The sequence below is a fragment of the Streptomyces tauricus genome, assembly GCF_014650955.1.
Classification (GTDB): domain Bacteria; phylum Actinomycetota; class Actinomycetes; order Streptomycetales; family Streptomycetaceae; genus Streptomyces; species Streptomyces tauricus.
The window spans coordinates 57,672-171,776 of record NZ_BMVY01000010.1 but is presented as its reverse complement, the minus strand read 5'-3'; the positions used below and the strand labels follow the sequence as shown (position 1 = coordinate 171,776).

Genomic DNA, 114,105 nt, shown 5'->3' with positions numbered 1-114,105 from the left:
TCGCCGGAGACGGAGTTGAGCCGGAGGTCGCCGGTGAGGGCCTGGACCTCCACGTTCCCCGACACCGTGTCCGCACGGACCGGGCCCGAGAGGCCCACGAGTGTGGTGTCTCCGGAGACGCCCTTCACCACCGCGCGGCCGTCGATGCCGGAGACCACGGCGGTGGCGCCGATCACGCCCACCTCGACGCGGGTGCGGGCGGGTACGGCCAGGGAGACCACCGCGCTGCGGCGCCAGCCCTTGCGGTCGAGCCACTTGAGGAAGCCCTTCCAGGGCAGGTCCTCGTACGCGACCGTGAGTGTGCCGTTCTCCTGGGCGACGATCAGGGGCGGGCCCTCTATCGAGGAGACTTCGAGGTGGGCGGGGCCCTCGTCGGTGCCCACGACGTTCACCGTGCCGTTGGCGATGCGCACGTGGAGAGCCGTCACCGGTTCGTCGAATGTGAGCTTCCTTGGCTCTGCGACGGACCACTCGGACATGGTGCTGACCTCCTCGGGCGGGGGTGGGCGTGGCGCTCGACGCGCCATATCGCGTCTTCTGATAGACACGATATATCGCGGGTTGGGGAAGTCAAGGTGCTCTTTCCGGTGAACTGGGGGGTCTCGATGGGGGCGAATGTGGATAAATCGACCCTGGCGTGGGTGGTGGGTGCCGCTGTGGGCGGGGAGGGGCGGGGCGGCTCGGTGTGTCGCGAACGGGGATCTCGCCCCCGCCGCCCCTACCCGTTCCCGTCCCTGTCATGGGGGCTGCGCCCCCTCGCCCCCCGTATCGCGCTTCGCGCTCGTCCTCAAACGCCGGACGGGCTGAAGGGGCGCTTGTCCTCGAACGCCGAACGGGCTGGAGGGGTGCTCGGCCTCGAACGCCGGACGGGCTGGAGGGGTGCTCGGCCTCGAACGCCGGACGGGCTGGGACAGGGCAAAGAGGGTGGGCTAGTCCTCGTCCTCGTCGTCGTCCAGGCGGGCCAGCCAGGTTGCCAGGCGTTCCACCGGGACCTCGAAGTCCGGGTTGAGGTCTACGAACGTGCGCAGTTGCTCGGCCAGCCACTCGAAAGTGACCTCTTCCTGGCCGCGCCGCTTCTCAAGTTCCTCGATACCGCGGTCGGTGAAGTACATGGTGGTTGCTCTCCTGCGTGCGTACCCGGTCGTTCTCCTGCGCACAGCCTACGAAACCGGTCGATGCCCCTTGCCGGGACGATCCCGTCACTAAGGTGTGCATCTGGCGCAGAATGGGTAACTCCCCTTTCCCGAAAGCCTGTTCATCCTTGTTCAGCCGTGCGGTTCTGCTGCCGCCGACCGGCGCGAGACGGAGCCGTGAGATGTCCGAACTGATGACGGCCGCCGGTCAGCTGGCTCCCTTTCTGAGCGCCGCGGCCGCCTCGATGGGGACGGCTGTGCTCGTGACCGCCCGGGACCGGCTCGCCGAGAGCGTCGTACAGGGCGGTCGGACGTTCCTGGACGCGGTCCTGCGGCGGGAGGGTGAACAGGGTGGGGACGGTGATGACCGGGGTGCTTCCGCTGTTCTTGCGCGGTTGTCGGGCGCTGAGCTTGAAGTTTTTGAAGCTGCCGTCGGGCACTGGCTCGCGGGTGATGATCTGAGCGCGTCCGCTCTTGAGGGGTGGGTGGCGAAAGCCGCCGCTCTCCGGCCGGGCGGAGACATTCATGTGACAGCCACCGGGAGCCATGCCGTCGCCGTCGGGCGGGTTCAGGGGGATTTCAATCTCTCCTACCCCCATCCCCGAGAGGCCGACCGGACCGATCAGCAGAGCGGCAGATGAACAAACCCGCCGAAGGCCTTCGGGAGGGCGTCCGTGAGGGGGCCGCGGGGGCGCAGGGTCCCAGCGCGCGCGGCGAGGGCACCTGGGTCACGGCCGTCGGGCAGGTGCTCGGCAACTTCGTCGTCAGCCTGGTCGTCGGCGACGCGCTGCAGAGCACCCTCGACGGCGCCCGCAGCTGGCGCGTGTGGAACTGGCCGCCGTTCTTCGTCGTCCTCGGGCTCGGCGGCGCCGCCCTGCTGAGGACTCCCGAAGGACCGGGCGGCCAGGTCCTCTGGTCGTATCTGATGATCGGCGCCGCCGTGCTGATCGCCCTCGTGCGGGTGGCCGGCATACGGGGGCGCGCCGGGGCCCAGGCCCTCGCCTCCGCCCTGTCCGTCGCCCTCGCCGTCGGTGGGACGGTCTGGGTGGAGCAGGTACGCGGTCACGGAGAGGTCGATGTCGCCGGTCTGACGACGGTGACGCCGTCCCGGCCGCTGGGAGACGGGGAGACGCTCGTCGTGGGGGTGGACGGGGGACCGGTCCGTACGCATCTGCGTCTCGTCCTCAGGGTCGACGATGCCGACCCCGGCACGCAGTCCTGCACTCCGGAGACCCGGCTCGCCCTCCGGCTCGGCGGGGGTCCGAGCACCGTCGACGACGTCCGGTCGGGCCGGCCGGTCGACATGCGGCTGGGCGGGGTGCGGGACGGCATACGCGTCACCGTCACCGTCCGCACCGACGCCGGCTGCCGGATGAACGTGTTCGTCGACGACGCCGTGCTGCACGGCTGAGGGGTACGGGGGTACCGGGTGAGTACGAAGGTGGGCTCGAAAAGCCGTGTGTACGTGGCGGTGGGCGCGTTCTGCGTCATCGTCGCGGTCGGGCTGACGCTCGCTGTCAGTTCGGGCTCGGACGAACCGGACGACACGTTCCTGGGCAAGGAACGGATCAGTGTCGGTATGCACAACGACCTGCCCGGCATCTCCTACGAGGAGAACTACCGCCGGTCGGGCCTCGACCAGCTGGTGTTCGAGCAGATCAAGGAAGGGCTGGGCATCAAGTCCGCCTCGCCGTCCAACCTGTCCTCCGAGGGACGTATCCCGGCGCTGGAGAAGGGCGAGGTCGACATGGTGATCGCGGCCTTCTCCATCACACCCGAGCGCATGAAGGCGATCGACTTCGTGGGGCCGTACGCCACCACCCGGCAGGGGTTCCTGGTCGGGCCCAAGTCGGTGGCCGTCCACGAGCTGAACGACTTCAGGGGCAAGGCCGTCTGTTCGTGGGAGGGCACCACGTCCGTGGCGACGCTCCAGGAGTTCCGGCGCGAGGGCATCGAGATCAAGGAGCTCGTCGACGCCTCCGACTGCATCGACGCGCTCAAGAGGGGTGAGGTGCAGGCCGTCTCGACCGACCAGATGATCCTTTACGGCTTCGCCCGCCACCATGCGAAGGACGGGCTGCGGGTTGTTCCCGACGTCACCATCGGGGCGCCGCAGCATTACGGGATCGGGTTGCCCAAGGGGCATCGGGAGGACTGTGTCGAGCTGCGGGAGTTCGTGAAGCGGTATGTCGAGAGCAGCGACTGGATCAAGGACATGGAGACGTCGTTGCCCGATATTCCGGTTCAGGAGCCGGGGTGGATCAGCGATTACAAGCCCAGTGACGAGTCCATTGACGCGCGCTCTTGTCGGGACAAACCGAGTGCTTGACCGTGTGGGGCCGCTCCTCCTGAGGGCTGCGCCCCCGGACCCCGCCTTGGCCTGAACGGCCTCGTCCGCAAACGCCGGACGGGCTGAAAGGCGAGCGCCGGACGGAGTCGCAAGGCGGGTGCCGGGCGGGCTGGAAGAAGGCGGGGGTTGCCAAAGGGCCCGCCCCCGAGCCGAAGCTCAGGACCGGGCCCTTCGTCCGTACGGTCAGTACATACAGTGACCGGTCAGGCCTCGAACACCTCGCGCACCAGCTGCTCCTGCTCCGCCTGGTGGCGCTTGGCCGAGCCGACCGCCGGGGACGAGCCCGCCGGGCGGGAGATGCGGCGGAGGCGCTCCCCGTGCGGGACGTCCGCGCCGACCGCCAGGTCCAGGTGGTCGATGAGGTTCAGGGCGATGAACGGCCACGCGCCCTGGTTCGCCGGCTCCTCCTGGGCCCACAGGTACTTCTCGGCGTTCGGGTACTTGGCGATCTCCGCCTGGAGCTCCGCGCCCGGGAGGGGGTACAGGCGCTCGATGCGGATGACGGCCGTGTCCGTGATGCCGCGCTTCTTACGCTCGGCGTCGAGGTCGTAGTACACCTTGCCCGCCGTGAAGACGACCTTCTTGACCGCGGCCGGGTCCACCGAGTCGTCCCCGATGACCGGACGGAAGCCGCCCGTCGTGAACTCCTCCGCCTTCGACGCGGCCGCCTTGAGGCGGAGCATCGACTTCGGGGTGAAGACCACCAGCGGCTTGTGGTGCGGGTTGTGCACCTGCCACCGCAGGAGGTGGAAGTAGTTCGACGGGAGCGTCGGCATGGCGACCGTCATGTTGTTCTGCGCGCACATCTGGAGGAAGCGCTCAGGACGCGCGGACGAGTGGTCCGGGCCCTGGCCCTCGTAGCCGTGCGGGAGGAGCAGCGTGACGCCGGACGTCTGGCCCCACTTCTGCTCCGCCGACGAGATGAACTCGTCCACGACCGTCTGGGCGCCGTTGACGAAGTCGCCGAACTGCGCCTCCCACATCACGAGGGACTCGGGACGCGCCAGCGAGTAGCCGTACTCGAAGCCCATCGCCGCGTACTCGGACAGGAGCGAGTCGTAGCAGTTGTAGCGGGCCTGGTCCTCCGAGAGGTACTGGAGCGGAGTGAAGTCCTCCGCCGTCTCCCGGTCGATCAGGACCGCGTGGCGCTGGCCGAACGTGCCGCGGCGGCTGTCCTGGCCCGAGAGGCGCACCGGGGTGCCCTCCAGGAGCAGGGAGCCGATCGCGAGCGTCTCGCCCATGCCCCAGTCGATCGTGCCGTCCTCGACCATCGCCGCGCGGCGCTGCAGCTGGGGCAGCAGACGCGGGTGGACGGTGACGCGCTCGGGGATGTTGACCTGGGACTCGGCGATCCGCTTGACGACCTCCTGGGAGATCGCCGTGGTGACCGCCACCGGGAACTCCGGCTTCACGTCCGGGGCGTGGGACTCGCCGGGCGCGGAAGCGGCCTCGCGGACCTCCGTGAAGACCTTCTCCAGCTGGCCCTGGTAGTCCTGCAGCGCCTGCTCGGCCTCTTCCAGGGTGATGTCGCCCCGGCCGATCAGCGACTCGGTGTAGAGCTTGCGCACCGAGCGCTTCTTGTCGATCAGGTCGTACATCAGCGGCTGCGTGAACGCCGGGTTGTCCGACTCGTTGTGACCGCGGCGGCGGTAGCAGATGAGGTCGATCACGACGTCCTTGTTGAACGCCTGACGGAACTCGAAGGCCAGCCGCGCGACCCGGACGACGGCCTCGGGGTCGTCGCCGTTCACGTGGAAGATCGGCGCCTCGATCATGCGGGCCACGTCCGTGGCGTACATGGACGAACGCGAGGACTCCGGGGCCGCGGTGAAGCCGACCTGGTTGTTGATGACCACGTGGACCGTGCCGCCGGTGCGGTAGCCGCGCAGCTGCGACATGTTCAGGGTCTCGGCCACGACACCCTGGCCCGCGAAGGCCGCGTCACCGTGCAGGGCGACGGGCAGGACGGTGAAGTCCGTGCCGCCCTTGTTGATGATGTCCTGCTTGGCGCGGGCGATGCCCTCCAGGATCGGGTCGACCGCCTCCAGGTGCGAGGGGTTCGCGGCCAGCGAGACCCTGATCTGCTCGCCGTCCAGGCCCGTGAAGACACCCTCGGCGCCCAGGTGGTACTTGACGTCGCCGGAGCCGTGCATCGACTTCGGGTCGAGGTTGCCCTCGAACTCCCGGAAGATCTGCGCGTACGACTTGCCGACGATGTTCGCGAGGACGTTCAGCCGGCCGCGGTGGGCCATGCCGATGACGACCTCGTCGAGACGCGACTCGGCGGCGGAGTCGAGCACCGCGTCGAGCAGCGGGATGACGGACTCGCCGCCCTCCAGGGAGAAGCGCTTCTGGCCGACGTACTTCGTCTGCAGGAAGGTCTCGAACGCTTCCGCCGCGTTCAGCCGGCGCAGGATCCGCAGCTGCTCCTCGCGCTCCGGCTTGGAGTGCGGACGCTCGATACGGTCCTGGATCCAGCGGCGCTGCTTCGGGTCCTGGATGTGCATGAACTCGACGCCGGTGGTGCGGCAGTACGAGTCGCGCAGCACACCGAGGATGTCGCGCAGCTTCATCAGGGACTTGCCCGCGAAACCGCCGACCGCGAACTCGCGCTCCAGGTCCCACAGGGTGAGCCCGTGCTCGGTGATGTCCAGGTCGGGGTGCTTGCGCTGGCGGTACTCCAGCGGGTCGGTGTCGGCCATGACGTGGCCGCGGACCCGGTAGGAGTGGATCAGCTCGAAGACGCGGGCGGCCTTCGTGACGTCGTCGTCGTGCGAGGCGTCGATGTCCTTGAGCCAGCGGACCGGCTCGTAGGGGATGCGCAGGGCCTCGAAGATCTCGTCGTAGAAGCCGTTCTCGCCGAGCAGGTAGTTCGCGACGACGCGCAGGAACTCGCCGGACGCGGCGCCCTGGATGACCCGGTGGTCGTAGGTCGACGTGAGCGTCATGACCTTCGCGATGCCGAGCTTGTTCAGGGTGTCCTGGGAGGTGCCCTGGAACTCCGCCGGGTAGTCCATCGAGCCGACGCCCATGATGACCGACTGTCCGGGCATCAGACGCGGGACCGAGTGGACGGTGCCGAGGCCGCCGGGGTTGGTCAGCGAGACCGTGACACCCGAGAAGTCGTCCATCGTCAGCTTGCCGTCACGGGCGCGGCGGACGATGTCCTCGTAGGCCTGCCAGAACTCGAAGAAGTTCAGCGTCTCGGCCTTCTTGATGCCCGCGACGACCAGCTGGCGGTCGCCGTTGGGCTTCACCAGGTCGATGGCGAGGCCGAAGTTGACGTGCGGCGGCTTGACCAGGGTCGGCTTGCCGTCCTTCTCCGTGAAGGAGTAGTTCATCGAGGGCATGGCCTTGATGGCCTGCACCATCGCGTAGCCGATGAGGTGGGTGAAGGAGATCTTCCCGCCCCGGGCACGCTTCAGGTGGTTGTTGATGACGATGCGGTTGTCGAAGAGCAGCTTCACCGGGACCGCGCGCACGGACGTCGCCGTGGGGACCTCGACGGAGGCGTTCATGTTCTTCGCGACCGCGGCGCTCGGGCCGCGCAGCGTCACGTACTCGGGACCCTCGGGTGCCTCCTGGGCGGGCGCGGCCTTCGCCGCGGCCGGCTTGGCCGCTGCGGGCTTCGCCGGGGTGGCGGCCGGAGCCGCGGCCTTGGCCGGCGCGGCGGCAGCGGCCTTCGCGGCAGCCGGAGCGGCCTGGGCCTGAGCGGCCGGAGCCGGGGCCTGGGCCGGAGCCTTCGCAGGAGCGGCCTGGGCCGGAGCCTGGGCCTGCGGTGCGGCAGCGGCGGCCGGAGCCGCCTTGGGCGCGGTGGTGGTTCCCGCGGCCCCCGCGGCCGCGGTACCCGCCGGAGCCGAGGCGGCCACGCCGCCGGGCTTGTAGTCGGCGAAGAAGTCCCACCAGGCTCGGTCTACCGAATTCGGGTCCTGGAGGTACTGCTGATAGATCTCGTCGACGAGCCACTCGTTCGGTCCGAAGGCCGCGGCGGGGTTCTTCCCGGCTTGGTCCTCGGTCGAGACGCTCGATGAGTTACTGGGGGACTGTGGCGACACGGCGGCAACCGCCCTCTTCCGCTTCACAAGGTGATGGACAGCGGGAATAAAGGCTACGCCCCCCGGACCGGCTAGGTCAGTCCGGGCCTGGTCATCGTCGCGTAAGTCACATCGAAAAGCGTGTTTCGGCGTTCGAAATGGCGGGAAACAAGCGAGGTTCCGATGTGAAATGGACGCGCCTGTTCGGAGCTGCGGCCTCGGAAGACCGAATCTCCGTGCCAGGAACGCACGATGACACGTGTCCTGCTGCCCCATCACGTGGATCTTGGGCTCTCGCTTCGAACCCTACGTCAACCTGTCCGGCGAGGGCACTCCCGGAAGAGTGACCTGGATCCGGCAACCGCGCTGGGATTCGGCCACGCCGATCCGGCCACCGTGCAGATCGACCGCCCAGCGGGCGATCGCCAGCCCCAGCCCCGTACCGCCGTCGCTGCCCGGGCCGTGCGGCGCGACGACCCCGCCGCGGTTGAACCGCTCGAAGACCCGGTGCCACTCCGAGCGCGGGATGCCGGGTCCCTCGTCCAGGACTTCGAGGTCCAGGGACTCGGGGCCGTCGCCGCGCCTGGCCTTCACCGTGACGCGGCCGTGCGGCGGGCTGTGCTTGACCGCGTTGTCGATGAGGTTGGCGACGACCTGGTGGATCCGCTCCGGGTCCGCGTGCGCGGTCAGCTCGGGCGGCGAGACGTCGAGGTGCAGATGGACGTCCGTACGCGTGTGACTGCCGGAGCCGGAAGCGATGCCCGCGCGCGCGGAGGCCACCATGTTGGCCTCCTTCAGCACGCCCGACAGGTACGGCCACACCTCGAAGCGGCGCTTGCGCAGCGGTACGACGCCGTTGTCCAGGCGGGAGAGGTCCAGCAGCGTCTCCACCAGCCGGCCGAGGCGCTCCGTCTGCTTCAGGGCGGTGCGCATCGTCTCGGGGTCGGCGGCGGAGACGCCGTCCACCACGTTCTCCAGGACCGCCCGCAGGCCCGCGATGGGCGTGCGCAGCTCGTGCGAGACATTCGCCACGAGTTCCTTGCGCTGCCGTTCCTGGGCCTCCAGGTCGTCCGCCATGCGGTTGATCGTCTGGGCCAGGTCGCCCAGCTCGTCGCGGCGGTCGGCGCCCCTGACCCGGCGGGTGTAGTCGCCGTGCGAGATGCCCCGCGCGACGGTGTTCATCTCGTCCAGCGGGGCGGTGATCGAGTGCGCCACGAACTGGGTGATCAGCAGGGTCGCGATCATCGAGAAGACCGTGATGAAGCGCAGTTCCGTCTCGGTGCGCACCGCGATCATCAACAGACCGGTGGTGATGAACACCGCGACGACGACCAGGGTGCCGAGCTTGGTCTTGATCGAGAAGGGCCGCACGTCACCCCAGGATCCCGAGCCGGCACCGGAGCCGCTACCCGGGCCGGCACCCGCGCTCGTACCGGACGTGGTGCCGGAGGTCGTGCCGGACGTTCCACCGGCGCCCGGGGCCGGACCCGGCGTCGGGCGCGTCGCCGGGAAGCCGCCCGCACCTGTGCCTACGGCCGGACCGGCACTCAGCGCGGGACTTGCGCCGGAGACGGCGTCGGCGTGGAGATCGGTGCCGGTACTGGTGCCGGACGAGGCACCGGACGGCGCGCCGGAAACAGGCCCCGCACCAAGCCCCGCATCAGACGCCGCGCCGGGACCCGTACCGGAACCGGCGCCGGAACCCGTGCCGGAGACCCGTCCCGCGCCCGCCTTGACGCGCTTGCGCAGTACGCCGAGACCCCTCATCACATACGCCCCCTCGGTCAGGGTGCCCGACTCTAGGGTGTCGGGGTCTCCAGCGCGTAGCCCACGCCGTGCACCGTACGGATCCGCTCCGCGCCGATCTTCCGGCGCAGGGCCTTGATGTGGCTGTCCACGGTCCGGGTGCCGGAGGCGTCGGCCCAGTCCCAGACCTCGGCCAGCAGCTGCTCGCGCGAGAGGACCGCGCGGGGCGTGTTCGCCAGGCAGACCAGCAGGTCGAACTCGGTGGGCGTGAGGTGCACGTCGTCGGCGCGCACCCGGACCCGGCGCTGGGCGTGGTCGATCTCCAGCTCGCCGAGGCGCAGGATGCCGGAACGCGGGGTGGACGCGGCCAGCGCGGCCCGCTCCACGCGGCGCAACAGTACGTGCACGCGCGCGGCCAGCTCGCGCATCGAGAACGGCTTCGTCATGTAGTCGTCGGCGCCCACGCCGAGGCCGACCAGCATGTCGGTCTCGTCGTCGCGGGCGGTGAGCATCATCACCGGCACCGGACGGGCCGCCTGGACGCGGCGGCACACCTCCAGGCCGTCGAAGCCCGGCAGCATGATGTCGAGAATCAGCAGGTCGGGCTGCCATGCCTCGGCCGTGTCGACGGCGGCCGGTCCGTCACCCGCTGTTTGCACGAGGAATCCCTCGGCGCGGAGCCTGGCGGCGATGGCGTCGACGATCGTCGGATCGTCCTCGACCACCAGCACCCGGCGCTGAGCGCCCGGCGTGGCCGCCGTGCCGTTGTGCGAGGTGTGTGTCTGCTCCATCGCCCGCCCCTGAGTGTGCTTTCCGGAACCAGTGGGGTGATTCCATGACTGCGCTTGACGCTTGAATGATCGGCGTCAGAGCAGCAGGGTACGGGCAGTGACCGTCGCTCGGCTATCCAGGTCTTACCGCGAGATGCACCACGTCCGGAACGCCCCGGGCAACGGGGATCTCTTCGGTACGCACGTGTCGGAACCCGGCATTCCGCAAGGTTCTTGCGAAATCAGGCGAAGGCTTGGCCGACCAAACAGCGAGTACCCCGTCTTTCCTCAACACCCGTGCGCACGCGGCGAGTCCGGCCGGTGAGTACAGGCTGTCGTTGCCCTCTGTGACGGTCCACTCGGGTCCGTTGTCGATGTCGAGGCACAGGGCGTCGTACGTGTCGGATGTCTCATGGACGTGCGCGACGAGATCGACCTCGATGATCTCGGTGCGCGGATCCGCGAGCGCGCGGGCGGACAGCTCCGCGAGGGGCCCGGACCGGTGCCAGTCGATGATGGCCCGCTCCCGCTCGGCGACCGCGATACGGCCCCAGCGGGGGTCGGCCGCCGCGTGGGCGAGGGAGAAGCCGACGCCCAGGCCGCCGATCAGGATCTCCGGGCCGGGGCGGCCGTCCAGCGCGCCGAGCGCGGCGTCGACCAGCAGTCGCTCCGAGCGGCCGTCGGAGGTGTCCATGAGGAAACAGCCGTTGGCGATGATCTGCAGCAGCTCGCCGTGGCGGCGCAGCACGACTTCGCCGTACGGGCCCTCGCGACGGTCGATGACTTCGGGGCTGCCGTGCGGGATGTCGTACGCGGTCATGAACCCATCCTGGCAAGCGCGCCCCGACCGGGCAGCCGTTTTTGGCCGACGCTCAGCTCCAGGACGGCGCCGGGGAGCCCGCCGGCGCGTCGTAGGGGACGGGCCTGCCCGTGAGCGCGTCCAGGAGCATGCGGTCGCCGACCGGGCGGTCGAGCTTCACCCGCGCCTTCTTGGACCGCATCTCGGACGTGCACGGACCGTCCGACGGGTCCCGCACCCCGGCGGAGAACACCACGTTGTCCGCGGTCTCCAGGACGGCCACCGCCGGACCCTTGTCGCAGGCGCCGTGCTGGGCCCGCAGCGTGACCGTGCGCTCGTCCCGCGACACCGAGCTGAGCCCGGAGAGCGGCTGCAGGAAGCCCGCGGACTGATCGAGGGGCCCGATCGGCGGCCTGGGGAGCTTCGAAGGCGCGACCGCGACGCGCTTGAGCGGTGTGTCGTACCCCTTGACGGTGAAGAGCCAGGCGGGCACGGTGGCCGGCCCCCGGCTGGTGTCGAGGGACATCGTCCCGAGCCGCGCACCGGTCACGACGAGGGAGGGGCCGGAGTTCCTGCCCCTGGCGAGCTTCTCGTAGGCGGCTCGCGCGGAGGACACGGGCAGGGCGAGCGCGTCGCCGTCGCGCCAGCCGACCTCCCCCTCCTTCGGTGAACGGGACGGGAGCGGGCCGCCCGGTTCGAAGTTCTGGGTGGCGTACGCGCGCTCGTCGGCCTCGCTGCGGAAGGCGCCCTCGGGAAGCTGGACGGCGTCGTCCGTCGGGAAGTACCGCTCGCGCCAGATCCGCGCCGCCTTCGAGTCCGCCCAGGCCTCGGCCACCTCACGGGCGCGTTCCGTGCTCCCTTCCGGGTCGTGCGCCGAGCCGCCCCCGACGCCGATGTCCCCGGCGCTCTCGTCGCCGCACGCGACGGCTCCGGCGAACAGGCTCCCCACGACGAGCAGCCGCAACAGCGTGGCGTTCCGCATGACACCCCCAGGGCAGACGGCCGGACCGACACCGGCGACGTACCTGTGACGCGGGAGCCCGCCCCGACGTTCGGTCTCTCGTGCGATCGGACGTCGTGCCTGGTCACAGCCTTCGGTGAACGGCCCTTCCGGATGATCGCTCACAGCGAACGGCGGCAGGGGAACAATCAGGGGCTCACGTGCATTGAGTCGGCATAGCTCAACTTGAATGCCGAAGGGGAGATCATGGCTTTGACGTCCGAACCGCTCACCCTGCCCGTGCTGCCGCTCGACGACGAGGTCGTGCTGCCCGGCATGGTGGTGCCCCTGGACCTGAACGACGCCGATGTACGCGCCGCGGTCGAGGCCGCGCAGGCAGCAGCCCGTTCCACCGGTGCCAGCAAGCCGCGGGTGCTTCTTGTTCCGCGGATCGACGGCACGTACGCCAACACGGGGGTGCTCGGCACGGTCGAGCAGGTCGGACGCCTCGCCGACGGTGACCCCGGTGCCCTGATCCGCGGTCGCGGCCGGGTGCGTGTCGGCGCCGGTACGACCGGTCCCGGCGCCGCCCTGTGGGTGGAGGGCACGCAGGTCGAGGAGACCGTGCCCGACCCGCTGCCCGGTGCCGTGACCGAGCTGGTCAAGGAGTACAAGGCGCTGGCCACGAACTGGCTGAAGAAGCGCGCCGCCTGGCAGGTCGTGGACCGCGTCCAGCAGATCGACGACGTGTCCGCGCTCGCCGACAACTCCGGCTACTCGCCGTTCCTGACGACCGCCCAGAAGGTCGAGCTGCTTGAGACCACCGACCCGGTGGCCCGGCTGAAGCTCGCCACCGAGCAGCTGCGCGAGCACCTCGCCGAGCAGGATGTCGCCGAGTCCATCGCCAAGGACGTACAGGAAGGTGTGGACAAGCAGCAGCGCGAGTTCCTGCTGCGGCGGCAGCTGGAGGCCGTGCGCAAGGAGCTGCGTGAGCTGAACGGCGAGGCCGAGGGCGAGGAGTCCGACGACTACCGGGCCCGCGTCGAGGCCGCCGACCTCCCCGAGAAGGTCCGTGAGGCCGCGCTCAAGGAGGTCGAGAAGCTGGAGCGCTCCAGCGACCAGTCGCCCGAGGGCTCCTGGATCCGCACCTGGCTCGACACCGTGCTGGAACTCCCGTGGAACGAGCGCACGGAGGACGCGTACGACATCCAGGGCGCCAAGACGGTCCTGGACACCGAGCACGCGGGTCTGGACGACGTGAAGGAGCGGATCACCGAGTACCTGGCGGTCCGCAAGCGGCGCAACGACCGGGGTCTGGGTGTCGTGGGCGGCCGTCGCGGCGGTGCCGTGCTCGCGCTCGTCGGGCCTCCCGGCGTCGGCAAGACCTCGCTCGGTGAGTCCGTCGCGCACGCCATGGGCCGCAAGTTCGTCCGGGTCGCCCTCGGCGGCGTACGGGACGAGGCGGAGATCCGCGGCCACCGGCGTACGTACGTCGGTGCGCTGCCCGGCCGGATCGTACGGGCGATCAAGGAGGCCGGGTCCATGAACCCGGTGGTCCTGCTCGACGAGATCGACAAGGTCGGCTCCGACTTCCGGGGCGACCCGGCGGCGGCCCTCCTCGAAGTCCTCGACCCCGCCCAGAACCACACCTTCCGGGACCACTACCTGGAGGTCGAGCTGGACCTGAGCGATGTCGTCTTCCTGGCCACGGCCAACGTGCTGGAGGCCATCCCGGAGGCCCTGCTCGACCGGATGGAACTGGTGCGGCTCGACGGGTACACCGAGGACGAGAAGGTCGTCATCGCCCGGGACCACCTGCTCCCGCGCCAGCTGGAGCGGGCCGGTCTGGAGAAGGACGAGGTCACTCTCGACGAGAGCGCGCTGCGCAAGCTGGCCGGCGAGTACACCCGTGAGGCGGGCGTCCGCAATCTGGAGCGGTCCGTCGCACGGCTGCTCCGCAAGGTCGCGGCGCAGCACGAACTCGGCGAGCGGGACCTGCCGTTCACGGTGACCGACGAGGAACTGCGCGGGCTGATCGGCCGGCCGCACCACGTGCCCGAGTCCGCCCAGGACCCGGCCGAGCGCCGTACGGCGGTGCCCGGCGTGGCGACCGGTCTCGCGGTCACCGGCGCGGGCGGTGACGTCCTGTTCGTCGAGGCGTCGCTGGCCGACCCGGAGACGGGCGCGGCGGGTCTGACCCTCACCGGTCAGCTGGGTGACGTGATGAAGGAGTCGGCGCAGATCGCGCTCTCCTTCCTCCGCTCCCACGGCGCCGAACTGGAACTGCCCGTCGCCGATCTGAAGGACCGGGGCGTGCACATCCACTTCCCGGCGGGCGCGGTGCCGAAGGACGGCCCGAGCGCGGGCGTCACCATGACGACCGCACTGGCCTCGCTCCTGTCGGGCCGGCTGGTCCGTACGGACGTGGCCATGACCGGTGAGGTCTCGCTCACCGGCCGGGTACTGCCGATCGGCGGCGTCAAGCAGAAGCTGCTCGCCGCGCACCGAGCGGGGGTCACCACGGTGATCATCCCGAAGCGCAACGAGGCCGACCTGGACGACGTCCCGGCCGAGGTCCTGGAGAAGCTCGACGTCCACGCGGTGACGGACGTCCGCCAGGTCCTGGAACTGGCGCTCGCGCCGGCGACCAGCGGCGCGGCGACGGAGGTTCCGGTGGCGGCGTGACGGACGCCATCGGTGCAGGAAGGCCCGGGTCCCTCTTCGTGAGGGGTCCGGGCCTTCCGCGTACGCGAGGGACGTGGTGGGTGTCAGCCGTTGGCGAGGGCCACCACGCGGTCGAGGGCGCCGTTGAACTTGTCGTGGTCGCCGACCGTCGGGCCGGAGGACGTGTACTGCCACATCGTGTAGAAGCTCCAGCCCGCCGGGAGGGTGCCCACCGCCGAGGCGTAGCGGGCGATCCAGAGCGGATTGGCGGAGGCGAAACCGGCGTAGTCGCCGGTGCACTGGGTCCACCAGCTGGTGGCCGTGTAGATGACGGCGTCCCGGCCGGTGCGGGCCTTGTACTGGTTCAGGAAGTCGCGGATCCAGGTGACCATCGCGCTCTGCGTCTTGCCGTAGCAGGCCGCCCCGTACGGGTTCCACTCGATGTCGAGCGCGCCCGGCAGGGTCCTGCCGTCCCGCGACCAGCCGCCGCCGTGGTCCACGAAGTAGTTGGCCTGCGCGGCGCCGCCCGTCGTGTCGGGGGTCGCGAAGTGGTACGCGCCCCGGATCATGCCGACGTTGTACGAGCCGTTGTACTGCTGGGTGAAGTAGGGGTTCGTGTAGTACGTCCCCTCGGTGGCCTTCACATAGGCCCACTTGACCCCGCCGCTCCACAGGGTCGACCAGGCCACGTTGCCCTGGTGGCTGCTGACGTCCACGCCCTCCGTCTGGGTGGCGTCGCCGGGGGTCGGCAGGCCGTCCTGGCCGTCGTGCGGGATGACGCCCATACCCATGTACGCGGAGCCGCGGGCCGGGACGTCGGCCGCGTGGGCGGGATGGGCGAGGAGCAGGGAGAGGGACAGGAGCAGGATGCCCAGCGCGCCGAGGCGCGTTCTGAGGTGGTCGCGTGCGTGCGAGCGGTGGGCCGTTCCGGATCTGTGCACGGACATGTTCGTGCCTCCGAAGGCTCGGTGGTGCCCGGGTGGTGGTGCTCCGTGGAGTGGCGTGGGCATGCCATGCGGGGTACTTGTTGAAGACGCTACGCACGCGGACGACCGGCGGAAAGAGGGTCCGGCGGCTGCCGTTGGTCTAATCCTGCGAAATACTGGCCGAGCTGCGGCAATGGCGGTCTTTGGCGGAAACTTTCAGGATCGGGAAACCGGGTCATGGGTGCTGACGTGCACGAGGGCGGTAAGGGCGAGGGGCACCGGGCGGGATCCGGTGGTTCCGGGAGTGGTGTGGACCAGGAGTTCCTGGCGCTGGAACGCGAGCTGACCGTTCTGTTGCGGCGGGCGCGTGCGTCGTCGGGGGAGATGGTCCGCGAGGTGCATCCCGACCTGGAGTCCTCCGCGTACGGGCTGCTCGTGCGGCTGGAGGAGCGGGGGCGGCAGCGGGCGACCGAGCTGGCCGCCTACATCGGGGTCGGCAAGGCCACGATGTCGCGGCAGCTGCGGGCGCTGGAGGAGCTCGGGCTCGTCGCCCGTGAGCCTGATCCCGCGGACGGGCGGGCGTGGCTCGTGCACCTCACTGACGTGGGTCGGGAGCGGTTCGGGAGGGTTCGGGACGCTCGGCGGGCGCGCTACGTCCGCGAACTGGCCAGCTGGGACCGGGACGAAGTGGCGGAGCTGGCGCGGTTGCTGCACCGCCTGAACCGGGGGGTCGAACGGGGCTGACGGCCGCGCGGGTGCGGGCCGGCGGGGCTGGTCGCGCAGTTCCCCGCGCCCCTGAAAAGCCAAAAGACTGCGCCGTTCCCCGCGCCCCTGGAGGGGCGCAAGATTGCGCCGTTCCCCGCGCCCCTGAAGGGGCAAAAGCCGGGGCGCAGCCCCGCTTTTGAGGGGCGCGGGGAACTGCGCGGCCAGCTACGGCGTACTCGCACCTGACTACGATCCCGAGCCGCCCCGCGACCCCCGGGGGCCCGCGGGGTTACAGCTCCGCGTACACCACCGTCGCGTCGTCGTGCGGCTTGGAGCGGCCCAGGTGGACGCCGGCCGTGTCCGCCCGCTCCAGCGCGCGGACGCGGTCGACCAGGGACCGGCCGCCCTCCTTGCGGACCAGGGTGAACAGGTCCGGCCAGTCCCCCTCGCCGAACTTCTCCACCCAGCGCGTCGCGCCGTCCGTCAGGGCGGTGAGGGCGCGCACCTCGGAGCGGGGAAGAGACCCCGTGACGGCACGCGCCGCCACCGAGGGATCCGCCGCGGCCGTGAAGAAGCCGCCCTCCTTGTTGCGCAGGATCGCGTCCGTCGCCGCCGCCGACCTCAGCGTGGCGTGCGGGACGCGCGAGAGGCGGTCGTCCAGGACGGGGATGACCGCTCCCGCCGGGGACTCGATGAGCAGCGCCGAGTCGGAGAGCACCAAGTACTCGACCGACGCCTCTGACCAGCGCGCCAGCACCACGGTTGCCTGCGGGGTGCGTGGGTGAGAAAGGTCACAGGTTGCCCGATGTGCGTCGGCTGTACGGGCGATGGCGTGTCCCAAGACCTCAGTGAGCGTCAGATCTCGTCGTGAAACGGACAGTTCACTCAACGCGCCGCCCAGCCGGGCGGTGAACCAGGGGACGGAATGCAGACAGCCGTCGTCGGTCGCGGGAGGCGTCACACCGTCCAGTACGACGATCGAACCGCCTTGTCCGGAGGCGGGAAGGCCGACCGATGCGTAGTCCTCGTCGGGGCGGGCGGGGTCACCGGGTACCGAGATCAGTTCCGAGCGCATCCGGCCAGTCTGCACGACCCCTTCACGAGCTTCACCAAAGGCTGGCAACCGCCGTGGGAAAGGTCTGGACGAGCAGGTCAGGCGCCCATTTTGCGACGGATTCACCGACTCCGGCGAAGCGTGGCGGCGCATCCTGCCATCGGTTGCCGTGGACGTCCAACCGGCCTGCCGCGCAGGGGTGTCGCACGCGCCAGGGGAACTTGCCCGGCCGCTCCCCGGCGATGTTCACTCCTTCGTGTGGCGGGTCAGGCGATGCGCGACCACTGCCCACCGGCACTGGGAGGGTCGGGAGCCGAACCGGGACGACACGCGAGTTGACGGATCGTCACCCGGGCCCATGGGGACACGAGTCAAGAATGCGAGCACCGGTGCAGAAAATGCGGCCTCGGCGCAAAGGCAGGCAGCCGGCCTCGGGTGGAGCCTCAGGGCACACCCCGAACTCACCGGCACCGCAGGACACTCCGGACCCCGCGGGACGAGGTCGGCCCGCTCACGTACGCAGTCGGCTGATCGTCGCCGTCGCCGTCGTGGCCGCCGCGATCGCCGGAGCGGGCGCTCCGTCCGTGATCGCCGCCTCCGGAGAGCTGAACGACTCCCAGAACCTGGTGACGTCGGCCGAGCGGACCCAGGACGCCCTGGCCCTCGCCCACTCACTGGCCGACGAACGCGACGAGGTCACCTCGTTCCTCGCGGCCGGCCGGCCCAAGGGCGAAGGCCCCTCGGAGCGCCGCAGTGCCCGCGTGGACCGCCAGGTCGACGAGTTGCGTGTCGCCGCCGTCGAGGCGGACGCCCCCGCGTCCTTCCTGAAGACGCTCGACGCGATCGCCGCCGTCCGCAGGTCGGCGCTGACCGGGGAGAGCAGCGCCCTCGACGCGCACCAGGCGTACTCGACCGCTCTCACCGAACTGCACGCGCTCGCCGAGGAGCTGGCCGAGGACGTTCCGCCCCGCGCGGGCTCCGGAGCGCACGCCCTCGCCGACCTCGACACCGCCGTCCAGCAGGCCGCCTCGACGCGCGGTCTGCTCCTCGCCGCGCTGAGCGTGCCCACCACCGAACAGACCACCACCGACCCGATCACGGGCCTGCCCACCACGACCACCACGTCGTCGGCCGCCGCGTCGAAGCAGCGCGACGCGCTCACCGCCGCGGCCCAGCAGGCCAACGTCCGTGAGCAGGCGGCCCTGGCCGACTTCGCCGGCACGGCACCCAAGGCGGACCGGAGCTCGTACGAGTCCACGGTCAACGGTCCGGATGTCGCGTCCGCCGAGAAGTACCTGGCGAGCCTGGCGGACCAGCCCACCCTCTCCGACGCCGAACTGGCCACCAGCACCAAGAAGCTGGACGCGGCGCTCTCCTCCCGCGTCGAGCTGATGCGCGGGGTCGAGGCCTCCCTCAACACCCAGCGCGCCAAGGACCTCGCCCAGCTGCGCGACGACGACGTCACCGCGCTGGAGATCCGGGTCGCGATCCTCGGCGCGCTGATGCTGCTCGCCGTGGGCGTCTCCACCGGTATGGCCCGGTCGCTCACGCGCCCGCTGTCCGTCCTGCGCCGCGGTTCGGCACGCCTGGCCGCCGAGCCCGGCACCGGCGAACCGGTCAAGTTCACCGGCCGCAACGACGAGTTCGCCCAGGTCGTGCGCTCCGTCAACACACTCCACACGCACGCCGTCGCGCTCCAGGAGCGGCTGGCCACGCTGGAGGGCGACCGCAAGCACCTCATCGGCCAGCGCCAGAAGATGGCCGACGAGCGCGACAAGTTCCGTACCGAACTCAGCGAGGCCACCGACCGTCTGGAGCAGGTCCGGCAGAACATCCACGGCACCTTCGTCAGCCTGGCCCTGCGCACCCTGGGCCTGGTCGAACGGCAGCTCGGTGTCATCGAGGGCCTCGAAGAGCGCGAGCAGGACCCCGAGCGCCTCGCCACCCTCTTCAAGCTCGACCACTTCGCCACCGTCATGCGCCGCCACAGCGAGAACCTGCTGGTCCTCGCGGGCGCCGAGCACGGCCACCAGCACCCCGGGCCCGTCCCGCTGGTCGACGTCGTCCGCGCGGCCGTCAGCGAGGTCGAACGCTACGAGCGCGTCCGTATCTCCGCGCTGCCGCCGCACGCGCACCTCGCCGGGTTCGCCGCGGACGACATCAGCCACCTGGTGGCCGAACTCCTGGAGAACGCCTCCTCCTTCTCGCCGCCCGACATCCCCGTCGAGGTCTCCGGCTGGCTCCTGGAGAGCGGCGAGGTCATGCTCTCCGTCCAGGACGAGGGCATCGGTATGACCGGTGAGCGGCTGGAACGGCTCAACACCCGCCTCGCGGCCTTCGACGCGGAGGACCCGTACGACGAGGAGAGCGGCGAGGGCCTCGGCCTCGGCCTGTACGTGGTGGCCCGGCTCGCCCACCGGCACGGTGTACGCGTGCAGTTGCGCGAGCAGAAGCAGGGCGGCATCACGGCCGTCGTGGTCCTGCCCAAGGCGCTGCTCGCCGCCGCGCCCGCCGTGGCCGTCCCGCAGGCGACCGCGCCCACCCCCGGCGGCGCGTCCGCGATGTCCCTGCCGGGAGCGGACGCCGAGGTCAACTCCAATGTCCTGTACGGCCGTCAGGGCCGCGACCCGCTGATCGCGGCGGCGGAGGACACCCTGCGAGAGACGGACGGGGCGGGCACGGCCCTTGCTCCCGAGCCGGCTGCCGCGACCGAGCCTGCGGCCAGCGCGGAGCCCGCAGCCACCACCCGGTCTGCGGCCCCTGAGGCCACCGCCGAGGAAGCCGCCCCGGAACCGTCCGGGTCCGCCGCGCCGGAGCCGGAGCCGGAGCCGGAGCCGGAGCCGGATCAGCCCACCGGTCCCGAGACCACCATGGTCCTCATGGCCCCGGTGCCTCCGGCATCCCCCGAGTCTCCGGCGGCCGAGCCCGCCGACTCCGCCGAGCCCGCCGACTCCGCCGACTCCGCCGCAGCCGAAGAGCCCCGCGCGGCGGCCCCCGAGGACGCCCCGGCGATCCGGCTCCCGGCCCAGGCCACCACGGACCACCGCCCCGCGACGCACCGCGCCCCCGACCCGTACGCCATCGGCCCCGACGCCCACGAGCGCGTCCCGGACGACGTACAGACGTCACAGGGGACCCAGGAGGCACCGGAGCCGATCACCGACAAGGGGCTGCCCAAGCGGACCCCGAAGATCGCCGCGCCCGCGCCGGCCGCCGGTCCCCGCCAGACGCCCGTCGACGCCGAGGCACTGCGCCGCCGCCTCGGCGGGTTCCACCGGGGTGCCAGTGAAGGCCGCCGCGATGTCGAAGCGGAGATCGCCGAACAGACGTCGGAGCTGCAGACGCCCGCCGCACATGCCGTAGAAACCAAGGGGGACACAGTCGAGGAGGCAAGCAGTTGACCGCGCCCAGTACCTACGGACTCAGCCATGAAGCCCGTAACCTGCACTGGCTGCTGACGAACCTCGTCGAGGAGGTGCCGGGCCTCCTGTCGGTCGCGGTGGTCTCCTCCGACGGCCTGTTGCTCCTCTCCTCGGACCCCGGGAGAAACGCGCAGGCGCGGCAGGACGAAGGGAGACCCTCGGGTCCCCGCGGGTCCGCGGCGGACCTCGCCACCATCGTCTCCGGCATCGGCAGTCTCGCCATCGGCGCCGCCAAGCTGATGGACGGCGGCACCGTCAAGCAGACGATGGTCGCGATGGAGGAGGGCGGGCTCTTCGTCATGTCGATCAGCGACGGTTCGCTGCTCGGCGTGCACGGCGCCCCGGACTGCGACATGAGCGTCGTCGCCTACCACATGGCGCTCTTCGTGGGCCGTGCGGGACACGTCCTGACTCCCGAACTCCGCAGCGAGCTGCGCCAGTCGCTCGCGGCCACGACGATGGAGACGGCCAAGTGAGCGATGCCAGCGGCACGCCCGGCACCTCCGGCACGCCCAAACTGCCGGTCCGCGGCGGCGAACGCAAACCCGCCCGCGTACGCCCCTATTCGCTCACCGGCGGCCGTACGCGCTTCGGGCACGTGCTGCTCGTCGAGACGTTCGTGGCCGCACTGGAGGCCCCGGATGAGCGGCGTGAACTGGAGAATGGTTCACTCTCCACCCGGGTCATGCCGGAGATGAGGGCCATCGTCGAACTCTGCCGCCGGATGCGTACGGTGGCCGAGGTCGCGGCCCTTCTGAAGATGCCGCTCGGTGTGGTCCGGGTGCTCCTCAGCGACCTGGCGGACCAGGGCAAGATCCGTGTGTACGGAACAGGTCACGGCCCGGGACAGCCGGACCGTGCTCTGCTGGAAAGGGTGCTGAGTGGACTCCGTCGTCTCTGACGTCTCCCGCGTCTCGGATGTCTCCCGATCGTCCGGCCTCCCCGAAGTCGTGGAGCCCGACGAGGAGTTGAAAGCCTGGCAGAAGGATCGGACCCGCGCGCCGATCGCCACGAAGATAGTGGTGGCGGGTGGCTTCGGGGTGGGCAAGACCACCCTCGTCACCGCCGTCTCCGAGATCACGCCCCTCCAGACGGAGGCGCTGATGACACAGGCGAGCGAGGGCACCGACGACCTCAGCTCGACCCCGGAGAAGACCACCACGACCGTGGCGATGGACTTCGGCCGCATCACGCTCGACGACGACCTGGTGCTGTATCTGTTCGGTACGCCCGGGCAGCAGCGCTTCTGGTTCATGTGGGACGACCTGGTGCGCGGCGCGATCGGCGCCGTGGTCCTCGCCGACACCCGGCGCCTGAAGGACTGCTGGCCGGCGCTCGACTACTTCGAGAGCTGCGGGCTGCCGTACGTCGTCGCCGTCAACCACTTCGACGGCAGCGAGCGGTTCGACCCGGACGACGTGCGGGAGGCGCTCACGATCCCCCGGCACATACCTGTCATGATCATGGACGCGCGCCGCAGGATCTCGGTCGTCGAGAGCCTGCTCGCGCTGGTGGGGCACGCGCTCGACGTCAGTCCCGAATAGCCCGGTTCGGGGACGCCAGCCCCGAACCAGCCGTAAGCACAGTGAGGACCCGCATGCGGAAGATACTCGTCGTCGGAGCCGGCCAGGCCGGACTCCAGCTCGCCCTCGGACTCCAGTCGAACGGGTACGAGGTCACCCTGATGTCCAACCGGACGGCGGACGAGATCCGTACCGGGCGCGTCATGTCCACCCAGTGCATGTTCCACACGGCACTGCAGAACGAGCGCGATCTCCAGCTGAACTTCTGGGAGTCCCAGGCCCCGAAGATCGAAGGACTCGGCGTCTCGGTCGCGGCCCCCGGCTCCTTCGACCCGGGCCCCTCGCAGCGCGCCATCGACTGGGTGGGCAAGCTCGACGGGTACGCGCAGTCGGTCGACCAGCGCGTGAAGATGGCCGGCTGGATGGAGACGTTCGCGCAGCGCGGCGGTCAGCTCGTCATCCACGGCGCCGCGGTCTCCGACCTCGACTACTTCGCCCGTACGTACGACCTGGTCCTCGTCGCGGCGGGCAAGGGCGAACTGGTGTCGATGTTCGGCCGCGACGCCTCCCGCTCCCCGTACGCGGAGCCGCAGCGCGCGCTGGCCGTCGCGTACGTGCACGGTCTCGGACCGCGCCCCGAGCACCCGGAGTTCGACGCGGTCCGCTGCAACCTCGTCCCGGGCGTCGGCGAGCTCTTCGTCATGCCCACCTTCACCACGTCGGGCCGCGCGGACATCCTCTTCTGGGAGGGCATACCCGGCGGCCCGCTGGACGCCTTCCAGGGCGTGAAGGACCCGGCCGAACACCTCTCCCTGACCCTGGAACTCATGGAGCGGTTCACGCCGTGGGAGTACGCCAGGGCCACCAAGGTCGAACTCACCGACGCGGGCGGCACGCTGGCCGGACGCTACGCGCCCACCGTCCGCAACCCCGTCGGCCGGCTGCCCGGCGGCGGCCTGGTCCTCGGTGTCGCGGACGTGGTCGTGGCGAACGACCCGATCACCGGCCAGGGCTCCAACTCGGCCTCCAAGTGCGCCGCCTCCTACCTCGGCTCGATCCTCGGCCACGGGGACAAGGAGTTCGACGAGGAGTGGATGCGCGCCACGTTCGAGCGCTACTGGGACACGGCCCAGCACGTCACGAAGTGGACGAACGCGATGCTCGGCCCGCCGCCGGAGCACGTCCTGAACCTGATCGGCGCGGCAGGCCAACTCCAGCCGGTCGCCGACCGCTTCGCCAACGGCTTCAACGACCCGTCGGACTTCGAGAACTTCTTCTACGAGCCGGAGAAGACGGGCGCGTACCTGACGTCCGTGACGGGCGGCTGAGGAGCGCCCGTACCCACTACGAGGGCGGCGACCGCGCGGGCGTCCCGTCGTGGCCGGTCGCGCCGTTCCCCGCGCCCCTTCGGGGTCGCTGCCCTCGGGACGCCTACCGGGTGTCGGCGCGGTAGCCCTCGTCCGAGCCGTCCATCGCGTTCTCGGGGAGTTTCGGGGGTGTGTAGCGGCGCAGGGGTTCGGCGGACGGGTCCGGGCGGACCGCGCCCAGGATCGGGTTGGCCGCGATCGGGGAGACCTTGATCCGCGCTCCCGGGCGCGGGGCCTGGACGACCAGGCCGTCGTCCAGGTACATCGCCACATGGGTCGCCTCGGGGAAGTAGACCACCAGGTCGCCGGGGCGCAGGTCGGGCAGGGGGACCCGGGGGAGCGTGGCCCACTGCTCCTGACTGGTGCGGGGGATGGGGCGGCCCGCGTCGGCCCAAGCCTGTGAGGTGAGACCCGAGCAGTCGTACGAGCCCGGGCCCTCGGCGCCCCACTGGTACGGCTTGCCGATCTGGGCCACGGCGTAGCGCAGCGCCTCGCCGCCCTCCGCGGTGGGCCGGCGCGTGCTGCTGAGCGCGCCCGACGCCACCAGCTCGTCCTGGGCCTTCGCCACCCCGGCCCGTTCCAGCTCGGCCACCCGCGAGAGCTGCTCCTCGGTGAGCGAGGCCAGCAGCTCCTCGACGTCCCGCAGCCGCTCGCGGACGAGGTCGCGGTCCTTCTTCTGCTTCTCGGCGAGGGCGAGCCGGCCGTCGAGGGCCGTACGGGCCCGGCGTGCCAGTTCGTCGGTCCTGCGCTCGTTGCCCGCCAGCCGCTCCATCGTCCCGGCCCGCTCCTGCGAGACCTGCCGGATGACGTGGCCCTGGTCGAGCGCGTGCTGCGGGTCTCGGGCGAGCAGCAGCCGTACGTAGGAGGAGATCTCGCTCGTGCCCTGGTACTGCTGACGGGCGAGCCGTCCCGCCGCGCCGCGGCTGCCGTGGAGCGCGAGACGGGCCGCGGTGAGCCGGCCGTTGAGCTTCGCGACCTCGGCCCGCTGGCGTTGCAGCCGCTCCTCGGTCGCGTTGTACGTCTCGGTGGCCTTCTCGGCCTCCCGGTACAGCCGCTGAAGATCCGTCAGCAACTCGGCGACCGGGCGCTCTGCCGCGGGCCGCTCGGCTGCGGGCCGCTCGGCTGCGGGGGAGCGGCTTTCGTCCGGGCCGGGCGCCGCCGAGGCCGATACGGGTACGGGCGCGGGTACGAGGACCGCGCCGGCCGCGATCGCCGCCGTGCAGACCAGTCGCAGAAGCCTTCCTGACACGTCGTCACCTCCGGTGCGGGGCGGTATTTCCGCTCCTCCGCACCGTGAGCATCAGACGCCCGCGCGAGCCGCGCGCGCCGACCGTGGGCGGACCGGCCCAACGAGGTCACCCGTGCGGGTCCTCCGGCTTGCCGTCCGGCGTGGCGTCTGGCGTGGTGTCCGGTGCCGGATCGGGCGCGGGGTCGGGCTTCGACCAGGGCCACTTGAGTTTGCCGGCGCGGCCCGTGGGGTCGTACTCGTACTTCCAGCCCTGGTGCAGGCCGAGCCGACTGCTCGTGGCCGCGTGGACACGGCGGTAGACCAGGAGGGCGGGCGGGCCGCCGTCGCCGGCCGGCACCGGGACGCGGTACACCTTCGGCGGGTGTCCGGTCGGGCCGAGCAGGACCGGCAGCACCCGGCCGTCCAGGGGGCCGCCCTCGAAGGGGGTGTCTTCGCTCTTCACCGGGCCAGTGTCACAGCAGGTGCGCCGCGTCGCTCACCACGGGCAGCACCCGGCGGGCCAGCGAGCCCATCGGCCCGTCCGCGGACTCCAGCGTCAGCGCGGCCCGTACGACCGCGGCGGTCTGCTCGTCGCGGGCGGCCGTCGCCACCAGGCACGCCACGAACTGCTCGACGAGCCAGTCGCGCAACTCGTCCAGCGGCGGTTCCTTCTCCTCGTCCAGCCAGATCAACGAGGCCGCCTCGACGGCCGTGATCCACATCCGGACGGTCATCCGCAGCCGGTTGCCCGGCTCCTCGACGGCCAGGTGGCTGAGGATGTGCTCGGCGGCGGCCCGTCGTACGCCGTCCACGATGGCCGTCGTCCGTGACGTCTCGACCACGCTGCCGCCCTGCAGCAGGGCGCTGAAACCGGCGTCGTGCTGGTCCACGAAGGCGAGGTAGCGGTCCAGCGCGTTGGACAGGCGGCGGGTGAGCGGGCCGTCCGGCGGCTCGGCGAAGCAGTGCTCCAGCTCCTCCGCGGCGGAGCGGAGGGCGGCCTCGTACAACTGCTGCTTGCCGCCGGGGAAGTAGCGGTAGACCAGCGGTCGTGAGACGCCCGCCGCTTCCGCCACGTCGTCCAGGGAGATGTCCTCCGGGGCCCGTACCGCGAACAGCGACAGCGCGGCGTCGAGGAGCTGACTTCGTCGTTCCTCGACGCTGAGGCGTCGGTATGCGCGGGTGGGGGCGGGCGAGGTCATGTCTCGCAGGGTAGCCGGATTCCCGGGGGTGCGGAGTGGGGTGGCGTGGGGGTGGGTGCGGGCCAGCGGGGGTCGGCCGCGCGGTTCCCACGCCCCCCCCCAGGACGGGGCTGCGCCCCTGCCCCTCCACCACCCCCGTCCGGCTCAGGGCAGTAGGCCCGAGGATTTCCACAGGCGGCGGCCCGGGCCCTGGAGTACGCCTATGTCGTCCAGAAAGTCCGTCAGGCGTTTCGCGCCGGTCTGCATGATGTCGCGGCGGTGGCCGCTCGCCCTCACCTGGGCCTGGGCCCTGCGCCTGTCGAGGCCGACGTTCGTGTAGACCTCCGGGTTGACGAAGGCGACCGAGAAGACGCGGGCGAACTCACCGGAGGTGATCCGGGTGAACTCCCGCGACCAGCGCGGCGCGCTCATCATCTGGCGGCGCAGTTCCTCACGGGCGTACCGGACATGGCGCGCCTCCTCCACCACGTGGATCCGTGTCACCCCGCGCACCAGCGGCTGCACCCGCTCGTCCGGGAACGTCAGCCGCTGCATCCAGTCGAGCACCTCCTCGCCGAGCAGCGTGGCCGTGAACGAACCGGGGGTCGTGGACACCGTCTTGAAGAGCCGGCCCAGGTTCTGGTGCGTCCGGCTCACCGGGTAGTGCGGTGTCCCGCCCCGGGCGATCAGCCGCGCGAACATCTTCGAGTGGCGGCACTCGTCCTCGATCTCGGTCAGCGCGTAGCGCACGTGCGCGCTCGTCGCCGCCTTGTCGTAGATGTGCCGCACCAGCAGCTGCATGAGGATGATCTCGAACCAGATCCCCAGCGAGGCCAGCGCCGCCGCCTCGTGCCGGGAGAGCAGGATGCGCTGCTCCTCGCTCATCCGTTTCCACATCGGGGTGCCGTAGAGCGACACCAGCTCCGGCGGCCAGAACCACTTGCCGTCCTCGAACGGCGCGTCCCAGTCCAGTTCCGTGTCCGGGTCGAAGGAGTGCTTCCTGGAGGATTCGAGCAGCCGCTCGGCCACCTGTTCCCTGTCCTTGAGCAGGCCGAGCGCGTCGCGCAGGACCTCGGCCTCCGTCACGGTCGTCATGGCTGTGCCCACCTCGCCGTACGTCGTCGTGCCTCTTGGTGCCTCTTGGTGCCTCGTCGTGCCTGGAAGGGCCCGTAGTGCCTCGGCGTACCGGAAGTCATCCGGTTACCGCCGGTCACGTCTTATGAGACTGCTTGTCAGCAAGCTCGTCAATCCCTTCCGCGCAACTTGTTGACCCGCCGTCTACCACGTGTGAGCCTGCGAGACATGCCGACCTACGACCTGTACGCCAAGGACCCCGGAGCTTCCCTCTGGCAGGTGCCCGCGACCGGCGCGGCACGGTTCAGCTGGGAGTACGACGAAGGGCGCGACCGACTGCTGGCCCTCTACCAGAAGGGCAAGGACAAGCAGTGGGACGGGCAGAGGCGGATCGACTGGGACCTGGAAGTCGACCCGCACGACCCGATCGGCACCCCCGACGAGTCGATCTCCATCTACGGCACGCCGTACTGGGAGAAGATGAACGACCGCGACCGGGGCGAACTCCGCAAGCACGTCGCCTCATGGCAGTTCAGCCAGTTCCTGCACGGCGAACAGGGCGCCATGGTCTGCGCGGCCCGCATCGTCGAGTCCGTGCCCGACCTGGACGCCAAGTTCTACTCGGCGACCCAGACGATGGACGAGGCGCGGCACGCGGAGATCTACGCCCGCTTCCTGCACGAGAAGGTCGGGATGGTCTACCCGATCGACGACAACCTCCAGTCGCTGCTCGGCGACACCCTGCGCGACTCCCGCTGGGACATGCCCTACCTCGGGATGCAGGTCCTCATCGAAGGGCTCGCCCTCGCCGCGTTCGGCCTGATCAGGGACACCACCGAGAAGCCGCTGCCCAAGCAGATACTGGCGTACGTCATGCAGGACGAGGCCCGGCACGTGGCCTTCGGCCGGATGGCGCTGCGCGACTACTACAAGCAGCTCTCCGACGCCGAACTGCGCGAACGCGAGGAGTTCGTCATCGAGGGCTGCTACCTGATGCGGGACCGCCTGCGCGGCACCGAGGTCCTGGAGAACTTCGGCGTACCCAAGGCGGAGGCCGAGCAGTACACCGAGCAGTCGGAGTTCCTGGCCCTCTTCCGCCAGCTGCTGTTCTCCCGCATCGTGCCCTGCGTCCGGGACATCGGCCTGTGGGGCAAACGCCTCCAGCAGGCCTACGTCGACATGGGCGTCTTCGACATGGGCAACTCCAACCTCGACCTCCTCATGTCCCAGGACGAGGAACTGGCCGAGAAGCTCGACGCGGACCGCTTCGCGGCGGAGGAACAGGCGCGGGTGACGGAGGTGAACGACGCGATCAACGCGGGAGCGGAAGCCTCCTAAGGGTCCACGGAGACCCCTTGACCCTGGACCTCCATCCCCCTTGGCCCTGGACCTCCATCCCCTTTGGTCCTGGATCTCAAGCCCCTTGGACCTGGGCCTCAAGTGCTTGGTCCTGGATCCCGAGAACGGGGCCGGACTCCCCGGGCGGGAACGGCGTCCGCAGGGTGAAGGCGTACGCCGTGGCCCCGTGCGCCCGCAGATGCAGCAGGCGCCCCTCCGCCTCGGCCACCGTCGGGCGGTACCCGGCCGGCACCCACCACAGGACCGTCATCGCCTCCCGGATCCGCTCGAACCATTCGTTCCGGCGGCTGAGCAGCTCACGGTGCCGCCCCTGGTACATGAAGGCGGTGAGGGCGTTCGCGTCCCGCCACACCGACATGTTGATGATCAGCCAGTCGTCGCCGAAGACCGACACGTCCGTCGCGTTGCCGTCGTCGCTCTGCAACCGCCAGACGAACCCGTCGGCGGCGTCGGCGACCGCGTTCACGGGGTCGAGGGCGTCGACGAAGTCCTTCAACTGCGGGGAGTCCAGCGGGGCTTGCAGTCGGGAGATGTTCACCTGGGCGAGTTCGTAAGCGGCTGCGGGCTGAGTCATCGACCGAACGTTAGGTCGGGCGACAGCCGTGCCACCACCCCCGTCTCACCGGTCGAGCACCGCCTCCATCACGGCTCGCGCGATCGGTGCCGCGTCCCCGCCACCACTGATGTCACCCCGGTCGGCCGCCGCGTCCTCGACGACGACCGCGACGGCCACCGCCGGTTCCATGGAGTCGTCGGCCTGCGCCCAGGAGATGAACCAGGCGTACGGCGTACCGGAGTTGTGGATGCCGTGCTGGGCCGTGCCGGACTTGCCGCCGACCGTGGCACCGGGGATCGCGGCGTTCTTGCCGGTGCCCTTCTCCACCACGTCCGTCATCAGCTCGCGCAGCCGGACGGCCGTCGCGGGGTTCATGGCCCGGCGCAGGGTGTGCTGCCCGGTGGCGGACACCAGGCCGCCGTCGTCCGTGATCGTCCGCTCCACCAGATGCGGCGTACGCACCGAGCCGTGGTCGGCGACGGCCGCGGCGACCATCGCCATCTGCAGCGGTGTGGCACGGGTGTTGTACTGGCCGATGGAGGACAGTGCGAGCTGCGCCCTGTCCACCCGGGTGTCGAAGGTGCTGGGGGAGACCCGGAAGGGAATTCCGAGCTTGCGGTCGTTGAAGCCGAACCCGGCCGCCGTCCTGCGCATCGCGCCCTGGCCCACCTCCACACCCAGACCGGCGAAGACCGTGTTGCACGACCACTGGAAGGCGTACCGCAGCGACGCGTCCGCGCAGCCCTCGACCTCGTTCGTCAGCCGCGCCGAACTGCCCGGCAGCCGGTAGGGGTCCGGGGAGTCGGTCGGCGCGTCCAGGTCACGCACCACGCCCGAGTCCAGGGCCGCCGCCGCGGTGACCACCTTGAAGGTCGAACCCGGCGGATACGTCTGCCGTACCGCCCGGTTGAGCATCGGCCGGTCCGCCGCCCCGTTCAGCCGCGCCCACGCCCCGGCCACGGCGGAGCCCGTCCCGGAGAGCTCGCCCGGGTCGTAGGACGGGGTGGAGACGAGGGCCAGGATCCGGCCGGTGGACGGTTCCAGCGCGGCCACCGCGCCCCGCCGCGAGCCGAGCCCGGAGTACGCGGCCCGCTGCGCCGCCGCGTCGAGGGTCGTGACCACATGACCGCCGGGGTTACGGGCCCGTGCGAGGTCGTTCCACAGCGGGAGCAGCGAGAGCGCCGGGTCGGTGCCCGCCAGTACGCCGTCCGCGGCGCCCTCCAGCAGGGACGTCCCGTACACCTGGGAGGCGAAGCCGGTGACGGGGGCGTACAACGGGCCGTCCCTGTAGGTCCGTTCGTAGCGGAACTGCTCGCCGGAGTCCCGGGACCCGGTGACCGCCCGGCCGCCGACGAGGATGTCGCCGCGCGGCTGCCCGTAACGGGCGATCGTGTGACGGCGGTTGGCCGGATTCTCGTCGTACGCGCGGGCCTGGACGATCTGCACCCGGGCGGCGTTGACGAGGAGGGCGAGCAGCAGGAGCGCGCAGAACGCGGCGGCGTGCCGGATGTACCGGGTCATGGGCCGCCCGTTGCCCGTCACGACGCCACCTCTCCCGTCGGCTGCTCCTCCTCGGACCGGCCGCGTGCCGAGTCGCTGAGGCGCATCAACAGGGCCACGATGATCCAGTTGGTGACGACCGACGAACCGCCCTGCGCGAGGAACGGCATGGCCATCCCGGTCAGCGGGATCAGCCCCGTCACCCCGCCCGCGATCACGAACACCTGGAGCGCGACGATCGAGGCGAGCCCGACCGCGAGCAGCCGGCCGAAGGGGTCGCGCAGGACGAGGCCCGCCCGGATACCGCGCTCGACGAGCAGCCCGTACAGGATGAAGATCGCGGAGAGGCCCGCCAGGCCCAGTTCCTCGCCCGCCGTGGCCAGGATGAAGTCCGACTTGACGGCGAAGCCGATGAGGACCGAGTGGCCGGCGCCGAGGCCCGTGCCGAGGAACCCGCCGGCGGCGAACGCGAAGAGCGACTGGGCGAGTTGGTTCGGGCCTTGGCCCGCCTCGATCGACGCGAAGGGGTGCAGCCAGTCCTCGACCCTGCTGTGCACATGCGGTTCCAGCCAGCCCACGGCGAAGGCCCCGCACGCCGCGAGCAGCAGCCCCACCGCGATCCAGCCGGTGCGGCCTGTGGCCACGTACAGCAGGATCACGAAGAGGCCGAAGAAGAGCAGCGAGGTGCCGAGGTCGCGTTCGAGGACCAGTACGCCGACGCTCAGCAGCCAGACCGCGAGGATCGGGCCGAGTACGCGTCCGGTGGGCAGTTGGAGCAGCCAGACGCGCCGGCCGGTGTACGCGAGCGCGTTGCGGTTGGCGGCGAGATAGCCGGCGAAGAACAGCGCGAGCATGACCTTCGCGAACTCGCCCGGCTGGATGGAGAACCCGGCGATCCTGATCCAGATCCGGGCGCCGTTCACCGAGGGGAAGAAGATTGGCAGGACGAGCAGGGCCAGAGCGGTGACGACGGACACGTACGTGTAGCGCTGGAGCACCCGGTGGTCGCGCAGCAGCACCACCACCGCGATGAACAGGCCCACGCCCAGCGTCGACCAGACGAGTTGCGTGGGCGCCGCCCGGTCGCCCGGGGTCTCCAGGTCGAGCCGGTAGATCAGGACCAGGCCGAGGCCGTTCAGCAGCACGGCGATCGGCAGCAGCAGCGGGTCGGCGCAGGGGGCGCGCAGGCGCACCGCGAGATGCGCGAGGAGCGCGAGCACGCCCAGCCCGGCGCCGTATCCGGCGGCACCGGGCGGGACGGATCCGGTCCTTGCGAGACCGACGGCGCAGTAGCCGTACACGGAGAGCAGGACGGCCACGACGAGGAGGGTGAACTCGATGCCACGGCGCCGGGGGAGGCGTACAACGGGAGCCGGCGGGTCCGCCTGCACTGTCGTTCCGGGCGAGAGCATGTCCGGAAGTTAGCAAGCTGATCGCCCGATGTCCTGTTATACGGCGACAACTGGACTGTTGCGGTGCGCCTCGGGAGGCACCCGGGAACCGCTCAGCACCAGCGGGGCGAGGCGCCGATGTTGTCGATGTAGCGGGCGGCTCCCCAGGCCCAGGTGCCGTCGGCGAGGAGGTACCACAGGTGGTTGCCCTGGACACTCTGGCCGGGCGTCTTGCAGAAGATGGAGACGACCTCGCCGTACTCCGCGAAGCCGATGACGGCGCTGCCGCGGGTCGGCTTGTCCCGCAGGTTCAGTCCGCCGGGCGCGCTGACGCGGCCCTTGTAGTACCTGGGGTGGCTGCTGTCGTGGTTGCCGTGGTGGTCACCCCAGTCGTCCCCCGCGAACGCGGGACTCGTGCCCCCGACGATGAGAGCGCCACCGGCGGCGGCTATCCCAAGACGAACGAAAACGGTACGCAGAGACATGGCGGGCTCCTCCGTGAAATAGGGTCATAGCTGACTAATCGCCACATTAGAAGCGCCTCTCCCGAGCCGCCCGCCACACTGAGCCATCGGGGCGTCCCCGCTCCCCACAAGGGGCGCGGGGAACGGCGCAGTCCTTTGCCCTTCAGGGGCGCGGGGAACGGCGCAATCTTTTGTCTTTGGGGGCGCGCGGGCAACGGCGGGGTGTCACGCTTCAGGGGCGCGGGGAACGGCGCAGTCTCTCGCTTCCAAGGGGCGCGGGGAACGGCGCAAGCTCCGGCCTCCGGCGGGGGCCGCCTACTCCGCGAGCTCCTCCAGAAGCCGGGCCGTGGCCAGCCCGGCCCCCAGGTACTCCACGAAGAGCTCGTTGTGCAGGGCCCACGGGGAACGGCGGGAGCGGATCAGCCGGATCGCCTCGTCGGACGTACGGCCCGCGAGGACCAGGGCGTGGGCGACGACGAGGCCCGAACGGTTGTAGCCGTGGTAGCAGCGGACCAGGACGCGCCTGCCCTCGTCCAGCGCCTCGGCCGCGGTCCGGGCGAGCCGCATCACACCGGTCAGCTGTGTGCCGTCCAGCGGCCCGTCCGGAATGGGCCACACATGGTGCTCCACACCCGGCGCGGGCCCGTGGCCGGGCAGTCGCAGCAGGGTCAGCACCAGGTCGAACTCGTCGTGTACGACAGCGAATTCCGGTTCTCCCGACCGGCCCGTGTACTCGTGCCCGCCCATCCACAGGCCGGGCACTATCTCACTCCACGGGCTGTCCGGGACCGGCACATCGGGTTGCTTCCTGCGAGCCCGCAACGGCGCCTCCCCCTCCAACTGCTCCCAAAGGTAACCGCCTTCTTGCCCCTGGAGCACCCCGCCTGTTCCCATGGTCGAGGGGTGATGATGCATGAACGCACTGCGCGTCATACCGACTTGGCGGCACGGTCAGGAACGGCTCTACGTCTGCCGCACGGACGGCAGGAACGTCGCCTGGTACGACAGGGAGGCCGCCCGGGTCAATCTGCTCAGCGAGGAGCGGCGCGAGGACGTGCTCGATGTGCTCGGACCGTTCCTGACCGGAGCGGTGACGGTCGGACCGCCCCCGGTGCCGACCCCCGCCGAACTCGTCCGGCTGTCCCTGCACCCGGACGACGACCTCGCGCCGAACCGGCCCGGCGAGGCCCTGCAGACCGTGCTCGACCACGAGCCGGGTCCGCAGCGGCGGATGCGACCGGATCCCAGGCGGCACGCCCTCGCGGCGGAGCTGGCGGTCGGCGAGGCGCTGGACCGGCTGGACGGGGCCGGGTGGCGCACCCTGCACTCGGTGCCGCTGCCCGGCGGGGACCGCGTCCATCACCTGGTGATCGGCCCGGGCGGCCTGTTCGCCGTGCACACGGTGTACGCCCGTAAGCAGCGCGTCCTCGTCGCCGATCCCATGGTCACGGTGGGCCGCCGGGAGGCCCGGCCCCTGCTGCGCGTGGTCCGCGCCGACGCGAACCGCGCCTCGTACGCCCTCACCGCCGAGGTACGCCCCGTCCTCGCCCTCTTCGGCCCCAGGGATGTTTCGGTGACGGCCCCGCTGCGTGAGATGCGCATCCTGCTGGACACCGACGTCACGTCACTGGCCCGCGCGGGAGGCGTCCTCAAACCGGCGGACGTGGAGGCCCTGCACGCGATGGCCCGCGACCGGGGGACATGGGTACGGGTCTGAGACCCGGCCCCGGCGCTCCTTAATGAGCGGTCTGTCAGTGCCTTCGGAGCTGGTGACACCACCCCCGGGCCATGCGCTCGACAAAGGGAGGTAGTCATGCCAACTCCGAAGGCCGGTAGCCCCGTTGCGGGACTGCGAAAACCGTAGTGGGGGGCGCCCGTTGGGGCGTCGCTGTGGACGGATCGACCCCCGCCTCCGTGGAGACTTGATTGCGCGCCGCCGTCGTGGGCTGCCGGGCAGGAGCGCCGGCAGCCCACGATCACGTGCGGGCGGGGTCCGCGGCTTGCGTGTCTCAAGCCGCGGTGGGCACCTCGATCGCTTCCGATGACTCAACGGTGCCTGGGCGGATGAGCAGGGCGGCCATGACCCCGCCGGCCGCCAGGATGGCGGCTGTCCAGGCGAACGCTGACTGGTAGCCGTCCACGGCTGCCGCGGCGCGGCTCGCCGCGTCGACCACCTGGCCGCGCAGGGAGTCCTCGGCGGCCGATGTGACCACAGCGCTGAGCGCTGCCACTCCCATGGAGCCGCCGACCTGCTGGGCGACGTGCACCAATGCGGAGCCCACGCCCGCGTCCCGGTCATCGATGCCGGAGGTGGCTGCGCCCATGGCCGGCGCGATGAACAGACCGACCCCGACGCCCGCGACCAGCATGCCGGGCAGTACGTCCGCGGCGTAGGTGCCGTCGACCGGGAGCTGGGTGAACAGCAGCATGCCGGCTGCCGCGGTCAGCATGCCGACCAGCACGATCACGCGAGTGGGGACCCGGCTCGCCAGGGTTGCCGAGACGCCGGAGGCAAGGATGAGCGCAGCGATGAACGGCAGGAACGCGAAGCCGGTGTCGAGAGGGCCGTAGCCCAGCAGCTCGGTCATGTAGAAGGTCATGAAGAGGAAGGTCACGAAGAGCCCGATGCCGCTGACACCGATCGACAGGAGCGACCCCGCCCGCGTCCTGTCCGCCAGGACGCGCAAGGGCAGGAGCGGTTCACGGACACGTGCCTGCGTGGCGATGAACGCACCGAGAACCACGATTCCGGCGCCGATCCATGCGATCGTGCCGGTGCTGTCCCAGCCGGAGGTCTCCGCCTTCGACATCCCGAACACGACGGAGAACAGGCCACCTGCCACGAGCGTCGCCCCGAGCCAGTCGATCCGGGGGCGGGTCCCGCTCATACGCTTGAAGGTGAGAAGCCACAGCGCGCCGCCCGCGGCCACGACGGCCAGCGGTACGTTCACATAGAGGCTCCAACGCCACGACAGATACTCGGTCATGGAACCGCCCAGCAGCAGCCCCACAGCTCCGCCGCCGGCCGAGATGCCTCCGAAGACACCGAAGGCACGGGCCCGTTCCGTCGGCAGCGCGAAGGTCGTGCTCACGAGGGACAAAGCAGCAGGAGCAAGGATGGCGCCCGAGACGCCTTGAAGCGCCCGAGCCGCGACCAGCATCGGGAACCCCTGCGCTGCGCCTCCGAGCCCCGAGGCCACGGCAAAGCCGGCCAGGCCGGCCAGGAAAACGCGTTCGCGACCGAACAGGTCGCCCAGGCGTCCTCCGAGCGGGAGCAGCGCGCCGAACCCGAGCGCGTACGCAGTGATGATCCACTGTCGGTCGCCGGCCGAGAACCCGAGCTCGGCCTGCGCGCTCGGCAGGGCAACGGTGACGACCGTGGAGTCGAGCGAGATCAGCAGCTGTGCGAGCGCGAGGACAGCCAGCACAGCCCACCTGCGCCGCGCCGCCGACTTCTCGCTTGGCTGAGCCTTCTCGTCGTGGCCCGTTGGGCCGTCCGGCCCCTTGGGGCCGGAGAGCAACTGCGTCGGATCTGTTGTCATCTCGAAGCTTCCCTAAAGTGGACTACCTTCTCCGCTTCTCATACTGGAGAGAACTCTCCACTTTTGCAAGCCGTCGCCTACACTGAGATCCGTGACGGACAGCACTGAACTTCACCAACCGCTGCGACGGGACGCGGCACGTAATCGTGAGCTCATCGTCGCTGCGGCGCGCGACCTCTTCGCAGAGTCCGGCCTCGACGTCCCCTACGACGACATCGGACGTCGGGCAGGCGTCGGAGTGGCGACGGTCTACCGGCGGTTCCCGCAACGCGACGACCTCATCGTCACCCTCTTCGACCAGCGCGTGGCCGACCTTGCCAAGCGCGGCGACGAGGCGCTGGAGATGGAGGACGCCTGGACGGGGCTACGGTCGTTCGTCGAAAAGGTGATGACGGCCCAGGCCGGCGACCGCGGTTTCGCACAGGTCCTCACCCGGTCCGCTCTGTACGGCAGGCGAGTGGAGACCTGCGCCGGCCAGTTGCACCCCCGGCTCGCCGCGCTGGTGGAGCGGGCCCACCAGGCCGGCGTGATCCGCCCGGACATCGGCACGGCCGACTTCGAGATGCTGATGACGATGTTGATCTCGATGGTCCACCCGAACACCGGACTGTGGCGCAGATATGCCGCCGTCTTCTTCGACGGCATCACCACGGACCTGGTTCCACGTGAGCGCCTGCCCGCCGATCAGCCGACAGAGGCGGATCTGCGCCAGCTCGTCCTTCGGTGGGCCCACTGAGCCGCTTCGGGACCGGCCCGCCGCGCCGGCCGCGCGCCGCTGGGGCCGTATTCTTCCGCCCGTCGTCCTGATCGGCATTGGTCTGCTCGACACCCCATCCAGGGCGGCGCCTTCCGCCTGTAACACTCCGATCCAGATACGCGGTACGCACGGCCTCGGCCTGCTCAGCGCCCGGGGAAGGACAGTCAGATCCGCTGCACCGGTGCCTAGTACTGCAACGGTGCTTAGACCGTGTCCTACGTGGTGAGGCGGACGAGTCGTTTGTAGCAGCACAGGGCGGCGGCGAGTCCAAGAAATGCCAGGTAGTTGCGGGGGTTGCGCTCATAGCGAGGGCTGAGGCGGTGGTAGCCGGACAGCCAGGACAGGGTGCGCTCGATCACCCACCGTCGGCGTCCTAATCGTTCGCTGGACTCGATTCCTTTCCGGGCGATGCGCACCCCGATGTGCTTTCCCCATAGCCATCTGCGCAGGTGGGGCACGTCGTACGCCTTGTCCGCATGCAGCCGCTGAGCCTTGAAGTACCGGCCCCGGTAGGGGTCGTGTTGCGTTTGGTGACCCGCGATCATGGGCTTCAGGCCCTCGCTGTCGTGGACGTTGCCGGCCGAGATCCCGACGACGAGAGGCAGTCCGTTCGCGTCCGACAAGATGTGCATCTTGGTACCCGGCTTACGCCGGTCCACGGGGCTCGGACCTGTGTGTTCGCCCCCTTTTTTGCCCGGACGTGGGCAGTGTCCAGGACGACGCGGGTGACGTCGATGAGACCGGCATCGTCGAGCCGGTGCAGCACGGCCTGGTGCAGCCGGCCCCAGACACCGGCTCTGGACCAGATCAAAAACCGGCGGTGCGCGGTGGACTTCGAAATGCCGAAGCATGGCGGCAAGGCCCGCCAGGCACAGCCACTGACCAATACGTAGATGATCGCCGCAAACAGCGTCTCATCAGGTGTGTCCGGCGCCCCGCCGCCCTGCGGGCGCACCCTCGAGGGTGGGATCAGCGGCTCCGCGATCTCCCACAATCCATCCGGAACGATCCAACTCCAAGTTCCCCGCCCCATACCGGATTCTACGTCCGCCTCACCACGTAGGACACGGTCTTAAGGGGCGAGGGGAACGGCGCGGCCGACCCCCACCGGCCCGCACTTCCGGCACCGCGCAGCCCGGTGGAGCGCAAAGCCGAGCGCACGGCGGAACGTCAGGGCAGTGATCCCGCCAGACCGGCGTCCAGCAGCGGCTCCAGCAGATCGCCGTGCCGCTCCAGACGGGGAGCGATGTCCCCGGCCGTGAAGACCAGCTCGGCCGGGTCGGCGCAGGACTCGACCTCGTCCCAGGTGACCGGCGTGGAGACCGTGGGAGCCTCGCGCGCCCTGAGGGTGTACGGGGCGGCCGTGGTCTTGCGGGCGGCGTTCTGGCTGAAGTCGACGAAGACCTTGGTGGGGCGCAGGCTGCGGGTCATCCGGTGGATGACCAGGCCGGGCAGGTCGGCCTGCGCCTCCACCGCGAGGGCCTTCGCGTAGGCGGAGACGTCGGCGGACGGGGTGGGCTCCAGGGCGGCCAGCAGATGCAGTCCCTTGGAGCCGGAGGTCTTCGCGTACGCCGTCAGGCCGTCCGCCGCCAGCCGGTCGCGCAGCCATACGGCCACGAGGCAGCACTCCACGATCGTGGCCGGCGCACCGGGATCCAGGTCGAGGACCAGCCGGTCGGCGAGGTCCGGGGCCTGCGCCCGCCACTGCGGGGTGTGGAACTCGGTGACCTGGTTCGCCGCCCACATCAGGGAGGGCAGGTCCTGGACCATGACCATCCGGGCCGGACCCTCCGAACGGGGGACCTCCGTCGTGGCGACCCAGTCGGGCGTACCGGGCGGAACGTTCTTGGTGAAGAAGACCTGGCCGTCCGGACCGTCGGGATAGCGCAGGAAGGAGACGGGGCGGTCGTGGAGATGGGGGAGCAGCGCCGGGGCCGAGGTCGCGTAGTAGTGCAGCAGCTCGCCCTTGGTGAAGCCCGTCGCCGGATGGAGCACCTTGTCCAGGTTGCTCAGGGTCACCTTTCGCCCGGCCACCTCAGTGATTGGCGTCATAGGATGACAATCCCACGTATTCGTACGAAAACGGGTAGGCGGGGAAGCGGGTGAAAGCTACCTGAAGGGTGTCGAACGTGAGATCCATTTGGAACGGTGCCATCTCCTTCGGCCTGGTCAGCATCCCGATCAAGCTGGTGAACGCCACGGAGAACCACGCGATCTCCTTCCGCCAGATCCACACCGAGGACGGCGGCCGCATCCGCTACCGCAAGGTGTGCGAGATGGAGGAGCGCGAGGTGACGTCGTCGGAGATCGGCAAGGCGTACGAGGACGCGGACGGGACGATGATCCCCATCACGGACGAGGATCTGGCCTCCCTGCCGATCCCGACCGCCCGGACGATCGAGATCGTGGCCTTCGTACCGGCCGATCGGATCGACCCGCTCCAGATGGACACGGCGTACTACCTGTCGGCGAACGGGGTGCCGGCGGCCAAGCCGTACACCCTGCTGCGGGAGGCGCTGAAGCGCAGCCAGAAGGTGGCCATCGCGAAGTTCGCCCTGCGCGGGCGGGAGCGGCTGGGCATGCTGCGGGTCGTCGACGACGTCATCGCCATGCACGGGCTGCTGTGGCCGGACGAGATCCGGACGCCCGAGAGCGTCGCCCCGGACACGAGCGTCACCGTCCGGGACAAGGAACTGGACCTGGCGGACGCGCTGATGGACACGCTGGGGGAGGTCGACCTCGCGGAGCTGCACGACGACTACCGCGAGGCGGTGGAGGAGATGATCGCGGCGAAGGCGTCCGGGGAGGCGGCGCCGTCCGCTCCCGCCGCCGAGAGGTCCGGCGGCAAGGTCATCGACCTGATGTCCGCGCTGGAGAACAGCGTGCGGCAGGCGCGGGTCGCGCGCGGCGAGGACGCCGAAGCCGCGTCCGCGGGTGACGGGGCCGAGGTGAAGCCTCTCCGCAAGAGTCCGGCCCGAAAGACACCGGCAGCGTCCTCCAAGCCGGCTTCGGGCAAGAAGAAGACAGCAGCGAAGAAGACAACCACGAAGGCGACGGCGGGCTCAAAGAAGACAGCAACAAAGAAGACGGCCAACCCCCCGGCCAAGAAGACCCCGGCCAAAAAACGAGCATCAGCCTAACCACCCACCCGCACCCTCCAGAGCACCCCTGGGGGCGCGGGGAACGGCGCACGCAATCCGCAACGGCGGTGCGCCGCCCACCAACCCGACACCAAGTGCCGCTTTTCAGGGGCGCGGGGAACGGCGCACTCAACCCTCACCGACGACGCGCCACCCACCGCTTTCAAGGGGCGCGGGGAACGGCGCAACAACCCCCACCGGCCGAAGCCGGAGCCGGAGCCGGAGGCAACCCCTCACCCACCCGCGGCCAGCCGGACCGGTAGGGCCCGATGCCCGTTCGAGATGAACGACCCCACCGGCTCCAACCCACCCCCACCACCAACCGCAAGCCGCACATCCGGAAACCGCTCGAAAAGCGCCGGCAGCGCGACCCGAGCCTCCATCCGCCCCAGGGGCGCCCCCAGGCAGAAGTGCACCCCATGCCCGAAGGCCAAATGCTCCTTACCGACCCGGGTGACATCGAAAAGCCCCGCATCAGCCCCGTGATCCACAGGATTGCGCCCCGCCGCCGCGTAGGCCGCAAGAATCGCCTCGCCCTTGCGAATCACCACCCCCGAGGGCCCGCCCAGCTCCCCGACCGCCAGGTCCTCCACGGCGTACCGCAACGGCAGACTCGCCACCGGCGCCTCCACCCGTAACGTCTCCTCGATCACGTCGTCCCACCCGGCCCGCCCCGCCCGGACATGCGCGAGCTGTTCCGGATGGGTGAGCAGTGCGTGGATCGCGTTGTCGATGAGGTTGACCGTGGTCTCGTGCCCCGCGCTGATCATCAGCACCAACGTGTCGAGCAACTCCTGCTCGCTCAGCCGCGTACCGCCCTCGTCGTCCCGCGCGGAGATGAGCGCGGACGTGAGGTCGTCCCCGGGCGACTCCCGCTTCGCGGCGACGAGTTCACCGAGTGCCGCGTACAGCCGCGCGTAGATGTCCGTGACCTCCTCCGGCGTCGCGGCGGTGTTGAAGACGCCGTCCACGACGGCCCGCAGCTCCGCGCCCTTCTCCTCGGGCAGCCCGAACAGTTCACTGATCACCTGGATCGGCAGCGGGTAGCAGAACTCCTCGCGCAGGTCGACGACTTCGGACCGCCGCCCGGCCTCCTCGATACGGTCGAGCAGTTGCCCGGTGATCTCCTCGATACGCGGCCGCAGCGCGGCGGTGCGGCGAGCGGTGAACGCCTTCGCCACCAGCGCCCGCAGCCGTTTGTGCTCCCCGCCGTAGGCCGTGAACATGTTCTGTACGGCGACCCAGGTGAACAGGGGCCACTCCGGCGAGATCTCCCCGTTGATCCACAGCGGCCAGTGCTGCCGTGCGTCCTTCGACACCCGCGGGTCCGTGAGCAGCCGTTTCAGCAGGTCCGTACTGCTGACCGCCCAGGCCTGGACGCCACCCGGGAGTTCGACCCGGGTCACCGGCCCGCGCTCGCGTATCCGTGCCGCCTCGCCGTGGATGTCACGACCGGACGGGTCGATGACGATGGATCCCTGCTCGGACATGGGAGCCTCCCAGTACTTGAAACGGGAACCGTGCCAACACCAATACGCCGGGTGACGTCACGGGTCCATGGGGGGACCCAACGAGACCGGGCGGGACCCACTGCGCACTTCGGCAAGTTACCTACGCGTACTGGCAAGTTGAGGCCCACGGTCCGTTCTAATGTCATGATCCCGGGTGAGAGGTGGTGGCAGCCGAACCATGCCGAGCAGTGAGGCGCCGAGGTGGCTGCGGCCCCTGGGCCCGGACGTGCGGACCCTCCCGGCCGGAGAGTGGTGGGACGCGGTGCGGGTGCCGGTGGCCGCGGGCCTGCGCATCCTCGAACATCTGGGTTCGCGCACGGGAGCGGTGATCGAGGACGGCTACGGCGGTGTCCTGTACTGGCTGATCCCGCCCGGTGAGGCCGCCACCTGGGACGTTCCCCCGGCCCAGATCCTCGGCCCGGGCTCCCACGTGGCCGTCCCGCCCCGGCATCGTACGTACGCGCCCGGTCTGCACTGGCGCGTGCCGCCGACCAGGACCCGCCACTGGACGGACCCGGCCCACCTCCACGCCGCCCTGCGCCTCATCACTCTGCCCTGAGCGCAGCGGCCCCCCAAGGCCCGCTTTTCACTCCTCGCACGCTCCCGCAGCGGGGATCTTGACGCGTTGGAGTTACCGGTAACATCATGGTGCCGCAGCGCCAACGCCGACGCCCCGGTCGGCTCGTCGCCCGCGCCGGCGCGGGCCGTCAACCGCCGACTGGAGTCCGCGTGAGTGACTACGGAGTCGCCGCCGGGCCCGCGCTCGGCAAGGCCGTCGAGTGGTCCGGGGTGCGTGCTGTACCGCTCCTGCTGGACGCGGTCTCGGCGCTGTGCCCGGCCGCCACCCTCCGGCTGGTCCGTGCCACGCGCACGCCCGCCGCCCGCTGACACGTCCGCCGACACACCCGCTGACGCGCTGCCAGTACCTCCGACCCCCTGTCCGAGCCGAAGGGAAACAGCATCCCCATGTCCGCTCCGAACACGTCGCCTCCGAGCTCGTCGTCCCTCACTGCGCCGTCACTCACTACCTCGTCCGACGGGTTCCTGCTCCACGGGGAGCCGTTCAGGATCATCTCCGGGGCGATGCACTACTTCCGCGTCCACCCCGACCAGTGGGCCGACCGGCTCCGCAAGGCCCGGCTCATGGGTCTCAACACGGTGGAGACGTACGTCCCGTGGAACCTCCACCAGCCCGAACCCGGCACCCTCGTCCTCGACGGCATCCTCGACCTGCCCCGCTATCTGCGGCTGGCCCGGGCCGAGGGCCTGCACGTCCTGCTGCGCCCGGGCCCGTACATCTGCGCCGAGTGGGACGGCGGCGGTCTGCCCTCCTGGCTCACCGCGGACACCGGCATCCGGCTGCGCACCAGCGACCCCCGCTTCACCGACGCCCTCGACCGCTATCTCGACCTGCTGCTGCCCCCGCTCCTGCCCCAACTCGCCGCGAACGGCGGCCCGGTGATCGCCGTACAGGTGGAGAACGAGTACGGGGCGTACGGCGACGACCGCGCGTACCTGGAACACCTCGCCGAGGCCTTCCGCACCCGGGGCGTCGGGGAACTCCTCTTCACCTGCGACCAGGCCGACCCGGAGCACCTGGCGGCGGGCAGCCTCCCCGGCGTCCTCAGCACCGGCACCTTCGGCAGCCGGATCCCCGAATCCCTGGAGCGGTTGCGTGCCCATCGGCCCGAAGGGCCCCTGATGTGCGCGGAGTTCTGGATCGGCTGGTTCGACCACTGGGGCGAACCGCACCACGTGCGCGACGCGGCCGACGCCGCCGCCGACCTCGACCGGCTGCTCTCCGCGGGCGCCTCGGTCAACATCTACATGTTCCACGGCGGCACCAACTTCGGTTTCACGAACGGCGCCAACCACGACCACGCGTACGAGCCCATCGTGACCTCGTACGACTACGACGCGGCCCTCACCGAGTCCGGCGACCCGGGTCCGAAGTACCACGCCTTCCGCGAGGTCATCGCCCGGCACGCCCCCGTCCCGGAGAAGCCCGCTCCGGCGGCCGGCCCCAAACTGCCGCCGCGGGTGGTGGAGTTGAGTGACCGTGCGCCGTTGCTCCCGCACGTCGGCGTCCTCGCCGAGCCGGTACGCGTCGACGCCGACCCGGTGACGATGGAGGAACTGGGCCGGCACGCCGGGTACGCCCTCTACCGCACCACGCTGCCCGTCTCCGGCGACGGTGTCCTGCGCTTCACGGGCGGGGTCGGCGACCGGGCTCAGGTCTTCGTGGACGGCGCCCCCGTCGGCGTACTCGAACGTGAACGGCACGAAGAAGCCCTGCCCGTGCGCGTTCCGCGTACCGGCGCCACGCTCGACGTGCTCGTCGAGAACATGGGCGGGGTCAACTACGGCCCGCGCATCGGCGCCCCCAAGGGACTGCTCGGCCCCGTCACCTTCGACGGCACCGCCCTGCACGGCTGGGACTGCCACCCGCTGGCCCTGGACACCGTGGACCCGGTGCCCTTCGCGCCGGTGGCGGACTCACCCCCGGAGGCCGGGCCCGCCTTCCACCGCGGCACCTTCGAGGTCGGCACGCCCGCAGACACCTTCCTCTGCCTGCCCGGCTGGACCAAGGGCCAGGCCTGGATCAACGGCTTCCACCTCGGCCGCTACTGGAACCGCGGCCCGCAGCGCACGCTGTACGTGCCCGCGCCCGTCCTGCGCCCCGGCACCAACGAACTCGTCCTGCTGGAGCTGCAGGCCACGACCGAGCCGCGCGCCCACCTCACGGACACGCCCGACCTCGGACCGGTGAAGCCCTGATGACCTCCCTCCGCCCGCCCCCGCGCTCGACGTCCCTCCGTCTGCGGGTGTCCGCGCCCGCCGAGCCTCCCCTCACAGGTCACCTCCCTCTGACGGACGCCCCCGGTGTCCCCGACCCGATCGAGGTCACCAGCCGCTACCTCACCCGCGGCGGCCGGCCCTGGTTCCCGGTGTCCGGCGAGTTCCACTACACCCGCTACCCGGCGGGGGAGTGGGAGGAGGAGCTGCTGAAGATGAAGGCGGGCGGGGTGACGGCCGTCGCGAGTTACGTCATCTGGATCCACCACGAGGAGACCGAGGGCCGGATCCGCTTCGACGGCGACCGTGACCTGCGGCGCTTCGCCCGACTCTGCGCGCGCCACGGCCTGGATCTCATCCCGCGCATCGGCCCCTGGTCCCACGCGGAGGTCCGCAACGGCGGCTTACCCGACTGGCTGCTCATCCGCGCGTGCACTCCGCGCACCGACGATCCGGCCTACCTGGAACCCGTACGCACCTGGTTCGAGGCGATCGCCGGCCAACTGAGCGGACTCGACCGCGCACACGGTGGTCCGGTCGTCGCGATCCAGATCGAGAACGAGCTGTACGACCAGCCGGGCCACCTGCTCACCCTGAAACGCATGGCCCAGGCCGCCGGACTGAGCGCCCCGCTGTGGACGTCGACGGCATGGGGCGGCGTCCAACTCCCGCCCGGTGAACTGCTTCCGCTGTACGGCGGCTACCCCGAGACCTTCTGGACCGAGGCCGACGGCGGCTGGCCCGACACCTGCCGCAAACACTTCTTCTTCACCCACCAGCGCGACGACGAGGGCATCGGCGCCGACCTGCGCCCGACCCCGGTACGCGGCGCCGCCCCCACGGACTCGGCGGACTCGGCGGCCCGAGTTCCCTGGGTCACTTGTGAGTTGGGCGGCGGCATGGCGGTCTCGTACCACCGCCGCCCACGCGTCGAAGCGGCCGACGTCGGCGCGCTCGGCCTCACGAAGATCGGCTGCGGTTCCGTGTGGCAGGGCTACTACATGTTCCACGGAGGTACGAATCCGCTGGGCGAGCGGACGACCCTCCAGGAGTCCCACGCGACGGGTTACCCCAACGACCTCCCCGTCCGCACGTACGACTTCCAGGCCCCGCTCGGCGAGTACGGCCAGTACCGCCCCTCGTACGACGAACTGCGCCTGCAACACCTGCTGTTGGCGGACTTCGGATCTCTCCTCGCGCCCATGGAGTCATTCCTCCCCGTACGGCAGCCGTCGGGGCAGGACGACCGGGACACCCTGCGCTGGGCGGTCCGGGCCTCGGCGGACTCCGGCTTCCTCTTCGTCAACAACCACCAGCCGCACGAGGAGTTACCGGCGCACCCGGACACCTCGTTCACGGTCGAGTTCCCGGCGGGTCCCGCCCTCACCTTCCCGAGCACACCGGTGACGGTCCCGACGGGCGCGTACTTCTGCTGGCCCCTCCGCCTGGACGTGGGAGGCCTGCGCCTGGACTGGGCGACGGCACAGCCCGTATGCACGGTCGTCGACGACGGTGACGACGACGGCGACGGCGACGGCGACGGCGACGGCGACGGCGACGGCGACGGTCGTACGGTTCTGGTGCTGGCGGCGACGGAGGGTGTGCCGGTCGAACTGGCGCTGGACGCGCGGACGTTGACGTCGGTACGGGCGCCCTCCGGAGCGTGCGTCACGCTCGACGACCGGGTCCTGATCACAGGACTGCGTCCCGGCACCGACGCCCTGGTGGAGGTGGACACGGCGGACGGCGAACGGGTCGGCCTCCTGGTCCTGGACGCGAGGACGGCCCGTACCGCCTACAAGGGAGTCGCCTGGGGAGCGGAGCGGCTGGTGCTCTGCGAGGCGGGCGCGGGCGTCGTCTTCGACGAGCACGCGCGGGACGGCCAGGGCGAGTTACGGGTGCACGGCCCGGCCGGCGCGACATCGTTCGCCGTGCTGCCCGCGCCGCCACGGCCTCCGGTGGTGAAGGGCGCGTACGTGCGCGAGTCGGCGGACGGGGTGTTCACGCGGTACCGGGTGACCGGCGACGGCCGGGAGCCGCGTCCGGTGCTGCGTGCGGCGGAGGCCGTGCTCGTCCGTGCCGTCGGCCCGGCGCCCGAACCCGTGACGGGTGTGCGGGGCCGGGCGAGCGCTCCCGCCGACGAGCACTACGACACGACCGCCGCCGAGTACGCCATCACCGTCCCGGACGGACTCCCGCTCACCGGAACCCTCCTGCGCGTCCACTGGTCCGGGGACGTGGCACGCGCGTACGTGGGCGACACGCTCGTGGCGGACCAGTTCCACTCGGGACGGGTCTGGGACATCGCCCTGGACCGGCTCCCGGCGTTCGCCCTCCGGGGGGAGGGACTGCGACTGAGGGTGCTGCCGAGGGCGGCGGACGCACGGGTGTACGTGCCGGAGGGGGCGCAGGGGACGCCGTCGACGGAAGGGGCCTCCGATGCCGGGGGTGCCGTGGTGGCCGTCGGGCGGGTCGAGTGGGTGATGACCCGTACGTGGGTGGTCGGGGAGGGGTGAGCCCGTGGCGGCGCCCTCTCGCCCGGCGGCCTATTCTGTGGGCCAGCCGGGCGAGGGAACGACCGCCGGGACGAACCACGAACCCGAAGGACATCACCCGCCATGACCCGAAGTACCGGTGACGGCGCGCCGCCCCAGGGACCTGGTCCTGGGCCTTCACCTGGACCTGGACCTGGAGATGGGTCTGCTTCTGGCGCCTCCGAAGTTGTTCCCAAGGGCCGCAGTCGCCGGAACTTCGCGGGCGCGCGGCCGGTGATGGACGACGTGGCGCGGCTGGCCGGGGTGTCCAAGCAGACCGTGTCCCGTGTGCTGAACGACAACCCGGCCGTCCGCCCCGAGACCCGCGAGGCGGTCAGGACCGCCATGCGCACGCTCGGCTACCGCCCGAGCCGCAGCGCACGCTCCCTCGCCAGCGGCCGGACCCGCATGCTGGGCGTGATCTCCTTCGACGCGGCCCGTTTCGGCCCGGCCTCCATCCTGACCGCGATCAACAGCGCGGCCCAGGAGGCGGGTTACCTGGTCAGCTCCATCGCCCTCGACACGGCGGACCGGGCCACCGTCGTACGGGCCGTGGACACCCTGTCGGCCGAGGGGGCGGACGGTGTGATCGCCATCGCCCCGCAGCGCTGGGTGGGCAGGGCGCTGGCGGAGGCGCGGCTCGACACCCCGCTGATGGTCCTGGAGAACGACCTCGGCAAGGACGCGTCGTTCGTCACGGCGGACAACCGGGCGGGCGCCCGCAAGGCGACCGAGCACCTGCTGGACCTCGGGCACGCGACGGTCCAGCACATCGCGGGCCCCACGGGCTGGCTGTCGGCGGACCGCAGGGTGGAGGCCTGGCGGGCCACGCTGAAGGCGGCGGGGGCCACGGTCCACGAGCCGCTCGTCGGTGACTGGAGCGCCGACTCGGGTTACGAACTGGGCCGCAGACTGGCCGACGACCCCGCTGTCACCGCGATCTTCGCTTCCAACGACCAGATGGCGCTCGGTGTGCTGCGCGCCCTGCACGAGTCGGGCCGCCGTGTACCGGACGACGTCAGCGTGGTCGGCTACGACGACATCCCCGAGGCCGCGCACCTGCTTCCCCCGCTGACCACGGTCCGTACCGACTTCCCCGAGATCGGTACGCGTTCGCTGCGGCTGCTCCTGTCCCAGCTGGACGGCCCGCCGGAACCGGAACTGGGCCGGGTGGTGCCGGTCGAGCTGATCGTGCGCAGAAGTACGGGCCCGGCGCCGGCCCGTTGAGCGGCGGAGCGGCTGAGCGATCACACGGTCATGGACGAGGAAAATCTGTGTGGATCAGGTGAGTGGGCAGGCACTCAGGCGGGATAGAAAGAACACATGCCGGAGCACGAGACCCCCGTCGGAGCCATGGATGACGTCGATGTCACGAAGGACCTGGACGTCGTGAGGGACGCAACTGAAGTGGTCACGAAGAACGACACGGCGGTCGACGACGTCGCGGTCGCGGCAGCCGAGGAGATGACCGCCGACGGTGCCGCGGCCAGGGGGGCGGCCGTCGACGATGTCGACGCGGTGACCCGGGCGGTGCTGACGGCGTCGCGCGTGCTGGTGGCGGTCTCGGCCCGTTCGCTCGCCGAGGTCGAGGAACGGGTGACGCTGCCGCAGGTCCGGATGCTGGTCGTGCTGTCCACGCGCGGCGCCACCAAGCTGGTCACGCTCGCCGAACTGCTCCAGGTCGCGCCGTCCACGGCCATGCGCATGGTCGACCGGCTCATCAGCGCAGGTCTGGCCGACCGGCAGACCAACCCCGGCAACCGCCGCGAGACCCTGCTCCAGCTCACGGAGGAGGGCCGGCGCACGGTCGAGGACGTCACGGCCCGCCGGCGCGCGGAGATCGCCACGATCGTGGAACGCCTCACTCCTGGCCAACGGACGGCGATAGTCGAGGCGTTGACCGCGTTCAACGAGGCGGGCGGCGAGCCCCCGGTCCCGGACGTGGACGACGCGGAGGACGGGGTGCCGCACCCGCTGGGCTGGGTGGACCCGCCGACGGTCCACGACGCGTAGGGCTCCGCCGTTCACCCGACGGCAGGGGTGGGGGTCGGAGTCGGGGTCGGAGAGGTCGTGTTGACGCCCAACCCCTCGGGCTCGTTGAGGACGAGGACGGGCGCGCCCGGCTGCGGGGCGGGCGGGGTCATCTCGGCCTTGGGGAGCTTGGGCGGGGTGGTCTGCTGGAAGTTGACCTGGTCGTAGTTGACGAGGTCGGTCTTCTCCAGCACGGTGATGTGGTCGAGGACGGTGTCGTTGGCCAGGTCGGCGAGTTCACGGATCATGGTGTTCTTCGTGTTGGCGCGGATCTTGGCGATGACGGGGAAGATCTGTCCGTGCGTGACGCGCATGATGTTGACGGCGGTCGTGTCGAACTGCTGCCCCGTGCTGCCGTCCACGGTGGCCACGAACTGCTGCTGTTGCGGACTGGCCTGGTTGGGCAGGGTGATCCCCAACTCGGGCGCCATCCTCCGGCACATGGCGTCGAGCCCGGAGTGCCCGGCGACGAGATGTTTCCCGGCCTCCTTCATGGCGGGGGTGGTGCCACGCTCCATGGCCATGAGCCCCAGAGGATGCTCCCAGAGCCCGGCGGCCCGCACCTTGACGACGAAGTCGCGATCGGCCTCGGTCAGGGACCCGTACCGGGTGTTGGCGATGATCCGGTCCTGGCTGGTCGTGGTGGTCTCCACCCCGACAAGAGCCGGATATGCGAGCGCGGCCAGCGTCACCGCCAGCCCACCGATCACGAATACGGTCCCTGCGGTGCGTTGCGTGACACGCATGCTGCCTCCTGAGAAGAACGGCCCGATCCACAGGAGGTACGTAAGAGAAGCACAAGGCAATCATTGCGCTAGGTAAATTTTGCACTCGATGCGAGTTCCGCCTGTCCACCGGAGAACAACGCACTCCTATGTCCACCAAAGTTCACTTCGCCCCATCGATCCTGCTCAGGTGCGCTTGCGGAGAAACCACTCCGGTGGCCTCGGGGGATAGGGAATGTCGCCAGGAACCCCCAGTTCCGCCCGGATGGCTTTCTCGAATCCGAAGAGATTCGCGGTGAAGTGTTCGTATCGCCGCCGCCAGACTTGCTCATCCCATTCGAGCTCGCCGCGGGCGAAGTCCTGTAGCTGCCATACCGAACGATTGAGAAGGTACGCGGCCTCGACTATCACGGGAGGAGCCAGTAGCCGAACATGCTCCACACTCATATTGCGTTCCATGTGTGCGGATTCGAGTTCGGCGCGCACGCGCCTGCTGTCCTCCTCTGTCAGCAGGTCCAGGACCAACGTCCTGGTGATCGCGACGACGCGCTGGGCATTCATCAGATGCGTGGAGTAGACCTGTAGCTGCAGCTCGCTCCACTGCCTGGACTTGTCGGCCTTGCGGCGACGTTCCTCAAGGGCAAACGTCCCGAGAAACGACATCACCGCGCCGACGACCACAGCGAGTATGGTGACAATTTGCTGCCCGATCATGTCTCGCCTCCAGATCCACCTGTAGGACACATCCCTAAAGGGTGTCGCAGAAGGCCGTGTTTGGGCAGGTCAGGGCCTGTGACCACAGTCTTCTGGTCATGATGTGAGGGCGAGGTTGTGCATGTGGGCGACGGCTTGGACGGCGTGGTGGAGGCCGTCGCCGTGCTGTCGGCAGTCGCGGAGCTTCTTGTAGTTCTTCATGCGGCTGATCACATGCTCCACCCGGGCGCGCACCGTGCGGTGGGCGGCATTGTCGGCTTCCTCGCCGGCCAGCAGGGGCCGGCGAGGGCGTTTGCGGTGCGGCGCGACCATCAGGCAGTTGAGGTAGGCGCCGTCGCCCAGGACGGTCACGTCCTGACAGTGTTCGGTGAGTCCGGAGGCATGCCAGGCGTGGGCGTCGGCTGTGGTGCCCGGTGCCGGTCGGGCCGCTGCGATCACGAGGCGGGTGTCGGCATCGACGATGACCTGCACGTTCGCGGAGAAGCGGTAGTTTTCACCCAGCGCCTGACAGCCACGACAACGAGCCGCTACTACCTGAGAGCTAACGATGGTTTGGATCACGTATGTGCTTCTTGTGGATAGAGGCTGCGGTAGGTAGTGCTACTGCGTGATTGGTGGGAAAGGTTGCCTGACCTGGCGATTGCCTGTGCAAGGTCATCACGTGATCACTGGCAAACGCCCGCTCTCGGCGGCACCTGCCTGCACACGCCCGCAGACACGCGAAGACCCCGTCCTCAGCGAAACCGCTGACGGCGGGGTCTTGGGCACACTTACACAGTGTGCCCCCGGCAGGATTCGAACCTGCGCACACGGCTCCGGAGCCCAGATGAGAGCGAGGGGTGACAGGGCGTCTGACCAGCGGCGGAAGCTCCTCCAGCGCGGATGCTGAGCAACATCATCACGCCCCTATTACGCGGGCGACCTGTCAGGCGGTCGGTCGGGCCCGTATCGTCGGAGCATGATCTCGGGCAGCGGCGGGGGACCGGACGGCGGCGGCACGGAGTTCACGGCGGAGGGCCTGGTGCCCGTCCTACGGGAGGCGTGCACGACGGCCGGACTCGACTCCGCCGGCGCCGAGTTGCTGCGGCTCGGATCGAACGCGGTCTACCGCCTGGCGTCGTTACCGATCATCGTCCGCATCGCGCGTGACCCGTCGGTCCTGGCGGAGATGGACCGAGCGGTGAAGGTGGCCCGCTGGCTGGAGTCAGAGGACTTCCCGGCCACACGAGTGCCGGCACAGATCGCTCAGCCGCTCGTTGTCGGCGGCCTGGTCGTGACCTTCTGGGAGAGCGTCCAGGAGAACGTGGAGTACGCCACCATCGGCGAATTGGCCGACCTGCTGCGCCGCCTTCACTGGCTCGAAGAGCCACAGTCGCTGGGCCTGCCGTACTTCGACCCGCTGGCCAAGCTGACGGCGTCCCTCGAAGGGTTGGATGGCGTCGAGGGGGAGGACCGGCAGTTCTTGGAGGAACGAGCGGCCAAGCTCGCCAAGGACTACGACCGCCTGGACTTCGTGCTCCCCTTCGGCATGATCCACGGGGACGCCAACATCGGAAACGTCCTCCGCCACAGCGACGGTCACGCGGTCTTCATCGACCTGGACGGCTTCACGCTCGCCCCGCGCGAATGGGACCTGATCCTGACGGCGATCTACTACGACCGTTACGGCTGGCACTCAAAGGCGGAGTACGCGGAGTTCGTCCATCGCTACGGCTTCGACCTGATGAACTGGCCGGGGTACGAGACGCTGGCTGATCTGCGTGAGTTGATGATGGTTGTCTGGCTCGGTCACCAGGTCACGGCTAACGAGCGGTCCGCCGCGGAGTTCGCCCGACGGGTCCGGTCTCTCCGCACGGGGGAGGGACGAGACGAGTGGAACGCATTCTGAGCGGCGGGTCTGCGCGCTCGTAGCGTCCTCAGACAGTGGCGTGATCGCCGGAAGCGACCCACAGTCTGTGGTCTCTGACTTGCTCGGTGAAGATGTGTACCTCGGTGCTCTGGCCAGCCATTACGAGGTTCCGCCGGAACTCGCCGAGATAACTCACGCACCGCGCGGACTTCAGCTGCTCTCCCAAATCGAGCGCGTCCAGAGCCACACGGCAGGCCTCCTCGACGTCTCCGGCCCGTAGATGTGCGTCGGCCAGGACCATGGTCGCGAAAAAGTCGCTCCGAACGTGGCTGCCGCTCATGGCGTTCTCTGCGTGGGCGACGGCCTGGCGGGCGCTGTCGACGTCACGGAAGCAGTGCGCGGCCTCGGCGGCAAGCTCGGCTTCGTCGAAGTAGCTGATCCACTCCGGCTCGTCATCGCTGTTGCGGCTCTCCAGTGCCTTCGTGGCCGCGTTCAGCGCTGCCTCACAGGCGCGCACGTCGCCGGTTCGAGCGAGGGCACGAGCCTCCATGGCATGGAACTGCGCGCGCAGCGTCGGGGTTGCCACAGGGGAGATCCCCATGAGTGCAGCCCGAGCGAGCGTGGCGGCCTCCGTGTAGCGACCGAGGAACGTTGCCTGATGACTCATGGCCGACAGGATGCTTCCGGCGAGCCGGCGGTCGTTGGCGTCCTGGGCCAGCCGGAGGGCCTGGAGAAAGTACCGCTGCGCCAAGCCATGACGGCAGGCGTCGTACGACATCCAACCGGCGAGGAGCGTCGCTTCTGCCACGGTGGAGAACAAGGCCCGACCGACCTGCTCGGTGTACTGCCCGCGCAGAAGCGGCACCACTTCGGTGCTGAGGTACTGGATGGCCGCGTGCCGAGCGTGGTCGCCGCCGAACCGGTCGTCCAGTTCGGCGAACATGTCCGCGGTGGTCTTGATCGCTGCCACGTCTCCGAGACCGACCCGGATTCCGTCCTTGCGCTGCCTGGGAATCGCCGGGTCCGGCGCAACCAGCCACCGGAGGGACGCTTCGCTCCACGCGGGCCCGGACGGCTCAGCCTGCAAGAGCGGTTCGTATCGATTGAGATCAGCACGCCACAGCTGGCCGACTGCTTCGATCGCGTCGTCGGGGCTGGCCGGATAGGTGACGTCCATGAGCGACGTGTCCCGTCCGCTCCCTTGGGTAAGTCCGAGTTCGGCGGCGCTGAGTCCGAACACCTCGCACAGCAACGGACCATAGAAGTCGTCCGGGACGCTGTGGCCGTTCTCCCAGCTTGCGATACGGCGTTTCACGCTGGTGTCCGCCGGAAGCTGGTGCCCGCGTCGAGCAGCGACCTGCCGCAACTCACGTACCAACCGCGGCTGACTCCAACCTCTGTCCGTACGGACCTGCCGTAAGCGGATGCTGGTCGGCTGCATGGAAGACGTGACCATTCCCTCCCTGCGCGTGCACTGGTGGGACTGCTGAGGTCAGTGACTCTGTGGACCCACGTCTGAATGTACGCGCGGTTCGCTACCGAGCGCCCCAAGTAAGCCCAGATAGACAGTGGTTGCGCCCTGACGGGGGATGACGCGTCCTCGCGTGACGCGTCATCCCCCGTCACCTCTCGTCATCTGCCCTGGCCGGGGGCCCAGCCCCGAGTCTGGACACAGGACGGCATCGCGGCCGTGACCGAGTCAGACCGAGGTGAGATGACGTGCAGAGGATGACCACGAGAGGCGTCGAATGGCTCTCCGCGGCGGCAGATGATCCGGTCGAATGCAGGATGGCTTGGGCGAGCAATCCTCGCGCACCGTACGTGTTGGCAGCCGGCCGTCTCTTCGACACGGTGACGGTCGAGCAGCGGGTCGGTATGGAAACCTTCGACCAACTCCTGCGCAGAGGTCTGCCGTTCGGGCCTGCCGTGCTCGACCGCAAGGCGCAGCGAGTCGGCTTCTTCCTCGGCTCGCACAGCGAGGAGATGTTCACCCAACACCTGGTACAGGAGGAGGGCGCCCCACCGGCATACCGCTATCTGGGAGACGGCTCTGTGGTCGTTGTCCCGGGACCCATGCCTATGAGTGGTGATCGCTACCAGTGGCTCCGTGCTCCAACTCGGCGGCCCATCGCCAACCCGCTGCGTCCGGTTGCCCTGGCCACCATGCTGGTTGCCTCTGCCGAACTGCTCTCTCGTGTGGACAGGTACGGCGCGCGCTACCCGTCCGCGGCTGCCCTCGCGCTTTCCGCCTTCGAGGGGGACCGGCCCGATGGGAAATGACGCCACTCACCGGCACGACGCTGCCACCTGGTCGCCTCTGGACAGCGACGACTGGTACACCACACGCAACGCCACGACGGCCCTCCGGGATGCTCTGCTGGCTGCCGGCCTGGAAAGGGACTTCCCTTACCTGCGCGCCGAAATGAATGCGTTCGGTCAGGGCCTGGTCGAGCTTGGCCGTGTCTCACCGGCCACCGCGGAGCGCCTGGCGGAACTGCTGCGCCTGGCGCTCGCTGCGGGACTGCGACGACTGGAAGAGAGCGGGGCCGAACCTCCGGAACACCGATCAGGAAGGGACTGACGTGATGACCGACCGACGGGGCGTCGTCGCCAAACGAGCCGAGAACCTGCTGCCCGGCGTGCCCTACGTGCGGGGCTGGGCACAGGCTCGACGCAGCGCTGGCGTTTTGGCCGCGCAACTCACCGCTCTGGGCCTGGAGCCAGACTTCCCCGGCCTCACGGCCGACGTGAACGTCTCGGGTGATGGCCTGGTACGCCTCGGCAACGTTCGCCCTGAAGCAGCTGCGATGCTGGCGGAACTGATCATGTCGGGCCTTGCGGCGCAGGCGCCGACGCAAGTGGAGACGATGATGCGCGAGGCGGGGAACGCCCGACGCGACTCGTCGGCTGCCTGACCCATTTCGACCCGAGAAGCTTCGGCCGGCTGCGGTACGAGCCTGCTCCCGCAAGCGGCTATCCAAGCCCCGTACGTCTCCGTTCCCCCGGCGGATGATGTGCGGGGCGCTTCGCTGTCCTCGGTCTCCGCACTGCTGCGGTCTGCCGCTCGGCCGGGACCGGCGCCCCAGCGCCGCAGCCCGGACGAACGGCAGACCGATGAGCTAGGGGAACGAAGGCGGGACGGATGTTGGGATTCGCGCAGCAGAACATCAGATTGGGAAGCTCGGATGTTCTAGAAGCGCGGGCCGTACTAACCTGCGACTGAGCGGCTTCGTGCCTTGCTGGTCGTCACCCGATTCCCCGGTGTCGCCCACGACTCCCCGCTGCATCTGGCTCGCCTATGGCACGGATCTCCTCGTCCCGAACTCTCGACCGAACGGCCATTGCGCTCCAAGGTCGCTGAGCGGACGTCCGTGCACCCCCGTATGAGTTCTGCCCGAGGAGACGACGGCAAGGTCGTCATGGGCCGCATCTCAAGGGGCACTTGCGTCAAAGAACTTCCGATACGGGCCTCTTGTGACAAGGTAACGCGAAAGTGACATGGAGATTCTGCAAGGGTGGATGGCATGTCGGAGCTCCGTAAGGGCGAGAACACGGCAGTGGGCTCGACGCGCATGACCGCCGAGCTGCATAATTTGGGCGATCAGGTCGATCTCAGCGCGCTGCTGGTTGCTGTGGACGGCAAGGTCAGGTCCGACGACGACTTGGTCTTTTACAACCAGCCTTCTGCCGAGTCTGGTGCCGTCCGGCACCTCGCCGCAGATGCCGGAGGCCCCGAGCGCATTGAGATGGACCCGGCCGCGCTCCCTGTGGACGTGGATCGGGTTGTTCTGGTCGGCAGTTGCGACCCCGACGATGCGACTCGCACTTTTGGTGACGTCAAAGAGGTGCTGATGCGCGTCGTTCAGCATGGTGCCGATCCGGTCTGTTTCCGCCCGCCTGTCCTCAGTGACGGTGAGCGCGCTGTGCTCCTGGTGGAGCTCTACCGTCGGGGCCTGGCATGGAAGCTTCGCGCCATCGGCCAGGGCTACGCCAACGGTCTGGCCGGCCTCGCCACCGACTTCGGGATTGAAGTGGAGGAGTCGCAGGAGCCCTCCCTGTTGGACCGACCCGACAAGGGAGAAAGTGGATCCTTGCTCGACACCGTGACTACCGCGGAGACCCCCAAGCCGGTCACGCAGGACGCCACCACTGCGAGCCCGATGAGCCTGCGCAAGCCCCCGCTCGGCAAGATCAGCCTCGACAAAGGCGACCGGGTTTCCATGGGCTTGGACAAGAGTGACCGCGATTTGGTGGTCACAGCCTCCCTGGAGTGGGATGGCGGGAGCGAGCGGCGCCGCAGGCTTGGCGCCGACCTCGACCTGTACGCCTTGTTCGTGCCCGCTTCGAAGGCCCTGCGTGGGAAGAAGGCACCCGGCACCCTCGTCAGGTCCCGGTACGTGGCACAAGGTGAGCCGTTGCGATCGGGAGCAGTTGTTCCGGGGAGAGCGAAGAAGGGCAAGGGCGCCGATGTCGTTTACTACAAGCGCCTTGGTTCGGTGAAGAGCCGACCGTACATTCGCCTCGATGGCGATTCACGTATTCCGGGGCGTGAGTCACTTCATATCGTTCGTCCCGACGAGCAGGGTTACGTCCTCCTCTGCGCCTACTCTGCGCTCAGCAACGGCTTTGGCTCTTTTCGTAGCTTCGGCGCGAAGGTTGTCATCACGGACGGGCGTGGCTCCACCGTTACAGTCCCGCTGTTCGAGAACACCAAGACCCGATATTGGGTGGCCATCGCCCTCGTCGACTTCACTGCGGCGGACGGAGCGGCTATCCACCACATCGAGGCTTATAGCGCCCGCATGACCGAACGCCGCCCGGTCCTCCATCCGGACGGGACCATCGAGATGAACGCGGGACCAGTCGAATTTAAGAGGCGCTGACCGGCCCGTAGGCATCGGATTGCCTCCTAGGCGGACCGTCGGCCAGCTGACCTCAGGCTCGCGGTTGACGTCTGGCACTGCCTGAACGTTGGAGAACGGCAGCTTCCTCGGCAACGACCCGAACTGGACCAGCACTATCAAGTAGCTGCTCAAACTCCTCCCGTCTGTCCGGGCGTTGTCAGACCCATGTGTCATGCTGCGCCCCAGCTCTGAAGGGAGGTGTGTTATGTCCAAGAAACAACAGGCATTCGTCTGGATGGGCGCTGCCATTATTGGCCAGGTACTGCTGGGCAAGGTCGCAAAGCAGCAAGCTGCCGCGCTCGGCATCCCGGCGATCGTCGTCGGCCTGGCTGGCATCGCCATCGGCACGGCACTCGGCTAGGCCGACACTGGGCTTGCCCTCCAGTAGGGACCGGGGAGGGCAAGCCCAGCGCCGCCGATGCCGAGCAGTACTCGTGTGTGGGAGCGTCCAGCCGTCATATCTGGATGCATTGGCGACCGGGCCCCGTCACAATCAGGTGTCCGACTAATGCGTGGAGTTGAGATGCTGCCATCTCTTGACCAGCTCACCGTCCAACGGCTGGCGTACGTCCGGTACCTGTACCACGAGGGCATCGAGCAGAGCCGACAGCCAGCCCCCCTTCGGTCCCGCGCCATCACCGCCTTCCATGATGCCGTCGAGAACTTCGTCGGCCTGGTCGCGCAGCATCTGGGCATCGACCTGAACAAAGGAGTCGACTTCATCGCCTACTGGGCGCTGATCAAGCCGAAGTTCGACCTGCCCAAGAAGGACTCGATGAAGCGTCTCAACGACGCGCGCGTGGCGCTCAAGCACAACGGGACGTTCCCATCGGAGCACCAGATCGAGCAGGCGCGAACGACCCTCGACGGCTTCTTCACCGTGGTCACGCCACAGGTCTTCGGTGTCGAATTCGACTCGATCGACATGGTCGACCTGCTCACCCAGCCAGGGGTAGCCAGGTTTCTCCGCGAAGCGCAGACCCATGCTGACATCGGAGATTATCCGCATGCCCTGGCTGGTCTCTCACTTGCCTTCGACGAGCTGCTCGACCACTACTCGGGCCGGTTCACCCGGCCCCGACAGGCCGTATTCACCTTCGGACCGAACCTCGATCCCTTTGACGAGCCGCAAATCACCGGAGCGGACGGCCGTCGTCTCAAACGGTTGAAGAAGCTGAGCAAGATCGCTGACTCCACGCAAGAAGCGCTGCGCGCGATGGCGCTGGGCATTGACTACGCCGGGCTGGCGCGATTCAAAATCGTGACACCTCACGTGTTCGGCTACGCAGACGGAAGCAGGCGGTACGCCGTCAGCAGTTGGTGCGAGTCCCGGACCGTCGATGACTACGAGTGGGCACGGCACTTCGTCATCGAGTCCGGGCTCAGGGCGGCATGTGCAGACGAGATCCAGGGCCTGCTTGAAGCGCAATACAAGGCCGACTGGAACCCCGCGCAGCCGTTCCCGCAGCGCTCATGGACCGGACCCGTTGAGCCGTGCGAGGCAGAGGACGCCTCGGCGCTAGATGATGAGTGACATCGTAAGAGCGACCACCCCCTGTCCCGGCACACTGCATACGTGAGCACCACGCGCATCGGACGGGACAGCCGGTGCCTATACCACCCAGGCCACCTACTAGCTGTAGATGAAGCCCGTACCAGCCCAACCTCAACGGCGGCCAGGCAATAGCGCTGCTGGGACATCGCCGTCATCGGTGATGTCCGCTACGGCCAGACTAGTCGGCACCCACTACAGCAAGGTTCCACGGCGGAGGCGCATGGATCGCATCTTGCGCGATGACCTTTTCGTCCCGAAGCAACTTCGGTGGGCGCTCGACCTTGAGTCGCTGCGCCTCTTGCCTGCCGCGACGGTCCACAGACGTCCGCGGTTGTCCGCTGGTGTTCGTCGGCGTTGTCACGCAGTTAGACACTCACCGGGTATCCCCAGAAGGCGTCTCCGCGGCTGGCGGCAGCTTGCCGCAGTCCTCCATCGCTTGACCGAAGCTCTTACAGAACTCGGTGAAGCACCACAGGGCGCCGGGGGCTGCGGTGACGAGGCGAAGGATCCAATCAGCTCACCACTCACAGCTATGTCCAACGTGCCGTGCTCGCCGATGCACGCACTCGGCCACTCTCGAAGATCTTGCGCGAACATAGGCCTCGTCTGCCGGCCCAGTCCTAGCCAAGCACGGTGCTGCTCTGGAGCCGCTATCGCAAGATCGTCTTCAGGACCTCTCCACAGCGACCCGACAAGCGCGCTCTGGGGTAATAGCGTCTCCAGAGTTGAGTCCACATCGAGCTGATCACCCAACTCCCTCGGATCACACGGCTGAAGGCGCGTCTATTCCTCTTCGACTTCGAAGGAGATATTCGACGTGGTCACCAGCTCCTCTCCCAAGATCTCAGGTCGCTCGCGGGAACCTAGTGCCACTTGGATGGAGTGCCCCCTAATTACCGTAAGGTCCAACGGGGAACCCTGATCCTCGACTTCCATGTAGATACTTTGGACGTTTGGAAATGCCTGCCGCAGCAAGTCCGTCCGCTCATAGTCGGTGACACTGTAAAGAAGAACTTTCCTCAGCCTCGGATTAGGGGAAAAGTCGGCCAGTGAGGCCAGAGAGCGGACAGGAACTCCCAAAATCTCAATCGAACTGGTTTGGCATGCAATGGTGGAAACATCTGCACCCGTTACATTGCTGCCCACGTCGTTGACGTAAAGCCCCTTAATGTGGGTGAGTTTGACCGGAGACAGGTCGTTCAGTTGACCGCAATCAAACAGCGACAATCCTCTCAAGTCGCGCGCATTGGAGAGGAAAGAGATATCGCGAAGGCGGTCACCGGAAAGAACGAGCCAACCAGCATTCAAGTTTCCTAGACGTTCATCAACGTCGTCCTGAGAGGGATTTCCCACACAGTGAAGAAATTTCAGCCTGCCAAGCGATGGAATTTCCTGAAGTCTGGCCCGAGTGTCAGCCGTGACTCTGCATTGCGAAAGATCAGCCCCGGCCATTACTCTCGAAGCAAACAAATGGACATCATAGGCTGACCATTCCTGCAGGGTGGCATGCACTCTGTCTGGGTGCCCAGAGTGTACCAGTTCACGCAGATAGGGGATCGCCTCATTGCCTGCAGCAAGTACCGCTATGTGAGGGTGGAAGTGTTGAAAGTTGCCATCTTGCGCACATTCAGCCAGGAGGGGCAGGACGGGCTCACCCACCATTGCCCACTGATCCGCCTCGTTTTCCTGAGGGGGCATAATGCTCTTGACCGCTTCTAGAACTTGAGCGCGTACATGATTATCGAGACGCGATGCGTAAGTTAGGCAACTGCCGAGCAGGAGGTAGATTCGGCGACGACCTTCCGCATTCGCCTTACCTGCCTTCGTGATGATCTCTTTGATTAATGCCCCGCGATCAATTGGGTCACAATGTCCCACGGCCATCCGGATCACGTCAGTCCATTGATCACTCTCAGCTTTACTGGCCAAGAGTCCGAAACTTTTTTCCTCTTTGAATTCTTTGGCTGCCAAATAGTCTTGAAATGTGCGATGTATAAAGTCGAAGGTCTCGACGCTTGTCTCTCGAATTAACCCGGATCGATTGACAAGATGTGAGAATACGCGGTCAGCGCTTCCGCTGCGTTGGACGTCAGGCAGACTAGGGAGAAGTTTGTTTACCTGATCGACTGCGCGGCTGTGTTCACCTTCTACCTTCTGATTAATGACAAGCCACGCAGCGATCTTCTGCAAAATTGCCAGCTGCTCTTCTTCTCCGATATTGGTGCCTTCCGATGGCTTCACTCTGCGCTGCTGATCTCGACGGACCAAGAGCATGCTCAGAGCAGCACGGTAGACATCCATACGCCGTTTAGGGAGCGTCCCGTCCCATTCTCTGTGCAATGCACAGATCATGGCGCACAGCAGCGGACTGTCCGTCAGGGCTGACAGGTCAGGCGAGCTTCCGAGGGAACGAAGAAGGCTTTCCTGTAAGGCGGTCAACTCTTGACTCTCGCGTTTCCCTTCAAACCCCTCGCCATCGGAATTAGCAAAAGATAGGGCTGCGCTGTGCCATCGCTGAATAAAAACTTCGCGGTCCTCTGGACTCATGGGGCACAGCGACAATTCTTCGAAATTTAGGTGTTTAAGCCATCCGGGAGGTACGGCAGCTGGTCTGACCGTGACGACCGTTCTCGTTTCAGGATAGAGAGCTAGGAGACGCTCCAGCCAATCACGCGCTTCGTCACGCTCGATGCTGCTGACTTCGTCCATGCCATCAATGAGCAGCAGCGCTCGTCCGCTACGCAAGACTCGATCGGCCCAACCATCTGGTTGGCTTTCTGCGCGAAGATTGTCGTCTACTTCGAGAAACTGTGCTGGCCTCGGCTGCAAGACTCCTTGGCGGGACATTTTACGCATCCTCAGGACAAACGGAATGCGATAATTCAACGAGGCGAGCTCCTCGCTGAATGAACCGAAGGCAGAGCTTACGGCCAGCCACTGAATAAGCGTTGATTTACCGGCCCCTGCTTGCCCACGAAGCAGAACTCGGGGCCTTTCGCGCAGAACTTCGTCCACCCGCTGAGGCGCACTCGAGGCACTCCAAGCCTCTGTATCGAGTTCGCCGTGTGTTTCGACGTTCTGATCGGTTTCCGGGCGTGCTGCCTCCAAATTCAGATATGCTGTGTCCAGATCCCATCCGCGCCCACGGGAACGGTCTAGATCAAGGCCAAATATGCGAACCTTGCCATGCTCGGCCTTCACCGCTTCCGCATAGCTCTCCTCAAACGCTATGTCTGCACTATTTTGACTTGGTATGCGACTCGTTAGTGCAGCAAGTTGGCGGGATTGACGCGCGATCCGACGAGAGTTCTCGACTTGAGTTCTTTGGATAAATGTCGATCGACTCGTGAAAAAATTCAGAATGTACAGACAGCAAACCTCAAGGAGATTGTCATACAGAGACTCGGCATCACCGGATAAGTCGGAGGCGGCATGCGGGTCGACACGCCTCAATTCAGTCGCAAAGTCTTGATAGCCAAGTTCCACGGCCTGCAGGTCACTCATAGTAATCTGCCCCAAGGAGAGCAGTGTTCGATAAAGGGCACCAGCGATAGCTTCCTGCTCATCGCCAATTTCGCGATATTCATGAGGGGAGCTCGTAGTGGCATTCTCGACCAGTCGAGTTACTAGATTCTGAATCTCTGCCTCAGTGAGTACGGATTTTTCACCCTTGAAGGAAACGTATGATGAAATTCTCACAGGGTTGCCTACTAGCCCGGCACCCCCGGATTCTTTCTGGAAAATCTTTGCAACCAGTTTTGACGTTAGAGGAGCCACTACCTTAGCAACGCTTGGTGTAATGGCTAGATCCATTGGGGCGCCCCCTCCATGAAACGGTCTACATGAGGTAGTACAGCACGCACGCACGCCTAGTTGTGGCGTAAACGGGAACTTCGCTGCCCGCGATCGTTGATTCTCTTGCTTTCTGAGTGCCCACCGACCCGTTGGGCGGTCCATCACCCCGCACGCACGTCGATGGGCCGGACGGAGCCACAGATCGCGGGCCGTTTGCGCGCCTGCGAACCGCTGGTGGGTGCATCTCGCGTGATCCAGGGCGCGACTCCGCCTCAACGCACCACTCACCCCAGCTCCCATCCCGTCTGCCGTCGACCCACACACCGTGGAGCGGGCGTGGTTCAGGGCGTCAAGGTGGAGCGCCCCGCCGGACGAACGACCTTGACGCCCTGGGCCGCGACTGCTCGGCTCTGCCTGGGTCGACGGCAGACGGGATGGGAGCACCCCACGTACACCACACTCGGCCGGCACCCGCGAACAGAGCCCTCGCCATCTCGGAGCCCGAGAGCCCCCGCCGGAGGCACGTTCTGACCGGAGCACTCCGTGTCCAGGTCTTTACTCGTGGGCCGTAGCCTGTTGCGGCCCCAGGGTCCCGGCCCCGGCGCCGAAGGCGCAGAGGGGTCGGGACCCAGGGGCCAGCCCGCGCTTGCGCGGGCACTTGATGACGTAGAGAAAGTCTGAGCCAACCATGGTTCGCTACAGCCTGAATGAGAGCTCCAACTCGTCTCCCGGCAAGTGAAACTCTTCCAGCGCCAAGGGTCGGTCTGTCTCTGTGAGCGTCACGCGGAGGACGTGTAGGAGTGGGACTCCGTCCGATAGCCGCAAAGCTTGGGCCTGGTCCGGCAGCGGCATGCGGGTGCGGATGTACTCCGTGAAGTGGAGTTCGTGGCCCAGCTCGGCGAGCGCGTTGTAGAGACCCGGTGCTGGCGGCGGGGCCTCCTCCTCGTACTTGGTGTCGAGGAGTACCGAGAATGGCACGTGCGTCCGGTGGAGCTGGCGCAAGTGGCCCTGGTCCGCCGTCTGTAGGGCGTCGTACGTGAACATCGGCTCGCCCGGCGGGATGCGAAGCAGATCCGCCAGGGCCAACGGGGCGTCGGTACGGGTGGCTACGGGTGGCTCGGCATCCGTCCAGCGGAGCCCGTCGGCCTCGGAGTATCGACCGTCCGTGGTCCGGCGTACGCCGCGCGGGCGCGTGTGACTGGGACGGCCGTGAGGGGAGCGGGCGAACGTACCGCGGCCCATGATGGCCTCGACCAGACCCGACGCCCGAAGCTCTGTGAGCCCTTGGCGCACAGTCGGGCGCGTCACTCCGAACTGTTTCGCCAACGATTCCTCCGACGGGAGCGGTTGGCCGGCCGGGTAGGTGCCGTTCAGGATGCCTTCGCGCAGGTAGTCGGCGATCTGCCGGTACTTCGGCTGCGTGTTCTTCGGCGGCATGTGGGGCCCTCCGTGGCCGTGACCTCTGCGGTTGTGCGTTTCCGTAGACAGCTTGTCCACGGTCGTGAACAGCTTCGCTCATCACTAGACGGTTGACAACCCGTACTACGGGTGGTCACTCTTGTTCTCGTCACCCGTAGTACGGGTGGTAAAGCAACTCGAAGGGTCAGCCTTCGGGTGCCAGAGATGAGGAGATCCGAACAGTGGCAAGCCTTCCGATCGACACCGCGAAGTTCACGGGGATCATCTGTGCCGTTCCCCCTGCTCCGCGGGTTGCCAACCGTGAGACCGGTCAGCTTCGTGTTGACCGTGAGACCGGAAAGACCGTGTACCAAGTCGGCCTCTGCCTGATGGCGGGAGGTTCCGCGGACGTCGTGAACGTGAGCGTCGCCGGGGAGCCGGTCGGCATCCAGCTCGGTATGCCGGTGGCCGTGCGGGACCTGGTCGCCACTCCGTGGGAGAACGACGGGCGGCACGGCGTCGCCTTCCGTGCCGCGGAGATACGGCCCCTGAGCGCTCCCACTTCGGCGGGCAAGGGGGCTGCGCAGTGATGATCCTGGCCTCCGCGTCCTCGGGCCGGGAGACCTGGCCGAGTTGGGTTCTGCTGGTGGCCACCGTGCTGGTGTCGGGCCTGGTCATCACAGGCCCGGTCCTGCGCCGCCGCTATCCGTTGGCCTGGTGGCTGTTACTCGGCTACCCGGCCACCGCCCTCCGAGTGATGTACACCTGGCGAGCCCTGATGGCCGGGTGCGGACTGGCTGTCAGCCGTCGGCCGGCACTGACCGTGGTGTCCGGGCTCGTCGGCAACGGGGCACCTCCGCCTCAACCGCGTGTGCCCCGGCGCGGTCTCGTACGGCCGACCACCGGCGGGTTCTGGCTGCTGGTACGGCTGTTACCGGGGCAGGTGCCCGAGGACTTCGTCAAGGCGGCTCCCGCCATGGCTGAGGACTGGCAGGTTCACGCGGTGCGCGTGACCTCCTGGAAGCCGGGGACCGTGCGCGTCGCCGCCTCGGTGTCCGATTCGTTGGCGGCTCCTCGGGTGCCGAAGCAGCGCGGGCCCGGTCATCTGCTCCGTGTGGCGGTAGGCGTGTTGGAGACCGGTACCGCGTGGGTGCTCGATCTACGGCGCATACCGCACTGGCTGATCGTTGGAGCCACCCGCTCCGGCAAGTCGACGCTCATCAACGCACTCGTGGCAGGCCTCGCCCCGCAACCCGTCGCGCTGGTCGGCATCGACTGCAAGGGCGGCATGGAACTGTCCCTCTACGAAACGCGGTTGTCCGCCCTCGCGACCAACAGGGAGCAGGCGGTCCAACTGCTCACCGCACTCGTAGACCTCACCCTCGACCGCATGACCGTCTGCCGGGCGGCTCGCGTCCGCAACATCTGGGGCTTATCCGACAAGGAACGTCCGGTCCCGGTTGTCGTGATCGTTGACGAGATCGCGGAACTCTTCCTCGTCGCCAGCCGGAACGAGAAGGACGAAGCGCAGGCGGCCGGTACGGCACTGATCCGTCTCGCTCAGCTTGGCGCGGCCCTCGGAGTCTTCCTCGTCGTCGCCGGTCAACGTGTCGGTTCCGACCTGGGACCCGGTGTCACCGCACTTCGGGCCCAGCTCGGCGGCCGTGTGTGTCACCGCGTGGCCGACCCCGGTACGGCAGAGATGGCGCTCGGTGACCTCAACCCTGACGCGCTCAAGGCGGCGCAGGCCATCACCCCGGAACAGGCCGGCACAGCTGTCCTGGCTTCCGGCGACGGCTGGGAACGCGCCCGGTCGCACCTGATCACGGAGGTGGAGGCGGAGGCAGTGGCCGCCGAGTACGCGCACCTGACCCCGGTCCTCTCCGAACTGCGCGTCGAAGCGCAGTGAAAGGGGCCTGCCGTGCTGGTGTCCATGTCCGCCGTGTTGCTGCTCGGCCTGCTGATCTGGTTCCTCCTGCGCATCCGCTACCTGAGGTGGGCCGATGCGCTGATCTGCGGAACCTTCGGCTTCCTGCTCTCCCGGACCGTGGCCGCGCCGTTCGTCCAAACGCTCCTCGACGGCGTGAACGGCTTCCTTGGCCAACTCCGCTTCTGAACACACCCGCTGATCCGAGAAGGGGATCTCCCGTGTCCGACTACGTCATCCGCTCCGGTGACCGCGCCGCCTTCCTGGCCGGTTTGAGGGAGCTGGTCGACTTCCCGACCGCCAATCCTGCGGTCCTCTTACCGCGGCACGTGTCCGTGGCCGTCCTGGTCGACGCCGTTGGGGTGCCGCCCGAGGAGTGGCAGTGACCGCCCGTACGACGGGCTCCCGACGGGGCGCGAAGTCGCCAAACCCGACCCCGTCAGGAACCCACTCCATCCGCCACATGAGCAGTGAAAGGAGCACTCACACTTTGTCCACCGCGCATCGTTCGCGCAAATCCCCTCATCCGGACTGCGAGTTGAGGGAGAAAGAACGGCCGACCTGCGTAGGACGGGAACAGATCGTCCTCGTCGGGCTCGACGGTTTCGAGCAACACCTGTGCCCGGCGCATGCCGCCGCACTCTGGCTGACCGATCCGACACTCAGGTTCAGCGCCAAGACCCGACCGCAGGGGATCACCGCCGTGATGTGGCAGGCGTTCGGGGGCGGTGATCGGCGATGACCGTGCTTCTCCCAGAGAACGTCGCGGCCTTGGTCGCCAAAGCAGCGGAGCCCGAATTCGCGGCCTGGCGGCGCAACATCGTCCGCCTCGGCGGCTGCACCAACCCGATTCACCTGGTCGGCGGGGCAACCGTCTTCGACACGACTACCGGCGAGGCACTGTTCTCGTACGAGTCGGACGTCTACGGCGGTCGGCTGCTGACCGCGTGCGGCAACCGTCGGGCGACCGTCTGCCCGACCTGCTCCCGGCTCTACCGGGCAGACACGTATCAGCTGATCAGGGCCGGACTCGTCGGCGGCAAGAACGTCACGGAGGAGGTGAGCGGGCATCCTCGGGTGTTCGCCACCCTGACCGCTCCCAGCTTCGGCCCGGTCCACACTCGCCGTGAACGAGACGGACGGGTACGCGCCTGCCGTCCCCGGAAGGCGGGGGAGCGCTGCCGACACGGATCGCCGGGCGGCTGCCACGAGCGGCACGCTGTGAAGGACCCCCGGCTCGGCGAACCGCTCTGCCCGCGCTGCTACGACTACGCCGGGGCTGTGCTCTGGCAGGCGCACGCCGGGCAACTCTGGCACCGCTTCGGGCTGGAGTTGCGCCGCGAGATCGCCCGGAGGGTCGGGCTGTCCCGTACGGAGATCAGCGAGGCTGTGAGGCTGTCGTATGCGAAGGTTGCCGAGTATCAGCGGCGCGGCTTGGTCCACTTCCATGCCGTGATCCGCCTTGATGGCCCGGACGGACCGGCCTCGGTCCCGCCTGGCTGGGCGACGACGAGCCTCCTGGCGGAGGCCGTGCGGGCGGTCGTCGTGCGGGTTCGGCTCGTTGCTCCGGGCGCGGAGGTCATCGGTCCTCGGGTGCTGAGGTTCGGCGAACAGGTCGACGTGCGCCCCATCGCGGCGTTCGGCGCGGGGGAACGGCTGACCTCGGCTGCTGTCGCGGGCTACATCGCCAAGTACGCGGCCAAGGGAGCGGAGTCCGCCGGCGCGGTGGACGGCCGGGTTCACCACGCACGTGACCTGGTCATGCTGCCCGTACGGGCCCACGTACTCCGCCTGATCAGCACCTGCTGGTGGCTCGGCGGCCTGCCCCCGTTCGAACCTCTCGGGTTACGGCGCTGGGCGCACATGCTCGGCTACGGCGGCCACTTCTCCACCAAGTCACGCCGCTACTCCACCACTCTGACCGCACTCCGTCGAGCCCGTGCAGACCACCGCGCGGAGGAACAGAGGACGGCTCTCGGTATCGGCGAACGACCAACCGTCACGGTCGGCCAGTGGCGCTACGCCGGGCGCGGCTACTCGCCGGAGGCCGCGCTCCTGGCCGCGTCGATGCGGGAGAGCGGTGATCCTCATGGCGCGTGAGAGGTCGGCCGAACTGCTCACCGTGTGGCAGGTGCTCGACGAACTGGGCGGGATCTCCCGGCGCACCTTCTATCGCTGGCGGGAACTGCGCATAGCCCCGCGCTGTATCCGGTTACCCAACGGCGAGTTACGGGTCCGGCGAGACGCGCTCAACGACTGGTTGGAGCAGCGTGCAGAGGGGGCTGCGTCGTGAAGTCGTACAAGGTCGTGATCTGGAAGCTGAGTATCAACCGCTCCGCCAAGAAACCGACCTACCTCGTTCGCTGGTCCGTGGACGGCGAGCCGTTCCACGAGTCGCACAAGACGAAGGCGCTTGCGGACCGCTTCCGGGCCAAGCTCCTCCGTGCTGCTGACAAGGGCGAACCGTTCGACACAGTCACCGGTCTGCCCGACTCGCTTCGCGGAGGGAAAGCGGCCTTGTCGTTCCTCGACCTGGCGCGGAGGTACGTGGAAGCGCGCTGGGCGGAAGCGTCAGCGAAGCAACGGGACAGCATGACTGATGCCTTGGCGACGGTCGTTCCCCTCCTCGTGAAGCCGGGGAGGGGGCGACCCACTCCCGAGGTGCTGCGGCGGGCGCTGCGCTCGTATGTTCTGCCGGTTCCTCGTAGGGAGCGGGAGCGGCCAGAGGAGATCGCGGCGGCCGTTCGGTGGATCGAAAGAGCCTCGCTTCCCGTCGGGGAGTTGCAGGAGATCGCCCGAGTGCATGAACTGATCGACGGGTTGAGCCGGAGGCTGGACGGCAAGCCCGCGGCAACCCAGACGTATCGTCGGCGCAGGGCGGTCGCCTTCAACGCGCTGGAATACGCTGTGGAGTTGGAACACCTGCCCTCCAACCCGCTGAGTCGGGTGCGGCGTAAGCGGGGCAAGAGTGCGGTGCAGGAAGTTGACCGTCGGGTGGTGGTCAACCCTCGGCAGGCTCGGAAACTGCTGACCGCCCTCACCTACGTCGGCGGCTACGACCGTGCGAGCGGGCGGCGGCTGAAGGCGTTCTTCGGGTGCCTGTACTACGCGGCCATGCGGCCGGGCGAGGCGCTGGGACTCCGCCGTTCCGACTGCACGCTTCCGGCATCCGGCTGGGGTCGGATCGAGCTGACGGAGACCCGTCCCACGGCTGGGAAGGCGTGGACAGACTCCGGCGAGGCTCATGACCGGCGCGGCCTGAAGCAGCGAGCGCGCGGCGAAGTGCGCATCGTGCCGATACCGCCTCCGCTGGTGGCACTGCTGCGTGAGCACCTGAAGGAGTTCGGTACAGCCACCGATGGCCGGCTGTTCTCCAGCGAACGAGGAAACGTGATCGCGGCCTCGTCGTACTCCCGGGCGTGGAAGCAGGCTCGGGAGCTGGCGCTCGTACCGCACCAGGTGTCGTCGGTTCTGGCCTTCCGTCCGTACGACCTGCGTCACGCGGGCGTCTCCCAGTGGCTCAACTCCGGCGTACCCGCCCCGGAAGTCGCGGCCCGTGCCGGTCACTCGGTCGACGTCCTGCTGAAGATCTACGCCAAGTGCATCGACGGCCAGGAGCAGGAGATGAACGACCGGATCCTGAAGGGTCTGGGGGAGGGGGTCGACACCGAACACTGACCGACAGGCCCCTCACGCGAGCCCCGGAGTGATCCGGGGCTTTTCGTCGTGTCGGAGGTGTGTCGGAAAGCTACGCTCAAGGGGGCGGCAAAGGGCCGTTGACCTGCCAGAAGGGTCGCCAAGGTCATTACGTCGTCATTACGTGATCACTGGCAAACGCCTGCTTTCGGCGGCCTCTGCCTGCACACGCCCCCAGACACGCGAAGACCCCGTCCTCAGCGAAACCGCTGACGGCGGGGTCTTGGGCACACTTACACAGTGTGCCCCCGGCAGGATTCGAACCTGCGCACACGGCTCCGGAGGCCGTTGCTCTATCCCCTGAGCTACGGGGGCGTGTCGGCCGCTGTGGTTGCGGCGACGGGTTGAACACTACCAGCTCTCTCCGGGTGTTCATGAACGGATTTCGGGGGTGGGGGAGAGGGTGTCGGGCGTTGCCCGGAGGGCGGTTGGATCTTGGGCCGGTGGACAGGTCGGGATCCCCCTCACGGGGTGGAAGTAGGGAAAAGCCGGACGCGAACCCGCGCGCCGACCTACTCTCGAGTTGTGCCAGGCGCGTCGGGTCGGGTGCTTGTTGTGGACGACAACAAGGTCATCCGGCAACTGATCAGGGTCAACCTCGAACTGGAGGGTTTCGAGGTCGTGACCGCGGCTGACGGTGTCGAGTGCCTGGACGTCATCCACCAGGTGCGGCCCGATGTGGTCACTCTCGACGTGGTCATGCCCCGGCTCGACGGGCTGCGTACCGCCGCCCGGCTCCGGGCCGATCCGCGCACCCGCAACCTCCCCCTCGCCATCATCAGCGCCTGTACCCAGTACGAGGTCGAGAGCGGCCTCGACGTCGGCGTCGACGCCTTCCTCTCCAAGCCCTTCGAGCCCTCGGATCTGGTCCGGCTCGTCCACCAGCTGCTGGAACGGCGCGAGACTGCCGACACCGGTGTAGGCAGTGCCTCCGGCAGTGGGCCCGGTGCGTCGTTCGACAGTGCCGAGAGTCTTTACGGGCCCGGCGGGCCCGAGCGCGCCGGCCGTGCCGGTAACTGAGTCGGACGCGCGCACAGCAAGAAGCAGACGGCAGAACCGGAAGCAGAAGGCACGTGGGCGTCCATATGTCGGACCCTCGTCCAAACCCATTCGCCTACCCACCCCCCTCCTCCCCTACGCTTGTCCCGTGACCCCCGTCGAGCTCTCCAGCACCGTTCTGCGCGCCGTGCGCCGTGCGGTCGACGACGGTGAGCTCGCCGTCTCCGTGCCCGAGCGGGCGCAGGTCGTGCCGCCGGGGCCCGGCGGTCGCGGGGACTACGCCACCAACGTCGCCCTGCAACTGGCCCGCCCCGCCGGTCGGCCGCCTCGGGAAGTCGCCGAGATCCTGCGTCCCCACCTCGGCGGAGTGGCGGGCGTGGCACGGGTCGACATCACCGGGCCCGGGTTCCTCAACATCACCCTCAGCGGCCGGGAGCACGCCCTCATCGCGGAGATCCTGCGTCGGCGGCAGCGGTACGGGTACGCCGACGGGCCGACCGGTCAGGTCGTGCAACTGCATCACCCCCGCGAAGTCCGCGCCGCCGTCACCGCACAGGTGCTCGCCCGGATTCTGCGGTCCCAGGGCGCCGTCGTCCGTGTCTCATGCGAGATCCCCGGCGAGATCTCCCCCGGGATCCCCGGCGAGATCTCCTGCGAGGCCGAGCCCGACCTCGCCGAGCCCGACCTCGCCGAGCCCGACCTCGCCGGGTCCGGCCCCTCCGCCCCCGCCGGGCCCGAACCAGTTTGGGCCGGCCCCCTCGGCGTCACCGTCGACGCCCCCGGCGCCCCCAATATCCCCACCCCGCCCGACGCGCCCGCACCCCCGTCCCCGCCCCTGAACATCACCCTCCGCCCCGTGCCCGCCGCCCAGGACCCCATCCCCCTCGGCCGTGACGCCGCCCGCTGGGCACTGCTTCACCCCGCGCCCCACGACCGGCCGCGCATCACCGACGAACATCTCGTCCAGGCCGAGCGGAACCCCCTCTTCCGTGTCCGGTACGCGTACGCCCGCTGCCAGGCCCTCGGCCGTAACGCCGCCGCGCTCGGTTTCTCCGCCGCACCCGGGGACTCCGGAGCTTTTGGACACGCCGGAGGCTCCGGAGCCTCCGGGGACCGCGCAAGCGCGTCCAGCACGCTCCTCGACATCCTCGACGCTCTCGACGCCTACCCCCACGCCCTTGCCGCCGCCGCGCGCCACCACGCGCCCGACCGGCTCGCGCGGCATCTCGTCACCGTCGCCGACGCGCTGCTCGCCTTCCAGCACACCGTGCTTCCGCTCGGCGACGAGAAACCCTCGGCCGCCCACCGCTCCCGGCTCGCGCTCGCCGAAGCCGCCGGGACGGTGCTGGCCGGCGGCCTGTCCCTGCTCGGCATCGACGCCCCGACACATCTCTGATCAGGTCTGAATTGATCTGAAGTCATCCGCACTGAACTGATCTGAACTGATCTGCAACGGTCCGAACCGATCTGATCCGGGATCTCCGAGAAAGCCATACAGACATGAGCCGTTCCGCACACCCCGCCGGGCCCCGCCACGCCGATGTCCTGCCCGAGGGGCACTACACCGCCCCGGCGGCCGACCTCAACGTCCTCGACCCGAAGGTCTGGGCGCAGACCGTGACGCGTACCGAGAGTGGTTCGGTCAGTGTCGGCGGGATCGACGTGGCGGACCTCGCCGAGGAGTTCGGCACGCCCGCCTACTTCGTCGACGAGGCCGACTTCAGGGCGCGGGCGCGCGCCTGGCGCACCGCCTTCGGGCACGACGCCGACGTGTTCTACGCCGGGAAGGCCTTCCTCTCCCGTGCCGTCGTGCGCTGGCTGCACGAGGAGGGGCTCAATCTGGACGTGTGTTCCGGGGGAGAGCTGACCACCGCCCTGTCCGCCGGCATGCCCGCCGACCGCATCGCCTTCCACGGCAACAACAAGTCCGTGGAAGAGATCACCAAGGCCATCGAGGTCGGCGTCGGGCGGATCGTCCTCGACTCCTTCCAGGAGATCGTGCGGGTCGCGCACATCGCGCAGAGCCTCGGCAAGCGGCAGCGCGTGCAGATCCGAGTGACCGTCGGCGTAGAGGCCCACACGCACGAGTTCATCGCCACCGCGCACGAGGACCAGAAGTTCGGGATCGCGCTCGCGGACGGACAGGCCGCCGAGGCCGTACGGCGTGCGCTCACCCTCGACGGGCTCGAACTGATCGGCATCCACTCCCACATCGGGTCGCAGATCTTCGACATGGCCGGGTTCGAGGTCGCCGCGCGGCGTGTCGTGTCGCTGCTCGCCCAGGTCCGTGACGAGCACGGGGTCGAGCTGCCCGAGATCGACCTCGGTGGCGGCCTCGGTATCGCCTACACCAGCGACGACGACCCCCGCGAGCCCCACGAGATCGCCAAGGCCCTCGGTGAGATCGTCACGCGGGAGTGCGAGGCCGCCCGGCTGCGGACGCCCCGTATCTCGGTCGAGCCGGGGCGCGCCATCGTCGGCCCCACCGCCTTCACGCTCTACGAGGTCGGCACCGTCAAGCCCCTCGAAGGACTGCGTACGTACGTCTCCGTCGACGGCGGCATGTCCGACAACATCCGTACCGCGCTGTACGACGCCGAGTACAGCGTCGCCCTGGTCTCCCGTACGAGTGATGCCGAGCCCATGCTCGTACGCGTGGTCGGCAAGCACTGCGAGAGCGGTGACATCGTCGTGAAGGACGCCTTCCTGCCCTCCGACCTGGCGCCCGGTGACCTCATCGCGGTGCCGGCCACCGGCGCGTACTGCCGCTCGATGGCGAGCAACTACAACCACGCCCTGCGTCCGCCCGTCGTCGCGGTCCGCGACGGCGAGGCCAGGGTCATCGTCCGCCGCGAGACCGAGGAGGATCTTCTCAGGCTCGACGTCGGCTGACATGCACGAATGAGCCGGGGCGGAAGATCTCCTGTTTTCCGGCCCCGCGTAAATGAAATCGACATCTCACGATCCGGACGAAGGGTAGAAACCCCCGTCCGGTGAGTGAGACTGGTCCCACCGTGACGGTATGAGGAAACGAGGTCGGATGATGCGTACGCGTCCGCTGAAGGTGGCGCTGCTGGGCTGTGGGGTCGTCGGCTCAGAGGTGGCGCGCATCATGACGACGCACGCCGACGACCTCGCCGCGCGGATCGGAGCTCCCGTCGAGCTGGCGGGCGTCGCCGTGCGACGCCCCTCCAAGGTGCGTGCGGGCATCGACCCCGCCCTGGTCACCACCGACGCGACCGCCCTGGTCAAACGGGGTGACATCGACGTGGTCGTCGAGGTCATCGGCGGCATCGAGCCGGCCCGTACGCTCATCACCACCGCGTTCGAGCACGGCGCGTCCGTGGTCTCCGCCAACAAGGCGCTCCTCGCACAGGACGGCGCCGCGCTGCACGCGGCGGCCGACGAGCACGACGCGGACCTCTACTACGAGGCCGCCGTCGCCGGTGCCATCCCGCTGATCCGGCCGCTGCGCGAGTCCCTCGCCGGCGACAAGGTCAACCGCGTGCTGGGCATCGTGAACGGCACCACCAACTTCATCCTCGACAAGATGGACTCGACGGGCGCCGGCTACCAGGAGGCCCTCGACGAGGCCACGGCCCTCGGGTACGCGGAAGCCGACCCCACCGCCGACGTCGAGGGCTTCGACGCCGCCGCCAAGGCCGCCATCCTCGCCGGGATCGCCTTCCACACGCGCGTACGCCTCGACGACGTGTACCGCGAGGGCATGATCGAGGTCACCGCCGCCGACTTCGCCTCCGCGAAGGCGATGGGCTGCACCATCAAGCTGCTCGCCATCTGTGAGCGGGCCGCCGACGGGGGGTCCGTGACCGCGCGTGTGCACCCGGCCATGATTCCGCTGACCCATCCGCTGGCCTCCGTGCGCGGCGCCTACAACGCCGTGTTCGTCGAGTCCGACGCCGCCGGGCAGCTCATGTTCTACGGGCCGGGTGCCGGTGGCGCGCCGACCGCGTCCGCCGTCCTCGGGGACCTGGTCGCCGTCTGCCGCAACAAGCTCAGCGGCGCGACCGGGCCGGGTGACTCGGCGTACACCCAGCTGCCGGTCTCGCCCATGGGCGAGGTCGTGACCCGCTACCACATCAGCCTCGACGTGGCGGACAAACCGGGCGTTCTCGCCCAGGTGGCGACCGTCTTCGCCGAACACGGAGTGTCGATCGATACGGTTCGCCAGCAGGGGCGGCTCGACGGAGGCGGCGATGCCTCCCTCGTGGTCGTCACCCATCGCGCGTCCGACGCGTCCCTGACGGGGACCGTCGAGGCGCTGCGCAACCTCGACACCGTCCGGGGTGTCGCCAGCATCATGCGGGTTGAAGGAGAGTAACGAGCAATGACCCACCAGTGGCGCGGAATCATCGAGGAGTACCGGGACCGGCTGCCGGTATCCGACACCACGCAGGTCGTCTCGCTGCGTGAGGGCGGTACGCCGCTCGTGCCCGCGCAGGTGCTCTCCGAGCGCACGGGCTGCGAGGTCCACCTCAAGGTCGAGGGTGCCAACCCCACCGGGTCCTTCAAGGACCGCGGTATGACCATGGCCATCACACGGGCCAAGGAGGAAGGCGCGAAGGCCGTCATCTGTGCCTCCACGGGCAACACGTCTGCCTCGGCGGCCGCCTACGCCGTACGTGCCGGGATGGTCTGTGCCGTCCTCGTGCCGCAGGGCAAGATCGCGCTCGGCAAGATGGGCCAGGCCCTCGTGCACGGCGCGAAGATCCTCCAGGTCGACGGCAACTTCGACGACTGCCTCACCCTGGCGCGCAATCTGTCCGACAACTACCCGGTGGCACTGGTCAATTCGGTGAACCCTGTGCGTATCGAGGGACAGAAGACCGCCGCGTTCGAGATCGTGGACATGCTCGGCGACGCCCCCGACATCCATGTCCTTCCGGTGGGCAACGCGGGCAACATCACCGCGTACTGGAAGGGGTACACCGAGTACGCCGCCGACAAGATCGCCGCACGGACTCCGCGCATGTGGGGCTTCCAGGCGTCCGGGTCCGCGCCCATCGTGCGCGGCGAGGTCGTCAAGGACCCCTCGACGATCGCCACCGCGATCCGCATCGGCAACCCGGCCTCGTGGCAGTTCGCGCTCGCCGCGCGGGACGAGTCGGGCGGCTTCATCGACGAGGTGACGGACCGTGAGATCCTGCGCGCCTACCGGCTGTTGGCCGCGCAGGAGGGCGTCTTCGTCGAGCCGGCCTCCGCCGCCTCGGTCGCCGGTCTCCTCAAGGCCGCCGAGCAGGGCAAGGTGGATCCGGGCCAGCGCATCGTCTGCACGGTGACCGGAAACGGCCTCAAGGACCCCGACTGGGCTGTCGCGGGCGCCCCGCAGCCGGTCACGGTCCCGGTCGACGCCGCGACGGCCGCCGAGCGCCTGGGCCTCGCGTAACAAGAGGCCTGGTCACTCCTTACCGGCCGCACAAGGGTGCCTGACCCCCACTGGCGGCAGCGAGTGAGCCGAAGGAGCGCGCCTGTGTCGAGGCGGCGATCGCGCGGAGCGCCCGACGAAGGAGGGTCGAGCACGGTCGGCCTCTCGACACAGGCTCCAGCGCCCCGGAGGCGAACCGAGCTCCAAAAAAAGGGGGTGCACATGCGGGCTTGCGACACGCATCGTGCGCCTCCTGTGCGCCCTATGTCGCCACAGAACCTTCCTTCGATAAGCTGTACCGAACCCGCCCGCCGCATATGCCGCGGTGCCGCGCCGCCCCTGCGGCCTCCGGGTCTTCCGCATTCTCCGTACGTCTCGCAGGATTTCGAAAATCTCGCAGCTCAAGCTCAAGGAGAGTCATCGAGCGATGGCCGGTCCAGCGTTCCGCGCCGCCGCCGTCCGGGTGCGCGTCCCCGCCACCAGTGCCAACCTCGGCCCGGGCTTCGACGCCCTCGGCCTGTCACTGGGGCTGTACGACGACGTGGTCGTCCGCGTGGCCGATTCCGGCCTGCACATCGACATCGCGGGCGAGGGAAGCGAGACGCTGCCGCGCGACGAGCGCCACCTCCTCGTACGGTCCCTGCGCACCGCCTTCGACCTGCTGGGCGGACAGCCCCGCGGCCTTGAGATCGTGTGCGCCAACCGCATCCCGCACGGCCGCGGGCTCGGCTCCTCGTCCGCCGCGATCTGCGCCGGCATCGTCGCCGCACGCGCCGTGACCATAGGCGGCGACAGCAAGCTCGACGACACCGCGCTCCTCGAACTCGCCACCGAGATCGAGGGCCACCCCGACAACGTCGCGGCCTGTCTGCTCGGCGGATTCACGTTGTCCTGGCTGGAGAACGGGGCGGCGCGCGCCATCAGGATGGAACCCGCCGATTGCATCGTTCCGGTGGTTTTCGTACCCGGTAAGGCCGTACTGACGGAGACCGCCCGCGGACTCCTTCCCCGTACCGTCCCGCACGTCGACGCCGCCACCAACGCGGGCCGTGCCGCACTGCTCGTCGAGGCCCTCACCAGGCGCCCCGAGCTGCTGCTGCCCGCCACCGAGGACCGACTGCACCAGGAGTACCGCGCCCCGGCCATGCCGGAGAGCGCGGCGCTGGTGGAGCGGCTGCGGGCGGACGGCATCCCCGCGGTCATCTCCGGCGCCGGGCCCACCGTGCTCGCGCTCGCCGACGAGGCCGCGGCCGACAAGGTCGCACAACTGGCGGGAGAGGGCTGGGCGGCCAACCGGCTGGCCCTCGACGCCACCGGAGCGAGCGTGCTGCCGCTTGCTCCGTGACACTCGGTTGCCGGATTTCGAGAGGGGGAATGTTTGTTGGATCCGGTAGTGTTAACCTCAAGTCTGCACCCGACCCCACCATGGCGAGGTGCTTCACGTCCCCGTCCGGGACAATCATTCTTCCGGGAGCCCCCCAAATCGCTTTGTGCCATGCATTGGGTGCTAGGCGCTGAGCGGTGCTGAGTACGCTCCGGAACCGGCGTGAACGAGCCGATGGACACAGAACCTCAAGTCCGCGGCCCCGGGAAACGTCATCCCAGAAATTCCCTCCGCCTTTGGCGGACCACCGCCCCGGCACGGTCCACACAAGACGGACCACTGTCGGACAGCACAACCGGTCGCCGAGCCAGACAGGCCGACGTCCGCTCCAGGGAAGGACCCTTCGTGAGCGACACCACCGATCTGATGGGCGCACGTGTCGAGGAGACCGCTGCCGCGCCCTCCACGGACGCCTCCGCGCCTGCCACCGGTGCCGGCTCCCGTCGGCGCCGCGGCACCGGCCTTGAGGGCATGGTGCTGGCCGAGCTGCAGCAGGTCGCATCCGGCCTCGGCATCAGGGGCACCGCGCGGATGCGCAAGAGCCAGCTGATCGAGGTCATCAAGGAGGCGCAGGGCGGCGGGGGCGGTGCTTCGGCCAAGGCTGCGTCCGCCACCGGGGACGCCACCGAGACGAAGCCCAAGCGCCGGGCCACCTCGAAGGCTCGTACGGGGGACGAGGCCGTCTCTCCCGCCGAGAAGAAGGCGGAGGCCAAGGCCGAGAAGGCCGTGGCACAGCAGCAGATCGAGATTCCCGGCCAGCCGGCCGGCGGCCCCGTCCGGGCGAGCGAGGGCGGCGAGCGCGGTGGGGACGACGCTCCGGCCGAGCGCCGCCGGCGTCGCGCCACCGCCGAGGCGGGCAGCCCCGAGACGATCACCGCCGAGGCGAAGACCGAGGTCAGGACCGAGGAGCCCGCGCAGTCGCAGGGCGAGGCCAAGGGCGACGGCTCGGACGGCGGGGCCGAGGGCCGTCAGGGCCGCCGCGACCGTCGTGACCGCGCCGACCGTGGTGACCGCGCCGATCGTGGCGACCGCGGTGAGCGCGGCGACCGTGACCGCGGGGGCCGCGACCGCGACCGCCGTGGTGGCAAGGGCGACGAGCAGCAGGGCGGCCAGAGCAGTCAGGGCGGCCAGGGTCAGGGCGGCGGCAACCAGCAGCGCCAGGACCGGCAGGACCGCCAGCAGGGCGGCGGCCGTCAGGACCGCCAGGACCGTCAGCGTGACAACGGCCCGCAGGACGACGACGACTTCGAGGGTGGCCGCCGCGGCCGCCGCGGTCGTTACCGCGACCGCCGGGGCCGTCGTGGCCGCGACGAGTTCGGCCCGAACGAGCCGCAGGTCGCCGACGACGACGTCCTGATCCCCGTCGCGGGCATCCTGGACATCCTCGACAACTACGCGTTCATCCGTACGTCGGGCTACCTTCCCGGCCCGAACGACGTGTACGTCTCCCTGGCCCAGGTCCGCAAGAACGGTCTGCGCAAGGGTGACCACGTCACCGGCGCCGTCCGTCAGCCCAAGGACGGCGAGCGCCGCGAGAAGTTCAACGCGCTCGTCCGCCTGGACTCGCAGAACGGCATGGCGCCCGAATCGGGGCGCGGACGGCCGGAGTTCAACAAGCTGACGCCGCTCTACCCGCAGGACCGGCTGCGTCTGGAGACCGACCCGGGTGTGCTGACGACCCGGATCATCGACCTCGTCGCGCCCATCGGAAAGGGCCAGCGCGGTCTGATCGTGGCCCCGCCGAAGACCGGCAAGACCATGATCCTCCAGGCGATCGCCAACGCGATCACCGTCAACAACCCCGAGTGCCACCTGATGGTCGTCCTGGTCGACGAGCGTCCGGAGGAGGTCACCGACATGCAGCGGTCGGTGAAGGGCGAGGTCATCTCCTCGACCTTCGACCGTCCCGCCGAGGACCACACCACGGTCGCCGAGCTCGCCATCGAGCGCGCCAAGCGGCTGGTGGAGCTGGGCCACGACGTCGTCGTGCTGCTCGACTCGATCACGCGTCTGGGCCGTGCGTACAACCTCGCCGCCCCGGCCTCCGGCCGCATCCTGTCCGGTGGTGTCGACTCGACCGCGCTGTACCCGCCGAAGCGCTTCTTCGGTGCCGCGCGCAACATCGAGGACGGCGGCTCGCTGACGATCCTGGCCACCGCGCTGGTCGACACCGGCTCGCGCATGGACGAGGTCATCTTCGAGGAGTTCAAGGGCACGGGCAACGCGGAGCTCAAGCTCGACCGCAAGCTCGCCGACAAGCGCATCTTCCCGGCGGTGGACGTCGACGCGTCCGGTACGCGTAAGGAAGAGATCCTGCTCGGCAGCGACGAGCTCGCCATCACCTGGAAGCTGCGTCGTGTGCTGCACGCGCTCGACCAGCAGCAGGCGATCGAGCTGCTGCTCGACAAGATGAAGCAGACGAAGTCGAACGCCGAGTTCCTGCTGCAGATCCAGAAGACGACGCCGATGCCGGGCAACGGCAACGACTGAGGTCACAGCCGGCGCAGCCGGTACCGCGGAGGGCCGTCCCCGTCACATCGGGGGGCGGCCCTCCGCGTTGTCCGTCACGAGACCTTCACCACAGATGTGACGGCCGCCACGGTCGTGCGGAAGCAGGGCGTCCGCCCGCATAAGCGCAGGTAAGCCGCTCACGGCCCGCCCGCCGGTCACACAACGTGCCCGTGGTCGCACAGTACGGTCACAGTGCGTTGTGCAACCCTTTTTTCGGTTTCAACGTCTGAACAGACGAGTCCTGACAGAGACGTCACGGCACATGACCACGCCTGACCCTGACCGCAGGGGGTACGAGCCGACCGGCGAGAACTGAGGAGCACATGCCTGCCGAGAGCACACCTGAATCCGGCCATCGCCGTAAACCGCGGAGCAAGCGACGCAAGGCGCTCGTCATCGCGGCCTGGTCCGCGGCGGGTGTCTTCGTTCTGGGCGGCACGGGTCTCGGGTACGTGTACTTCAACCTCAACGACAACATCAAGAGCGTCGACATCGACCAGGCACTCGGCACCGACCGGCCCCTGGACGTCGACAACGGCTCGCAGGACATCCTCGTGCTCGGCTCCGACACCCGCTCCGGCAGCAACAAGGAGCTGGGCGGCGGCACCGACGACGGCAGCGCCCGCTCGGACACCGCGATGGTCGTGCACGTCTACGAGGGCCACAAGAAGGCCAGCGTGGTCTCCATACCGCGCGACACGCTCGTGCCCCGGCCCGCCTGCACCGACAGCGAGGGCGCCGAGCACGACGCCGCGTCCCTGGCGATGTTCAACTCGGCGTACTCGACCGGCGGGGCCGCCTGCGCCGTCAAGACCGTCGAGTCGATGACCGGCATCCGCATGGACCACTACGTCGAGGTCGACTTCAGCGGCTTCCAGAAGCTCATCGACGAACTCGGCGGCGTCGAGGTCACCACGACCAAGGACATCAGCGACAAGGAGAGCCACCTCGACCTGGAGGCCGGCACACACCGGCTGACCGGCAAGCAGGCGCTCGGTCTCGTCCGTACGCGGCACGGGGTCGGTGACGGCTCCGACCTCGGCCGGATCCAGCTCCAGCAGGCGTTCATCAAGGCGCTCGTCGAGCAGGTCAAGGACGTCGGCGTACTGACCAGCCCGAAGAAGCTGTACGACCTCGCCGACACCGCGACCAAGACGGTCACCACCGACTCCGACCTGGCCTCGGTCAAGGACCTGGCGTCCTTCGCCAACGGGCTCAAGGGCATCGGCTCGTCGCAGATGAACATGGTCACGCTGCCGGTCCAGTACGACCCCGCCGACGGCAACCGCGTCCTGGTCGAGAAGGACAAGGCCGCGCAGGTCTGGGAGGCGTTGAGGAACGACCGCCCTATCCCGAAGTCGGCGACGAAGGGCACGGCCAGCGGCGACGCGAAGGGCGTAGTCACTTCGTGACGAGCGCCCCTGGGGCGGGGCCGCGGCCGCGTGCGTCCGTCGGGGGTGGGCGAGCGGGGCGCCGGTGGGTGGGCGCGGGTGCGTCGTGGCTGGTCGCGCAGCTCCCCGCGCCCCTTACGGGGCTCGTTTCGCGGGGCGGGGAATAGCCTGCGCCATCCCCCGGTTTGGGGAGATGGCACCAGTCCTGGCAGACTGGACAGTCGGCCCCGGTTCACGCCCCCGCAATCCGCGGCAGCGACCCGGCGCCCTCCCGAAACTAGGAGACACCTTGAAGCGCGACATCCACCCCGAGTACGTCGAGACGCAGGTCAGCTGCACCTGTGGCGCGTCGTTCACCACCCGCAGCACGATCTCCAGCGGCACCGTCCGCGCCGAGGTCTGCTCCGAGTGCCACCCGTTCTACACGGGCAAGCAGAAGATCCTCGACACCGGTGGCCGTGTGGCCCGCTTCGAGGCCCGCTTCGGCAAGGCCAAGGCCGCGGCCGACACCAAGTAGCGAGCTCACAGCGCCGGTCTTCGGTGCCTCCGTCCGGGGGCGCTGGGACCGGCGCTTTGCGGTGCGGCCCCGCGCCGCAGCCCCACCCCCCCCGCTCTCGGACGCGCGTGAGCAGTTCGATCGAGCAGGGGAACCCCCACGCGAACCCCCAAGCCGTACCTACGTCCCCGAGCCCGTGACGGCATCGGGGGCAGTCCATTGGAGCCGGAGATGTTCGAGGCGGTCGAGGAACTCATCGGCGAGCACGCCGATCTTGAGAAGAAGCTCGCTGACCCGTCGGTCCACGCCGATCAGGCCAACGCGCGCAAGCTCAACAAGCGCTACGCCGAGCTGACCCCGATCATCGCGACGTACCGCTCCTGGAAGCAGACCGGGGACGACATCGAGACGGCGAAGGAGTTCGCCGTCGACGACCCGGACTTCGCCGCCGAGGTCAAGGACCTGGAGAAGCGGCGCGACGAGCTGACCGAGAAGCTCCGGCTGCTGCTGGTCCCGCGCGACCCCAGCGACGACAAGGACGTCATCCTCGAGATCAAGGCGGGCGCGGGCGGCGACGAGTCGGCCCTGTTCGCCGGTGACCTGCTGCGCATGTACCTGCGGTACGCGGAGCGCGTCGGCTGGAAGACCGAGATCATCGACTCCACCGAGTCCGAGCTGGGCGGCTACAAGGACGTCCAGGTCGCCGTGAAGACCAAGGGCGGCAACGGCGCCACCGAGCCCGGCCAGGGCGTCTGGGCCCGGATGAAGTACGAGGGCGGGGTGCACCGCGTGCAGCGGGTGCCCTCGACCGAGTCGCAGGGCCGTATCCACACCTCCGCCGCCGGTGTGCTCGTCACGCCCGAGGCCGAGGAGGTCGATGTCGAGATCCACGCGAACGACCTGCGGATCGACGTCTACCGCTCCTCGGGACCCGGCGGCCAGTCCGTCAACACCACCGACTCCGCGGTGCGCATCACGCACATTCCCACCGGAGTCGTCGCCTCCTGCCAGAACGAGAAGAGCCAGCTGCAGAACAAGGAGCAGGCGATGCGTATCCTGCGCTCCAGGCTGCTGGCCGCGGCACAGGAGGAGGCGGAGCGCAACGCCGCCGACGCCCGCCGCAGCCAGGTGCGCACCGTGGACCGCTCCGAGAAGATCCGTACGTACAACTTCCCGGAGAACCGCATCTCGGACCACCGCGTCGGCTTCAAGGCGTACAACTTGGACCAGGTCCTCGACGGCGACCTCGACGCGATGATCCAGGCCTGCGTGGACGCCGACTCGGCGGCCAAGCTCGCCGCGGCCTAGGACGCGTACCAGCACGGCCGCAGTGGACAGTCGCAGTACACATCCGCACGACGGACAACAGCTCAGCCCGGAGGACGCGTGAACCTGCTGCTCGCGGAAGTGGCCCAGGCCACCCAGCGGCTGGCCGACGCCGGCGTGCCCTCGCCGCGCAACGACGCCGAGGAGCTCGCCGCGTTCGTGCACGGTGTGAAGCGGGGCGAGCTGCACACCGTCAAGGACACGGACTTCGACGCCCGGTACTGGGAGGTGATCGCGCGCCGCGAGGCACGCGAACCGCTCCAGCACATCACCGGGCGGGCCTACTTCCGCTATCTGGAACTCCAGGTCGGACCGGGTGTGTTCGTGCCCAGGCCCGAGACCGAGTCCGTGGTCGGCTGGGCCATAGACGCCGTCCGCGCGATGGACGTCGTCGAGCCGCTGATCGTCGACCTGTGCACCGGTTCGGGCGCCATCGCGCTCGCCCTCGCACAGGAGGTGCCGCGCTCGCGCGTGCACGCCGTGGAGCTGTCCGAGGACGCCCTGCAGTGGACCCGTAAGAACGTCGAGGGGTCCAGGGTCGACCTGCGCCAGGGCAACGCCCTGGACGCCTTCCCCGACCTCGACGGCCAGGTCGACCTCGTCATCACCAACCCGCCGTACATCCCGCTCACGGAATGGGAGTACGTCGCTCCGGAGGCCCGGGACTACGATCCCGAACTCTCCCTGTTCTCCGGGGAGGACGGCCTCGACCTGATCCGCGGTCTGGAGCGCACCGCGCACCGGCTGCTGCGGCCGGGCGGTGTCGTCGTCGTCGAGCACGCCGACACCCAGGGCGGTCAGGTGCCGTGGATCTTCACCGAGGAGCGGGGCTGGGCCGACGCGGCCGACCACCCGGACCTCAACAACCGGCCGCGGTTCGCGACCGCCCGCAGGGCGACGCCATGACCACGGCGATGTCCCGCGTGGACGACGTGGAAACCGTTAGATGCGCGGCCACCGGGGTCCGCGTGTGCGAGGAGGCTTGCTGATGGCACGGCGATACGACACCAACGACGCCACCGACCGCTCGACGGGTCTGCGCGAGGCCGCGTCCGCCGTGCGCCGGGGCGAGCTCGTCGTGCTGCCGACCGACACCGTGTACGGGGTCGGCGCCGACGCGTTCAGCTCGGAGGCCGTGGCCGACCTGCTGGAGGCCAAGGGCCGCGGCCGGAACATGCCCACGCCCGTCCTCATCGGCTCCCCGAACACGCTGCACGGCCTGGTCACGGACTTCTCCGAGATGGCCTGGGAGCTCGTCGACGCCTTCTGGCCGGGCGCGCTGACCCTGGTCGCCAAGCACCAGCCGTCCCTGCAGTGGGACCTCGGGGACACCCGTGGCACCGTCGCCGTGCGCATGCCGCTGCACCCGGTCGCCATCGAGCTGCTGACCGAGACCGGCCCGATGGCCGTCTCGTCCGCCAACCTCACCGGACACGCGTCCCCCGAGGACTGTGACGCCGCGCAGGAGATGCTCGGCGACTCCGTCTCCGTGTACCTGGACGGCGGCCCCACCCCCGGCATCGTCCCGTCGTCGATCGTCGACGTGACGGGCAAGGTGCCGGTGCTGCTGCGGGCCGGCGCGCTGTCGGCCGAGGAGCTGCGGAAGGTCGTACCCGACCTCGAGGTGGCGAATTGACAGCCCCTGACGCGGGGCGTGGCATAGGTACGGGGACGGGGTACACGGGGGCTTACGGCGACGGGGCCTCGGGCGACTCCTCTTTTCGCATCCTCCACGTCAGCACCGGCAATGTGTGCCGCTCGCCGATCACCGAGCGGCTGACCCGCCATGCCCTGGCGGACCGGCTCGGCGACCCCCTGTGGGGCGGCCTGATCGTGGAGAGCGCCGGTACCTGGGGGCACGAGGGCGCGCCCATGGAGGCCAACGCGGAGGCGGTCCTCGCGGACTTCGGCGCGGACGCCTCCGGCTTCGTGGGCCGCGAGCTGCTGGACGAGCACGTCATCCGGGCCGACCTGGTACTGACCGCGACCCGTGACCACCGCGCCCAGGTCATCTCCATGGGCCACTCGGCGGGCCTGCGCACCTTCACGCTGAAGGAGTTCACCCGCCTGGTCCGTGCGATAGACCCCACGACACTGCCGCCGCTGGACGACGGCATGGTCGAACGCGCGCGGGCCCTGGTCCGCGCCGCGGCGGCTCTACGCGGGTGGCTCCTGGCCCCGACGGCGGAGGCGGACGAGGTCTACGACCCGTACGGCGCCCCGCTCCCGTTCTTCCGCTCGGTGGGGGACGAGATCAACCAGGCGCTGGACCCGGTGGTGACGGCATTGACGGGGGCGCCCGCTCGCACCTGAGCCGGACGGCGTCCGTCTCCGGCGGACGGAGTCCGGCGCAGCGGCTCGAAGCCCGGAAGGCCCTCCGGGGCCGTGCGGTGCGAGGGGCGCGTGGGAGATGGGGCTCAACCAGGCGCTGGACCCCGTGGTGACGGCACTGACGGGGGCGCCCGCTCGCACCTGAACGGGCGCCGGCGGGTACCGCCGTGCGGGCCGGGTGGGGGAGGGCTGTTCGGACGTCGTGCGGGGGGCTCGGGCGTAACACCGGGCGCGGCAGGGGTCCCGGTCCTACATTGGACTTAGCGATCCCCCGCCGAGGTCCGGAGTCCGCCATGCCGGTCACACACACGCTTGAAGGCCCCCTGTCCGTCGAGGTGCTCGGCCGGCAGGATCCGGAGCTGGCCGAGATCCTCCTCGCGGAGCTGACGCGGCAGACCACGACCCTGCAGCTGATCGCGGCCGAGAACTTCAGCTCGCCGGCCGTGCTGGCCGCCCTGGGCTCGCCGCTCGCCAACAAGTACGCCGAGGGATACCCCGGCGCCCGGCACCACGGCGGCTGCGAGCTGGTCGACCTCGCCGAGCGGATCGCCGTACAGCGCGCCACGGCCCTCTTCGGCGCCGAACACGCCAACGTCCAGTCCCACTCCGGGAGTTCGGCCGTACTGGCCGCGTACGCCGCCCTGCTGCGCCCCGGGGACACCGTCCTGGCGATGGGCCTGCCGCACGGCGGCCACCTCACCCACGGGTCGCCCGCGAACTTCTCGGGCCGGTGGTTCGACTTCGTCGGCTACGGCGTCGATCCGGAGAGCGGACTCATCGATTACGAGCAGGTCCGGGCGCTGGCCCGCACGCACCGCCCCAAGGCCGTCGTGTGCGGGTCCATCTCCTACCCCCGGCACATCGACTACGCGGCCTTCCGCGAGGTGGCGGACGAGGTCGGCGCGTATCTCATCGCCGACGCCGCCCACCCCATCGGCCTCGTCGCCGGGGGAGCGGCGCCCAGCCCGGTCCCGTACGCCGACGTCGTGTGCGCGACCACGCACAAGGTGCTGCGCGGGCCGCGCGGCGGCATGCTGCTGTGCGGGAACGAGCTGGCCGACCGGGTCGACCGGGCCGTCTTCCCCTTCACCCAGGGCGGCGCGCAGATGCACACGGTCGCCGCGAAGGCCGTCGCGTTCGGCGAGGCGGCAACACCGGCGTTCACGGCGTACGCCCATCAGGTGGTCGCGAACGCGCGGGTGCTGGCCCAGGCCCTGGCCGCCGAAGGGCTCACCGTCGTCACCGGCGGCACCGACACCCACCTGCTGACCGTCGACCCCGCGCCGCTCGGCGTCGAAGGGCGGACCGCCCGCGGCCGTCTCGCCGCCGCCGGAATGGTCCTCGACACCTGCGCGCTGCCCCACCCCGACGTACGGGGCCTGCGCCTGGGCACCGCCGCCGTCACCACGCAGGGCATGGGCGAGGCCGAGATGGCCCGTATCGCGGTGCTGTTCGGCACGGCCCTGCGGGACGAGTCCGCAGGCCGGCGCGTACGTGAAGAAGTGCGGGATCTGACCGGGAGATTTCCCCCCTATCCCGGATAGCGTGGGGTGGGTGGGCGTGGAGGTACAGCCACTCGTGCAACCATCGGCTCTACCCGGAAGTCCTCAACCGTATGCGCACGAAGCTATGGTGTGGGGCTGAGATGGCCAGCGAGACCTGTGGGGAATGCCCGTGCGTGAATACCTCCTGACGCTCTGCATCACGGCCGCGGTGACGTACCTGCTGACCGGGCCGGTGCGGAAATTCGCGATCGTGGCCGGAGCGATGCCGGAGATCCGGGCACGTGACGTGCACCGAGAACCCACCCCGCGCCTCGGCGGGATCGCGATGTTCTTCGGACTGTGCGCGGGCCTGCTGGTCGCGGACCATCTGACGAACCTCAGCGAGGTCTTCGAGAACTCCAATGAGCCCCGCGCGCTGCTGTCCGGGGCCGCGCTGATCTGGCTGATCGGCGTCCTGGACGACAAGTTCGAGATCGACGCCCTCATCAAGCTCGGCGGCCAGATGATCGCCGCCGGCGTCATGGTCATGCAGGGTCTGACGATCCTGTGGCTGCCCATCCCCGGCGTCGGCTCGGTCTCGCTGACCCAGTGGCAGGGCACGCTGCTGACCGTGGCGCTCGTCGTGATCACCATCAACGCCGTGAACTTCGCCGACGGTCTCGACGGCCTCGCCGCGGGCATGGTCTGCATCGCCGCCGCCGCGTTCTTCATGTACGGCTACCGCATCTGGTACGGGTACGGGCTGGAGTCCGCCGCCCCCGCCACTCTCTTCTCCGCGCTCCTCATGGGCATGTGCCTGGGCTTTCTGCCGCACAACATGCACCCCGCGCGCATCTTCATGGGCGACTCGGGCTCGATGCTCATCGGGCTCGTGCTGGCGGCCGGCGCCATCTCCATCACCGGGCAGGTCGACCCGGACGCGATGAACCTGTTCGCGGGGTCCGAGAAGGAGGCCGTGCACCAGACGGTGCCGGTCTACATCCCGCTGCTGCTGCCGCTCACGATCATCGCCGTCCCCGCGGCGGACCTGGTGCTCGCCATCGTGCGGCGCACCTGGCGGGGCCAGTCCCCGTTCGCCGCCGACCGCGGACACCTGCACCACCGGCTCCTGGAGATCGGGCACTCGCACAGCCGGGCCGTCCTCATCATGTACTTCTGGTCGGCGCTGATCGCCTTCGGAGCCCTCGCCTACTCGGTGAACTCGGGCGCCATGTGGATCGTGCTCGGCATCATGGCGCTCAGCGCGGTGGGCCTGCTCCTGCTTCTCCTGCCGCGCTTCACCCCGCGCGCCCCGCGCTGGGCCGAGCACTTCGTGCCGCCGCGCTACCGCCGCCGCAAGGCCGTGGACCTGCCGGCGGACAGGGGCCCGGCGGTCGCGCACGACGAGGCCGGCGAGGACCTCGCGCACGAAGGGGAACGGGACGAGGAGCGCCGTACTCCGGTGGCCGTCGGTGTCTCAGGAGTCAACGGGGCGACCGCTGTCGGTGCCCGTTCGCGTCTCCTGGACGAGCGAGGGGCCGGGACGTCGCGCTGACGCCGGGTAAGAGTTTCGCAAGAGCCGCCCTCGGGGCGGCTCTTCGAAAGCATCCCAATACCAGACAAGAGGGTCGCCTGAGTGCACAGACGTGCATGTTCACTCTCATGTGTGACACCGAGCACACCAACCAGGTAAAGACCTCATCAAATAGTTTGTGATACGGTTCACGAGAACCCAGGACAGAGCCGAAGGACCGCAGTGCGACGGTTCACCGGCGGTGAGGTTCTCTCGCTGTCCGGGACTACGCTCGTCCATGACGACACCTGCCCCCTTGAGCAAAGCGGAGTTGCCGCCATGCCCTCCAATGACGTCCGGATCCTCCTCCAGACCGCTGTGCCCACAGCTGCCGCCGGCGCGATCGCCGCCGTGGTCAGCGGTGTGGTCGCGGGGGGCAAGGGGGCGGTCGGGGCGGGCGTCGGCACACTGCTGGCGATCCTCTTCATGGGGATCGGCCTGTACGTGCTCCAGTGGACGGCGAAAACTCTTCCGCAGCTGTTCCAGGCCATGGGTCTGATGCTCTACGTCGCCCAGCTCCTGCTGCTCCTGATCTTCGTGGCACTGTTCCAGGACACGTCCCTCTTCAACCCGAAGGCATTCGCCGTCGGGCTTGTCGTCGCGACCGTCGTGTGGATGGCGGCACAGGCTCGCGCGCACATGAAGGCCAAGATCTTCTATATCGACCCCGATTCCGAGAAGAGCGAGAAGCCCGAGAAGACGGGGCCGTCCTCGTGAGGAGTAGGGCCGGTATAAAGCCACTTGGGAGACCCTGCTATCGTCCGGTGCCAACTGCGGCATCGCGGGCGCGGGCATTCGAGCTGACGCCTGTCCCATCGCGAGGCTTGATGCCCCCCAGCCGCCCTCACATCCGAAACACCAGTCCAGTGCCGACTCGCGGCTGCGCGCCGCGCCGACACAACGAGGTTGCCGTACCTATGCGTCACGCCGAAGGAGCCCGTGGTGAGTGCTGACCAGACCCAGCTCGCCTTTGAGTGGAACTGTCGGATCATGGCCGACAACGGCTGCGGCTTCCCGGCACCGGGCCTGCACTCGTTCCTCTTCCAGCCCCTCTTCGAGGCCGGCGGGTTCGAGTTCAACAAGGTGATGCTCCTCGCGCTCATCACCACTTTCCTCGTCATCGGCTTCTTCTATGCGGCCTTCGGCAAGGCCAAGGTGGTCCCGGGCAAGCTGCAGATGGTCGGCGAGGCCGGCTACGACTTCGTCCGCCGCGGCATCGTGTACGAGACCCTCGGCAAGCGGGAGGGCGAGAAGTACGTCCCGCTGATGGTCTCGCTCTTCTTCTTCATCTGGATCATGAACATCTGGTCGGTGATCCCGCTGGCCCAGTTCCCGGTGTCGTCGGTCATCGCGTTCCCGATGGTGCTGGCAGCGATCGTCTACATCGTCTGGGTCTCGCTGACCTTCAAGAAGCACGGCTTCGTCGGCTTCTTCAAGAACGTCACCGGCTACGACAAGTCGCTCGGCCCGGTCCTGCCGCTCGTGATGATCATCGAGTTCTTCTCGAACCTGGTGGTCCGGCCGTTCACCCACGCGGTGCGACTGTTCGCCAACATGTTCGCCGGTCACCTGATGCTGGTGATGTTCACCGTCGCCTCCTGGTACCTGCTGAACAGCTGGATGATCCCGGCGGCCGGCATCTCGTTCGTGATGACCATCGTCATGATCCTCTTCGAGCTTTTCGTCCAGGCCGTCCAGGCGTACGTCTTCGTGCTGCTGGCCTGCTCGTACATTCAGGGCGCTCTCGCCGAGCAGCACTGAGTCAACCCACACCCCCTTAGTCGTCCGGTGGCCAACCTCCACCGGTCCGTAAAGAGAAGGAAGAATCAGCATGGCTGCCACTGAGACCCTCGCCGCCGTCTCCGGTTCGCTCGGCTCCATCGGTTACGGCCTCGCCGCCATCGGTCCCGGCGTCGGCGTCGGCATCATCTTCGGTAACGGCACCCAGGCCCTGGCCCGTCAGCCCGAGGCTGCCGGTCTGATCCGCGCCAACCAGATCCTCGGCTTCGCCTTCTGTGAGGCGCTCGCCCTCATCGGCATCGTTATGCCGTTCGTGTTCGGTAAGTAGTCACTCCTTACCGACACTTTCGACGAAAGGCACTGATGTGATCGCCAACCTGGTTCAGCTGGCGGCCGAGGAGGAGCAGAGTCCGCTCATTCCTCCGGGCCCCGAGCTGCTCATCGGCACCATCGCCTTCGCCATCGTGTTCTTCTTCTTCTGGAAGAAGCTCCTCCCGAACATCAACAAGGTTCTGGAAGAGCGCCGCGCGGCGATCGAAGGCGGTATCGAAGAGGCCGACGCCATGAAGGCCGAAGCCCAGAGCGTGCTGGAGCAGTACAAGGCCCAGCTCGCCGAGGCCCGGCACGAGGCCGCGCGTCTGCGCCAGGAGGCGCAGGAGCAGGGTGCCACGCTCATCGCCGAGATGCGCGCGGAAGGCCAGCGGCAGCGTGAGGAGATCGTCGCCGCCGGTCACTCGCAGCTCGCCGCCGACCGCAAGGCCGCCGCGTCCGCGCTGCGTCAGGACGTGGGCCAGCTGGCCACCGAACTGGCCGGCAAGCTCGTCGGCGAGTCCCTCGAGGACCACGCCCGGCAGAGCCGCACGATCGACCGGTTCCTCGACGGTCTCGACGAGACCGCTTCGAAGGCCGAGGCCACGCGATGAACGGAGCGAGCCGCGACGCGCTGGCCGCCGCACGTGAGCGTCTCGACGCGCTGACGGACTCCACGTCCGTCGACGCGGCGCAGCTCGCCGGCGAGCTGGCCTCCGTCACCGCGCTGCTCGACCGTGAGGTGTCCCTGCGCCGGGTCCTCACCGACCCGGCGCAGCCCGGCGAGGCGAAGGCCGAACTGGCCCGGCGGCTCCTCAGCGGCCAGGTCAGCGGCACCGCCGTCGACCTGGTGGCCGGTCTGGTGCGTTCCCGCTGGTCGCGTTCGCGCGACCTGGTCGACTCCATCGAGGAGCTGGCCGACACCGCCGACCTCACGGCGGCGCAGCGGCTGGGCAGGCTCGACGACGTCGAGGACGAACTGTTCCGGTTCGGCCGGATCGTCGCCTCGGACACCGGGCTGCGTGCCGCGCTGACCGACCGCGGCGCCACGGCCGCGGCCAAGAGCGAGCTGCTGCGCAGCCTGCTCGGCGGCCGGGCCGACGCCGTCACCGAGCGGCTGGTCACGCGCCTTGTGACCGCGCCCCGGGGACGTAGCCTGGAGTCGGGACTCGAATCCCTGTCCAAGCTCGCGGCCGACCGTCGAAACCGCATGGTCGCCGTCGTCACCTCGGCGGTTCCGCTGAGCGACGTGCAGAAGCAGCGCCTCGGCGCCGCCCTCGCGAAGCTCTACGGCCACCCGATGCACCTCAACCTCGACGTGGACCCCGCGGTCCTCGGCGGGATCCGGGTGCAGGTCGGCGACGAGATCATCAACGGCTCCGTCGCGGACCGGCTGGAAGCAGTCAGCCGCCGCATGGCGAGCTAGCAGCAATTCAATACGCGTACACAAGCAGTACACCGCAGTGCTTACGGCCCTGGTTGGGCCGTGAAGAGGATTCCTGGGGGCCCGCGGCGCAGCCGCTGAGGGAAAAAGCCCCAGACCCCCCAAGAAAACTTCGGGCCCAACAAGGAGAGCAGGGAACCCAGATGGCGGAGCTCACGATCCGGCCGGAGGAGATCCGGGATGCGCTGGAGAACTTTGTCCAGTCGTACAAGCCGGACGCGGCCTCGCGCGAGGAGGTCGGTACGGTCACCCTTGCCGGCGACGGCATCGCGAAGGTCGAGGGCCTGCCCTCGGCCATGGCCAACGAACTGCTGAGGTTCGAGAACGGCACCCTCGGTCTCGCGCTGAACCTGGAAGAGCGCGAGATCGGTGCGGTCGTCCTCGGTGAGTTCAGCGGTATCGAGGAGGGCCAGCCGGTCACCCGTACCGGCGAGGTCCTGTCCGTGGCCGTCGGCGAGGGCTACCTCGGCCGCGTGGTCGACCCGCTCGGCGCCCCGATCGACGGCCTCGGCGAGATCGAGACGTCCGGACGCCGCGCGCTCGAACTGCAGGCACCGGGCGTCATGGCCCGTAAGTCGGTCCATGAGCCGATGGAGACCGGCTACAAGGCCGTCGACGCGATGACCCCGATCGGCCGTGGCCAGCGTCAGCTGATCATCGGCGACCGTCAGACGGGCAAGACCGCTCTGGCCGTCGACACGATCATCAACCAGCGTGACAACTGGCGCACCGGCGACCCGAAGAAGCAGGTCCGCTGCGTCTACGTCGCCATCGGTCAGAAGGGCTCGACCATCGCTTCCGTGCGTGGCGCCCTCGAAGAGGCCGGCGCGCTGGAGTACACGACCATCGTCGCCGCCCCGGCGTCCGACCCGGCCGGCTTCAAGTACCTGGCGCCGTACACCGGTTCGGCCATCGGCCAGCAGTGGATGTACGAGGGCAAGCACGTCCTCATCATCTTCGACGACCTCTCGAAGCAGGCCGACGCCTACCGCGCCGTGTCCCTGCTGCTCCGCCGTCCGCCGGGGCGCGAGGCCTACCCCGGTGACGTCTTCTACCTGCACTCCCGTCTCCTCGAGCGTTGCGCGAAGCTCTCGGACGAGCTGGGCGCGGGCTCGATGACCGGTCTGCCGATCGTCGAGACGAAGGCCAACGACGTCTCGGCGTTCATCCCGACCAACGTCATCTCCATCACCGACGGCCAGTGCTTCCTGGAGTCGGACCTGTTCAACGCCGGTCAGCGCCCCGCGCTGAACGTCGGTATCTCCGTCTCCCGAGTCGGTGGTTCCGCGCAGCACAAGGCGATGAAGCAGGTCTCCGGCCGACTGCGCGTGGACCTCGCCCAGTTCCGTGAGCTGGAGGCGTTCGCCGCCTTCGGTTCCGACCTGGACGCCGCGTCGAAGTCGCAGCTGGACCGCGGTCAGCGGATGGTCGAGCTGCTCAAGCAGGCTCAGTACCAGCCGATGGCCACCGAGGACCAGGTCGTCTCCGTGTGGGCGGGTACCACCGGCAAGATGGACGAGGTTCCGGTCGCCGACATCCGCCGCTTCGAGAAGGAGCTGCTCGAGTACCTGCACCGCAAGGAGCAGGGCCTCATGACCTCCATCAAGGAGGGCGGCAAGATGTCGGACGACACCCTGCAGGCCATCGCCGACGCGATCGCGGACTTCAAGAAGCAGTTCGAGACGTCGGACGGCAAGCTGCTCGGCGAGGACACCCCTGCCGCTGCGGGCAAGTGACGACGGAAGGGACCTGACTCATGGGAGCCCAGCTCCGGGTCTACAAGCGTCGCATCAAATCCGTCACCGCGACCAAGAAGATCACCAAGGCGATGGAGATGATCGCCGCCTCGCGTGTCGTCAAGGCGCAGCGCAAGGTACGGGCCTCCTCGCCGTACGCGACCGAGCTCACCCGCGCGGTCACGGCGGTCGGGACCGGTTCGAACACCAAGCACCCGCTGACCACGGAGGCCGAGACGGCGACCCGTTCCGCGGTGCTGCTCCTCACGAGCGACCGCGGGCTGGCCGGCGCCTTCAACTCCAACGCCATCAAGGCGGCGGAGAAGCTGACCGCCCGTCTGGTGGCCGAGGGCAAGGAGGTCGACACGTACATCGTCGGCCGCCGTGGTCTGGCCCACTACAACTTCCGTGAGCGCAAGGTCTCGGATTCGTGGTCGGGCTTCACCGACGAGCCCTCGTACGCGGACGCCAAGAAGGTTGCCGTTCCGCTGATCGAGGCCATCGAGAAGGAGACGGCGGAGGGCGGCGTGGACGAGATCCACATCGTCTACACCGAGTTCGTCTCGATGATGACGCAGACGGCGGTCGACAGCCGCCTGCTGCCGCTCAGCCTCGAAGAGGTCGCGGAGGAGTCGTCCAGCAAGGACGAGATCCTCCCGCTCTACGACTTCGAGCCGTCGGCGGAGGACGTCCTGGACGCCCTCCTGCCGCGGTACGTCGAGAGCCGTATCTACAACGCGCTGCTCCAGTCGGCTGCTTCCAAGCACGCCGCCACCCGCCGCGCGATGAAGTCGGCGACCGACAACGCGGGAGACCTGATCACTTCACTCTCCCGACTTGCCAACGCGGCCCGCCAGGCCGAAATCACCCAGGAAATCAGCGAGATCGTCGGTGGCACCGCAGCGCTGGCCGACGCGACCGCGGGGAGTGACAGGTAAATGACGACGACAGTTGAGACGGCCGCTGCCACGGGCCGCGTCGCCCGGGTCATCGGCCCGGTCGTCGACGTGGAATTCCCCGTCGACGCCATGCCGGAGATCTACAACGCCCTTCACGTCGAGGTGGCCGACCCGGCCAACGCCGGCGAGAAGAAGACGCTGACCCTTGAGGTCGCCCAGCACCTGGGTGACGGTCTGGTCCGCACCATCTCCATGCAGCCCACCGACGGTCTGGTCCGCCAGGCCGCGGTGACCGACACGGGCACGGGCATCTCCGTCCCCGTCGGTGACTTCACCAAGGGCAAGGTGTTCAACACCCTCGGCGAGGTCCTGAACTCCGACGAGGCCTACACGGGCGACCGGTGGACCATCCACCGCAAGGCCCCCGCGTTCGACCAGCTCGAGTCGAAGACCGAGATGTTCGAGACGGGCCTGAAGGTCGTCGACCTGCTGACCCCGTACGTCAAGGGCGGCAAGATCGGTCTGTTCGGTGGTGCCGGTGTCGGCAAGACCGTGCTGATCCAGGAAATGATCATGCGTGTCGCCAACCTCCACGAGGGCGTCTCCGTCTTCGCGGGTGTCGGTGAGCGCACGCGTGAGGGCAACGACCTCATCGCGGAGATGGAAGAGAGCGGTGTTCTCGACAAGACCGCTCTCGTCTTCGGCCAGATGGACGAGCCCCCGGGCACCCGTCTGCGCGTGGCCCTGGCCGGTCTGACCATGGCGGAGTACTTCCGCGATGTGCAGAAGCAGGACGTGCTGTTCTTCATCGACAACATCTTCCGCTTCACGCAGGCCGGTTCCGAGGTCTCCACCCTGCTCGGCCGTATGCCGTCCGCGGTTGGTTACCAGCCGAACCTGGCCGACGAGATGGGTCAGCTGCAGGAGCGCATCACCTCGACGCGTGGTCACTCGATCACGTCGATGCAGGCGATCTACGTTCCCGCGGACGACCTGACCGACCCGGCCCCGGCCACCACGTTCGCCCACCTCGACGCGACGACGGTTCTCTCCCGTCCGATCTCCGAGAAGGGCATCTACCCGGCCGTGGACCCGCTGGACTCCACGTCCCGCATCCTGGACCCGCGCTACATCGCGCAGGACCACTACGACGCCGCCATGCGCGTCAAGACGGTCCTGCAGAAGTACAAGGACCTCCAGGACATCATCGCGATCCTCGGTATCGACGAACTGGGCGAGGAGGACAAGCTCGTCGTCCACCGTGCCCGTCGTGTGGAGCGCTTCCTGTCCCAGAACACCCACGCCGCCAAGCAGTTCACCGGTGTGGACGGGTCGGACGTTCCGCTGGAGGAGTCCATCGCGGCGTTCAACTCGATCATCGACGGGGAGTACGACCACTTCCCGGAGCAGGCGTTCTTCATGTGCGGTGGCATCGAGGACCTGAAGGCGAACGCCAAGGACCTCGGCGTTTCCTGAACCTCGTGTTCTGAGTGAGGGGGGCGGGGCCGTGCCTCGCGGGGCGGGTCCCGCCCCCCTCACTACGCCCATTAGACTTTGACCCAACACCCGGCAGCGAACGCCGGGTGGTGACCCGAGGAGCCCACCTTGGCTGCTGAGCTGCATGTCGAGCTCGTCGCCGCGGACCGCAGTGTCTGGTCCGGCGAGGCCACCCTGGTCGTCGCGCGTACCACGTCCGGCGACATCGGCGTCATGCCCGGTCACCAGCCGCTGCTCGGTGTGCTGGAGTCGGGCCCGGTGACCATCCGTACGAGTGATGGTGGAACGGTCGTCGCCGCGGTGCACGGCGGTTTCATCTCTTTCGCGGACAACAAGCTGTCGCTGCTGGCCGAGATCGCCGAGCTGTCGGACGAGATCGACGTCCAGCGTGCGGAGCGGGCGTTCGAGCGCGCGAAGTCGGACGCGGACGCGTCCGCCGAGCGTCGTGCGGACGTCCGACTGCGGGCGGTGTCGGCGCACTGAAACCAGCGCGCCACAGGAAGTGACTCAGCCGCGGCCAGGACCGGAGCTTTTCCGGACCGGGTCGCGGCTGAGGCGATGCGGGTGCTTTTTTCCTTTCCGTTACCTAGGAGACGAGGAGGTCGGTGTCGATGGTCCTCGCTCTGACTGTGGTCGGGTCGGTAGTTCTGCTGGTGGCCCTCGGACTCTTCGTCTTCGGCCTGCGTCGCAGAGTGATCCAGCGTTCGGGCGGCACCTTCGACTGCAGCCTGCGGTGGGACGTCCCGGAGAAGACCGACACCAGTGGCAAGGGCTGGGGCTACGGCATCGCCCGCTACAGCGGTGACCGGATCGAGTGGTTCCGCGTCTTCTCGTACGCGCTTCGGCCGCGTCGCGTGCTTGAGCGCTCGGCGATCGAGGTGGCCGGCCGGCGGGCCCCCGAGGGCGAGGAGGAGCTGGCGCTGCTCTCCGACGCGATCATCCTGACCTGTGTCCATCGCGGTACGCGGCTCGAACTCGCCATGAGCGAGGACGCGCTGACCGGCTTTCTTGCCTGGCTGGAAGCCGCGCCGCCCGGGCAGCGAGTGAATGTGGCGTAACCATTCACTCGCTGCCCGGGCGGTTGTCGTTCAGGGCCGCGGGATTGCTAGTTCAGACCGTTGTTGATGGCCGTCACCAGTTCGCCGTTGGTGGTGTCTCCGCTGAACTCCCAGAAGAACGCGCCGCCCAGGCCCTGGTTCTTGGCCCAGGTCATCTTGGAGCCGATGGTGGCCGGGGTGTCGTAGCTCCACCAGTTGTTGCCGCAGAACGCGTAGGCCGTACCGGCGATCGTGCCGGTGGCGGGGCAGGAGTTCTTGAGGATCTTGTAGTCCTCGATGCCCGCCTCGTACGTGCCGGGTGCCGCGCCGGTCGCCGAACCGCCGGGGGCGGCCTGGGTGACGCCGGTCCAGCCACGCCCGTAGAAGCCGATACCGAGCAGCAGCTTCTTGGCGGGTACGCCCTTGCTCTTGAGCTTGGCGATCGCGTCGGCCGAGTTGAAGCCGGCCGCCGGGATGCCGTTGTACGAGGTCAGCGGCGAGTGCGGGGCGGTCGGACCGTCCGCGTCGAAGGCGCCGAAGTAGTCGTACGTCATCACGTTGTACCAGTCGAGGTACTGCGAGGCGCCGCCGTAGTCGGCCGCGTCGATCTTGCCGCCGGAGGAGCCGTCGGCCGTGATGGCGGCGGTGACCAGGTAGTTGGAGCCGAACTCGTTGCGCAGCGCCTGGCTGAGGGTCTTGAAGGAGCTGAAGCCCGACGTGTCGCAGCTCAGACCGCAGGCGTTCGGGTACTCCCAGTCGATGTCGATGCCGTCGAAGACGTCGGCCCAGCGCGGGTCCTCGACGAGGGCCTTGCAGGAGGCGGCGAAGGCGGCCGGGTTGGCGGCGGCCTCACCGAAGCCGCCCGAGTAGGTCCAGCCGCCGAACGAGTACAGCACCTTGATGTGCGGGTACTTGGCCTTCAGCTGGCGCAGCTGGTTGAAGTTGCCGCGCAGGGGCTGGTCCCAGGTGTCGGCGGTGCCGCTGACGGACTGGTCGGCGGTGTAGGCCTTGTCGGTGGCCGCGTAGGCGTCGTCGAGGACGCACTTGCCGCCCTTGACGTTGCCGAACGCGTAGTTGATGTGGGTGATCTTCGACGCGGAGCCGGAGGTGACCAGGTTCTTCACGTGGTAGTTGCGCCCGTAGACGCCCCACTCGGTGAAGTAGCCGAGCTTGACCTTGTCGCCGGTGGGCGGCGGGTCGGTGGTGCCGCCGGTGGTGTGCACGGCGGTCGCGCCGCTGACCGGTCCGGTCTGGTCGGCGGTGTCACGCGCCTGCACGGTGTACGAGTAGTCGGTGCCGGCGGTCAGGCCCGTGTCGCTGTACGAGGTGCCGGTCACCGTGGCGACCTTGGCGCCGTCGCGCAGGACGTCGTAGTTCTTGACGCCCTTGTCGTCGGTGGCCGCGCTCCAGGCGAGCTTCACCGAGGTGTTGGTGATGTCGGAGGCGGTCGGCTTGCCCGGCGCGGAGGGGGCGCTGTCGCCGGGGACCGTGGGTCCGCCGTCACAACTGCCGCCGTTGAGCTTGCAGTTGGCGGGGGAGCCGGTGCCCGAGCCGTTGAAGCCGAAGGAGAGGGAGGCGCCCGGTGCGAGGGTGCCGTTCCAGGACTTGTTCTTGGCGGTCCAGTGGGTGCCGGAGCTGGTGACGTCGGCGTCCCAGGCGGAGGTGACCGAGGTGCCCGAGGGGAAGTCCCACTCGACGGTCCAGGAGCTGATGGCCGTGGTGCCGGTGTTCTTGACGGTCCACTTGCCTTCGAAGCCGGTGCCCCAGTCCTGGGTCTTGGCGTAGGTGGCGGTCGCCGACGTGGCGGCGGAGGCGGGGCTCGCGAGCCCGACCAGGGCGGCGAACGGCAGCAGCAGGGTGGTGAACCCCGCTATGGCTCTGTGTCCGAGTCTGCGTCTGAGGCGCATCCGCGTCTCCTTGGGGGAGTTTTATGAGGTGCGCAGGACAATAGAAAGGTCTGGACCATAGGTCAATAGGTCCAGACCACTGTGGGGGTTGGTGTGACTACTTGTTACACGCCCAACTCCTGGGCCAGTACCGCCGCCTGTACCCGGCTGCGCAGCCCCAGCTTGCCCAGGAGGCGGCTGACGTGCGTCTTCACCGTCGCCTCCGCCATGTCGAGGCGTACCCCGGTCTCCGCGTTGGACAGGCCCTCGCCCAGGCAGGCCAGGACTTCCCGTTCGCGCCGGGTCAGCGCGTCGAGGACCGAGGGGTCCGCCGACGGCTCGCGGACGGGCCGCGCGGCGAACTCGGCGATCAGCCGGCGGGTGACCGCGGGTGAGATGAGGCCCTCGCCGCCCGCCACCGTGCGGACCGCCTCCAGGAGCTGGCGGGCCTCCGTGTTCTTCAGCAGGAAGCCGGCCGCGCCCGCGCGCAGCGCGCCGAACACGTACTCGTCCAGGTCGAAGGTGGTCAGTACGAGGACGTCGGCGATTCCCTCCCCGACGACCTGGCGGGTGGCGGCGACGCCGTCCAGGCGGGGCATCTGGACGTCCATCAGGACCAGGTCGGGGCGCAGTTCCCTGGCCATGGCCACCGCCTGCTCGCCGTCCGCGGCCTCGCCGACCACCTCGATGTCGGGGGCGCTGCCCAGGATGAGGACGAGACCGGCGCGTACGGCGGACTGGTCCTCGGCCACGAGCACACGGATCATGCGGATTCTCCTTCGGTGATCGGGAGGGTGGCGCGGACCGTCCAGGTTCCGCCGCCCGTGGTGCCGTGCGGGCCGGCCTTCGCCGCCTCGGTCTTCGCTGCCTCGGCCTCGGGTCCGGTCTCGGGTCCGGCCTCGAACGTGCCCTGCAGCAGGGCGACCCGCTCGCGCATGCCGATCAGTCCCGCGCCCGAACCGGGGGCGCGGGGGCCGTCCTTGCGGACGTCACCGAAAGGGCTGGTCACGCGTACGTCGAGGGCGTGGTCGCGCTGCACGAGCGAGACGGTGACCCGGCCGGGGGAGGCGTGCTTGAGGGCGTTGGTCAGGGATTCCTGCACGATGCGGTAGGCGGCCAGTTCGACCGGGGCCGGAAGCGCGGTGTGGGCGCAGTCGAGCGTGACGTCCAGGCCGTTGCCGCGGGCGTGCTCCACCAGGGAGGCGAGTCCGTCCAGGGTGGGCGCGGCGGCCGGCTCGGTGTCCCCGCTGCTGTCGCGCAGGATGCCGATGAGGCGGCGCATCTCCGCGAGCCCTTCGACACTGTTCTCGCGGATCACCCCGAGGGCCTGCTTGGAGGTGTCCGGGTCGTCGAGGGAGAGCGCGGCCGTGGAGTGGATGGCGATCGCCGACAGGTGGTTGGCCACCATGTCGTGCAACTCCCTCGCCATCCGGGCGCGTTCGGCGGTGACGGCCTGGGTGCGGTCGATCTCCGCGAGCAGGGCGGTCTGCTCGGCGCGCAGCCGGGCGGCCTCGGCGGCGTCGCGGTGGTTGCGGACCACCCAGCCGGTCGCGCCGGGCGTGAACGCCACGACGCCGATGACCACGCCGATCAGCAGCGCCTCGGGAACCCGCCAGACGGCGAGCGGCACCACCGTGCCCAGTACCGTCAGCGCCCCGCTGATCCACAGGACGCGGCGGGCGGTGGCGGGCGTGCCGTACAGGACGGCCGCGTACACGAGGTCCGTGAACATCACGAGGGTCACCAGGTTGCCCTGGGTGACGGTGTCGAGGGTCAGCGCGGCGACGCCCACCAGCAGACCGGTGCGCGGGTGGGTCCGGCGCAGCAGTTCGCAGCCCGCGATCACGGCGAGCGGCAGCAGGATCGGCCAGCGGCCCGACCAGAGCACGATCGGGTCGTCGGCCGTGCGGGTGCCGAGGCCGGCGCCCCACAGGAGGAGACCGCCGAGCAGTCCCGCCAGCGCGATGCGCACGTCGTCGCGGTGCGGGCGGGGCTGTCGCATGGCCATGCCTCCATCCAACAGGCAGTGTCCGCTCGCCGCCTGGTCCTGGAGGACGGTCCGTGCGCGCGTCCGAGTACATCGAAGGATGCAGGGGCGGTTCGTCATCGCCGACGACGATCTTCGGCCGTTCTTTCGCGAGCCTTGAAGGGTGACCGAGAGGAGTGCGTCGTGATCGTCACGCTGATCGTTGTGTGCGAGGTCGGCTTCTGGGTGCTGCTGGCCGGAGGGCTCGCCTTCCGCTATCTGCTGAGGATGCCCCGTACGGGGCTGGCCCTGCTGCTGTGCGAGCCCCTGCTGGAGGTCGTGCTGCTGGTGGTCACCGCGCTTGATCTCAAGGCCGGGGCCGAGCCGAACTGGACGCACGGGCTGGCCGCGCTGTACATCGGCTACACCGTCGGGCACGGGCACCGGACCGTGAAGTGGCTCGACGGGCATGCCGCGCATCGGCTCGGCGGTGCGGCCCGGCCGGCCGGGCCGCCGAAGTACGGGATGGCTCGGGCGCGGCACGAGGGGCGGGTGTGGCTCGGCACGGTGGTGGCGGCTGCCGTCGCCACGGGGTTGCTTCAGATCGCGATCTGGTACGTCGGTGACCCGGGGCGGGTGTCCTCGCTGGAGAGCTGGCGGTATGTGGCGTGGCGGGCGGCGGGGATCCACGGGGTGATCGCGTTGACGTATCTGGTGTTCCCGAAGAAGGCGCCGGAGTCCGTGGCGGGGAGCCTGACGAAACGGTGACGGGGCCGTTCGCCGGGCCCCTGAAGGGCGAAAAGACCGCGCCGTTCCCCGCGCCCCTAAAAGATTCCGCCGTTCCCCGCGCCCCTGAAGGCGAAAAGATTGCGCCGTTCCCCGCGCCCCCAAGAAGACGCGCTCAGCGGTCGCCGCCCGGGACCCACAGCACGTCGCCGATCTCCTTGTTGGCCGTCCTGGCCAGGATGAACAGGAGGTCCGAGAGGCGGTTGAGGTAGGTCGCCGTCAGGGGGTTCATGACTTCGGCGTGGGATTCCATGGCCGCCCACGTCGAGCGTTCCGCCCGGCGGACCACCGTGCACGCCTGGTGGAGCAGCGCCGCTCCGGGAGTGCCGCCGGGGAGGATGAAGGAGCGCAGCTTCTCCAGCCGTTCGTTGAAGCGGTCGCAGTCCGCCTCCAGCTTGTCGATGTAGAACTGCTCGACGCGCAGGGGCGGGAACTCGGGGTTCTCGACGACCGGGGTCGAAAGGTCCGCGCCCACGTCGAACAGGTCGTTCTGGACGCGGGAGAGGACCTTCACGATCTCCTCGTCGAGGTTGCCGAGGGCGATCGCCGTGCCGAGGGCCGCGTTCGCCTCGTTGGCGTCGGCGTACGCCGAGATCCGCGGATCCGTCTTGGCGGTGCGGCTCATGTCGCCGAGGGCGGTGGTGCCCTGGTCGCCGGTCCTGGTGTAGATGCGCGTCAGATTGACCATGCGGCCAGCGTAGTTACGCCCCGGCCGTTCGGAAGACGCGTGTGCCCACTGTCACGGCGAGTCCGGCGAGAGCGACGGCCACGAGGACCCCGTACGCCATGGAGGCGGTGGCGTACGAGCCGACGTACGCGTCCCGCATCGCGTCCACCAGATAGCGGAACGGCATGACGTGCGAGAGGGCGTCCAGCCAGCCCGGGGCCAGCGACATGGGCAGCATGAGGCCGGACAGGAGCATGGACGGCATGGTCAGCGCGTTGACGGTGGGGCCGAAGGTGTGGGGCGAGCTGACGCGCATGGCCAGCGCGTACGACAGCGAGGCCAGCGAGATCGTCAGGAGCGCGACGAAGGCGAAGCCGATCAGGATGCCCGCCACGGGTGCGCGCAGGCCCATCACCACGGCGGCCAGGACCAGCAGGACCGCCTGGAGGACGAAGACGGCCGTGTCGCGCAGCACCCGGCCGAGCAGGAGCGCGAGCCGGCTGACCGGGGTGACGCGCATCCGCTCCACGACCCCGTGGTTCTTCTCCACGATGATCATGAATCCGGCGAACGCGGCGCCGAACAGGCCGAGCTGCAGCAGCAGTCCGGGTACGAGGACCTGCCAGGAACTCCCGCCGCCGCCCAGCGGCAGATCGGTGAGCAGGGGGCCGAAGAAGAGCAGGTACAGCAGCGGCATCAGTACGCCGAAGAGCATCGCGAAGCGGGAACGCAGGGTCTGGCGGAGATAGCGCCCGAAGATCAGCGCGGTGTCCTGGAGCAGCATGTCGGTCACGACCTCGGAGGTTGGATGGTCAGACGGTCGCGGGGGCGGGGGCCGCCGGTTGCGGGGTACGGCCGGTGATCGCCAGGAACGTGTCCTGGAGCGTCGCGTCGGTCGAACCCCCGTACCGGAGCTTGAGCGCGCTCGGCGTGCCCTCCGCGACCACGACACCCCCGTCGACGATCACCAGCCGGTCGGCGAGCGCGTCCGCCTCGTCGAGGTAGTGCGTGGTGAGGACGACCGTGGTGCCGTGCTCGTCGCGCAGGCGGCGGACGAGGTCCCAGAGGTCGGCGCGGCTCGCCGGGTCGAGGCCGGTGGTCGGTTCGTCGAGGAACAGCACCTTCGGGCGGTGGGCGAGGCCGAGCGCGATGTCTAGCCGGCGGCGCTGGCCGCCGGAGAGCGCCGACGTCCTGCGGTCGAGGAGGCCGGTCAGGTCGAGGTCACGGGCCAATTCGTCGGCGCGCTCGACCGCCTGCCGCTTCGTCAGGCGGTAGAGGCGGCCCTGCGTGACCAGTTCCTCCCGTACGGAGACCTGGGGGTCGACCCCGCCCGACTGCGCCACGTACCCGCACACGCGGCGGACGCCCGCCGGGTCGGTGGCGAGGTCGTGGCCGGCGACGGTGGCGGCGCCGCCGGTGGGGGCCAGCAGGGTCGTGAGCATCCGGAGCGTGGTCGTCTTGCCGGCGCCGTTCGGGCCGAGGAGGCCGAGGATCTCGCCCGGCGCCACGGTGAGATCGATGCCGCGGACCGCCTCGACGGGGCCGCTCTTGGTCTGGAAGGTCCGGGCCAGGCCGGCCGTGCTGATGATGGGCATGGGTCAAGAAAAACAGAGGCACTTAAATTTTGCAATGCCTCCAAGATTTAAGGGAGTCCAATAAGTCCGGGTCCGGCCTACGATGAGGCCATGGCAGAGGGGCTCAGGGAGCGGAAGAAGCGCGAGACCAGGCAGCGCATCTCGGACATCGCCACGGGGCTGTTCCTGGAGCACGGCTTCGTCACCGTCACGATGGTCGATGTCGCGGAAGCGGCCGATGTGTCCGTGAACACCGTGTACAACTACTTCCCGGCCAAAGAGGACCTCTTCTTCGACCGCAGCAAGGGCGTGATCGACCGGCTCTCGCGCTGGGTGCGCGGCCGGGGCCCCGGCGAGTCGGCCGCCGCCGCCGTCCTGCGCGAACTGCGCGAGGAGGTCGAGGCGGTCTCGCCGCGGGTCGGCCTGATGGAGGGTTACGACCGGTTCATGCGGGTCATCCATGACGCGCCCGCGCTCCGCTCCCGCCTGTGGAGCCTTCAGCAGGAGGTCCACGACCATCTGGCGGACACCCTGCGCGAGGAGACGGGCGCGGCCCCGGGCGATCCGATGCCCGGGCTGATGGCGGGCCAGATCGGCTGGCTCCACCAGACGGTCATGAGCGCCGTCGGCCGTGAGATGGTCGCCGGGCGCGATCCGGCCGAGGTCTCGCGCGAGGTGCTGGTCCTGCTGGACGGCATGGAGGACCTTTTGAGCGAGAAGGTCCTCAACTACGCCGTCCGGGCGGCGGAATGAGCCGCCCGGTGTGATGTCCGTCAGATGAGACGTGACGCGCATTACTTAGCGGTCACACGGCACCTCACGAGCGCTATGGTCCGCCGGAGAGGCAACTCGGAGGTGTGTTGTTCGGGGCTGTCTCGCGATGTCAACGCCAGTCGTCCCGGTCGGCCTTCCGCCGGCCGGAGTCCGGGGTCGCGCGGCGGTGGCCGCCCATCGACGCGGCCCCCGGGAAGAAGCAGCAGGGGAGTCGGACAGTGGCAGGGAAGCTCGCCGTCATCGGGGCCGGACTCATGGGGTCCGGTATCGCCCAGGTCGCCGCACAGGCGGGCTGGGACGTCGTCCTGCGGGATGTCACCGACGCGGCGCTGACCCGTGGCACCGACGGCATCAAGGCCTCGTACGACAAGTTCGTGAGCAAGGGGAAGCTGGACGCCGGCGCGGCCGAAGAGGCGCTGGGCCGCATCACCACGACCACCGACCTGGACGCGGTCGCCGACGTCGACATCGTCGTCGAGGCCGTGTTCGAGAAGCTGGAAGTCAAGCACGAGATCTTCCGTACGCTCGACAAACTGGTGAGGGACGAGACCGTGCTCGCCTCCAACACCTCCGCCATCCCGATCACCAAGATCGCGGCGGCCACCGAGCGCCCGGAGCGGGTCGTCGGCGTCCACTTCTTCTCGCCGGTGCCGATGATGCAGCTCTGCGAGCTGGTCCGCGGCTACAAGACCAGCGACGAAGCGCTCGCGAGTGCGCGGGAGTTCGCCGAGTCGGTCGGCAAGACCTGCATCGTCGTCAACCGCGACGTGGCCGGCTTCGTCACCACCCGGCTCATCTCGGCACTCGTCGTCGAGGCGGCCAAGCTGTACGAGTCGGGCGTGGCCACCGCCGAGGACATCGACCTGGCCTGCAAACTGGGCTTCGGTCACGCCATGGGACCCCTCGCCACCGCCGACCTCACGGGTGTCGACATCCTGCTGCACGCGGCGAGCAACATCTACACCGAGTCCCAGGACGAGAAGTTCGCCCCGCCGGAACTGATGCGCCGGATGGTTGACGCCGGTGACATCGGACGCAAGAGCGGGCAGGGCTTTTACACGTACTGACACACGTACCGACTCTGTGGTGATCCACGGCCCGTCACACCGTCACTCGTCAGGGTGATTTGGGTATCGGTTCGCTCACGGACGGCAACTTCTGCCCCGGTACGGCAGTCAGTCCTGGCAACACCTTGCACACAGGACACGACGAAGACGCCGAGTACGAAAAACGCACTCTCGGGGAGCGCATATGCACATCAGGGGCGACCACGCCGAGCTGGTCGTCGGGGGCCGCCTCGACGTCCGCAGCGCGGCGGACGCCCGTACGGTCCTGCACACGGCCATCGACGACGGCGTCGGCGACCTGGTGCTCGACCTGTCAGAGCTGGACTCCTGGGACGCCACCGGGCTCGGTGTCATCATGGGGGCCCACCGGCGGGCGGGGCGGTACGGCCGGAGGCTTGTGCTGCGCGGCGTCCCGCCGCAGATGCAGCGCCTGCTGGTGGCCACCCGACTCCACCGCATCCTGGCGATCGAGGGCGGTATCGGGGTCGAATCACTGCCCAGGGTGTGACGCCCCGGGCGTCACTTCGGCCCCTTGGGCGGGTGGCTCCGCGTCACTGCCGCAAACGGCGAAGATCGGAACGGAAGCGGCGTACGAAACCCGTACCTCGCGAACAATCCTCACGAAGCTGTGACGTCTCGGACGGCGCGGTACCCCGTGTGTTCGTAGATACTGTGCGAAGGTTTAGGGTTCGCGTGCCCGCGTGTTGATGAACCCGTCAGTGGGCACCGGACCAGAAGCGACAGCGCAGTGTGCGGCAGGCCGGAGGGGGCTCGGCACACGACGCTTTTGGGGGGCTTGGACCTATGGACCCGACCAACCGGGGACCCGAAGACTACGGTCACGACGACGACTCGGCGCCACGACAGCGCCCACCGCGCGAGCCTTTGACGCACGTGCTCGGGCAGGGTGGCGTCCAGCACACACCCGCACCGGCCCGGACCGTCCAGCTGGTCGCGGGCGACCATCTGCTCACCGTCAATCCCGTCGACGGCAGCGAGATCGAGCTCTGCCCGCCGGGCGAGCGGCCGCCGCGGCCCACGAAGTTCAGCGCCGCCGAGCGCACCGAGCAGACCCGCTCCGCACGGCCGCCCGTCCCGCCCGGGGCGCCGGGGCCCGGCCTGCCGCTCCTGGAGCGCCAGGAGGAGCGTGAGCGGCTCGTACGGCTGCTCGCACGCGGACGCTCCGTACGGCTCACCGGGCCCTCGGGCTCGGGCCGCACCGTCCTCCTGGACGCCGTGGCCGACGACTGCGCGGATCTCGCGCCCGACGGCGTGATCCGCCTCAGCGGCCACCGCCGCACGGCCGACGATCTGCTGCACGACCTCTTCGCCGCCGTCTACGACGCTCCGCTGTACCGGCCGGAACAGGACGAACTGCTCGCACTCGTCCACGAGATCGGCGCGGTCGTCGTCCTGGACGACGTGGAGTTCGGCGGCAACGCGCTCGAAGACCTGCTCGACGCCACACCCGAGTGCGCCTTCCTCGTCTCCGCGACACCCGAGATCGCCGCGCCGTCCGCCGACTCGCTCCTCGAAGAGGTCTTCCTCAGCGGTCTCGGCCGCGCCGGCGGACTCGAACTGCTGGAGCGTGCCGTCGGCCGCGTCCTGACCGAGGAGGAGGCCAACTGGGCGGGCGACCTCTGGTTCGAGTCCGAGGGACTCCCGCTGCGCTTCGTCCAGGCCGGCGCCCTGCTGCGGCAGCGCGACCAGCTGAGCGCCGACCCGGCGGCCTTCGACGACTTCGGCCGCTACTCCGGCGAGTACGACGACGCGCCCGTGGACGCGCACGCCGACTCCGCCGCCTCTGCCGTCCCGTCCGTCTCCTCCGCCGACGAGTCCTCCGGCACCGAGGACCGCCGCGAGGTACCGCTGCCCTCGCTCGCCGAGGGTGCCGCGCCCGCCGCGCTGCTCGCCTCCCGGCTCAGCGAGTCGGCCCGCGCCACCCTGCGCTTCGCCGTCGCCCTGGGCGGCGAGGTGCCGCACCAGGCGCATCTGCCCGCCATCGTGGGGCACACCCACGCCGACGCCGCGCTCGCGGAACTCGTCGGCTGCGCGCTCGTCACCCCGGTCGGCTCGCACTACCGGCTCGCGGCCGGCGTGCAGACCCAGCTGGAGAGCGCCGGATACGCCGCGGACGCCGAGGAGACGGCCCGCGCCGCCGCCCGGCACTACGCCTGGTGGGCCGGGCACCCGTCCGTCACCCCCGAGCGGGTCTGCGCCGAGGCCGACGCCGTGCTCGCCGCCCTGGTCGCCCTGGTGCCGCTGACCGTGCCGCCGGCCGAGGACGAGGAGAACGCCACGGCGGTGGAGCTGGCCCGGACGGCCGCGCCCGCCTTCGCCGCGGGACTGCACTGGAGCGCCTGGGAGCGCGCGCTGCGCTCCGGCAGCGAGGCCGCCCGGCTCGCCGGCGAGGTCTCGGATCAAGCCTATTTCCACCACGAGTTGGGCATCCTCGCGCTCTGCGGCGGACAGCTCGACCGGGCCCGCGCCGAACTGGAGGCCTCCGTCGGCCTGCGCGGCGCCCTCGCCGACAAGCGCGGCACCGTCGCGGGCCGGCGGGCCCTGGCCCTGGTCGCGGACCGCTCGGGCTTCTCCAGCCTCCCGGCCTCGTTCGGGCAGGGGGGACCCCCGGCGCTGCCCGCGGCGATCGGCTCCACGTCCGGCGAGGAGGTGCCCGACGCGCGGTACGAGGAGTCGGCGTCCCCGCCCGGCGGCGTACCGGCCGCGCTCGCACCGGTTCCCTCGCCGCAGGGACCCGGCGAGCCCGCCACGCTGGTCACGCACCGCACCGGGCCCGCCGCCTCGGCCGGGGCCGGGGGAGCGAAGGCCGCGGGGGCGCGGGCAGGCGGGATGAAGGGCCTGGTCAACGGCACCCGGCGCAATCTGGTGGCCGCCGGGGCGGGCGCGCTGCTCGCCGCCGTGCTCGGCACGGTGGTGACGCTCGGCGCGACCTCCAACCCCGACGACAACACCCCGTCGGAGAAGGTCGGCGTCAACCCGTCGGCCAGCGCGGACGACGACGGCGAGGGGCTCGGCGCGGACCGCCCGAAGAAGGGCAGCGGCGACGCCGACTCGACGGCCCGTCCGACCGACCCGGGCAAGGACGGCGTCCTCGGCACCTCGGACGACCCGACACCGACGTCGACCGGCGAGCCGTCGGACGACCCGAGCGGGTCGAAGGACCCGAGCCCGACCACGTCCACGACGAAGCCGCCGTCGTCCACGACGAAGCCGCCGACCTCACCGAAGCCGTCGAACACTTCGAAGCCGCCGACGAGTTCGACGCCGACCCCCACGCCGACGCCGACACCGACCGGGCCCTCCGGGGAGCCCAGCGAGACGCCGCCGACCGAACCGTCGACCTCCGACTCGGCCAGTGGCCCCGCGTCCAGCCCGGCCACGAGCAGCAGCTCCGCGACCGGCGGCGCACCCGGGTCGCCGACGGTGATCTGAGGCACGCGGACGCCGCACATGGCGGTGGGCCGGAACCCTTCAAGGGTTCCGGCCCACCGCCATGTCGTACGAAGTATCTCGGCCGGGCTCAGAACAGCCGCAGCTTGTCGTCCTCGATGCCCCGCATCGCGTTGTAGTCGAGGACCGTGCAGCCGATGCCCCGGTCCGTGGCGAGCACACGGGCCTGCGGCTTGATCTCCTGCGCGGCGAAGATGCCGCGGACCGGCGCGAGATGCGGGTCGCGGTTCAACAGGTCCAGGTAGCGCGTCAGTTGCTCCACGCCGTCGATCTCGCCGCGCCGCTTGATCTCCACGGCGACGGTTTTGCCGTCCGCGTCGCGGCACAGGATGTCGACCGGGCCGATGGCCGTCATGTACTCGCGGCGGATCAGCGAGTAGCCCTCGCCGAGGATCTCGATCCGGTCGGCGAGGAGCTCCTGGAGGTGCGCCTCCACGCCGTCCTTGATCAGGCCGGGGTCGACACCGAGCTCGTGCGAGGAGTCGTGGAGGACCTCCTCCATGGTGATGATGAGCTTCTCGCCCGCCTTGTTGATGACGGTCCACACGCCCTCGTCGTCCCCCGAACCCTCCTTCAGGGTGCAGGGCGGCGACATCCAGTTGAGGGGCTTGTAGGCCCGGTCGTCCGCGTGGATCGAGACGCTGCCGTCCGCCTTCACGAGGATGAGACGGGGGGCCGACGGGAGATGGGCGGTGAGCCGGCCCGCGTAGTCAACGGAGCAGCGGGCAATGACGAGACGCATGGTCGGCAACGCTACTCGACCGGCACGGGTCGGCGCGATCCGGCCAGGAGGCTCGTTGACCGGAGCGTTTCCCGTCACCTTCCCTGTCGCCCCTGTTTCCCCGTATAAGCCCTGTTCGAAAGTGGCCGGTTGTGTGCACGTTGGGTCTTCGCCGTGTGCTCAATGTCCTGGTGCGGCCACGAACAGTTGCCTACCGTATAAACGGGAGGTCGCGATGTATGTACTCAGCGTGTTCGGCATCGCGGTCTCCTTCCCTGTCCGTCAACCCCCTCTGCCGAGGGGGTGCGAGAGGAGAACCCATGTCGCTCGACGTCTCACCGGCCCTACTCGAAAAGGCCGAGCGAGGCGAGGTCGACGAAGCGGAATTCGTCGACTGCGTCCGGAGCTCCCTGCCCTACGCATGGGAGATGATCAGCTCCCTGGTGGCCCAGCTGAAGGTGGACGGCGGCAACTTCGCCGACAACCAGACGCCGCCGCCGGACGAGCAGGCGCGGGGCCAGCTGCTGCGTGCCCTCGCGAGTGACGCGATACGAGGTGCGTTGCAGCGGCACTTCGGGGTGCGCCTGGCCTTCCAGAACTGCCACCGGGTGGCGGTGTTCCCGCTGGACGGCTCGGTGGACGACACCCTGACCCGCTTCACGTCGGTGCGCAGTCAGCTGCTGAACCAGTCACCGGAGTTCCGGGACTGCTGATGCGGTGATGCCGCCCAGCTTGCCGCTCCGTACGCGGGAGGTGTTCTGTACGGGAGCGGCAAGCCTCCCGTGGCTCGGGCCTGTTCGGCCCGGGCCCCGGGTCCGCGGAGGCGGGGTGTCGTGCTCCCGGGCCGGTGCGCCGGTCCGCCGCTCACCGCAGCCTGGGCAGTACCTCGTCCCCCAGCCGCCGTACGTTCTCCTCCGTGGCGGCCAGATCGCCGGAGCCCTCCACGAGGAGCGCGAAGCGGGTGATGCCCGTGCGCTCGGAGGTCGCCGCGAGGCGGTCCGCGCAGAGCCGGGGGGTGCCCACCGGGTGCAGCCCGCAGAGAAGTTCGGTGTAGGCCACGGGGTCGCGCATCGAGCGCGTGCGGTCGTCCACCGTCACATGGGCTTCCAGCCCCTGCCGCAGCCATCCCGGCATGGCCTTCTGCAGCGTCTCGACGGCGTCCGTCCGCCGGTCCGCGATCTGTGCCACTCCGGCCGACACATGGGACGCTGCGGCGACCGCGATGTCGTCGGGGGAGTACCCCGCCGCGAGCGCGCACGTACGCCACAGCGCGACCATCTCGGCCTTCTCCTCGTCCCCCACATGCATCCCGAGAAGCATCGGAAGCCCGCGCTCGGCGGCCATCCTGACGCTCGAAGGCGAGGTGCACGCGACGACGACCTCGGGGCTCTCGCCGCCCGACAGGGCCTCCGACGGCCGTGGCACGACCGCGACCTCACGGAAGCCGAAGCGCTCGGAGCCGCCCGCCACGGCCGGTTCACGCAGCCAGCTCATCAGCAGATCGAGTGATTCCGGGAACCCCTGTTCGTATGCTTCGAGGCCCGTCCCGAAGACCTCCAGGTCGACCCACGGCCCGCCGCGCCCCACCCCGAGAGAGAAGCGCCCGCCCGAGGTCACGTGCAGCAGCGCGGCCTGTTCGCCGAGGGCCACCGGGTGCACGGTGGGCAGCACGCTGACCGCCGTGCCGACGCGGATACGGCGGGTGCGGCCCAGCAGCAGCGCCGCGAGCGTCACGGCCGACGGGCACGTCCCGTACGGCACGAAGTGGTGCTCGGCCAGCCACACCGTGTCCAGCCCGGCCTCCTCGGCGACCTCCGCCGACCGCACCGCGCGGTGCAGCGCCTCGCCCTGTCCCTGACCGGGAAACTGGGCCGCCAGAACGAAACTTCCTACGCGCATCGCGCTCCTGCCTCCTTGAGCCGACGAGGCTCCCCCATCCCGCATAACCGTCTGACACGTGCCAAAGACACGGCTTGGCGGGGAGATTGGCGGATTGTCTGCAGAATGAGCCGACTGCGCGGGGGATCTGTGGGGTTTGGTGACGTACGCGTACCCCCGGGTGCTCCGCGTAGGCTGGTCGCGGCCCCTGCTCCCTGTATAGCTCCGTGAGGTGTCCTGTGTCCCCGCGTCGCAACCGTCCCCACGTCGGTGGCTCCGGCCGGAGCGCGGACGAGGACCCGTCCGACCGGTACGGCGGCTGGCAGTCGGCCGAGAGCTGGCAGGGCGAGTCGTGGAGCGTGCGGCACGTGGCGGGCGCGAGCGCGCAGGGCAAGACCTATCGCTGCCCGGGCTGCGACCAGCAGATCCCCTCCGGCGTCCCGCACGTGGTGGCCTGGCCGGAGCACTCCGGTGTGGACGAGCGCCGCCACTGGCACAAGTCGTGCTGGAACGCGAAGGACCGCCGCACCACGAGGGTGCAGCGGTCCCGGAACGCGCCGAGGTTCTAGGCCCCGGGCCGGCGCTCGGACAGCCCGGCGCTCAGACGTCCCGTCGTTCGAGGAGCGCGTACGCGCCCGCGATCGCCGCGGCGGTCACCCCGACGAGCAGGACGAGCTGCGAGCCGCCCCCGCCGTTCTCGGAGTCCAGCTCGAAGATCTTGGCGAGCGCGTTCGGAGCGTTGTATTCCGTCATCTTCTCGCCGAGCGTCCGCAGGCTCTCGGACATCATCAGGAACGCCGGCAGGATCGCCGGCACGAGGACCAGGCCCAGCATCGCGGTGATCGCGCCCGCGGAGTGCCGCAGCATCGAGCCCACGGCGAGCGCGAGCACGCCGAGCAGCGACACGTACAGCGCGCCCATCAGGACGGTCCCGCCCCACTTGTTGTCCGAGGCCCCGCCGTGCATGCCCGACGTGATCAGGCCGACGAACCCGATGGCGAACGCCGACACGACGAACGCGACGACGAAGAAGATCAGCAGCTTGGCGGTGAGCACCCGGTGACGCTGCGGCGAGGCCGTGAACGTCGTACGGATCATGCCCGTGCCGTACTCGGACGAGACCACCAGCACGCCCAGGGTGATCAGGCAGATCTGCCCGAGGATCAGCCCGAAGAACGCGGGGATCGTGTAGGGGACGTCCGCGTAGTCGTTGCTGTCCGTGTTGGCGGCGACGAGGAGGCCGATCCCCACGACCAGGAGCAGGAAGACGCCGAGCGTCCACATCGTGGAGCGCACCGACTTGATCTTCGTCCACTCCGAGGTGAGCGCGTGCCCGAGATGGGTGCGCGTGATCGGAATCGGCGAGGTGTACGAAGTCCCGGGCGCCGACTGCCAGTTCGGGGCAGGGGCGGCCTGCTGGTGTGTCTGCGGCTGGGGCGTGCTCATCGGGCGTCCTCGGGCTTGGTCAGGTCGGGGGCGGCGGAGGAGGGCTGCGCGGAGGCGGCCGGAGACGGTGCGGGAGCGGGCTGCGCGGGCTGCGCAGGGGCCGGCTGAGCGGGCTGGGCGTACGGATTGGGCACTCCGGCACCCGGGACGCCCGGAGCGCCGTAAGGGCCCGCGGGCGGCTGTCCCTGGGGCATCGCGAACGGCTGCCCGCCGTGCTGGGGCGACGGCGGCGCGTACCAGCCCGGCTGGCCCTGGCCCGGCACCGGCATCTGCGGCGGCGGCACCGCCCCCGGCGGCAGCTGCTGCTGCAGGCCCGCGCGCTGGTCGGTGGTGGAGCGGTAGTCGACCGCGCCCTGCGTCATCCGCATGTACGCCTCCTCCAGCGACGCCTGATGCGGGGACAGCTCCCACAGCCGTACATCCGCCTCGTGGGCGAGGTCGCTGATGCGGGGGAGCGGCAGCCCGGTGACGCGCAGCCCGCCGTCCTGCTCGGGCAGCACCTGACCGCCCGCCTCCGTGAGCGCGGCCGTCAGCTTCTCGCGCTGGGCGGGATCGGTGCCGGGGGTGCGCACCCGGGCGAAGTCGGCCGAGTTGTGCGAGATGAAGTCGCGCACGCTCATGTCGGCCAGCAGCTGTCCGCGGCCGATCACGATGAGGTGGTCGGCCGTGACGGCCATCTCGCTCATCAGGTGCGAGGAGACGAAGACGGTCCGGCCCTCCGCGGCCAGCGACTTCATCAGGTTGCGCACCCAGAGGATGCCCTCGGGGTCGAGTCCGTTGACCGGCTCGTCGAAGAGGAGCACCTGCGGGTCGCCGAGCAGCGCGGCCGCGATGCCGAGCCGCTGGCCCATACCGAGCGAGAAACCCTTGGAGCGCTTCTTCGCCACGTCCTGGAGGCCCACGACGCCGAGCACCTCGTCCACCCGGCGGGCGGGGATGCCCGACAGTTGCGCCAGGCACAGCAGGTGGTTGCGGGCGTGCCGGCCGCCGTGCACGGCCTTGGCGTCGAGCAGCGCGCCGACCTGGCGCGGGGCGTTGGGCAGCCTGCGGTACGGGTAGCCGCCGATCGTCACCTGCCCGGCGCTGGGGTTGTCCAGCCCGAGAATCATCCGCATGGTCGTGGACTTGCCCGACCCGTTGGGGCCGAGGAAGCCGGTGACGGAGCCCGGCCTGACCTGGAAGGAAAGGTTGTACACGGCCGTCTTGTCGCCGTAGCGCTTCGTCAGGCCGACTGCCTCGATCATTCTCCGCACCCATCGAAAGGTTCAG

103 protein-coding genes, 1 tRNA gene and 2 pseudogenes (1 of these 106 cut by a window edge) are annotated in these 114,105 nt (G+C 69.2%); 67 read left to right on the top strand and 39 right to left on the bottom strand.

The window, feature by feature from the left end; translation table 11 throughout:
- Both IE278_RS18325 and IE278_RS18320 read right to left on the bottom strand, forming a co-directional pair.
- On the bottom strand, window positions 1-479 hold the 5' end (the start) of the coding sequence (locus IE278_RS18325; RefSeq protein WP_189773589.1) for a DUF4097 family beta strand repeat-containing protein. 556 nt of this gene lie to the left of the window's left edge; only the first 479 of its 1,035 coding nucleotides appear in the window; it begins with the start codon at window positions 477-479; the stop codon falls past the left edge of the window.
- 450 nt (window positions 480-929) lie between these two features.
- A complete protein-coding gene (locus tag IE278_RS18320) occupies window positions 930-1,112 on the bottom strand; it encodes a DUF6104 family protein (protein WP_189773587.1) in 183 nt (60 codons plus the stop codon).
- Window positions 1,113-1,315: 203 nt separating this feature from the next.
- Here IE278_RS18320 and IE278_RS18315 point away from each other — a divergent pair, with 203 nt between their 5' ends.
- The 3 genes from IE278_RS18315 to IE278_RS18305 are packed head-to-tail and all read left to right on the top strand — an operon-like array spanning window position 1,316 to window position 3,462.
- The gene (locus IE278_RS18315) at window positions 1,316-1,774 is read left to right on the top strand and encodes a hypothetical protein (RefSeq protein WP_189773585.1); all 459 of its coding nucleotides are present in this window, start codon (window positions 1,316-1,318) and stop codon (window positions 1,772-1,774) included.
- Complete coding sequence (locus IE278_RS18310) at window positions 1,771-2,544, top strand: hypothetical protein (RefSeq protein WP_189773583.1); 774 nt, start codon at window positions 1,771-1,773, stop codon at window positions 2,542-2,544. Before IE278_RS18315 ends, IE278_RS18310 begins: the two co-directional genes overlap by 4 nt.
- A gap of 18 nt (window positions 2,545-2,562) precedes the next feature.
- Window positions 2,563-3,462, top strand: coding sequence for a transporter substrate-binding domain-containing protein (locus IE278_RS18305; protein WP_246570376.1), 900 nt, complete (start codon window positions 2,563-2,565; stop codon window positions 3,460-3,462).
- 224 nt (window positions 3,463-3,686) lie between these two features.
- Here the strand turns inward: IE278_RS18305 and IE278_RS18300 are convergent, their stop codons facing one another.
- The 5 genes from IE278_RS18300 to IE278_RS18280 all read right to left on the bottom strand — a co-directional run bounded on the left by IE278_RS18300 (window position 3,687) and on the right by IE278_RS18280 (window position 11,814).
- Complete coding sequence (locus IE278_RS18300; protein ID WP_189773581.1) at window positions 3,687-7,538, bottom strand: multifunctional oxoglutarate decarboxylase/oxoglutarate dehydrogenase thiamine pyrophosphate-binding subunit/dihydrolipoyllysine-residue succinyltransferase subunit; 3,852 nt, start codon at window positions 7,536-7,538, stop codon at window positions 3,687-3,689.
- A gap of 285 nt (window positions 7,539-7,823) precedes the next feature.
- Window positions 7,824-8,888 carry a HAMP domain-containing sensor histidine kinase gene (locus tag IE278_RS18295; protein WP_189773740.1) on the bottom strand — a complete coding sequence of 355 codons (1,065 nt, stop codon included), beginning with the start codon at window positions 8,886-8,888 and terminating at the stop codon, window positions 7,824-7,826.
- 428 nt (window positions 8,889-9,316) lie between these two features.
- Window positions 9,317-10,054, bottom strand: a complete 738-nt coding sequence (locus tag IE278_RS18290; RefSeq protein WP_107021341.1) for a response regulator transcription factor — start codon at window positions 10,052-10,054, stop codon at window positions 9,317-9,319.
- 112 nt (window positions 10,055-10,166) lie between these two features.
- Window positions 10,167-10,853: a spermidine synthase family protein gene (locus tag IE278_RS18285; RefSeq protein WP_189773579.1), complete on the bottom strand. Its 687-nt coding sequence runs from the start codon at window positions 10,851-10,853 to the stop codon at window positions 10,167-10,169.
- A 52-nt stretch (window positions 10,854-10,905) separates the two neighbouring features.
- Window positions 10,906-11,814 (bottom strand): hypothetical protein, encoded by a 909-nt coding sequence (locus IE278_RS18280; protein ID WP_189773578.1) that lies wholly within the window; start codon window positions 11,812-11,814, stop codon window positions 10,906-10,908.
- A 225-nt stretch (window positions 11,815-12,039) separates the two neighbouring features.
- Between IE278_RS18280 and lon the strand changes: the two genes are divergently transcribed.
- On the top strand, window positions 12,040-14,457 hold the full coding sequence (lon, locus tag IE278_RS18275; RefSeq protein ID WP_189773576.1) for an endopeptidase La: 2,418 nt from the start codon (window positions 12,040-12,042) through the stop codon (window positions 14,455-14,457).
- 83 nt (window positions 14,458-14,540) lie between these two features.
- Here the strand turns inward: lon and IE278_RS18270 are convergent, their stop codons facing one another.
- Window positions 14,541-15,383, bottom strand: a complete 843-nt coding sequence (locus tag IE278_RS18270; RefSeq protein WP_189773574.1) for a lysozyme — start codon at window positions 15,381-15,383, stop codon at window positions 14,541-14,543.
- Between the two features lie 228 nt (window positions 15,384-15,611).
- On the opposite strand from IE278_RS18270, the gene IE278_RS18265 reads away from it, so the two are divergent.
- Complete coding sequence (locus IE278_RS18265) at window positions 15,612-16,106, top strand: MarR family winged helix-turn-helix transcriptional regulator (protein ID WP_373312026.1); 495 nt, start codon at window positions 15,612-15,614, stop codon at window positions 16,104-16,106.
- 250 nt (window positions 16,107-16,356) lie between these two features.
- Here IE278_RS18265 and IE278_RS18260 read toward each other — a convergent pair whose 3' ends face one another.
- On the bottom strand, window positions 16,357-17,142 hold the full coding sequence (locus IE278_RS18260; RefSeq protein ID WP_189773570.1) for a hypothetical protein: 786 nt from the start codon (window positions 17,140-17,142) through the stop codon (window positions 16,357-16,359).
- 356 nt (window positions 17,143-17,498) lie between these two features.
- On the opposite strand from IE278_RS18260, the gene IE278_RS18255 reads away from it, so the two are divergent.
- The 5 genes from IE278_RS18255 to IE278_RS18235 are packed head-to-tail and all read left to right on the top strand — an operon-like array spanning window position 17,499 to window position 23,394.
- The gene (locus IE278_RS18255; RefSeq protein WP_189773568.1) at window positions 17,499-20,522 is read left to right on the top strand and encodes a sensor histidine kinase; all 3,024 of its coding nucleotides are present in this window, start codon (window positions 17,499-17,501) and stop codon (window positions 20,520-20,522) included.
- Window positions 20,519-21,019 carry a roadblock/LC7 domain-containing protein gene (locus IE278_RS18250; RefSeq protein ID WP_189773566.1) on the top strand — a complete coding sequence of 167 codons (501 nt, stop codon included), beginning with the start codon at window positions 20,519-20,521 and terminating at the stop codon, window positions 21,017-21,019. Before IE278_RS18255 ends, IE278_RS18250 begins: the two co-directional genes overlap by 4 nt.
- A complete protein-coding gene (locus IE278_RS18245; RefSeq protein WP_189773564.1) occupies window positions 21,016-21,444 on the top strand; it encodes a DUF742 domain-containing protein in 429 nt (142 codons plus the stop codon). Before IE278_RS18250 ends, IE278_RS18245 begins: the two co-directional genes overlap by 4 nt.
- On the top strand, window positions 21,425-22,087 hold the full coding sequence (locus tag IE278_RS18240) for a GTP-binding protein (protein WP_107021331.1): 663 nt from the start codon (window positions 21,425-21,427) through the stop codon (window positions 22,085-22,087). The genes IE278_RS18245 and IE278_RS18240 overlap by 20 nt, the downstream gene beginning before the upstream one ends.
- A gap of 53 nt (window positions 22,088-22,140) precedes the next feature.
- Complete coding sequence (locus IE278_RS18235) at window positions 22,141-23,394, top strand: styrene monooxygenase/indole monooxygenase family protein (protein WP_189773562.1); 1,254 nt, start codon at window positions 22,141-22,143, stop codon at window positions 23,392-23,394.
- A gap of 103 nt (window positions 23,395-23,497) precedes the next feature.
- Here IE278_RS18235 and IE278_RS18230 read toward each other — a convergent pair whose 3' ends face one another.
- The 4 genes from IE278_RS18230 to IE278_RS18215 form a co-directional block, all read right to left on the bottom strand.
- Window positions 23,498-24,682 (bottom strand): C40 family peptidase, encoded by a 1,185-nt coding sequence (locus IE278_RS18230; RefSeq protein ID WP_189773560.1) that lies wholly within the window; start codon window positions 24,680-24,682, stop codon window positions 23,498-23,500.
- Between the two features lie 106 nt (window positions 24,683-24,788).
- A complete protein-coding gene (locus IE278_RS18225; protein WP_189773558.1) occupies window positions 24,789-25,124 on the bottom strand; it encodes a DUF8847 domain-containing protein in 336 nt (111 codons plus the stop codon).
- Between the two features lie 10 nt (window positions 25,125-25,134).
- On the bottom strand, window positions 25,135-25,860 hold the full coding sequence (locus IE278_RS18220) for a TetR/AcrR family transcriptional regulator (RefSeq protein WP_189773556.1): 726 nt from the start codon (window positions 25,858-25,860) through the stop codon (window positions 25,135-25,137).
- A gap of 144 nt (window positions 25,861-26,004) precedes the next feature.
- Window positions 26,005-26,934 (bottom strand): AurF N-oxygenase family protein, encoded by a 930-nt coding sequence (locus tag IE278_RS18215; protein ID WP_189773554.1) that lies wholly within the window; start codon window positions 26,932-26,934, stop codon window positions 26,005-26,007.
- A gap of 207 nt (window positions 26,935-27,141) precedes the next feature.
- On the opposite strand from IE278_RS18215, the gene IE278_RS18210 reads away from it, so the two are divergent.
- On the top strand, window positions 27,142-28,251 hold the full coding sequence (locus IE278_RS18210) for a ferritin-like domain-containing protein (RefSeq protein WP_189773552.1): 1,110 nt from the start codon (window positions 27,142-27,144) through the stop codon (window positions 28,249-28,251).
- A 76-nt stretch (window positions 28,252-28,327) separates the two neighbouring features.
- On the opposite strand, the gene IE278_RS18205 is transcribed toward IE278_RS18210, so the two are convergent.
- The 5 genes from IE278_RS18205 to IE278_RS18185 all read right to left on the bottom strand — a co-directional run bounded on the left by IE278_RS18205 (window position 28,328) and on the right by IE278_RS18185 (window position 33,005).
- Window positions 28,328-28,846 carry a DUF3291 domain-containing protein gene (locus tag IE278_RS18205; protein ID WP_189773550.1) on the bottom strand — a complete coding sequence of 173 codons (519 nt, stop codon included), beginning with the start codon at window positions 28,844-28,846 and terminating at the stop codon, window positions 28,328-28,330.
- A 45-nt stretch (window positions 28,847-28,891) separates the two neighbouring features.
- Window positions 28,892-30,349 carry a penicillin-binding transpeptidase domain-containing protein gene (locus IE278_RS18200; protein ID WP_189773738.1) on the bottom strand — a complete coding sequence of 486 codons (1,458 nt, stop codon included), beginning with the start codon at window positions 30,347-30,349 and terminating at the stop codon, window positions 28,892-28,894.
- Window positions 30,350-30,366: 17 nt separating this feature from the next.
- Window positions 30,367-31,740, bottom strand: a complete 1,374-nt coding sequence (locus IE278_RS18195; RefSeq protein ID WP_189773548.1) for an FtsW/RodA/SpoVE family cell cycle protein — start codon at window positions 31,738-31,740, stop codon at window positions 30,367-30,369.
- Window positions 31,741-31,832: 92 nt separating this feature from the next.
- Window positions 31,833-32,204: an SH3 domain-containing protein gene (locus IE278_RS18190; protein WP_189773546.1), complete on the bottom strand. Its 372-nt coding sequence runs from the start codon at window positions 32,202-32,204 to the stop codon at window positions 31,833-31,835.
- A gap of 294 nt (window positions 32,205-32,498) precedes the next feature.
- Complete coding sequence (locus IE278_RS18185) at window positions 32,499-33,005, bottom strand: protein-tyrosine phosphatase family protein (protein ID WP_189773544.1); 507 nt, start codon at window positions 33,003-33,005, stop codon at window positions 32,499-32,501.
- Window positions 33,006-33,096: 91 nt separating this feature from the next.
- Here IE278_RS18185 and IE278_RS18180 point away from each other — a divergent pair, with 91 nt between their 5' ends.
- Complete coding sequence (locus tag IE278_RS18180) at window positions 33,097-33,900, top strand: nuclease-related domain-containing protein (RefSeq protein ID WP_189773542.1); 804 nt, start codon at window positions 33,097-33,099, stop codon at window positions 33,898-33,900.
- Between the two features lie 292 nt (window positions 33,901-34,192).
- On the opposite strand, the gene IE278_RS18175 is transcribed toward IE278_RS18180, so the two are convergent.
- Window positions 34,193-35,725 (bottom strand): MFS transporter, encoded by a 1,533-nt coding sequence (locus tag IE278_RS18175; protein ID WP_189773540.1) that lies wholly within the window; start codon window positions 35,723-35,725, stop codon window positions 34,193-34,195.
- A gap of 91 nt (window positions 35,726-35,816) precedes the next feature.
- Between IE278_RS18175 and IE278_RS18170 the strand changes: the two genes are divergently transcribed.
- Complete coding sequence (locus IE278_RS18170) at window positions 35,817-36,461, top strand: TetR/AcrR family transcriptional regulator (RefSeq protein ID WP_189773538.1); 645 nt, start codon at window positions 35,817-35,819, stop codon at window positions 36,459-36,461.
- Window positions 36,462-36,697: 236 nt separating this feature from the next.
- Here the strand turns inward: IE278_RS18170 and IE278_RS18165 are convergent.
- Window positions 36,698-37,515 (bottom strand): IS5 family transposase gene (locus IE278_RS18165; protein WP_189773536.1). Its coding sequence is split into 2 segments (ribosomal slippage): window positions 36,698-37,176 and window positions 37,176-37,515, totalling 819 coding nucleotides; the frame shifts between segments, so codons are not numbered across the junction.
- Between the two features lie 137 nt (window positions 37,516-37,652).
- The gene (gene ligD, locus IE278_RS18160; protein ID WP_189773535.1) at window positions 37,653-38,534 is read right to left on the bottom strand and encodes a non-homologous end-joining DNA ligase; all 882 of its coding nucleotides are present in this window, start codon (window positions 38,532-38,534) and stop codon (window positions 37,653-37,655) included.
- A 77-nt stretch (window positions 38,535-38,611) separates the two neighbouring features.
- On the opposite strand from ligD, the gene ku reads away from it, so the two are divergent.
- Complete coding sequence (gene ku, locus IE278_RS18155; RefSeq protein ID WP_246570375.1) at window positions 38,612-39,622, top strand: non-homologous end joining protein Ku; 1,011 nt, start codon at window positions 38,612-38,614, stop codon at window positions 39,620-39,622.
- Between the two features lie 233 nt (window positions 39,623-39,855).
- Here ku and IE278_RS18150 read toward each other — a convergent pair whose 3' ends face one another.
- On the bottom strand, window positions 39,856-41,112 hold the full coding sequence (locus tag IE278_RS18150) for a cytochrome P450 family protein (RefSeq protein ID WP_189773531.1): 1,257 nt from the start codon (window positions 41,110-41,112) through the stop codon (window positions 39,856-39,858).
- Between the two features lie 199 nt (window positions 41,113-41,311).
- Between IE278_RS18150 and IE278_RS18145 the strand changes: the two genes are divergently transcribed.
- The 6 genes and pseudogenes from IE278_RS18145 (at window position 41,312) to IE278_RS18120 (ending at window position 48,476) form a co-directional block, all read left to right on the top strand.
- On the top strand, window positions 41,312-41,692 hold the full coding sequence (locus IE278_RS18145) for a hypothetical protein (protein WP_189773529.1): 381 nt from the start codon (window positions 41,312-41,314) through the stop codon (window positions 41,690-41,692).
- A 182-nt stretch (window positions 41,693-41,874) separates the two neighbouring features.
- Window positions 41,875-42,021: pseudogene (locus IE278_RS18140) on the top strand (MFS transporter); the annotation flags it as partial.
- A 78-nt stretch (window positions 42,022-42,099) separates the two neighbouring features.
- On the top strand, window positions 42,100-43,911 hold the full coding sequence (locus IE278_RS18135) for a glycoside hydrolase family 35 protein (RefSeq protein WP_189773527.1): 1,812 nt from the start codon (window positions 42,100-42,102) through the stop codon (window positions 43,909-43,911).
- Window positions 43,911-46,445, top strand: coding sequence for a beta-galactosidase (locus tag IE278_RS18130; RefSeq protein WP_189773525.1), 2,535 nt, complete (start codon window positions 43,911-43,913; stop codon window positions 46,443-46,445). Before IE278_RS18135 ends, IE278_RS18130 begins: the two co-directional genes overlap by 1 nt.
- 255 nt (window positions 46,446-46,700) lie before the next feature.
- Window positions 46,701-47,690, top strand: a complete 990-nt coding sequence (locus IE278_RS18125; RefSeq protein WP_246570374.1) for a LacI family DNA-binding transcriptional regulator — start codon at window positions 46,701-46,703, stop codon at window positions 47,688-47,690.
- A gap of 237 nt (window positions 47,691-47,927) precedes the next feature.
- Window positions 47,928-48,476 carry a MarR family winged helix-turn-helix transcriptional regulator gene (locus IE278_RS18120; RefSeq protein ID WP_246570383.1) on the top strand — a complete coding sequence of 183 codons (549 nt, stop codon included), beginning with the start codon at window positions 47,928-47,930 and terminating at the stop codon, window positions 48,474-48,476.
- Between the two features lie 11 nt (window positions 48,477-48,487).
- Here IE278_RS18120 and IE278_RS18115 read toward each other — a convergent pair whose 3' ends face one another.
- From IE278_RS18115 to IE278_RS18105, 3 genes and pseudogenes are all read right to left on the bottom strand, one after another.
- Window positions 48,488-49,240 carry a DUF4142 domain-containing protein gene (locus tag IE278_RS18115; RefSeq protein ID WP_189773519.1) on the bottom strand — a complete coding sequence of 251 codons (753 nt, stop codon included), beginning with the start codon at window positions 49,238-49,240 and terminating at the stop codon, window positions 48,488-48,490.
- A 165-nt stretch (window positions 49,241-49,405) separates the two neighbouring features.
- Window positions 49,406-49,933, bottom strand: a complete 528-nt coding sequence (locus IE278_RS18110; RefSeq protein ID WP_189773517.1) for a hypothetical protein — start codon at window positions 49,931-49,933, stop codon at window positions 49,406-49,408.
- 96 nt (window positions 49,934-50,029) lie between these two features.
- Window positions 50,030-50,437: pseudogene (locus IE278_RS18105) on the bottom strand (transposase family protein); the annotation flags it as partial.
- A 454-nt stretch (window positions 50,438-50,891) separates the two neighbouring features.
- On the opposite strand from IE278_RS18105, the gene IE278_RS18100 reads away from it, so the two are divergent.
- On the top strand, window positions 50,892-51,821 hold the full coding sequence (locus IE278_RS18100; RefSeq protein ID WP_189773515.1) for a phosphotransferase family protein: 930 nt from the start codon (window positions 50,892-50,894) through the stop codon (window positions 51,819-51,821).
- Window positions 51,822-51,849: 28 nt separating this feature from the next.
- Here IE278_RS18100 and IE278_RS18095 read toward each other — a convergent pair whose 3' ends face one another.
- Window positions 51,850-53,223, bottom strand: a complete 1,374-nt coding sequence (locus IE278_RS18095) for a helix-turn-helix domain-containing protein (RefSeq protein WP_506417400.1) — start codon at window positions 53,221-53,223, stop codon at window positions 51,850-51,852.
- 287 nt (window positions 53,224-53,510) lie between these two features.
- Between IE278_RS18095 and IE278_RS18090 the strand changes: the two genes are divergently transcribed.
- From IE278_RS18090 to IE278_RS18065, 6 genes are all read left to right on the top strand, one after another.
- A complete protein-coding gene (locus tag IE278_RS18090) occupies window positions 53,511-54,062 on the top strand; it encodes a bifunctional DNA primase/polymerase (RefSeq protein ID WP_189773511.1) in 552 nt (183 codons plus the stop codon).
- A complete protein-coding gene (locus IE278_RS18085) occupies window positions 54,052-54,363 on the top strand; it encodes a hypothetical protein (protein ID WP_189773509.1) in 312 nt (103 codons plus the stop codon). Before IE278_RS18090 ends, IE278_RS18085 begins: the two co-directional genes overlap by 11 nt.
- Before the next feature lie 4 nt (window positions 54,364-54,367).
- Window positions 54,368-54,697, top strand: a complete 330-nt coding sequence (locus IE278_RS18080) for a hypothetical protein (protein WP_246570372.1) — start codon at window positions 54,368-54,370, stop codon at window positions 54,695-54,697.
- A 609-nt stretch (window positions 54,698-55,306) separates the two neighbouring features.
- Entirely contained in the window at window positions 55,307-56,665 is a 1,359-nt protein-coding gene (locus IE278_RS18075; RefSeq protein ID WP_189773507.1) for a TerD family protein, read from the top strand.
- Between the two features lie 226 nt (window positions 56,666-56,891).
- On the top strand, window positions 56,892-57,047 hold the full coding sequence (locus IE278_RS18070; protein WP_189773506.1) for a hypothetical protein: 156 nt from the start codon (window positions 56,892-56,894) through the stop codon (window positions 57,045-57,047).
- Between the two features lie 162 nt (window positions 57,048-57,209).
- Entirely contained in the window at window positions 57,210-58,220 is a 1,011-nt protein-coding gene (locus IE278_RS18065; protein WP_189773504.1) for a hypothetical protein, read from the top strand.
- Between the two features lie 804 nt (window positions 58,221-59,024).
- On the opposite strand, the gene IE278_RS18060 is transcribed toward IE278_RS18065, so the two are convergent.
- Together IE278_RS18060 and IE278_RS18055 are read right to left on the bottom strand one after the other, a co-directional pair.
- A complete protein-coding gene (locus tag IE278_RS18060) occupies window positions 59,025-62,054 on the bottom strand; it encodes an NACHT domain-containing protein (protein WP_189773502.1) in 3,030 nt (1,009 codons plus the stop codon).
- Between the two features lie 678 nt (window positions 62,055-62,732).
- Complete coding sequence (locus IE278_RS18055; protein ID WP_189773500.1) at window positions 62,733-63,473, bottom strand: GntR family transcriptional regulator; 741 nt, start codon at window positions 63,471-63,473, stop codon at window positions 62,733-62,735.
- A 203-nt stretch (window positions 63,474-63,676) separates the two neighbouring features.
- On the opposite strand from IE278_RS18055, the gene IE278_RS18050 reads away from it, so the two are divergent.
- From IE278_RS18050 to IE278_RS18015, 8 genes are all read left to right on the top strand, one after another.
- Window positions 63,677-64,024 (top strand): SCO3933 family regulatory protein, encoded by a 348-nt coding sequence (locus IE278_RS18050; protein ID WP_055514377.1) that lies wholly within the window; start codon window positions 63,677-63,679, stop codon window positions 64,022-64,024.
- Window positions 64,024-65,343, top strand: a complete 1,320-nt coding sequence (locus IE278_RS18045; protein ID WP_189773498.1) for an FtsK/SpoIIIE domain-containing protein — start codon at window positions 64,024-64,026, stop codon at window positions 65,341-65,343. Before IE278_RS18050 ends, IE278_RS18045 begins: the two co-directional genes overlap by 1 nt.
- A 12-nt stretch (window positions 65,344-65,355) precedes the next feature.
- Window positions 65,356-65,550 (top strand): hypothetical protein, encoded by a 195-nt coding sequence (locus IE278_RS18040; protein ID WP_055514380.1) that lies wholly within the window; start codon window positions 65,356-65,358, stop codon window positions 65,548-65,550.
- Between the two features lie 32 nt (window positions 65,551-65,582).
- A complete protein-coding gene (locus tag IE278_RS18035) occupies window positions 65,583-65,747 on the top strand; it encodes a hypothetical protein (RefSeq protein WP_189773759.1) in 165 nt (54 codons plus the stop codon).
- Window positions 65,748-65,851: 104 nt separating this feature from the next.
- Window positions 65,852-66,103 (top strand): hypothetical protein, encoded by a 252-nt coding sequence (locus tag IE278_RS18030; RefSeq protein WP_189773495.1) that lies wholly within the window; start codon window positions 65,852-65,854, stop codon window positions 66,101-66,103.
- On the top strand, window positions 66,100-67,461 hold the full coding sequence (locus IE278_RS18025) for a replication initiator (protein ID WP_189773493.1): 1,362 nt from the start codon (window positions 66,100-66,102) through the stop codon (window positions 67,459-67,461). Before IE278_RS18030 ends, IE278_RS18025 begins: the two co-directional genes overlap by 4 nt.
- Window positions 67,451-67,654 carry a helix-turn-helix transcriptional regulator gene (locus IE278_RS18020; protein WP_189773491.1) on the top strand — a complete coding sequence of 68 codons (204 nt, stop codon included), beginning with the start codon at window positions 67,451-67,453 and terminating at the stop codon, window positions 67,652-67,654. The genes IE278_RS18025 and IE278_RS18020 overlap by 11 nt, the downstream gene beginning before the upstream one ends.
- Window positions 67,651-69,039: a tyrosine-type recombinase/integrase gene (locus tag IE278_RS18015; RefSeq protein ID WP_189773489.1), complete on the top strand. Its 1,389-nt coding sequence runs from the start codon at window positions 67,651-67,653 to the stop codon at window positions 69,037-69,039. The genes IE278_RS18020 and IE278_RS18015 overlap by 4 nt, the downstream gene beginning before the upstream one ends.
- Window positions 69,040-69,300: 261 nt before the next feature.
- Here the strand turns inward: IE278_RS18015 and IE278_RS18010 are convergent.
- Window positions 69,301-69,372: transfer RNA gene (locus IE278_RS18010), tRNA-Arg, on the bottom strand.
- A 210-nt stretch (window positions 69,373-69,582) separates the two neighbouring features.
- On the opposite strand from IE278_RS18010, the gene IE278_RS18005 reads away from it, so the two are divergent.
- The 25 genes from IE278_RS18005 (at window position 69,583) to IE278_RS17885 (ending at window position 96,621) form a co-directional block, all read left to right on the top strand.
- Window positions 69,583-70,077 carry a response regulator gene (locus tag IE278_RS18005; RefSeq protein ID WP_373312020.1) on the top strand — a complete coding sequence of 165 codons (495 nt, stop codon included), beginning with the start codon at window positions 69,583-69,585 and terminating at the stop codon, window positions 70,075-70,077.
- 127 nt (window positions 70,078-70,204) lie between these two features.
- Window positions 70,205-71,452 (top strand): ArgS-related anticodon-binding protein NrtL, encoded by a 1,248-nt coding sequence (gene nrtL, locus IE278_RS18000; protein WP_189773486.1) that lies wholly within the window; start codon window positions 70,205-70,207, stop codon window positions 71,450-71,452.
- A 104-nt stretch (window positions 71,453-71,556) separates the two neighbouring features.
- The gene (gene lysA, locus IE278_RS17995; RefSeq protein ID WP_189773484.1) at window positions 71,557-72,948 is read left to right on the top strand and encodes a diaminopimelate decarboxylase; all 1,392 of its coding nucleotides are present in this window, start codon (window positions 71,557-71,559) and stop codon (window positions 72,946-72,948) included.
- 151 nt (window positions 72,949-73,099) lie between these two features.
- Entirely contained in the window at window positions 73,100-74,398 is a 1,299-nt protein-coding gene (locus IE278_RS17990) for a homoserine dehydrogenase (RefSeq protein WP_189773736.1), read from the top strand.
- Window positions 74,399-74,404: 6 nt separating this feature from the next.
- Window positions 74,405-75,463 carry a threonine synthase gene (gene thrC / locus IE278_RS17985; protein WP_189773483.1) on the top strand — a complete coding sequence of 353 codons (1,059 nt, stop codon included), beginning with the start codon at window positions 74,405-74,407 and terminating at the stop codon, window positions 75,461-75,463.
- 406 nt (window positions 75,464-75,869) lie between these two features.
- The gene (gene thrB / locus IE278_RS17980) at window positions 75,870-76,787 is read left to right on the top strand and encodes a homoserine kinase (RefSeq protein ID WP_189773482.1); all 918 of its coding nucleotides are present in this window, start codon (window positions 75,870-75,872) and stop codon (window positions 76,785-76,787) included.
- 384 nt (window positions 76,788-77,171) lie between these two features.
- The gene (rho, locus tag IE278_RS17975; protein WP_189773481.1) at window positions 77,172-79,316 is read left to right on the top strand and encodes a transcription termination factor Rho; all 2,145 of its coding nucleotides are present in this window, start codon (window positions 77,172-77,174) and stop codon (window positions 79,314-79,316) included.
- Window positions 79,317-79,660: 344 nt separating this feature from the next.
- Window positions 79,661-80,749: an LCP family protein gene (locus IE278_RS17970; RefSeq protein WP_189773480.1), complete on the top strand. Its 1,089-nt coding sequence runs from the start codon at window positions 79,661-79,663 to the stop codon at window positions 80,747-80,749.
- Window positions 80,750-81,017: 268 nt separating this feature from the next.
- A complete protein-coding gene (gene rpmE, locus IE278_RS17965; protein WP_055510606.1) occupies window positions 81,018-81,245 on the top strand; it encodes a 50S ribosomal protein L31 in 228 nt (75 codons plus the stop codon).
- Window positions 81,246-81,455: 210 nt separating this feature from the next.
- A complete protein-coding gene (gene prfA, locus IE278_RS17960) occupies window positions 81,456-82,532 on the top strand; it encodes a peptide chain release factor 1 (protein WP_189773479.1) in 1,077 nt (358 codons plus the stop codon).
- Window positions 82,533-82,610: 78 nt separating this feature from the next.
- A complete protein-coding gene (gene prmC / locus IE278_RS17955) occupies window positions 82,611-83,456 on the top strand; it encodes a peptide chain release factor N(5)-glutamine methyltransferase (protein ID WP_189773478.1) in 846 nt (281 codons plus the stop codon).
- Between the two features lie 82 nt (window positions 83,457-83,538).
- Window positions 83,539-84,186 carry an L-threonylcarbamoyladenylate synthase gene (locus IE278_RS17950; protein WP_189773476.1) on the top strand — a complete coding sequence of 216 codons (648 nt, stop codon included), beginning with the start codon at window positions 83,539-83,541 and terminating at the stop codon, window positions 84,184-84,186.
- On the top strand, window positions 84,183-84,863 hold the full coding sequence (locus tag IE278_RS17945) for an arsenate reductase/protein-tyrosine-phosphatase family protein (RefSeq protein WP_373312019.1): 681 nt from the start codon (window positions 84,183-84,185) through the stop codon (window positions 84,861-84,863). Before IE278_RS17950 ends, IE278_RS17945 begins: the two co-directional genes overlap by 4 nt.
- Window positions 84,864-85,174: 311 nt before the next feature.
- On the top strand, window positions 85,175-86,425 hold the full coding sequence (gene glyA / locus IE278_RS17940) for a serine hydroxymethyltransferase (protein WP_189773475.1): 1,251 nt from the start codon (window positions 85,175-85,177) through the stop codon (window positions 86,423-86,425).
- Between the two features lie 130 nt (window positions 86,426-86,555).
- Window positions 86,556-87,920, top strand: a complete 1,365-nt coding sequence (locus IE278_RS17935) for an MraY family glycosyltransferase (RefSeq protein ID WP_189773474.1) — start codon at window positions 86,556-86,558, stop codon at window positions 87,918-87,920.
- 297 nt (window positions 87,921-88,217) lie between these two features.
- The gene (locus tag IE278_RS17930) at window positions 88,218-88,655 is read left to right on the top strand and encodes a Cg1360 family ATP-synthase-associated protein (protein WP_189773473.1); all 438 of its coding nucleotides are present in this window, start codon (window positions 88,218-88,220) and stop codon (window positions 88,653-88,655) included.
- Between the two features lie 225 nt (window positions 88,656-88,880).
- Window positions 88,881-89,699 (top strand): F0F1 ATP synthase subunit A, encoded by an 819-nt coding sequence (gene atpB, locus IE278_RS17925; RefSeq protein ID WP_490861598.1) that lies wholly within the window; start codon window positions 88,881-88,883, stop codon window positions 89,697-89,699.
- Between the two features lie 70 nt (window positions 89,700-89,769).
- The gene (locus IE278_RS17920) at window positions 89,770-90,006 is read left to right on the top strand and encodes an ATP synthase subunit C-like protein (RefSeq protein WP_015657805.1); all 237 of its coding nucleotides are present in this window, start codon (window positions 89,770-89,772) and stop codon (window positions 90,004-90,006) included.
- Between the two features lie 37 nt (window positions 90,007-90,043).
- On the top strand, window positions 90,044-90,601 hold the full coding sequence (locus IE278_RS17915) for a F0F1 ATP synthase subunit B (RefSeq protein ID WP_189773472.1): 558 nt from the start codon (window positions 90,044-90,046) through the stop codon (window positions 90,599-90,601).
- Window positions 90,598-91,413 (top strand): F0F1 ATP synthase subunit delta, encoded by an 816-nt coding sequence (locus tag IE278_RS17910; RefSeq protein WP_189773471.1) that lies wholly within the window; start codon window positions 90,598-90,600, stop codon window positions 91,411-91,413. Before IE278_RS17915 ends, IE278_RS17910 begins: the two co-directional genes overlap by 4 nt.
- A 161-nt stretch (window positions 91,414-91,574) precedes the next feature.
- On the top strand, window positions 91,575-93,167 hold the full coding sequence (gene atpA, locus IE278_RS17905; protein ID WP_189773470.1) for a F0F1 ATP synthase subunit alpha: 1,593 nt from the start codon (window positions 91,575-91,577) through the stop codon (window positions 93,165-93,167).
- A 20-nt stretch (window positions 93,168-93,187) separates the two neighbouring features.
- Window positions 93,188-94,105: a F0F1 ATP synthase subunit gamma gene (locus IE278_RS17900; RefSeq protein WP_189773469.1), complete on the top strand. Its 918-nt coding sequence runs from the start codon at window positions 93,188-93,190 to the stop codon at window positions 94,103-94,105.
- Complete coding sequence (gene atpD, locus IE278_RS17895; RefSeq protein WP_189773467.1) at window positions 94,106-95,542, top strand: F0F1 ATP synthase subunit beta; 1,437 nt, start codon at window positions 94,106-94,108, stop codon at window positions 95,540-95,542. It abuts the gene before it with no gap.
- A gap of 129 nt (window positions 95,543-95,671) precedes the next feature.
- Window positions 95,672-96,046, top strand: a complete 375-nt coding sequence (locus IE278_RS17890) for a F0F1 ATP synthase subunit epsilon (protein ID WP_107021294.1) — start codon at window positions 95,672-95,674, stop codon at window positions 96,044-96,046.
- A 128-nt stretch (window positions 96,047-96,174) separates the two neighbouring features.
- On the top strand, window positions 96,175-96,621 hold the full coding sequence (locus tag IE278_RS17885; RefSeq protein ID WP_189773465.1) for a DUF2550 domain-containing protein: 447 nt from the start codon (window positions 96,175-96,177) through the stop codon (window positions 96,619-96,621).
- A gap of 47 nt (window positions 96,622-96,668) precedes the next feature.
- On the opposite strand, the gene IE278_RS17880 is transcribed toward IE278_RS17885, so the two are convergent.
- The 3 genes from IE278_RS17880 to IE278_RS17870 all read right to left on the bottom strand — a co-directional run bounded on the left by IE278_RS17880 (window position 96,669) and on the right by IE278_RS17870 (window position 100,494).
- Window positions 96,669-98,507, bottom strand: a complete 1,839-nt coding sequence (locus IE278_RS17880; protein ID WP_189773464.1) for a glycoside hydrolase family 18 chitinase — start codon at window positions 98,505-98,507, stop codon at window positions 96,669-96,671.
- Between the two features lie 104 nt (window positions 98,508-98,611).
- Window positions 98,612-99,253: a response regulator gene (locus tag IE278_RS17875; protein WP_189773462.1), complete on the bottom strand. Its 642-nt coding sequence runs from the start codon at window positions 99,251-99,253 to the stop codon at window positions 98,612-98,614.
- The gene (locus IE278_RS17870) at window positions 99,250-100,494 is read right to left on the bottom strand and encodes a sensor histidine kinase (protein WP_189773460.1); all 1,245 of its coding nucleotides are present in this window, start codon (window positions 100,492-100,494) and stop codon (window positions 99,250-99,252) included. The genes IE278_RS17875 and IE278_RS17870 overlap by 4 nt, the downstream gene beginning before the upstream one ends.
- Window positions 100,495-100,656: 162 nt before the next feature.
- Between IE278_RS17870 and IE278_RS17865 the strand changes: the two genes are divergently transcribed.
- Window positions 100,657-101,220, top strand: a complete 564-nt coding sequence (locus IE278_RS17865) for a hypothetical protein (protein WP_189773458.1) — start codon at window positions 100,657-100,659, stop codon at window positions 101,218-101,220.
- A gap of 133 nt (window positions 101,221-101,353) precedes the next feature.
- Here IE278_RS17865 and IE278_RS17860 read toward each other — a convergent pair whose 3' ends face one another.
- Genes IE278_RS17860 through IE278_RS17850 form a run of 3 tightly spaced genes read right to left on the bottom strand, consistent with a single transcriptional unit; the run spans window position 101,354 to window position 103,500 of the window.
- The gene (locus tag IE278_RS17860) at window positions 101,354-101,926 is read right to left on the bottom strand and encodes a cob(I)yrinic acid a,c-diamide adenosyltransferase (protein WP_189773456.1); all 573 of its coding nucleotides are present in this window, start codon (window positions 101,924-101,926) and stop codon (window positions 101,354-101,356) included.
- A gap of 13 nt (window positions 101,927-101,939) precedes the next feature.
- On the bottom strand, window positions 101,940-102,689 hold the full coding sequence (locus IE278_RS17855) for an ABC transporter permease (RefSeq protein WP_189773730.1): 750 nt from the start codon (window positions 102,687-102,689) through the stop codon (window positions 101,940-101,942).
- A 28-nt stretch (window positions 102,690-102,717) separates the two neighbouring features.
- Entirely contained in the window at window positions 102,718-103,500 is a 783-nt protein-coding gene (locus IE278_RS17850) for an ABC transporter ATP-binding protein (RefSeq protein ID WP_189773454.1), read from the bottom strand.
- 90 nt (window positions 103,501-103,590) lie between these two features.
- Here IE278_RS17850 and IE278_RS17845 point away from each other — a divergent pair, with 90 nt between their 5' ends.
- The 4 genes from IE278_RS17845 (at window position 103,591) to IE278_RS17830 (ending at window position 108,773) form a co-directional block, all read left to right on the top strand.
- The gene (locus tag IE278_RS17845) at window positions 103,591-104,232 is read left to right on the top strand and encodes a TetR/AcrR family transcriptional regulator (RefSeq protein ID WP_189773452.1); all 642 of its coding nucleotides are present in this window, start codon (window positions 103,591-103,593) and stop codon (window positions 104,230-104,232) included.
- Between the two features lie 239 nt (window positions 104,233-104,471).
- Entirely contained in the window at window positions 104,472-105,320 is an 849-nt protein-coding gene (locus IE278_RS17840; protein WP_189773451.1) for a 3-hydroxyacyl-CoA dehydrogenase family protein, read from the top strand.
- 184 nt (window positions 105,321-105,504) lie between these two features.
- Window positions 105,505-105,828 (top strand): STAS domain-containing protein, encoded by a 324-nt coding sequence (locus IE278_RS17835; protein ID WP_189773450.1) that lies wholly within the window; start codon window positions 105,505-105,507, stop codon window positions 105,826-105,828.
- Between the two features lie 296 nt (window positions 105,829-106,124).
- On the top strand, window positions 106,125-108,773 hold the full coding sequence (locus IE278_RS17830; protein WP_189773449.1) for an ATP-binding protein: 2,649 nt from the start codon (window positions 106,125-106,127) through the stop codon (window positions 108,771-108,773).
- A gap of 88 nt (window positions 108,774-108,861) precedes the next feature.
- Here the strand turns inward: IE278_RS17830 and nucS are convergent, their stop codons facing one another.
- Complete coding sequence (gene nucS, locus IE278_RS17825; RefSeq protein ID WP_107021285.1) at window positions 108,862-109,533, bottom strand: endonuclease NucS; 672 nt, start codon at window positions 109,531-109,533, stop codon at window positions 108,862-108,864.
- A 299-nt stretch (window positions 109,534-109,832) separates the two neighbouring features.
- Between nucS and IE278_RS17820 the strand changes: the two genes are divergently transcribed.
- Window positions 109,833-110,225, top strand: a complete 393-nt coding sequence (locus IE278_RS17820; RefSeq protein WP_189773448.1) for an SCO5389 family protein — start codon at window positions 109,833-109,835, stop codon at window positions 110,223-110,225.
- Between the two features lie 151 nt (window positions 110,226-110,376).
- On the opposite strand, the gene IE278_RS17815 is transcribed toward IE278_RS17820, so the two are convergent.
- On the bottom strand, window positions 110,377-111,411 hold the full coding sequence (locus IE278_RS17815) for an LLM class flavin-dependent oxidoreductase (RefSeq protein ID WP_189773447.1): 1,035 nt from the start codon (window positions 111,409-111,411) through the stop codon (window positions 110,377-110,379).
- A gap of 218 nt (window positions 111,412-111,629) precedes the next feature.
- On the opposite strand from IE278_RS17815, the gene IE278_RS17810 reads away from it, so the two are divergent.
- Window positions 111,630-111,959, top strand: a complete 330-nt coding sequence (locus IE278_RS17810; RefSeq protein ID WP_189773446.1) for an Rv1322 family protein — start codon at window positions 111,630-111,632, stop codon at window positions 111,957-111,959.
- A 31-nt stretch (window positions 111,960-111,990) separates the two neighbouring features.
- On the opposite strand, the gene IE278_RS17805 is transcribed toward IE278_RS17810, so the two are convergent.
- The gene (locus IE278_RS17805; protein ID WP_189773444.1) at window positions 111,991-112,836 is read right to left on the bottom strand and encodes an ABC transporter permease; all 846 of its coding nucleotides are present in this window, start codon (window positions 112,834-112,836) and stop codon (window positions 111,991-111,993) included.
- A complete protein-coding gene (locus tag IE278_RS17800; protein ID WP_189773442.1) occupies window positions 112,833-114,080 on the bottom strand; it encodes an ABC transporter ATP-binding protein in 1,248 nt (415 codons plus the stop codon). The genes IE278_RS17805 and IE278_RS17800 overlap by 4 nt, the downstream gene beginning before the upstream one ends.
- Window positions 114,081-114,105: the final 25 nt, after the last annotated feature.

Excerpts from the sequence above, each read along its gene's own strand:
- lon (WP_189773576.1), top strand. The coding sequence starts at position 12,040 with ATGGCTTTGACGTCCGAACCGCTCACCCTGCCCGTGCTGCCGCTCGAC.
- IE278_RS17830 (WP_189773449.1), top strand. The coding sequence starts at position 106,125 with ATGGACCCGACCAACCGGGGACCCGAAGACTACGGTCACGACGACGAC.
- IE278_RS18290 (WP_107021341.1), bottom strand. The coding sequence starts at position 10,054 with ATGGAGCAGACACACACCTCGCACAACGGCACGGCGGCCACGCCGGGC.
- IE278_RS17920 (WP_015657805.1), top strand. The coding sequence starts at position 89,770 with ATGGCTGCCACTGAGACCCTCGCCGCCGTCTCCGGTTCGCTCGGCTCC.
- IE278_RS18080 (WP_246570372.1), top strand. The coding sequence starts at position 54,368 with ATGACCGACCGACGGGGCGTCGTCGCCAAACGAGCCGAGAACCTGCTG.
- IE278_RS18195 (WP_189773548.1), bottom strand. The coding sequence starts at position 31,740 with ATGCTCTCGCCCGGAACGACAGTGCAGGCGGACCCGCCGGCTCCCGTT.
- IE278_RS17910 (WP_189773471.1), top strand. The coding sequence starts at position 90,598 with ATGAACGGAGCGAGCCGCGACGCGCTGGCCGCCGCACGTGAGCGTCTC.
- IE278_RS18200 (WP_189773738.1), bottom strand. The coding sequence starts at position 30,349 with ATGACCCGGTACATCCGGCACGCCGCCGCGTTCTGCGCGCTCCTGCTG.
- IE278_RS17815 (WP_189773447.1), bottom strand. The coding sequence starts at position 111,411 with ATGCGCGTAGGAAGTTTCGTTCTGGCGGCCCAGTTTCCCGGTCAGGGA.
- IE278_RS17990 (WP_189773736.1), top strand. The coding sequence starts at position 73,100 with ATGCGTACGCGTCCGCTGAAGGTGGCGCTGCTGGGCTGTGGGGTCGTC.
- IE278_RS18115 (WP_189773519.1), bottom strand. The coding sequence starts at position 49,240 with ATGCGTGTCACGCAACGCACCGCAGGGACCGTATTCGTGATCGGTGGG.
- IE278_RS18310 (WP_189773583.1), top strand. The coding sequence starts at position 1,771 with ATGAACAAACCCGCCGAAGGCCTTCGGGAGGGCGTCCGTGAGGGGGCC.
- atpA (WP_189773470.1), top strand. The coding sequence starts at position 91,575 with ATGGCGGAGCTCACGATCCGGCCGGAGGAGATCCGGGATGCGCTGGAG.
- IE278_RS17805 (WP_189773444.1), bottom strand. The coding sequence starts at position 112,836 with ATGAGCACGCCCCAGCCGCAGACACACCAGCAGGCCGCCCCTGCCCCG.
- IE278_RS18255 (WP_189773568.1), top strand. The coding sequence starts at position 17,499 with ATGCGAGCACCGGTGCAGAAAATGCGGCCTCGGCGCAAAGGCAGGCAG.
- IE278_RS18085 (WP_189773509.1), top strand. The coding sequence starts at position 54,052 with ATGGGAAATGACGCCACTCACCGGCACGACGCTGCCACCTGGTCGCCT.
- glyA (WP_189773475.1), top strand. The coding sequence starts at position 85,175 with ATGCCGGTCACACACACGCTTGAAGGCCCCCTGTCCGTCGAGGTGCTC.
- IE278_RS18220 (WP_189773556.1), bottom strand. The coding sequence starts at position 25,860 with ATGACCTCGCCCGCCCCCACCCGCGCATACCGACGCCTCAGCGTCGAG.
- IE278_RS17880 (WP_189773464.1), bottom strand. The coding sequence starts at position 98,507 with ATGCGCCTCAGACGCAGACTCGGACACAGAGCCATAGCGGGGTTCACC.
- IE278_RS18055 (WP_189773500.1), bottom strand. The coding sequence starts at position 63,473 with ATGCCGCCGAAGAACACGCAGCCGAAGTACCGGCAGATCGCCGACTAC.
- IE278_RS18280 (WP_189773578.1), bottom strand. The coding sequence starts at position 11,814 with ATGCGGAACGCCACGCTGTTGCGGCTGCTCGTCGTGGGGAGCCTGTTC.
- IE278_RS18020 (WP_189773491.1), top strand. The coding sequence starts at position 67,451 with ATGGCGCGTGAGAGGTCGGCCGAACTGCTCACCGTGTGGCAGGTGCTC.
- IE278_RS17820 (WP_189773448.1), top strand. The coding sequence starts at position 109,833 with ATGTCGCTCGACGTCTCACCGGCCCTACTCGAAAAGGCCGAGCGAGGC.
- IE278_RS18260 (WP_189773570.1), bottom strand. The coding sequence starts at position 17,142 with ATGCGCTCGGAACTGATCTCGGTACCCGGTGACCCCGCCCGCCCCGAC.
- IE278_RS17950 (WP_189773476.1), top strand. The coding sequence starts at position 83,539 with ATGGCACGGCGATACGACACCAACGACGCCACCGACCGCTCGACGGGT.
- thrB (WP_189773482.1), top strand. The coding sequence starts at position 75,870 with ATGGCCGGTCCAGCGTTCCGCGCCGCCGCCGTCCGGGTGCGCGTCCCC.
- IE278_RS18065 (WP_189773504.1), top strand. The coding sequence starts at position 57,210 with ATGCTGCCATCTCTTGACCAGCTCACCGTCCAACGGCTGGCGTACGTC.
- IE278_RS18075 (WP_189773507.1), top strand. The coding sequence starts at position 55,307 with ATGTCGGAGCTCCGTAAGGGCGAGAACACGGCAGTGGGCTCGACGCGC.
- IE278_RS18205 (WP_189773550.1), bottom strand. The coding sequence starts at position 28,846 with ATGACTCAGCCCGCAGCCGCTTACGAACTCGCCCAGGTGAACATCTCC.
- prfA (WP_189773479.1), top strand. The coding sequence starts at position 81,456 with ATGTTCGAGGCGGTCGAGGAACTCATCGGCGAGCACGCCGATCTTGAG.
- IE278_RS18090 (WP_189773511.1), top strand. The coding sequence starts at position 53,511 with ATGACCACGAGAGGCGTCGAATGGCTCTCCGCGGCGGCAGATGATCCG.
- IE278_RS18060 (WP_189773502.1), bottom strand. The coding sequence starts at position 62,054 with ATGGATCTAGCCATTACACCAAGCGTTGCTAAGGTAGTGGCTCCTCTA.
- lysA (WP_189773484.1), top strand. The coding sequence starts at position 71,557 with ATGAGCCGTTCCGCACACCCCGCCGGGCCCCGCCACGCCGATGTCCTG.
- IE278_RS18150 (WP_189773531.1), bottom strand. The coding sequence starts at position 41,112 with ATGTCCGAGCAGGGATCCATCGTCATCGACCCGTCCGGTCGTGACATC.
- IE278_RS18120 (WP_246570383.1), top strand. The coding sequence starts at position 47,928 with ATGACCGCCGACGGTGCCGCGGCCAGGGGGGCGGCCGTCGACGATGTC.
- IE278_RS18215 (WP_189773554.1), bottom strand. The coding sequence starts at position 26,934 with ATGACGACCGTGACGGAGGCCGAGGTCCTGCGCGACGCGCTCGGCCTG.
- IE278_RS18125 (WP_246570374.1), top strand. The coding sequence starts at position 46,701 with ATGGACGACGTGGCGCGGCTGGCCGGGGTGTCCAAGCAGACCGTGTCC.
- IE278_RS17870 (WP_189773460.1), bottom strand. The coding sequence starts at position 100,494 with ATGGCCATGCGACAGCCCCGCCCGCACCGCGACGACGTGCGCATCGCG.
- IE278_RS18070 (WP_189773506.1), top strand. The coding sequence starts at position 56,892 with ATGTCCAAGAAACAACAGGCATTCGTCTGGATGGGCGCTGCCATTATT.
- IE278_RS17845 (WP_189773452.1), top strand. The coding sequence starts at position 103,591 with ATGGCAGAGGGGCTCAGGGAGCGGAAGAAGCGCGAGACCAGGCAGCGC.
- IE278_RS18025 (WP_189773493.1), top strand. The coding sequence starts at position 66,100 with ATGACCGTGCTTCTCCCAGAGAACGTCGCGGCCTTGGTCGCCAAAGCA.
- IE278_RS18045 (WP_189773498.1), top strand. The coding sequence starts at position 64,024 with ATGATCCTGGCCTCCGCGTCCTCGGGCCGGGAGACCTGGCCGAGTTGG.
- IE278_RS18135 (WP_189773527.1), top strand. The coding sequence starts at position 42,100 with ATGTCCGCTCCGAACACGTCGCCTCCGAGCTCGTCGTCCCTCACTGCG.
- IE278_RS17835 (WP_189773450.1), top strand. The coding sequence starts at position 105,505 with ATGCACATCAGGGGCGACCACGCCGAGCTGGTCGTCGGGGGCCGCCTC.
- nucS (WP_107021285.1), bottom strand. The coding sequence starts at position 109,533 with ATGCGTCTCGTCATTGCCCGCTGCTCCGTTGACTACGCGGGCCGGCTC.
- IE278_RS18285 (WP_189773579.1), bottom strand. The coding sequence starts at position 10,853 with ATGACCGCGTACGACATCCCGCACGGCAGCCCCGAAGTCATCGACCGT.
- IE278_RS18270 (WP_189773574.1), bottom strand. The coding sequence starts at position 15,383 with ATGTCCGTGCACAGATCCGGAACGGCCCACCGCTCGCACGCACGCGAC.
- IE278_RS18110 (WP_189773517.1), bottom strand. The coding sequence starts at position 49,933 with ATGATCGGGCAGCAAATTGTCACCATACTCGCTGTGGTCGTCGGCGCG.
- IE278_RS17800 (WP_189773442.1), bottom strand. The coding sequence starts at position 114,080 with ATGATCGAGGCAGTCGGCCTGACGAAGCGCTACGGCGACAAGACGGCC.
- IE278_RS17900 (WP_189773469.1), top strand. The coding sequence starts at position 93,188 with ATGGGAGCCCAGCTCCGGGTCTACAAGCGTCGCATCAAATCCGTCACC.
- IE278_RS18210 (WP_189773552.1), top strand. The coding sequence starts at position 27,142 with ATGCCGACCTACGACCTGTACGCCAAGGACCCCGGAGCTTCCCTCTGG.
- IE278_RS17860 (WP_189773456.1), bottom strand. The coding sequence starts at position 101,926 with ATGGTCAATCTGACGCGCATCTACACCAGGACCGGCGACCAGGGCACC.
- IE278_RS18320 (WP_189773587.1), bottom strand. The coding sequence starts at position 1,112 with ATGTACTTCACCGACCGCGGTATCGAGGAACTTGAGAAGCGGCGCGGC.
- IE278_RS17875 (WP_189773462.1), bottom strand. The coding sequence starts at position 99,253 with ATGATCCGTGTGCTCGTGGCCGAGGACCAGTCCGCCGTACGCGCCGGT.
- ligD (WP_189773535.1), bottom strand. The coding sequence starts at position 38,534 with ATGACGCCAATCACTGAGGTGGCCGGGCGAAAGGTGACCCTGAGCAAC.
- IE278_RS18095 (WP_506417400.1), bottom strand. The coding sequence starts at position 53,223 with ATGCAGCCGACCAGCATCCGCTTACGGCAGGTCCGTACGGACAGAGGT.
- IE278_RS18190 (WP_189773546.1), bottom strand. The coding sequence starts at position 32,204 with ATGTCTCTGCGTACCGTTTTCGTTCGTCTTGGGATAGCCGCCGCCGGT.
- IE278_RS18235 (WP_189773562.1), top strand. The coding sequence starts at position 22,141 with ATGCGGAAGATACTCGTCGTCGGAGCCGGCCAGGCCGGACTCCAGCTC.
- IE278_RS17850 (WP_189773454.1), bottom strand. The coding sequence starts at position 103,500 with ATGCCCATCATCAGCACGGCCGGCCTGGCCCGGACCTTCCAGACCAAG.
- IE278_RS18145 (WP_189773529.1), top strand. The coding sequence starts at position 41,312 with ATGCCGAGCAGTGAGGCGCCGAGGTGGCTGCGGCCCCTGGGCCCGGAC.
- IE278_RS18175 (WP_189773540.1), bottom strand. The coding sequence starts at position 35,725 with ATGACAACAGATCCGACGCAGTTGCTCTCCGGCCCCAAGGGGCCGGAC.
- atpD (WP_189773467.1), top strand. The coding sequence starts at position 94,106 with ATGACGACGACAGTTGAGACGGCCGCTGCCACGGGCCGCGTCGCCCGG.
- IE278_RS17855 (WP_189773730.1), bottom strand. The coding sequence starts at position 102,689 with ATGCTGCTCCAGGACACCGCGCTGATCTTCGGGCGCTATCTCCGCCAG.
- IE278_RS17970 (WP_189773480.1), top strand. The coding sequence starts at position 79,661 with ATGCCTGCCGAGAGCACACCTGAATCCGGCCATCGCCGTAAACCGCGG.
- IE278_RS17930 (WP_189773473.1), top strand. The coding sequence starts at position 88,218 with ATGCCCTCCAATGACGTCCGGATCCTCCTCCAGACCGCTGTGCCCACA.
- thrC (WP_189773483.1), top strand. The coding sequence starts at position 74,405 with ATGACCCACCAGTGGCGCGGAATCATCGAGGAGTACCGGGACCGGCTG.
- IE278_RS18130 (WP_189773525.1), top strand. The coding sequence starts at position 43,911 with ATGACCTCCCTCCGCCCGCCCCCGCGCTCGACGTCCCTCCGTCTGCGG.
- IE278_RS18100 (WP_189773515.1), top strand. The coding sequence starts at position 50,892 with ATGATCTCGGGCAGCGGCGGGGGACCGGACGGCGGCGGCACGGAGTTC.
- IE278_RS18180 (WP_189773542.1), top strand. The coding sequence starts at position 33,097 with ATGAACGCACTGCGCGTCATACCGACTTGGCGGCACGGTCAGGAACGG.
- IE278_RS17885 (WP_189773465.1), top strand. The coding sequence starts at position 96,175 with ATGGTCCTCGCTCTGACTGTGGTCGGGTCGGTAGTTCTGCTGGTGGCC.
- IE278_RS18315 (WP_189773585.1), top strand. The coding sequence starts at position 1,316 with ATGTCCGAACTGATGACGGCCGCCGGTCAGCTGGCTCCCTTTCTGAGC.